Annotated in this window: 98 protein-coding genes and 7 tRNA genes (1 of these 105 cut by a window edge); 52 read left to right on the forward strand and 53 right to left on the reverse strand. The window is 73.2% G+C overall.

Annotation, left to right across the window (positions count from 1 at the left end; translation table 11 throughout):
* The first annotated feature begins 129 nt into the window (after window positions 1-129).
* Entirely contained in the window at window positions 130-900 is a 771-nt protein-coding gene (locus CHF16_RS23145; protein WP_089328216.1) for a helix-turn-helix transcriptional regulator, read from the forward strand.
* Between the two features lie 268 nt (window positions 901-1,168).
* Here CHF16_RS23145 and CHF16_RS23155 read toward each other — a convergent pair whose 3' ends face one another.
* Complete coding sequence (locus CHF16_RS23155) at window positions 1,169-3,070, reverse strand: MFS transporter (RefSeq protein WP_089328218.1); 1,902 nt, start codon at window positions 3,068-3,070, stop codon at window positions 1,169-1,171.
* A gap of 187 nt (window positions 3,071-3,257) precedes the next feature.
* On the opposite strand from CHF16_RS23155, the gene CHF16_RS23160 reads away from it, so the two are divergent.
* Entirely contained in the window at window positions 3,258-3,689 is a 432-nt protein-coding gene (locus tag CHF16_RS23160; protein ID WP_089328219.1) for a DUF2267 domain-containing protein, read from the forward strand.
* Here CHF16_RS23160 and CHF16_RS23165 read toward each other — a convergent pair.
* Window positions 3,676-6,558 (reverse strand): helix-turn-helix transcriptional regulator, encoded by a 2,883-nt coding sequence (locus tag CHF16_RS23165; protein ID WP_089328220.1) that lies wholly within the window; start codon window positions 6,556-6,558, stop codon window positions 3,676-3,678. The genes CHF16_RS23160 and CHF16_RS23165 overlap by 14 nt on opposite strands.
* 107 nt (window positions 6,559-6,665) lie before the next feature.
* A complete protein-coding gene (locus CHF16_RS23170; protein WP_218826791.1) occupies window positions 6,666-7,106 on the reverse strand; it encodes a DUF1931 family protein in 441 nt (146 codons plus the stop codon).
* 357 nt (window positions 7,107-7,463) lie between these two features.
* Between CHF16_RS23170 and dnaK the strand changes: the two genes are divergently transcribed.
* From dnaK to clpB, 5 genes are read left to right on the forward strand one after another with little or no spacing between them, the layout of a single operon-like run.
* Complete coding sequence (gene dnaK, locus CHF16_RS23175) at window positions 7,464-9,341, forward strand: molecular chaperone DnaK (protein WP_089328222.1); 1,878 nt, start codon at window positions 7,464-7,466, stop codon at window positions 9,339-9,341.
* On the forward strand, window positions 9,310-9,879 hold the full coding sequence (locus CHF16_RS23180; RefSeq protein ID WP_089328223.1) for a nucleotide exchange factor GrpE: 570 nt from the start codon (window positions 9,310-9,312) through the stop codon (window positions 9,877-9,879). Before dnaK ends, CHF16_RS23180 begins: the two co-directional genes overlap by 32 nt.
* The gene (locus CHF16_RS23185) at window positions 9,879-10,826 is read left to right on the forward strand and encodes a DnaJ C-terminal domain-containing protein (RefSeq protein WP_089328224.1); all 948 of its coding nucleotides are present in this window, start codon (window positions 9,879-9,881) and stop codon (window positions 10,824-10,826) included. Before CHF16_RS23180 ends, CHF16_RS23185 begins: the two co-directional genes overlap by 1 nt.
* Window positions 10,826-11,170, forward strand: a complete 345-nt coding sequence (locus CHF16_RS23190) for a chaperone modulator CbpM (protein WP_089328225.1) — start codon at window positions 10,826-10,828, stop codon at window positions 11,168-11,170. Before CHF16_RS23185 ends, CHF16_RS23190 begins: the two co-directional genes overlap by 1 nt.
* Window positions 11,152-13,767 carry an ATP-dependent chaperone ClpB gene (gene clpB, locus CHF16_RS23195; RefSeq protein WP_089328226.1) on the forward strand — a complete coding sequence of 872 codons (2,616 nt, stop codon included), beginning with the start codon at window positions 11,152-11,154 and terminating at the stop codon, window positions 13,765-13,767. Before CHF16_RS23190 ends, clpB begins: the two co-directional genes overlap by 19 nt.
* An 18-nt stretch (window positions 13,768-13,785) precedes the next feature.
* On the opposite strand, the gene ligD is transcribed toward clpB, so the two are convergent.
* Together ligD and CHF16_RS23205 are read right to left on the reverse strand one after the other, a co-directional pair.
* Window positions 13,786-14,742 carry a non-homologous end-joining DNA ligase gene (ligD, locus tag CHF16_RS23200; protein WP_245869073.1) on the reverse strand — a complete coding sequence of 319 codons (957 nt, stop codon included), beginning with the start codon at window positions 14,740-14,742 and terminating at the stop codon, window positions 13,786-13,788.
* A 79-nt stretch (window positions 14,743-14,821) separates the two neighbouring features.
* The gene (locus tag CHF16_RS23205) at window positions 14,822-15,097 is read right to left on the reverse strand and encodes a hypothetical protein (protein ID WP_089328227.1); all 276 of its coding nucleotides are present in this window, start codon (window positions 15,095-15,097) and stop codon (window positions 14,822-14,824) included.
* Window positions 15,098-15,180: 83 nt separating this feature from the next.
* Here CHF16_RS23205 and CHF16_RS23210 point away from each other — a divergent pair, with 83 nt between their 5' ends.
* The gene (locus CHF16_RS23210) at window positions 15,181-15,615 is read left to right on the forward strand and encodes a hypothetical protein (RefSeq protein WP_089328228.1); all 435 of its coding nucleotides are present in this window, start codon (window positions 15,181-15,183) and stop codon (window positions 15,613-15,615) included.
* Window positions 15,616-16,041: 426 nt separating this feature from the next.
* Here the strand turns inward: CHF16_RS23210 and CHF16_RS23215 are convergent, their stop codons facing one another.
* The 4 genes from CHF16_RS23215 to CHF16_RS23230 all read right to left on the reverse strand — a co-directional run bounded on the left by CHF16_RS23215 (window position 16,042) and on the right by CHF16_RS23230 (window position 18,849).
* Complete coding sequence (locus CHF16_RS23215; protein WP_089328229.1) at window positions 16,042-16,722, reverse strand: DUF1345 domain-containing protein; 681 nt, start codon at window positions 16,720-16,722, stop codon at window positions 16,042-16,044.
* Window positions 16,723-17,318: 596 nt separating this feature from the next.
* Window positions 17,319-17,390, reverse strand: a tRNA-Val gene (locus tag CHF16_RS23220).
* Between the two features lie 32 nt (window positions 17,391-17,422).
* Window positions 17,423-18,415: an ABC-2 transporter permease gene (locus tag CHF16_RS23225; protein WP_089328230.1), complete on the reverse strand. Its 993-nt coding sequence runs from the start codon at window positions 18,413-18,415 to the stop codon at window positions 17,423-17,425.
* Window positions 18,416-18,441: 26 nt separating this feature from the next.
* The gene (locus CHF16_RS23230; protein WP_089328231.1) at window positions 18,442-18,849 is read right to left on the reverse strand and encodes a TIGR02611 family protein; all 408 of its coding nucleotides are present in this window, start codon (window positions 18,847-18,849) and stop codon (window positions 18,442-18,444) included.
* A gap of 267 nt (window positions 18,850-19,116) precedes the next feature.
* Between CHF16_RS23230 and CHF16_RS23235 the strand changes: the two genes are divergently transcribed.
* Window positions 19,117-19,530: an SsgA family sporulation/cell division regulator gene (locus CHF16_RS23235; protein ID WP_089328319.1), complete on the forward strand. Its 414-nt coding sequence runs from the start codon at window positions 19,117-19,119 to the stop codon at window positions 19,528-19,530.
* Here CHF16_RS23235 and sthA read toward each other — a convergent pair.
* Together sthA and CHF16_RS23245 are read right to left on the reverse strand one after the other, a co-directional pair.
* Entirely contained in the window at window positions 19,527-20,930 is a 1,404-nt protein-coding gene (gene sthA, locus CHF16_RS23240) for a Si-specific NAD(P)(+) transhydrogenase (protein ID WP_089328232.1), read from the reverse strand. The genes CHF16_RS23235 and sthA overlap by 4 nt on opposite strands.
* A 57-nt stretch (window positions 20,931-20,987) precedes the next feature.
* Complete coding sequence (locus CHF16_RS23245) at window positions 20,988-21,599, reverse strand: TetR/AcrR family transcriptional regulator (RefSeq protein WP_089328233.1); 612 nt, start codon at window positions 21,597-21,599, stop codon at window positions 20,988-20,990.
* Window positions 21,600-21,716: 117 nt separating this feature from the next.
* Between CHF16_RS23245 and CHF16_RS23250 the strand changes: the two genes are divergently transcribed.
* Window positions 21,717-22,037, forward strand: coding sequence for a DMT family transporter (locus CHF16_RS23250; protein ID WP_089328234.1), 321 nt, complete (start codon window positions 21,717-21,719; stop codon window positions 22,035-22,037).
* Window positions 22,038-22,065: 28 nt separating this feature from the next.
* On the forward strand, window positions 22,066-22,908 hold the full coding sequence (ppgK, locus tag CHF16_RS23255) for a polyphosphate--glucose phosphotransferase (RefSeq protein WP_179271662.1): 843 nt from the start codon (window positions 22,066-22,068) through the stop codon (window positions 22,906-22,908).
* A gap of 12 nt (window positions 22,909-22,920) precedes the next feature.
* Here ppgK and CHF16_RS23260 read toward each other — a convergent pair whose 3' ends face one another.
* The 4 genes from CHF16_RS23260 to CHF16_RS23275 all read right to left on the reverse strand — a co-directional run bounded on the left by CHF16_RS23260 (window position 22,921) and on the right by CHF16_RS23275 (window position 27,672).
* A complete protein-coding gene (locus CHF16_RS23260) occupies window positions 22,921-25,650 on the reverse strand; it encodes a glycoside hydrolase family 38 N-terminal domain-containing protein (protein WP_089328235.1) in 2,730 nt (909 codons plus the stop codon).
* Window positions 25,651-25,657: 7 nt separating this feature from the next.
* Entirely contained in the window at window positions 25,658-25,936 is a 279-nt protein-coding gene (locus CHF16_RS40425; protein ID WP_089328236.1) for a hypothetical protein, read from the reverse strand.
* A gap of 28 nt (window positions 25,937-25,964) precedes the next feature.
* Window positions 25,965-26,801, reverse strand: coding sequence for an aminotransferase class IV (locus CHF16_RS23270; RefSeq protein ID WP_245869077.1), 837 nt, complete (start codon window positions 26,799-26,801; stop codon window positions 25,965-25,967).
* A gap of 166 nt (window positions 26,802-26,967) precedes the next feature.
* Window positions 26,968-27,672: a helix-turn-helix domain-containing protein gene (locus CHF16_RS23275; RefSeq protein WP_089328237.1), complete on the reverse strand. Its 705-nt coding sequence runs from the start codon at window positions 27,670-27,672 to the stop codon at window positions 26,968-26,970.
* Window positions 27,673-27,796: 124 nt separating this feature from the next.
* Here CHF16_RS23275 and CHF16_RS23280 point away from each other — a divergent pair.
* The 3 genes from CHF16_RS23280 (at window position 27,797) to CHF16_RS23290 (ending at window position 28,084) form a co-directional block, all read left to right on the forward strand.
* Window positions 27,797-27,868, forward strand: a tRNA-Gly gene (locus CHF16_RS23280).
* 41 nt (window positions 27,869-27,909) lie between these two features.
* Window positions 27,910-27,980: transfer RNA gene (locus CHF16_RS23285), tRNA-Cys, on the forward strand.
* A 32-nt stretch (window positions 27,981-28,012) separates the two neighbouring features.
* A tRNA-Val gene (locus CHF16_RS23290) sits at window positions 28,013-28,084 on the forward strand.
* A gap of 248 nt (window positions 28,085-28,332) precedes the next feature.
* Here the strand turns inward: CHF16_RS23290 and CHF16_RS23295 are convergent.
* Both CHF16_RS23295 and CHF16_RS23300 read right to left on the reverse strand, forming a co-directional pair.
* The gene (locus CHF16_RS23295; RefSeq protein WP_218826792.1) at window positions 28,333-28,899 is read right to left on the reverse strand and encodes a G5 domain-containing protein; all 567 of its coding nucleotides are present in this window, start codon (window positions 28,897-28,899) and stop codon (window positions 28,333-28,335) included.
* 112 nt (window positions 28,900-29,011) lie between these two features.
* Window positions 29,012-30,127 (reverse strand): S1 family peptidase, encoded by a 1,116-nt coding sequence (locus CHF16_RS23300; RefSeq protein ID WP_179271663.1) that lies wholly within the window; start codon window positions 30,125-30,127, stop codon window positions 29,012-29,014.
* Window positions 30,128-30,423: 296 nt separating this feature from the next.
* Between CHF16_RS23300 and CHF16_RS23305 the strand changes: the two genes are divergently transcribed.
* Genes CHF16_RS23305 through CHF16_RS23315 form a run of 3 tightly spaced genes read left to right on the forward strand, consistent with a single transcriptional unit; the run spans window position 30,424 to window position 33,072 of the window.
* Window positions 30,424-31,317 carry an SIS domain-containing protein gene (locus CHF16_RS23305; RefSeq protein WP_089328238.1) on the forward strand — a complete coding sequence of 298 codons (894 nt, stop codon included), beginning with the start codon at window positions 30,424-30,426 and terminating at the stop codon, window positions 31,315-31,317.
* On the forward strand, window positions 31,314-32,237 hold the full coding sequence (locus CHF16_RS23310) for a 1-phosphofructokinase family hexose kinase (protein ID WP_089328239.1): 924 nt from the start codon (window positions 31,314-31,316) through the stop codon (window positions 32,235-32,237). Before CHF16_RS23305 ends, CHF16_RS23310 begins: the two co-directional genes overlap by 4 nt.
* The gene (locus tag CHF16_RS23315; RefSeq protein WP_089328323.1) at window positions 32,215-33,072 is read left to right on the forward strand and encodes a class II fructose-bisphosphate aldolase; all 858 of its coding nucleotides are present in this window, start codon (window positions 32,215-32,217) and stop codon (window positions 33,070-33,072) included. Before CHF16_RS23310 ends, CHF16_RS23315 begins: the two co-directional genes overlap by 23 nt.
* On the opposite strand, the gene CHF16_RS23320 is transcribed toward CHF16_RS23315, so the two are convergent.
* Window positions 33,062-33,658: a dihydrofolate reductase family protein gene (locus tag CHF16_RS23320; protein ID WP_089328240.1), complete on the reverse strand. Its 597-nt coding sequence runs from the start codon at window positions 33,656-33,658 to the stop codon at window positions 33,062-33,064. The genes CHF16_RS23315 and CHF16_RS23320 overlap by 11 nt on opposite strands.
* Window positions 33,659-33,903: 245 nt before the next feature.
* Between CHF16_RS23320 and CHF16_RS23325 the strand changes: the two genes are divergently transcribed.
* The gene (locus CHF16_RS23325) at window positions 33,904-35,562 is read left to right on the forward strand and encodes an alkaline phosphatase family protein (protein WP_218826793.1); all 1,659 of its coding nucleotides are present in this window, start codon (window positions 33,904-33,906) and stop codon (window positions 35,560-35,562) included.
* Window positions 35,511-37,139, forward strand: coding sequence for a phospholipid carrier-dependent glycosyltransferase (locus tag CHF16_RS23330; protein WP_218826794.1), 1,629 nt, complete (start codon window positions 35,511-35,513; stop codon window positions 37,137-37,139). Before CHF16_RS23325 ends, CHF16_RS23330 begins: the two co-directional genes overlap by 52 nt.
* A gap of 15 nt (window positions 37,140-37,154) precedes the next feature.
* Here the strand turns inward: CHF16_RS23330 and CHF16_RS23335 are convergent, their stop codons facing one another.
* From CHF16_RS23335 to CHF16_RS23350, 4 genes are all read right to left on the reverse strand, one after another.
* The gene (locus tag CHF16_RS23335) at window positions 37,155-37,703 is read right to left on the reverse strand and encodes a carboxymuconolactone decarboxylase family protein (RefSeq protein ID WP_089328242.1); all 549 of its coding nucleotides are present in this window, start codon (window positions 37,701-37,703) and stop codon (window positions 37,155-37,157) included.
* Between the two features lie 57 nt (window positions 37,704-37,760).
* Window positions 37,761-38,600: an SAM-dependent methyltransferase gene (locus tag CHF16_RS23340; protein WP_089328243.1), complete on the reverse strand. Its 840-nt coding sequence runs from the start codon at window positions 38,598-38,600 to the stop codon at window positions 37,761-37,763.
* Between the two features lie 90 nt (window positions 38,601-38,690).
* Window positions 38,691-40,244: an FAD-dependent monooxygenase gene (locus tag CHF16_RS23345; protein WP_089328244.1), complete on the reverse strand. Its 1,554-nt coding sequence runs from the start codon at window positions 40,242-40,244 to the stop codon at window positions 38,691-38,693.
* A gap of 49 nt (window positions 40,245-40,293) precedes the next feature.
* Window positions 40,294-40,791: an inorganic diphosphatase gene (locus tag CHF16_RS23350; RefSeq protein WP_089328245.1), complete on the reverse strand. Its 498-nt coding sequence runs from the start codon at window positions 40,789-40,791 to the stop codon at window positions 40,294-40,296.
* A 73-nt stretch (window positions 40,792-40,864) separates the two neighbouring features.
* Here CHF16_RS23350 and CHF16_RS23355 point away from each other — a divergent pair, with 73 nt between their 5' ends.
* Window positions 40,865-41,932, forward strand: a complete 1,068-nt coding sequence (locus tag CHF16_RS23355) for a maleylacetate reductase (RefSeq protein WP_089328246.1) — start codon at window positions 40,865-40,867, stop codon at window positions 41,930-41,932.
* Window positions 41,933-41,958: 26 nt separating this feature from the next.
* Here CHF16_RS23355 and polA read toward each other — a convergent pair whose 3' ends face one another.
* Complete coding sequence (gene polA, locus CHF16_RS23360; protein WP_089328247.1) at window positions 41,959-44,592, reverse strand: DNA polymerase I; 2,634 nt, start codon at window positions 44,590-44,592, stop codon at window positions 41,959-41,961.
* Between the two features lie 61 nt (window positions 44,593-44,653).
* Between polA and CHF16_RS23365 the strand changes: the two genes are divergently transcribed.
* Window positions 44,654-45,481, forward strand: a complete 828-nt coding sequence (locus CHF16_RS23365) for an LLM class F420-dependent oxidoreductase (protein WP_089328248.1) — start codon at window positions 44,654-44,656, stop codon at window positions 45,479-45,481.
* Window positions 45,482-45,559: 78 nt separating this feature from the next.
* Here CHF16_RS23365 and CHF16_RS23370 read toward each other — a convergent pair whose 3' ends face one another.
* Window positions 45,560-47,080 carry a M20/M25/M40 family metallo-hydrolase gene (locus tag CHF16_RS23370; RefSeq protein ID WP_089328249.1) on the reverse strand — a complete coding sequence of 507 codons (1,521 nt, stop codon included), beginning with the start codon at window positions 47,078-47,080 and terminating at the stop codon, window positions 45,560-45,562.
* A 441-nt stretch (window positions 47,081-47,521) separates the two neighbouring features.
* Between CHF16_RS23370 and CHF16_RS23375 the strand changes: the two genes are divergently transcribed.
* Genes CHF16_RS23375 through CHF16_RS23390 form a run of 4 tightly spaced genes read left to right on the forward strand, consistent with a single transcriptional unit; the run spans window position 47,522 to window position 51,481 of the window.
* Window positions 47,522-50,080: a sensor histidine kinase gene (locus CHF16_RS23375; protein ID WP_089328250.1), complete on the forward strand. Its 2,559-nt coding sequence runs from the start codon at window positions 47,522-47,524 to the stop codon at window positions 50,078-50,080.
* Window positions 50,077-50,514, forward strand: a complete 438-nt coding sequence (locus CHF16_RS23380) for a roadblock/LC7 domain-containing protein (protein ID WP_089328251.1) — start codon at window positions 50,077-50,079, stop codon at window positions 50,512-50,514. The genes CHF16_RS23375 and CHF16_RS23380 overlap by 4 nt, the downstream gene beginning before the upstream one ends.
* Window positions 50,515-50,520: 6 nt before the next feature.
* Window positions 50,521-50,898 carry a DUF742 domain-containing protein gene (locus tag CHF16_RS23385; protein WP_089328252.1) on the forward strand — a complete coding sequence of 126 codons (378 nt, stop codon included), beginning with the start codon at window positions 50,521-50,523 and terminating at the stop codon, window positions 50,896-50,898.
* Window positions 50,879-51,481 (forward strand): GTP-binding protein, encoded by a 603-nt coding sequence (locus tag CHF16_RS23390; protein WP_089328253.1) that lies wholly within the window; start codon window positions 50,879-50,881, stop codon window positions 51,479-51,481. The genes CHF16_RS23385 and CHF16_RS23390 overlap by 20 nt, the downstream gene beginning before the upstream one ends.
* Here CHF16_RS23390 and CHF16_RS23395 read toward each other — a convergent pair.
* Window positions 51,478-52,116, reverse strand: a complete 639-nt coding sequence (locus CHF16_RS23395) for a TetR/AcrR family transcriptional regulator (protein ID WP_089328254.1) — start codon at window positions 52,114-52,116, stop codon at window positions 51,478-51,480. The two genes, CHF16_RS23390 and CHF16_RS23395, sit on opposite strands and share 4 nt — an antisense overlap.
* Window positions 52,117-52,188: 72 nt before the next feature.
* Between CHF16_RS23395 and CHF16_RS23400 the strand changes: the two genes are divergently transcribed.
* Window positions 52,189-53,331 carry an acyl-CoA dehydrogenase family protein gene (locus CHF16_RS23400; protein ID WP_089328255.1) on the forward strand — a complete coding sequence of 381 codons (1,143 nt, stop codon included), beginning with the start codon at window positions 52,189-52,191 and terminating at the stop codon, window positions 53,329-53,331.
* 39 nt (window positions 53,332-53,370) lie between these two features.
* Here the strand turns inward: CHF16_RS23400 and boxB are convergent, their stop codons facing one another.
* From boxB to CHF16_RS23415, 3 genes are all read right to left on the reverse strand, one after another.
* Window positions 53,371-54,786: a benzoyl-CoA 2,3-epoxidase subunit BoxB gene (gene boxB, locus CHF16_RS23405; RefSeq protein ID WP_089328256.1), complete on the reverse strand. Its 1,416-nt coding sequence runs from the start codon at window positions 54,784-54,786 to the stop codon at window positions 53,371-53,373.
* Between the two features lie 4 nt (window positions 54,787-54,790).
* On the reverse strand, window positions 54,791-56,434 hold the full coding sequence (gene boxC / locus CHF16_RS23410) for a 2,3-epoxybenzoyl-CoA dihydrolase (RefSeq protein ID WP_089328257.1): 1,644 nt from the start codon (window positions 56,432-56,434) through the stop codon (window positions 54,791-54,793).
* 121 nt (window positions 56,435-56,555) lie between these two features.
* The gene (locus CHF16_RS23415; RefSeq protein WP_089328258.1) at window positions 56,556-58,190 is read right to left on the reverse strand and encodes a benzoate-CoA ligase family protein; all 1,635 of its coding nucleotides are present in this window, start codon (window positions 58,188-58,190) and stop codon (window positions 56,556-56,558) included.
* Window positions 58,191-58,371: 181 nt separating this feature from the next.
* Here CHF16_RS23415 and CHF16_RS23420 point away from each other — a divergent pair, with 181 nt between their 5' ends.
* The gene (locus tag CHF16_RS23420; protein ID WP_089328259.1) at window positions 58,372-59,232 is read left to right on the forward strand and encodes a PaaX family transcriptional regulator; all 861 of its coding nucleotides are present in this window, start codon (window positions 58,372-58,374) and stop codon (window positions 59,230-59,232) included.
* 15 nt (window positions 59,233-59,247) lie between these two features.
* Here the strand turns inward: CHF16_RS23420 and CHF16_RS23425 are convergent, their stop codons facing one another.
* Window positions 59,248-59,670, reverse strand: a complete 423-nt coding sequence (locus tag CHF16_RS23425) for a PaaI family thioesterase (RefSeq protein WP_089328260.1) — start codon at window positions 59,668-59,670, stop codon at window positions 59,248-59,250.
* A gap of 201 nt (window positions 59,671-59,871) precedes the next feature.
* Between CHF16_RS23425 and CHF16_RS23430 the strand changes: the two genes are divergently transcribed.
* Together CHF16_RS23430 and nrfD are read left to right on the forward strand one after the other, a co-directional pair.
* Window positions 59,872-60,702, forward strand: coding sequence for a 4Fe-4S dicluster domain-containing protein (locus tag CHF16_RS23430; RefSeq protein WP_245869087.1), 831 nt, complete (start codon window positions 59,872-59,874; stop codon window positions 60,700-60,702).
* Window positions 60,699-61,742 carry an NrfD/PsrC family molybdoenzyme membrane anchor subunit gene (gene nrfD / locus CHF16_RS23435; protein ID WP_089328262.1) on the forward strand — a complete coding sequence of 348 codons (1,044 nt, stop codon included), beginning with the start codon at window positions 60,699-60,701 and terminating at the stop codon, window positions 61,740-61,742. The genes CHF16_RS23430 and nrfD overlap by 4 nt, the downstream gene beginning before the upstream one ends.
* A gap of 82 nt (window positions 61,743-61,824) precedes the next feature.
* Here the strand turns inward: nrfD and CHF16_RS23440 are convergent, their stop codons facing one another.
* Entirely contained in the window at window positions 61,825-62,358 is a 534-nt protein-coding gene (locus CHF16_RS23440) for a DoxX family protein (protein WP_089328263.1), read from the reverse strand.
* Window positions 62,359-62,719: 361 nt separating this feature from the next.
* On the opposite strand from CHF16_RS23440, the gene CHF16_RS23445 reads away from it, so the two are divergent.
* Complete coding sequence (locus CHF16_RS23445; protein ID WP_089328264.1) at window positions 62,720-63,361, forward strand: hypothetical protein; 642 nt, start codon at window positions 62,720-62,722, stop codon at window positions 63,359-63,361.
* Window positions 63,362-63,503: 142 nt separating this feature from the next.
* The gene (gene qcrB / locus CHF16_RS23450) at window positions 63,504-65,177 is read left to right on the forward strand and encodes a cytochrome bc1 complex cytochrome b subunit (protein ID WP_089328325.1); all 1,674 of its coding nucleotides are present in this window, start codon (window positions 63,504-63,506) and stop codon (window positions 65,175-65,177) included.
* A gap of 21 nt (window positions 65,178-65,198) precedes the next feature.
* Here qcrB and CHF16_RS23455 read toward each other — a convergent pair whose 3' ends face one another.
* From CHF16_RS23455 to CHF16_RS23475, 5 genes are all read right to left on the reverse strand, one after another.
* Window positions 65,199-65,765 (reverse strand): TetR/AcrR family transcriptional regulator, encoded by a 567-nt coding sequence (locus CHF16_RS23455; RefSeq protein WP_245869080.1) that lies wholly within the window; start codon window positions 65,763-65,765, stop codon window positions 65,199-65,201.
* A 56-nt stretch (window positions 65,766-65,821) separates the two neighbouring features.
* On the reverse strand, window positions 65,822-66,526 hold the full coding sequence (locus CHF16_RS23460; protein WP_245869082.1) for a Crp/Fnr family transcriptional regulator: 705 nt from the start codon (window positions 66,524-66,526) through the stop codon (window positions 65,822-65,824).
* 146 nt (window positions 66,527-66,672) lie between these two features.
* Window positions 66,673-67,461 (reverse strand): DUF427 domain-containing protein, encoded by a 789-nt coding sequence (locus CHF16_RS23465; protein WP_089328266.1) that lies wholly within the window; start codon window positions 67,459-67,461, stop codon window positions 66,673-66,675.
* Window positions 67,462-67,515: 54 nt separating this feature from the next.
* Window positions 67,516-68,832, reverse strand: coding sequence for an erythromycin esterase family protein (locus tag CHF16_RS23470; RefSeq protein WP_089328267.1), 1,317 nt, complete (start codon window positions 68,830-68,832; stop codon window positions 67,516-67,518).
* An 8-nt stretch (window positions 68,833-68,840) separates the two neighbouring features.
* Entirely contained in the window at window positions 68,841-69,038 is a 198-nt protein-coding gene (locus CHF16_RS23475; RefSeq protein WP_089328268.1) for a hypothetical protein, read from the reverse strand.
* 577 nt (window positions 69,039-69,615) lie between these two features.
* On the opposite strand from CHF16_RS23475, the gene CHF16_RS23480 reads away from it, so the two are divergent.
* Together CHF16_RS23480 and CHF16_RS23485 are read left to right on the forward strand one after the other, a co-directional pair.
* Entirely contained in the window at window positions 69,616-70,761 is a 1,146-nt protein-coding gene (locus CHF16_RS23480) for a DUF2637 domain-containing protein (protein ID WP_179271665.1), read from the forward strand.
* A 141-nt stretch (window positions 70,762-70,902) separates the two neighbouring features.
* Window positions 70,903-71,901, forward strand: a complete 999-nt coding sequence (locus CHF16_RS23485; RefSeq protein ID WP_089328270.1) for a hypothetical protein — start codon at window positions 70,903-70,905, stop codon at window positions 71,899-71,901.
* 297 nt (window positions 71,902-72,198) lie between these two features.
* Here CHF16_RS23485 and CHF16_RS23490 read toward each other — a convergent pair whose 3' ends face one another.
* A complete protein-coding gene (locus CHF16_RS23490) occupies window positions 72,199-73,908 on the reverse strand; it encodes an MFS transporter (protein ID WP_218826796.1) in 1,710 nt (569 codons plus the stop codon).
* Between the two features lie 252 nt (window positions 73,909-74,160).
* Here CHF16_RS23490 and CHF16_RS23495 point away from each other — a divergent pair, with 252 nt between their 5' ends.
* The gene (locus CHF16_RS23495) at window positions 74,161-75,438 is read left to right on the forward strand and encodes a serine hydrolase domain-containing protein (RefSeq protein ID WP_089328272.1); all 1,278 of its coding nucleotides are present in this window, start codon (window positions 74,161-74,163) and stop codon (window positions 75,436-75,438) included.
* Between the two features lie 127 nt (window positions 75,439-75,565).
* Here the strand turns inward: CHF16_RS23495 and CHF16_RS23500 are convergent, their stop codons facing one another.
* The 7 genes from CHF16_RS23500 to CHF16_RS23530 all read right to left on the reverse strand — a co-directional run bounded on the left by CHF16_RS23500 (window position 75,566) and on the right by CHF16_RS23530 (window position 83,014).
* A complete protein-coding gene (locus CHF16_RS23500) occupies window positions 75,566-76,729 on the reverse strand; it encodes a WD40 repeat domain-containing protein (RefSeq protein WP_089328273.1) in 1,164 nt (387 codons plus the stop codon).
* Between the two features lie 136 nt (window positions 76,730-76,865).
* Entirely contained in the window at window positions 76,866-79,115 is a 2,250-nt protein-coding gene (gene hypF, locus CHF16_RS23505) for a carbamoyltransferase HypF (protein WP_425427508.1), read from the reverse strand.
* A 113-nt stretch (window positions 79,116-79,228) separates the two neighbouring features.
* Complete coding sequence (locus CHF16_RS23510) at window positions 79,229-79,864, reverse strand: SRPBCC family protein (RefSeq protein ID WP_089328275.1); 636 nt, start codon at window positions 79,862-79,864, stop codon at window positions 79,229-79,231.
* Window positions 79,861-80,208, reverse strand: coding sequence for an ArsR/SmtB family transcription factor (locus tag CHF16_RS23515; RefSeq protein ID WP_089328276.1), 348 nt, complete (start codon window positions 80,206-80,208; stop codon window positions 79,861-79,863). The genes CHF16_RS23510 and CHF16_RS23515 overlap by 4 nt, the downstream gene beginning before the upstream one ends.
* Window positions 80,209-80,260: 52 nt before the next feature.
* Window positions 80,261-80,854 (reverse strand): CE1759 family FMN reductase, encoded by a 594-nt coding sequence (locus tag CHF16_RS23520; RefSeq protein WP_089328277.1) that lies wholly within the window; start codon window positions 80,852-80,854, stop codon window positions 80,261-80,263.
* Window positions 80,851-81,930, reverse strand: a complete 1,080-nt coding sequence (locus CHF16_RS23525; RefSeq protein WP_089328278.1) for an LLM class flavin-dependent oxidoreductase — start codon at window positions 81,928-81,930, stop codon at window positions 80,851-80,853. The genes CHF16_RS23520 and CHF16_RS23525 overlap by 4 nt, the downstream gene beginning before the upstream one ends.
* Before the next feature lie 163 nt (window positions 81,931-82,093).
* The gene (locus tag CHF16_RS23530; protein WP_218826798.1) at window positions 82,094-83,014 is read right to left on the reverse strand and encodes a MerR family transcriptional regulator; all 921 of its coding nucleotides are present in this window, start codon (window positions 83,012-83,014) and stop codon (window positions 82,094-82,096) included.
* Window positions 83,015-83,089: 75 nt separating this feature from the next.
* On the opposite strand from CHF16_RS23530, the gene CHF16_RS23535 reads away from it, so the two are divergent.
* Complete coding sequence (locus CHF16_RS23535) at window positions 83,090-83,887, forward strand: maleylpyruvate isomerase family mycothiol-dependent enzyme (protein ID WP_218826799.1); 798 nt, start codon at window positions 83,090-83,092, stop codon at window positions 83,885-83,887.
* 47 nt (window positions 83,888-83,934) lie between these two features.
* Here the strand turns inward: CHF16_RS23535 and CHF16_RS23540 are convergent, their stop codons facing one another.
* Window positions 83,935-84,516, reverse strand: coding sequence for a YceI family protein (locus tag CHF16_RS23540; protein ID WP_089328279.1), 582 nt, complete (start codon window positions 84,514-84,516; stop codon window positions 83,935-83,937).
* An 88-nt stretch (window positions 84,517-84,604) separates the two neighbouring features.
* On the opposite strand from CHF16_RS23540, the gene CHF16_RS23545 reads away from it, so the two are divergent.
* The 5 genes from CHF16_RS23545 (at window position 84,605) to CHF16_RS23565 (ending at window position 86,860) form a co-directional block, all read left to right on the forward strand.
* Window positions 84,605-85,408, forward strand: a complete 804-nt coding sequence (locus tag CHF16_RS23545) for a universal stress protein (protein ID WP_089328329.1) — start codon at window positions 84,605-84,607, stop codon at window positions 85,406-85,408.
* 184 nt (window positions 85,409-85,592) lie between these two features.
* On the forward strand, window positions 85,593-86,561 hold the full coding sequence (locus tag CHF16_RS41910; protein WP_089328280.1) for a CHAP domain-containing protein: 969 nt from the start codon (window positions 85,593-85,595) through the stop codon (window positions 86,559-86,561).
* Between the two features lie 42 nt (window positions 86,562-86,603).
* Window positions 86,604-86,676, forward strand: a tRNA-Gly gene (locus CHF16_RS23555).
* Between the two features lie 27 nt (window positions 86,677-86,703).
* Window positions 86,704-86,774, forward strand: a tRNA-Cys gene (locus tag CHF16_RS23560).
* Between the two features lie 14 nt (window positions 86,775-86,788).
* Window positions 86,789-86,860, forward strand: a tRNA-Val gene (locus CHF16_RS23565).
* Window positions 86,861-87,216: 356 nt separating this feature from the next.
* Here CHF16_RS23565 and CHF16_RS23570 read toward each other — a convergent pair.
* A complete protein-coding gene (locus tag CHF16_RS23570) occupies window positions 87,217-87,825 on the reverse strand; it encodes a TetR/AcrR family transcriptional regulator (protein ID WP_089328281.1) in 609 nt (202 codons plus the stop codon).
* Between the two features lie 143 nt (window positions 87,826-87,968).
* Between CHF16_RS23570 and CHF16_RS23575 the strand changes: the two genes are divergently transcribed.
* Both CHF16_RS23575 and CHF16_RS23580 read left to right on the forward strand, forming a co-directional pair.
* Window positions 87,969-88,538: a DUF6230 family protein gene (locus CHF16_RS23575; protein WP_089328282.1), complete on the forward strand. Its 570-nt coding sequence runs from the start codon at window positions 87,969-87,971 to the stop codon at window positions 88,536-88,538.
* The gene (locus CHF16_RS23580) at window positions 88,529-88,870 is read left to right on the forward strand and encodes a DUF6114 domain-containing protein (protein WP_089328283.1); all 342 of its coding nucleotides are present in this window, start codon (window positions 88,529-88,531) and stop codon (window positions 88,868-88,870) included. The genes CHF16_RS23575 and CHF16_RS23580 overlap by 10 nt, the downstream gene beginning before the upstream one ends.
* Here CHF16_RS23580 and CHF16_RS23585 read toward each other — a convergent pair.
* The 7 genes from CHF16_RS23585 to CHF16_RS23615 form a co-directional block, all read right to left on the reverse strand.
* Entirely contained in the window at window positions 88,857-89,762 is a 906-nt protein-coding gene (locus CHF16_RS23585; RefSeq protein WP_218826800.1) for an alpha/beta fold hydrolase, read from the reverse strand. The two genes, CHF16_RS23580 and CHF16_RS23585, sit on opposite strands and share 14 nt — an antisense overlap.
* Entirely contained in the window at window positions 89,759-90,757 is a 999-nt protein-coding gene (locus tag CHF16_RS23590; RefSeq protein ID WP_089328284.1) for an NAD-dependent epimerase/dehydratase family protein, read from the reverse strand. The genes CHF16_RS23585 and CHF16_RS23590 overlap by 4 nt, the downstream gene beginning before the upstream one ends.
* Window positions 90,754-92,397, reverse strand: coding sequence for a fatty acid CoA ligase family protein (locus tag CHF16_RS23595; protein ID WP_179271666.1), 1,644 nt, complete (start codon window positions 92,395-92,397; stop codon window positions 90,754-90,756). Before CHF16_RS23595 ends, CHF16_RS23590 begins: the two co-directional genes overlap by 4 nt.
* 2 nt (window positions 92,398-92,399) lie before the next feature.
* Window positions 92,400-93,389 (reverse strand): 3-oxoacyl-ACP synthase III family protein, encoded by a 990-nt coding sequence (locus CHF16_RS23600; RefSeq protein ID WP_218826801.1) that lies wholly within the window; start codon window positions 93,387-93,389, stop codon window positions 92,400-92,402.
* A gap of 35 nt (window positions 93,390-93,424) precedes the next feature.
* Complete coding sequence (locus CHF16_RS23605) at window positions 93,425-101,110, reverse strand: type I polyketide synthase (protein ID WP_089328286.1); 7,686 nt, start codon at window positions 101,108-101,110, stop codon at window positions 93,425-93,427.
* A 216-nt stretch (window positions 101,111-101,326) separates the two neighbouring features.
* Window positions 101,327-102,943, reverse strand: a complete 1,617-nt coding sequence (locus CHF16_RS23610; RefSeq protein WP_089328287.1) for a TerD family protein — start codon at window positions 102,941-102,943, stop codon at window positions 101,327-101,329.
* A 5-nt stretch (window positions 102,944-102,948) separates the two neighbouring features.
* A complete protein-coding gene (locus CHF16_RS23615; protein ID WP_089328288.1) occupies window positions 102,949-103,518 on the reverse strand; it encodes a TerD family protein in 570 nt (189 codons plus the stop codon).
* A gap of 311 nt (window positions 103,519-103,829) precedes the next feature.
* Here CHF16_RS23615 and CHF16_RS41915 point away from each other — a divergent pair, with 311 nt between their 5' ends.
* The 6 genes from CHF16_RS41915 (at window position 103,830) to CHF16_RS23640 (ending at window position 108,041) form a co-directional block, all read left to right on the forward strand.
* A complete protein-coding gene (locus tag CHF16_RS41915; protein WP_281259383.1) occupies window positions 103,830-103,958 on the forward strand; it encodes a hypothetical protein in 129 nt (42 codons plus the stop codon).
* 1 nt (window position 103,959) lies between these two features.
* Window positions 103,960-104,562 (forward strand): cob(I)yrinic acid a,c-diamide adenosyltransferase, encoded by a 603-nt coding sequence (cobO, locus tag CHF16_RS23620; RefSeq protein ID WP_089328289.1) that lies wholly within the window; start codon window positions 103,960-103,962, stop codon window positions 104,560-104,562.
* A 189-nt stretch (window positions 104,563-104,751) separates the two neighbouring features.
* Window positions 104,752-105,873: a 5-methyltetrahydropteroyltriglutamate--homocysteine S-methyltransferase gene (locus CHF16_RS23625; protein ID WP_089328290.1), complete on the forward strand. Its 1,122-nt coding sequence runs from the start codon at window positions 104,752-104,754 to the stop codon at window positions 105,871-105,873.
* A gap of 202 nt (window positions 105,874-106,075) precedes the next feature.
* The gene (locus tag CHF16_RS23630; RefSeq protein WP_089328291.1) at window positions 106,076-106,912 is read left to right on the forward strand and encodes an undecaprenyl-diphosphate phosphatase; all 837 of its coding nucleotides are present in this window, start codon (window positions 106,076-106,078) and stop codon (window positions 106,910-106,912) included.
* 67 nt (window positions 106,913-106,979) lie between these two features.
* The gene (locus tag CHF16_RS23635) at window positions 106,980-107,723 is read left to right on the forward strand and encodes a dienelactone hydrolase family protein (protein ID WP_089328292.1); all 744 of its coding nucleotides are present in this window, start codon (window positions 106,980-106,982) and stop codon (window positions 107,721-107,723) included.
* Window positions 107,724-107,756: 33 nt separating this feature from the next.
* Entirely contained in the window at window positions 107,757-108,041 is a 285-nt protein-coding gene (locus CHF16_RS23640) for a DUF6295 family protein (protein WP_089328293.1), read from the forward strand.
* A gap of 98 nt (window positions 108,042-108,139) precedes the next feature.
* Here CHF16_RS23640 and CHF16_RS23645 read toward each other — a convergent pair whose 3' ends face one another.
* Complete coding sequence (locus CHF16_RS23645) at window positions 108,140-109,573, reverse strand: amidohydrolase family protein (protein ID WP_089328332.1); 1,434 nt, start codon at window positions 109,571-109,573, stop codon at window positions 108,140-108,142.
* A 223-nt stretch (window positions 109,574-109,796) separates the two neighbouring features.
* Here CHF16_RS23645 and CHF16_RS23650 point away from each other — a divergent pair, with 223 nt between their 5' ends.
* The 4 genes in view from CHF16_RS23650 to CHF16_RS23665 are tightly spaced (each overlapping or abutting the next) and all read left to right on the forward strand, a layout consistent with a single transcriptional unit that may run on beyond the window.
* On the forward strand, window positions 109,797-111,017 hold the full coding sequence (locus CHF16_RS23650; protein WP_089328294.1) for a CaiB/BaiF CoA transferase family protein: 1,221 nt from the start codon (window positions 109,797-109,799) through the stop codon (window positions 111,015-111,017).
* Complete coding sequence (locus CHF16_RS23655) at window positions 111,010-111,846, forward strand: citryl-CoA lyase (protein ID WP_089328295.1); 837 nt, start codon at window positions 111,010-111,012, stop codon at window positions 111,844-111,846. The genes CHF16_RS23650 and CHF16_RS23655 overlap by 8 nt, the downstream gene beginning before the upstream one ends.
* Window positions 111,839-112,702, forward strand: coding sequence for a DODA-type extradiol aromatic ring-opening family dioxygenase (locus tag CHF16_RS23660; protein WP_089328296.1), 864 nt, complete (start codon window positions 111,839-111,841; stop codon window positions 112,700-112,702). Before CHF16_RS23655 ends, CHF16_RS23660 begins: the two co-directional genes overlap by 8 nt.
* Window positions 112,699-112,858 carry the start of a hypothetical protein gene (locus CHF16_RS23665; RefSeq protein WP_089328297.1) on the forward strand. The gene runs 203 nt beyond the window's last position, so 160 of the gene's 363 nt are visible here — the first part of the coding sequence; its start codon is at window positions 112,699-112,701; its stop codon lies beyond the right edge, outside the window. The genes CHF16_RS23660 and CHF16_RS23665 overlap by 4 nt, the downstream gene beginning before the upstream one ends.

Consider the following 112,858-nt stretch of genomic DNA (forward strand, 5'->3'; position numbering starts at 1 on the left):
GAGGCTTCAATCGCTTTCACGAACTCCACATGGACCTGCGACGCCTGTGGATATGTGGATAACACCCTGACGGTCAGGCTAATTTAACGGCATTGATACCTGGATCTGGCGGATGGCACCGGCGACCAGTTGCTCGCCGCCCTGATCAGCATCGTCCGGCTGTGGTCGCTTCAGGCGGGCGGCTTCCGAGCCGGAGCGGACCAGGTGCTGCGCGAGGCCCGCCACCAGCTCACCGGCTGGGCGGTGCCCGGATACATCGCCGACCGGTTCACCGCCGCCGAAGCCGCGTTGCGGACGAATGCCGGGGACACCCGCACGGCCGCGAGACTGCTGGCCGACCAGGTGGGGCCGCCGGACTCGGCCCCGCTGGCGGTCGCTCTCGCACGCACGCAGCTGAGGAACGGCGACCTGGAGGCGGCGATGCGAACGGCCGCCGGAGCTCCGGACATGGAGCTGGCAACCAGGCTGGAGGCGGGCCTCCTGGAAGCGCTGGCCGCCCACCGTCTCGGCCGGGACCGACACGCGTCCACGACCCTGGAGAAGACCCTGCGACTCGCTGATCGGGAGCGTTTCCGAGGTGTGTTCATCCGCGAGGGCCTGCCCGCGCGGCGGCTGCTGAGCGCCCACCTGGACTCCGGGACCGCGCACTGGCCGTTCGTCATGGACATCATGGAGTGCGCCGGCGAGCGGACGGATCGCCCTGTCGCGCCGCGCCTGACCGAGCGGGAGCTGACGGTGCTGCGATATCTCCAAAGCGTCCTGACGACGGAGGAGATCGCGGCCGAACTGCACGTCTCGGTCAACACCATGAAGACGCACCTTCGCCACATCTACCGGAAGCTCACCGCCTCCCGGCGCCGGGAGGCGGTGAGCAAGGCGCGGGAGGCTCAGCTCCTCTGAGCGCCACCGCTCTCTCGTGGTCCGCCGCCGCGGTGACGGTTCCGGAAGGCGCGGAACAGGCGGAGGGGGAACAGGCCGATCAGCGGAGCGCGCCTGCCGAGATCCTCCCGGTCCTCCCGGTCGAAGGCACGGGCGTAGCGAGCGGCGTCGGCGGCGGTCCCGTACTCCTTGGCACCTCCGGCGCCGCATTTCCGGGCGCAGGCCCACACCAGAGTGCTCCCTTCACTGGTGAACCGCGGACGATGGCCGAGAAGTCGGCAGGCGAGCGTCACTTCCCGTCCTCCCTGGATCCTCCGGGGCCGTACCTGCTGCGCGTCAGCCGCCGCAGCCGGCCCTCCTTGACCGCCTCGCCCAGTGCGTGCCTGAACCGGCCGGGGCCCCAGCCTCGGGCGCCGACCCGCTTCGCCAGGTCTCGCCGCTCCACCGGACCGGCCCCGGTCGCGTGGACGAGATCATCGATCTCACGGTCGAGTTCGCGCTCGGAGACCGCCCTCGCCCGGCTGGGCGTGCCCGCGGTTCCCATCATTCCCGGCGAGTAGGTCTGCGACCCTCCCGGCCCGGGACGGAAGCGCTGCGGCGTCGCCATCTCCCGCTTGCGGCGCCGGGCGGCACGCTCCCCGGCGCGGCGATCGCGTTCGGCGGCGAGTCGCCTGTCCTCGGGCGGCAGTTCCCGCTTCAGCTCGGCCTGCCGGAGGCTCTCCTGCTCCTGCGGAGTCGTGGCCTCGGCCTCCTCTGCGGTCAGCGGACGGGCGATGTTCTCCAGCGATTGCTGTTCGGCGCGGACACCGAAGATCAGCTCCGCGAACCCGCCCAGCAGCATGGCCCCGCACCCGATGAAGAAGCCGAGGGCGACGAGTTCCTGCCGGCCGCTGCCGATGAACTGGCCGAAGAGCGCCGGCCCGGTGATTCCGCCCACCGCGGTGCCGACCGCGAAGAACAGGGCGATGGCCAGGGCGCGGGTCTCCATCGGGAAGATCTCGCTGACCGTCAGATAGGCGGAGCTGGCCCCGGCCGACGCGACGAAGAAGCTCAGCGCGACCAGGATGATGAACGTCGTCGAGGTCAGCAGGTCGGCCAGGAGCAGGGCGGCGGTCACCGCTATGAGCGCGGCGGAACCGAAATAGGTGCCGGCGATCATCGGCTTCCGGCCGACGGTGTCGAAGAGGCGTCCGAGCAGCAGCGGTCCCATCAGGTTCCCGAGCGCGAACGCGGCCAGGAAGTAGGGCACCGTGCCGGACGCGACGTCGAAGAAGTCGCTGAGGATCGTCCCCAGGTCGAAGGTGACGGCGTTGTACATGAACGCCTGCCCGACGAACAGCGACAGCCCGAGGACAGTGCGGTTGGGATAGCGCTTGACCGTCACGCGCGCGATCTCGCGGAAACTGATCGACCTGCGCTGCCGCACCGTGAGGCTCTTGCCCGGAGGCGGCAGCGCCTCCCCCGTGTCGCTCTCCACCTCCCGCTCGATCCGGTCGACGATCCGTTCGGCCTCCTGGTCATGACCGTGGATGAACAGCCATCGGGGGCTCTCCGGGACACTCCGGCGCACCACCATGATCCCCAGCCCGAGGACCCCGCCGATGGCGAAGGCCAGCCGCCAGCCGAGATCCGCCGACAGCAGGGCGTCGTTGAGGAGCACGACGCTGCCGAGGCTGCCGATGGCCGCGCCCAGCCAGTAACTGCCGTTGATGGCGAGGTCCACCCGGCCGCGGTTGCGGGCGGGGATCAGCTCGTCGATGGCCGAGTTGATGGCCGCGTACTCACCGCCGATACCGGCCCCGGTGAGGAAACGGAACAGGAACAGGTACCACTCCTCGGTCGCGAAGGCCGTCGCCACGGTCGCCACCAGGTACAGCCCCAGTGTGATCATGAACAGCTTCTTGCGTCCGAAGCGGTCGGTGAGCTGGCCGAAGAGCAGCGCGCCGAGGCATGCGCCCGCGACGTAGCAGGCCGCGGCCGTGCCGATGTCACCGCTGGAGATGTCGATGCCGCTGCCCGGCTCGGTCATCCGGGCCGCGATGGAACCCACGATGGTGACCTCCAGCCCGTCCAGGACCCAGACGGTGCCGAGGCCGATCACGATCCTCCAGTGGAATCTCGACCATGGCAGGCGGTCCAGCCGAGCGGGAACACGGGTCTGGATCGTGCCCAGTTCGTCGGCGGTCGTCATGTCCTCACCCCCTTGGAAGGCGGATGCAGCTATCGGCCAGCATCCGGTGGGAGGGGTGAGCAGGCATCACCCTTGCCAGGTGAAGCGGGGCCCGGTTCCGATGTCACCCGGACCGAGTGATGTGTTCTCACCCGAGCCCGGGTCAGGCTCTCTAGGAAAGTCATCCTCATTCGGAAGGGATGCGGACATGGGCGCTACGGGATTCTCGACCTTCGACAAGACCATCGACAAGACGAACCACGTGCTGGCGGAGATCGAGCATGCACACGGCTGGTCGAAGGAGGAGCGAAACAAGTCCTACGACGCGCTGCGCGCCGTCCTGCACACGTTGCGCGACCGGCTCACCGTGGACGAATGCGCGCATCTGGCCGCGCAGCTGCCGTTGCTGGTCCGCGGCGTGTACTACGAGGGCTGGGACCCCAGCCGGGTACCGGTGAAAATGGACAGGGAGCAGTTCCTGGAGAGCGTCCGGCGCGGCTTCCCCTATGAGGCCGACGGTGGCATGGAACGGCTGGTGTCCACCGTCCTGCAGTCGCTGCGCCAGTACGTCACGGAAGGGGAATGGGAGGACATCAAGTCCAGCATTTCCCGGGATCTGCGCCCGCTCATTCCGGTCTAGCCCGCCTGCGGGCTGCGCGCGACTCGGTCTCCGTTCCGTCGTCGGGCTCGCCCTCGGGGTTCGCTTCGGGGGGATCGTCGGCATGTTCGAGAACCTGCCGCGCCAGTTCGACGCGTGAACGGACGCCGAGTTTGCGGAAGACCTGGCGCAGGTGGAACGCCACGGTGTGGACGCTGATGAACAACTGATCGGCGATGCGCCGGTTGGTGAGCCCTTGGGCGACGAGCCAGGAGATCCGCTGCTCGGTTCCGGTGAGGCTGCCCCAGCCGGCCGTGGCCCGTTCGCGGTGGTTCCAATGCCGCCGGCGTTCCCCCATCCGCCGCAGGCGCTTGCGGACGCGGGCGGCGTCGCGTTCGGCGCCGACCGCCACGTAGCACGAGAGAGCCTCGTCGAGGCATTCGATCGTCCGTCCGCGCGAGCCATCCGCCCCACCCAGCAGCACACCGAGGTCCTCATGGGCGGAGGCGCGCGCCCAGCGGTCGGCGTGCCGCGCGGCCGCGCTCCGCAGGAGATCCGGATCGCCGTGCAGCAACCCGCGGGCGTGCGCGCCGGCGGCCTCCAGGCTGGGCAGGCCCGGGTTCGCCTCGGCGAGCCGGTCGGCCGCCGCGACGACCTCCTCCGCCGCTCCGGGCTCACCCGCCGCGACCGCCGTCCGGACCAGCCAGGCCGCCGCCGCCGGATCGCAGGTCAGCACCTGGTTGTGCTCCGCCAGGCCGTCGAGGAGGCGGCGCAGTCCGGGCAGCGCGGCCCGCGAGCCGTCGCACGCCTCGGTCACCTGGGACCGGACCAGCTCGCTCCGGGTCAGGTCGAACGGAGGGGGTGCCGGGCCGTCCGCGCCCGCCCCGCCGAGGCCGTGCTCGGCGGCCGTCTCGACATCGCCGGAGCGCAGCGCCGCGCGGGCCAGCTCGGACCGGGCGCAGGCGGCCAGCAGGTGCGCCCCGCCCGCGGCGGCCATCTCCAGAGCCGACCTCGCCTCGCGGATCGCCTCCTCCGGCCGCCCCTCCGCGAGATGGATGCGTGATCGCACGATCCCGGGGCCGGCCGACCAGCCGTCCCGGCCGATCCCGGCGGCCCCTCCGGTCCCGGGCACCATCGCCCGCCGCGCCTCGTCCACCAGTCTGACGTCCACCAGGAACGAGGCCAGGATCAGACTGGGGTGGAGCCGACACTCGTCCACGCCGTCGTTGAACGCATGCCGCACACCCGTCCGCGTGAATTCGAGCGCGCCGACCAGGTCGCCCTCGTCCCAGGCCTGCAGGGCGAGGACGATGAGCGCCCCGGTCACCAGGCCACGGCCGGGCTCATCGTCCGCCTTGACGATCGCTTTCGCCCGCTCCACCACGCTCCCGTTCAGCTGCAGCCCGGTCTCGGCCTGCAGGAGGGCCAGTTCGGCGCGGTCGCGCACCTCGGCCGGCAGATCCGGCATGTCCAGCACGGCCTTGGCCGTGTCCGACGCTCTGGCGGCCTGGCCCATCGGCACCAGGACGAAGGACAGCGCGGTCAGCAGTTCGGCGATGGACGGGCCTGACGCGCACCGGTCGAGCGCGGTCTCGGCGAGCTCGGCGGCTCCCCTGAGGTCACCGGCGGCGACCAGTGTCCGCATCGCCGTCATCGTGCGCGCGAACCGCCGCGGATCGGCGGGTTCGGTGAGGTCCAGCGCCCGGTGGGTCAGCTCGGCGGCGGCCGCCGGGGAGGCGTCGAGCATCTCCGCGCTCGCCCGGTCCAAGCTCCGCAGAACCTCTGGAACGCCCTGGACCGCCCCTGCCATGAGGTGGGTCGCCGCGGCCTCCGCCCGGCCTCCGTGTTCCAGCAGGGCCCTGCCGATCTGCACGTGCAGCGCCTGCCGGACGGGAGCGGGAATACTCGTGATCATTGATTCGCGAGCCAGGTCGTGCCGGAACACCAGGGCCTCTTCGTGCGCCGCCAGCAGCCCGGTCGCCAGTATCGCCTCCAGTGATGGCAGTAGGTCGGAGGGAGTGGTGCCGAGCAGGTCGGCGGCGACCAGGGGGTGGAACGCGGGCCCCAGCATCGCCGCGAGCTCGAGCAGCCGCCGGGCCGGTGGATCCAGGTCGTCCAGGCGGTCCTGGACCAGGAGATGGATCCGCTCCGGCAGCCGGGAGGTGACGAGACGGGCGTTGCCCTGGGAGATCTCCACCCCGCCCTCGTCCAGCAGCCCCTTCATGAGCTCGATAAGCAACAGCGGGTTGCCGCCCGCTCTCTCCGCGAGCGCGCGCAGGGCGGGGTCAGGGGACGCACCCAATGCGGCGGTGGCCAGGTCGGAGACGGCCTCGCCCGCCAGGGGGCGGAGCTGGAGCAGGACGGCGCCGTCCGCCTGCAGGCGGAGGAACAGCCGATCGAGCTCGGCCCCACCGCAGCCGCTGCGGCGCGCGAGAACCCAGCGCACCGGGGAGGAGGTGAGCCGGGTCGACAGCGTTCGCAGCGCGAGAAGCGTCGCGGGATCGGCCCACTGGAGGTCGTCCATGACGACCAGCAGCGAGGTGGAGCGGGCCCGCCGCTCCAGCGCGGCCCACAGCCGCTCGGCCGGCCGGTCCTGTCCACCGGTCGGCCGCGAGGGTGGCGCGGGCTCTCGGAGTGCCGACAGCAACAGCTCCAGGCTCGCGGACCGGCGCAGATCAGGTGCCGTGTCCGCGACCACCACGGCGAAGCCTTCGTCGGCGGCCCTCCGCGCGGCCTCCTCCAGCAGGTGGGTCCGCCCGATGCCCGGTTCCCCCTCGACGAGGATGATCCCCGGGCCGTCGGTACGCGTGAGCAACTGATCGATGCTCGCTCGTTCCCGTTGGCGCCCGAAGATCGCGCCCCGCGTCGGCGGTCTGCCGTCCATGCAGGCACCGTGCCCGGGATCGCGCATGGGATACGCGTCCCCGAGCGCGGCTCGGTCCCGTTCTTGGTCGGGTCAGGTCAACATTGCACAAGGACGGGTCATCTGCCGCGAACCGGTCGGAGTAGCGGTCCGGGTCACAGGAGCAGGTCGAAGATGCGCTGCACTCGCTCCCACTGCAGGGTCTGCGGGTTGCGCCTGTCCGGGAACACGATCCGGAAGGCCTGCGACAGCGCGTAGGAGAGGCCGCCCGCGATCTCGGGGAGCTTCTCGTCCGTGACATCGCGGACTGCGAGGTCCAGTGGCGGCCGCCTCGCCAGCAGCTCCAGGATCGGCTCGACCTCGATCTCCTCGTCCAACTGGCGGAACTTGTGGATGCTCTCCTGCAGGCCCTTCGTGATCGGCAGGTCGGACGGCTCGATGATGTCGCGCCCGTTCGCCTTCGCCGCGGCCTGCCCGATGAGGAGGAGGTCGTACAGCTTGGCGTCGAGGAAGTCGTGGTAGCGCCGCAGATCATTCTTGTCGACGTCCAGCCCGGCGGCAGCCTTGAAGAAGCGCTCGAACCTGCTGATCCCCATCACGGCCATGGAACCGCCCCCTCTGTCTTCTCCTGCCGAAGCGGAAGGACTTTCTTGCAGCCTCCGCGTCCAGGGGGCCCGTCACATCATCAGATCTTGTAGACCCGGCTCAGGCGACGAGACCGCCCGCCCGCACCGGTCGGATGTCAGACCCGCTTGGCGCCCGCGCGGGCCGCCTTACGTTCACGGTGGCTTCACCGACTCCCCCGGGTGGGCGCCGACCAGAGACCTACACGGTCGGTGGATGTGCCGGGCCCACCGATGACGCAGCGTTGATGACGAAGGCGTTGCCGGCCTCCGGCAACGGTGTACGCCATCTCGCCGGGATGCGCGGTGAGAACCATCGGAAGGAACCTGATGGGTAGAGCAGTCGGCATAGACCTCGGCACCACCAACTCGGTCATCGCGGCGACGGAAGGCGGCGAACCCCGGGTCCTCCCCAACGCGGAAGGGGCACGGACGACCCCGTCCGTGGTGGCCTTCACCGAACAGGGCGAGAGGCTGGTCGGCCAGCTGGCCCGGCGGCAGGCGATCCTGAACCCGAAAGGCACCATCACCTCCGCGAAGCGCTTCATCGGACGGCGCTACGAAGAGATCGAGAGCGAGAAGGACGCCGTCTCCTTCGACGTGGTCGCGGGGCCGGACGGGACGGCGCGCTTCGACGTGCGCGGCAAGCAGTACGCGCCAGAGGAGATCTCGGCCCAGGTACTGCGCAAACTGGCGGACGACGCCGCGAAGTCGCTCGGCGAGAAGGTCACCGAGGCGGTCATCACGGTGCCCGCCTACTTCAACGACGCCCAGCGGCAGGCGACGAGCGACGCCGGGAAGATCGCCGGGCTGGAGGTCCTGCGCATCATCAACGAGCCCACGGCGGCGGCACTGGCCTACGGTCTCGACAAGAAGGCCGACGAGACCGTCCTGGTCTTCGACCTCGGCGGCGGCACGTTCGACGTCAGCCTGCTGAACATCGGGGACGACGTGGTGGAGGTCCGCGCCACCTCCGGTGACGGCCACCTCGGCGGCGACGATTTCGACCGCCGGATCGTCGACCACCTCGCCGATGACTTCCAGCGGGAGAACGGGATCGACCTCCGCGCGGACCCGCAGGCCCTGCAGCGGCTGTTCGAGGCCGCCGAGAAGGCCAAGGTCGAGTTGTCCACGGTGTCGCAGACACAGATCAGCCTGCCGTTCATCACGGCCGACGCCAGCGGCCCGAAGCACCTCAACGCCTCGCTGATGCGCTCCACGTTCGAGCAGATCACCGCGGACCTGATCGAGCGCTGCGTCGGCCCGGTGGAACGGGCGATGAGCGATGCCAAGGTCACCGCCGACGACATCGACGAGGTCATCATGGTCGGCGGGTCCACCCGGATCCCGGCAGTGCAGGGCCTCGTCCGCCGGCTGACCGGCGGCAAGGACCCCAACATGTCCGTCAACCCCGACGAGGTCGTGGCGCTGGGCGCCGCGATCCAGGCCGGCGTCCTCAAGGGCGAGGTCAAGGACGTCCTGCTGCTCGACGTCACCCCTCTGTCGCTCGGCGTGGAGACCATGGGCGGGGTGATGACCAAGATCATCGAGCGCAACACCACCATCCCGGCCCGCAGGACCGAGACCTTCAGCACCGCCGAGGACAACCAGAACGCGGTCGACATCGTGGTCCTGCAGGGTGAGCGGGAACGCGCCGCCGACAACCGGGTGCTCGGCCGCTTCCGGCTGGAGAACATCCGCCCCGCACCGCGCGGCGAACCGCAGATCGAGGTGACCTTCGACATCGACGCCAACGGCATCCTCAACGTCTCCGCGCGCGACAAGGACACCGGCGCCGAGCAGCGCATCACGATCAGCCAGAGCTCGAACCTCGACGAGAGCGAGGTCGAGCGCATGATCGCCGATGCGGAGCAGCACCGGCAGGAGGACGCTCGGCTGCGCGAGCAGGTCGATGCGCGCAACGAGCTGGACTCGGCCGTCTACCAGGTCGAACGCCGGCTCGGCGAACTCGGTGACACGGTCCCCGTGCACGAGAAGGCGAGGGCCGAGGGGCTGATGGAGGACGCCCGGCAGGCCGTCAAGGAGGAGGCGCCGCTGGATCGGCTGCGCTCGCTCACCTCCGAACTCCAGCAGATCCTGCACGGCTTGGGAACGACCAGCGGAGCGGGCGCCGGCGAGCGTGCCGCCGGGGCCAGGACGGAAGGCTCGGACGACGATGTCATCGATGCAGAATTCACCACGGAATGAGCAGTCCGGGCAGTCGGCCGACCAGGACCGCCCACCGGAGCAGCCTGAACGGGAAGGCGCCGCCGAGGCGGCCGGCCCGGATCCCGAAGAGGTCGAGCGGCTCAGGGCGCGGGTCGAGGAACTCGAGGACCTCTGGCGGCGCGCGCTCGCCGATCTCGACAACCTGCGCAAGCGCATGACGCGTGAACTGGAGGCGCAGCGCCGTGCCCAGCGGGCGGAGGTCACCGCGGCGTGGCTGCCCGTTGTCGACGATCTGGAACGCGCGCTGGAGCACGCCGAGGCGGACCCGGCGAGCATCCTCGAGGGGGTTCGCAGCGTCCGGGACCGTGCGGTGGCGACGCTGCGCGACCTGGGCTATCCGCGTCGCGATGACGTGGGGGCTCCGTTCGACCCGGCCCGGCACTCGGCGGTCGGCGTGCGCACCGACACCGACGTGCCCCCCGGCACGGTGGTCGAGGTGCACCAGCCGGGCTACGGCGACGACGAGAACCAGTTGCGTCCGGCGCTGGTGTCGGTATCGGCCAGGGCCGGTGACTGATGGCCGTCCAAGATCCGTACGAGGTGCTGGGCGTCCCCCGGGACGCCGGCCAGGACGAGATCCAGCGCGCCTACCGCAAGCTCGCCCGCGCCTATCACCCCGACATCAACAAGGACCCCGAAGCCGAGGATAAGTTCAAGGACGTCTCCGAGGCCTACGCCATCCTGTCCGATCCGGAGCAGCGCCGCCGCTACGACGCCTTCGGGCCCGACTTCCGGCGGGTTCCGGAGGACGTCGACCCGGACATGTGGGCGCGCACCCGCGCGGGCGCCGCCGCCGGCGCCGGCCGTGCCGGGCCCTACGCCACAGCAGGCGGCTACACCGGCGGGTTCGGCGAGGACATCGACCTGGAGGACCTCTTCGGCGGGATCTTCGGCGGCCGCCGGCGGGGCGGCGGCCGCTGGTCCGCCTGGTCGCCCTCACGCGGCGCCGACCAGGAGGCCGAGATCGAGATCAGCGTCGAGGAGGCGTACCAGGGGACCAGCCGCACCCTCACCCTCCAACGGCCGGAGGGCACGCGGAACCTCGACGTCACCATTCCCGCCGGTGTGACCCACGGGCAGCGCATCCGGCTGGCCGGCCAGGGCGGGAGCGGCGACACCGCCGGTGACCTCTACCTGGTGGTGCGGATCGCCCCGCACCCCCGCTACCGCGTCGAGGGGCGTGATGTGTACACCGATCTCCCGCTCGCTCCGTGGGAGGCCGCCCTCGGCACCACCGCGGGACTGCCCACGCCCGGCGGCGAGGCCAAGGTGAAGGTGCCTCCGGGCACGTCCAGCGGGCGGCGGCTCCGGCTGCGCGGCCGCGGGCTGCCCAACCCCCGCGGCGCCCCGGGCGACCTGTTCGCCGAGGTCCGGATCGTGGTGCCGCCCGAGCCGTCCGAAACGGAACGCCGGCTGTTCGAGGAGCTGGCCTCGGCATCGCCGTTCGACCCGAGGAGATCGTGATGGAGCATCTGCTGCCCGGCACGGTTTACGCCATCGTCCCCACCCGTCCGCGGGAGATGGACCTGGACGCCTTCGCCGACGCCGCCGGAGTCCATCCCGAGCTGGTACGCCGGCTGGTGCGTCTCGGCCTGCTGGAACCCCACCGCGACCGATCCGGCCGGCTCTGGTTCCCGCCCGCACAAGTCGCCGCGTACGCGCGCCTCGAGCGCCTGCGGACGGGGCTCTGCCTCAACTACGCCGCGCTGGGACTCGTCGTCGAACTACTGGACCGCATCGCCGAACTCGAGCGGGAACTACGCGCCCGACACCACACCGGAGGCCGAACGTGGATCCCAACCGCCTGACCCAGAAATCCCAGGAAGCCCTGCACGACGCCCAGACCAAGGCCCTGCGCTTCGGACACGTCGAAGTGGACGGCGAACACCTGCTGCTCGCGCTGCTCGACCAGCCCGGCGGGCTGGTCCCGCGGCTGCTCACCGAGGCGAAGGCCGACCCGGCGCGGATGCGCGAGGCACTGGAGGCCGAACTGGGACGCCGCCCGAGCGTGAGCGGCCCGGGCACCGAACCCGGCAAGGTCCTGGTGACCCAGAGGCTCTCCCGCCTGCTCGACAGCGCCCAGCAGGAGGCCGAACGGCTGAAGGACGACTACGTCTCCGTCGAACACCTGGTCATGGCCCTGCTGGAGGAGGGCTCGGCGACGGCGGCGGGACGGCTGCTGGAGCGCCAGGGCGTCACCAGGGACTCCTTCCTGGAGGCCCTCACCCGGATCCGCGGGCACCAGCGGGTGACGTCCGCCATGCCCGAGGTCGCCTACGAGGCCCTGGAGAAGTACGGCCGGGATCTGGTGGCCGACGCCGCGGCGGGCAAGCTCGACCCCGTCATCGGCCGCGACTCCGAGATCCGCCGCGTCGTCCAGATCCTGTCCCGCAAGACCAAGAACAATCCGGTGCTGATCGGCGATCCCGGCGTCGGCAAGACCGCCATCGTCGAGGGCCTCGCCCGGCGCATCACCGACGGCGACGTCCCCGAAGGACTCCGCGACAAGACGATCTTCAACCTGGACATGGGCTCGCTCGTCGCGGGCGCCAAGTACCGGGGCGAGTTCGAGGAGCGCCTCACGGCCGTCCTCAACGAGGTCAAGGCGGCCGAGGGCCGGATCCTGCTGTTCGTCGACGAACTCCACAACGTCGTCGGCGCGGGCGCCACCGAAGGGTCCATGGACGCCGGCAACATGCTCAAGCCGATGCTCGCCCGCGGCGAACTCCACATGATCGGCGCCACCACGGTGGAGGAGTACCGCAAGCACGTCGAGAAGGACGCGGCCCTGGAGCGCCGCTTCCAGCCCGTCCTGGTCGACGAGCCGACCGTGGAGGACACCGTCTCCATCCTGCGCGGCCTGCGCGAACGCCTCGAGGTCTTCCACGGCGTGAAGATCCAGGACGCCGCGCTGGTGGCCGCCGTGACGCTCAGCCACCGCTACATCTCCGACCGGTTCCTGCCGGACAAGGCCATCGACCTGGTCGACGAGGCGTGCGCCATGCTGCGCACCGAGATCGACTCCATGCCGGCGCCGCTGGACGAGCTCACCCGCCGCGTCATGCGGCTGGAGATCGAGGAGGCCGCGCTGGCCAAGGAGGAGGACGCGGCGAGCAGGGACCGCCTGGAGAAACTCCGTAGCGAACTGACCGGGCTGCGCGCCGAGGCCGACTCCATGCGCGCCCAGTGGGAGGCCGAGCGGCAGACGCTCCGCAAGGTGCAGATGCTGCGCCAAGAGATCGAACAGGTCAGGCAGGAAGCCGATCGGGCCGAGCGCGACTACGACCTCAACCGCGCCGCAGAACTGCGGCACGGCCGGCTGCCCGAGCTGGAGCGGCGGCTGCGCGCCGAGGAGGACCGGCTGGCCGACAAGCAGAACGGGCGCCGGCTGCTGCGCGAGGTCGTGACCGAGGAGGAGATCGCGGCGATCGTGTCCCGCTGGACCGGCATCCCGGTGAGCCGCCTGCAGGAGGGCGAGCGGGACAAGCTGCTCCGGCTCGACAAGGTCCTGCACGAGCGCGTGGTCGGGCAGGACGAGGCCGTCCAGTTGGTGTCCGACGCCATCATCCGCGCCCGCTCGGGCATCAAGGACCCGCGGCGCCCGATCGGCTCGTTCGTCTTCCTCGGCCCGACCGGCGTCGGCAAGACCGAACTGGCCCGCACTCTGGCCGCGGCCCTGTTCGACACCGAGGAGAACATGGTCCGCATCGACATGAGCGAGTACCAGGAGCGGCACACCGTCAGCCGGCTGGTCGGGGCGCCCCCCGGCTATGTGGGATACGAGGAGGGCGGCCAGCTCACCGAGGCGGTCCGGCGCAAGCCCTACTCGGTCGTCCTGTTCGACGAGATCGAGAAGGCGCACGGCGACGTCTTCAACACGCTGCTGCAGGTCCTCGACGACGGCCGCCTGACCGACGCGCAGGGCCGCACCGTCGACTTCCGCAACACCGTGATCATCATGACGTCCAACATCGGGTCTGAGCACCTGCTGCAGGGCGTCACCTCGGAGGGCGACGTCGAGCCGGACGCCCGCGCCCGGGTGATGGGCGAGCTGCGCCGGCACTTCCGCCCCGAGTTCCTCAACCGGGTCGACGACATCATCCTGTTCAAGCCGCTCACGCTGCCGCAGATCGAGCAGGTGGTCGACCTCATGTTCAACGACCTCCGCACCCGGCTCGCCGACCGGCAGATGCGCCTGTCGATCGACGAGGACGCCCGGCGGCTGATCGCCGAGCAGGGCTTCGATCCCGTGTACGGCGCCCGCCCGCTCCGCCGCTTCATCGCCCGCGAGGTCGAGACCCGCCTCGGCCGCGCGCTCATCGCGGGCGACGTCCGGAACGGCGCGACCATCCACATCACCGTCGCCGGCGAGGAGCTGAACGTCCGCTACGAGAACCCGGAGTGACCGTCCGGCCTCGCCGGCCTATTCGCGGCGGACGTCGCCGGGGTTCTTGTCCGTGCGGACGCCGCGCCAGCTCGGGTGCCGCAGCCGGTCATCGGCGGTCCACTCCGCGAAGACGACCTCACCGACCAGCTCCGGCCGCACCCATCGGGCGTCCCGCGCATGCTGAGGCGGTACGTCGGAAACCGGCGGGTCGTCCTGCCGCAGCGGCGCGAGGCGCTCGGCGAGGTCGTCCAGGATCGCATCGGTGAAACCGGTGCCGACATGGCCGGCGTATCTCAGCCGTCCGCGCTCGTCGTTGACGGCCAGCAGAAGCGCGCCGATCCGGTCGGAGCGGCGGCCCTCCCCCGGCTTCCAGCCGACGACGACCACTTCCTGGGTCCGGAAGTTCTTCGTCTTGGTCCAGTCCCGGTGCCGTTTCCCCGGCCGGTACGGGGAGTCGACGCGTTTGGAGACCACGCCCTCCATGCCCAAACGGGACGACTCGGCGAAGGCCGTCGCGACGTCGTCGTGGGAATCGGTCGTCTTCCAGCGCGGCCCGTCCAGCCCGAGCCCCTGGAGGACCCGGCGCCTCTCGGCGTACGGCAGGGCGATCTGCGGCTCGTCGCCGCGGTGCAGCACATCGAAGATCATGTAAGAGACGGGGTTGGACCGGGCCAGAGCCTGGATGCGGTCTGGTTGACGCAAGTGCATCCGCGGGCCGAGCGCCTCGAACGACGGCCTGCCGTCCGGTCCGAAGGCCACGATCTCCCCGTCCAGCACCACCGGCCCGTCGACCGCGGCGGCGAGCGGGGCGAGCTCGGGCCACGCAACGGTGATGTCCTTGTCGTTACGCGACATCAACTGCAACCGTTGGTCGCGGACATAGGCGACAGCGCGGACTCCGTCCCACTTCAACTCGGCCGCCCAGCCCTCCCCGGTCGGCAACGCTCCCAGCACGGCCAGCATCGGCGAATACATCGGCAGGCTCTCCACCACCACGACCTACCGTCCAGGAGGCGATGGCATACCGGGCTACCGCAATGAACGGGGAAATTCCGCGGTCGCCACCTGCCCATCAGCGGGTGTCGCGCTTCCTCTGCTGTTCCAGGCGGCTGCGTTGACGGACCCCGTACGCGGATTCGCGCACGGCCGACTCGTCCTCCAGCCCCGATCCGAGCGCACCGCCTGCCGTGGCCATGGACGTGGTGAGCCAGGCCATCGACAGATAGAAGCCCCACTCGGCCCCGTGGCCGAGGCTGGACTGTAGCGCGCTGCCGGTCAGCACCACGGGCACCAGCACGATCGTCAGCACGAAAACGGCCCCGTAAAGGCACAGGACACCGATCAGCAACGTGGCCAGAGTGACAGCGTTGTAGAGCTTGGCACGCGTGGCGATTGATGACGTCGTCCGGGCGTTCCCACAACCGATGGTCGATGATCAGCCAGGCCAGCAGGGCCGCGACCGCCAGCACCGCCAGCACCGCCAGCCGGATCGGACCGAGCGCATCGGTGATCTGCCAGACGCTGGCGTTGACCACCGCGAACGCGGCGGTCGCCAGCACCCCGGCGAGCGCCTTGGACAAGCCGGTGAACAGCCGCCAGGGCCGGTTCGCTCGGATCATGCCGGCCAGCAGCCGGAACCGGCCCAGCAACCCCGGCGTCACGTACCGCCGCCCAGTCCGATGGCCCGGATCAGCCCGGTGGACGGTGTACTCCTCCGCGAACCTCGGCGGCGTCCCGTCGTGGACCAGCGCGACCAGATCCACCACGCCACGGCGCGCCCGTCTCGCCCGAGAGAACCAGCCGAGTGCGGGAAGTGACAACAAGGCAACCTTCTCGGCCATGCTCACTTCCGCCAGAATCGGCTGAGTCCCCTGGCGGCGCGGCAGATCGGTCAAGAACACCGCGATGTCGTACCCATCGGGGAACTGACCGGCCAGGGCATCCGCCAGGCGTTCCGCCTCCACCTGCTCGTCAGCCGACAAGGCCCCGGTCCCGGCGTCGACCTCCCACTCCACCGGCGCCGCCGAGCGTTCCCGCATGTCGTCGGGCAGCGTCTCGGCGATCCGACGGACGATCTCCAACGGCAGTCCGGGATCAGCACGCAACACCACGCGCACCACGTTGTCGCCCGCCAACCCGCCGCTCCCCCCGGACACGAACAGTTGAGAGACTTACCCGGAAAGGGCCACTGAAACGTCGCGCACGACCGCCTCGCCCCATTCCCCGACCGGACCCGTCGCCGCGGTCGTTCGCCCATCGCCCTCCCCTGGCCGAGCATGAGCGCTTACTTCTTCACCCCTGCCCGATACTCGTGACCAGGTTGACGGCGACCGCCAATATCCCTGTGCCGAAGGCGAACGCCAGCAGGGCATGCCCCAGGACGATCCGGCGGATCCGGGTGTCGGAGGGCTCGCCGTTGGAGACCGCGAACGACGTTCCGAGGCTGAAGGCCATATAGGCGAAATCGCTGTACGAGGGCGGCACGTCCTGCCGGAAATCGATGCCCCCTTCAGGTTCCTGGTAGTAGAGGCGGGCATATCGGAACGCGAACACGGTGTTCACCAGCGCCCAGGACAGGACAACGGCGGCGACGGTGAGAATGACCGCGGCGACCGAGAGCGCGTCCTGCCGACCGGCGTAGCGGATCTGGGCATCGGCCACGATGGCCAGGCTCGCCACCGAAGCCAGGAGCACCACTGTGTCGGTCGAACGGGCGTCGCCTTCCGCCTCGGCCAGTAGTTCGGTGCCGTCCGGTCCCTGCGGCCAGCTGATCCACCACACCCATGTCAAGACCGTGCTGGTGGCCAGGACCCACCCGACCAGCAGGCTCACGTCCGCGGCCCCGAGCGCAGCGGCCGCGGCGCCGCCGAGGACGCCCGCCCCGAACGACAGCACAAGCCTGCGCGCCGACAGCAACCGACCAGAGGACCCGGTCCCGTTCTCCTCAAGTGAGGGGTCGCGCGCGTCGCCCACCTCGCCTCCAAACGATCAAAGGTCCCGAGGTTGCGGTGTACCGGCTTGGGTGACCTCGGCCGGCTCACAGGCCGGTACCTGTGCACCATCGCGCCGTCGGCGACCGAACAGCCTCTTCACGATTCCGCTCCGGACATTGCTGAACGTGACCACGCAACTCCAGTGGTGTGCCCCGGCCCGCCGAACCGAACCCGTGCCCGAGCCATCCCGGGGGCCAGCTCGGCCAGTCGCGACTCGGCGGCCACGTCCGCGCGGTCCGCCCGTGACCGGCCTCGGCCCGCGCCCGCTCCAGCTCGTCCGCCCGCCGCGCGTCCGCCAACTCCCGGCGGCGCCGCAGCTCGCGCGCCAGCTCCTCCGGGTTGGTCGGCTCGTCGTGCTGCTGTGTGAGCTGCGCAAGGGGCGCCCCGGCCGACCGTCCAAGTCGCTGACACTGGAGCAGGCCGAGGCCGTTCTCACCGCCGCCGAAAGCGCACGCCCATGGCTGCGCGCGTATGTGGTGGCAGTTAGTCAGGCACTGAGCACTTCGGAGGCTGCAGAACGACGAAGAGGCCGCTTCCATATCCTGGAAGTGGCCTCTGACCTCGGTGTCTTCGGGGTGGGCGATACTGGGTTCGAACCAGTGACCTCTTCGGTGTGAACGAAGCGCTCTCCCACTGAGCTAATCGCCCCGGTGTTCCGATGACGGAAACTCTAGCGCATCTCAGGGGGTGGTCGCGCGCCGATATCGGTGATGCCAGGCGAGGAAGACGGCCGTGCAGATCAGGGCCCAGGCCGCCAGGGTGAGGAAGGGCTGCGCGCGCTGGTGGCCGGCGAAGTAGATGGCGGTGTGCTGGGCGTTGACCGAGGCGCCGGGCGGGAGCCAGCGGCCGATGGCGCCGAGGGGGGACGGCAGGAGGGGCCAGGAGACGGCGCCGCCGGAGGACGGGTTGCCGATCACGACCATGAGGCCCCAGGTGGGGATCAGGGCCCAGCGGCCGATGAGGGCGTTGAACATCGTGAAGACCATGCCGCTGGTGAACATGGTGAGCGAGGAGATGGTCCAGGACTCCCGGAAGGGGAGGTGGAGGACGCCGAGGCCCTGGTCGACGACGACGCAGATCGCGAGGCCGCCGAGGACGGAGTAGGCGGCGGTGAAGGCGATGCGCGGGGCCGGGGTGAGGTCCTTCGCCTGCACGTTGAGCTGGATGGCGCCGACGAAGCCGATGATCACGGCGGCCAGGGAGATGTAGAAGATGGCGAGGCCCTGCGGGTCGGTGGGTTGCAGGGGCTTGACGTCGCGGACGGTGACGGGGACGCCGGCGGCCCGGCTCGCGGCGGGGGCCGCCTGGGTGAGGAGGCGGGCGACGGACGCGCCGGAGGCGCCGGCGGTGTCGAGGGTCGCCCGGGGGCCGTTCAGGACGACGATCGCGAAGGCGCGCTGTTCCTCGACGGCCTCCCGGGCATTGGCGTAGGACGGGTACCGCTGGACGGAGAAGGAGGCGTCCAGGCCCTCGTCGAGGGTCTTCAGGAAGGCGGCGGACTGGCCCTGGCCGGTTACGGCGACGGGGATGCGGCGGGGCGCCGGGTTGGCCATCGCGTAGCAGTAGGAGCCGGCGAACAGGCCCGCGGCGATGGTGAGGATGGCCAGGAGGACCGCGACCGCAAAGTACGGGGACGCGCGGAAGTCCGCCCAGCGACCGCGGATCGAGTGCACATCGTCACGTTATGTGACGGGTCGGGTCAGGTCCAGAACGCGGGGTCCTCGATCTTCCAGGGCAGCGTGAGGCCGTAGATGCCGAGGTAGGCGGCCACGGCGGCGGCGAGCAGGACGGCGGTGACGGTGCCGAGGATGGTGTTGCGGCGGCGCTTGCGGGGGTCGAGGGCCTTCTCCTTGGCGCGGTCCGCGGCGGTCTTGGCGCGGTGGAGGGCGCGCTGCGCCCAGGCGAACTCGGTGGCGAGGATCGCGAGCCCGACGATGATGCCGAGGAGGCCGGGGCCGGGGGTGACCATCATGACCAGTCCGCCGACGAGGACGGTGGCCCCGACGGCGAAGACGCCGGCGCGCCAGGCGGTGTTCAGCAGCGGGTTGCGCCGGACCCGGTCGCGGAAGCGGTGGAGCCGGCCGTCCTTTTCATGATTGCTTGCCACGGATTTACCTTAAACGACCGAAGGGATGCCGGGGAGTGTCCGGATCGTCCTGGATTGCGGGCGGACGACCCACCGCATGATCCGCTTTTGCGCAGGTCAGACGCAGGTTTTGCTACGGTGAGATGGATCACAAAGCGCGGGGACGCCGGAATGTTCAGCCGAGATCAGGCAGTTAGGCGTCATAGATCGCGGGGATGTCCGTCTGAGGGAAGACCACCCACCGGAGCACCCCGCGAGCCAGCGGGACCGACGTAAGAGGGAATGGCCATGAACAGCAGGACCACCGTCTCAGCGCAGCTGGGCCTTCGTCTCGTCGTCCCCGACCGCACGACCGTCCCCCTGCTCGCCGGGCTCGAGTACGCGGCCGACGACCCGTACGCGATCCGGATGGCCTTCTACGTCGGCGACGACGAGCCGGTGGAGTGGATCTTCGCCAGGGAGCTCCTCACGGTCGGCATCGTGCGCAGGGTCGGGGACGGGGACGTCGAGGTCTGGCCCGCCGACGACGACGGCTCGCTCAACATCGCGCTGTCGTCCCCGTTCGGGGACGCGCTGTTCGAGGTGCCGCTGTCACCGCTCGCCGACTTCCTGCACCGGACGTACCAGGCCGTCCCGGCGGGCGAGGAGAGCGAGTTCATCGACATCGACGCCGAGCTGGAGAACCTGCTCTGGCCGTCCTAGCCGGACAGGCGGGCGATGTGGCGCATCTTGTTCATCGCGTCCAGGGCGGCGACCTTGTACGACTCCGCGAGCGTGGGGTAGTTGAACACCGCGTTGACCAGGTAGTCGATGGTGCCGCCGCAGCCCATGACCGTCTGGCCGATGTGGACGAGCTCGGTCGCCCCCGTGCCGAACACGTGGACGCCGAGCAGGCGCCGGTCCTCCGGTGAGACGAGCAGCTTGAGCATCCCGTAGGAGTCCCCGATGATCTGGCCGCGGGCCAGCTCGCGGTAGCGGGACACGCCGACCTCGAAGGGCACCTTGGCCTCCGTGAGGGCGTCCTCGGTGCGGCCGACGAAGCTGATCTCGGGGATGGTGTAGATCCCGATCGGCTGCGTCTCGCTGATGTCGGAGACGGGCTCGCCGCACGCGTGGTGGGCGGCCAGGCGGCCCTGCTCCATCGAGGTGGCGGCGAGGGACGGGAACCCGATCACGTCCCCGACCGCGTAGATGTGCGGGACCGCGGTGCGGTAGTCGTCGTCGACCTCGATCCGGCCGCGCCGGTCCGCGGTGAGGCCCGCGGCCTCCAGGCACAGGTCGTCGGTCATGCCCTGCCGCCCGGCCGAGTACATGACGGTGTCGGCGGGGATGCGCTTGCCGCTCTCCAGGACGGTGATCGCCCCGTTCGGCATCCGCTCGACGGAGGCGACCGACTCGCGGAACCGGAAGGTGACGGCGAGGTCGCGCAGGTGGTACTTGAGCGCCTCGACGATCTCCAGGTCGCAGAACTCGAGCATCCGCTCGCGCCGCTCGACGACGGTGACCTTGGTGCCGAGCGCCGCGAACATCGAGGCGTACTCGATGCCGATGACGCCGGCCCCGACGACGACCATGGTCTCCGGGATGCGGTCCATGTTGATGATGCCGTCGGAGTCGATGATCGTCCGGTCGTCGAAGTCGACGGTGTCGGGGCGGGCCGGTCGGGTCCCGGTGGCGACGACGATGCGCTCGGCGGTGACCTTCTGCTCGCGGTCGCCGGAGCCGGCGATGCCGATCGTGTGCGGCTCCAGGAACCGGCCCGTGCCGGGCAGCACGGTGACGCGGTTGCGGGCGAGCTGGCTGCGGACGACGTCGGTCTCCCGGCCGATGACGTGCTGCGTCCGCATCCCGAGGTCGGCGACGGTGATGTCGTCCTTCACCCGGTAGCTCTGACCGTACAGCTCGCGCTGGTTCAGGCCGGTCAGGTACAGGACGGCCTCGCGCATCGTCTTGGACGGGATCGTCCCGGTGTTGATGCAGACGCCGCCGATCATGTCGCGGCGGTCCACGATGCCGACCTTGCGGCCGAGCTTGGCGGCGGCGATGGCCGCGCGCTGCCCGCCGGGCCCGGATCCGAGGACGAGAAGATCGAAGTCGCTCACGTCCCCCAGTGTGGCGGCCCGGCCGCGCTCCGATAAAGGGTTTGGGAGGACAGATCGTTATACGTCCGGTTCGGGATCGCCGGTCAGGCCCGCGGCGAGCGCGTCCAGGCCCGCCTTGACGCGGTCGAGCGGCATGCCGCGGGTTCGCCGCTGGTGGAGGAACAGGGCCGCGGCGAGGGGCGCGAGGAGCGCGTCGGCGAGGTAGGCGGTGTCGGCACCGGGGCGGATGCGGCCGAGGAGCATGCCGAGGTGCATGTGGTAGAGCGCGTAGGAGCCGTCCCGGAAGCGGGCGTCGGGCGGGTCGGCCTCGGCCATGAGCAGCAGGTCGGCCTGCGCCTCGGTGCGGTCGGCGAGGGCGTGCAGGAACGCGCGGAGGCGCTCGCGCGGGGGCGCGCCGGGGCCGAGGGGCGGCGGGCCGTGCAGGAAGGCGGCCTGGAAGTCGCGCTCGCGGTCGTCGATCACCGCGTAGACGAGCCGGGCGCGGTCGCCGAACCGCCGGTAGACGGTGCCGACGCCGACGCCCGCGGCCTTGGCGACCTCGTCCATGGTGACCGCCTCGGGGCCGCGGGCCGCGAGCACCTCGGCCGCGGCGCGCAGGATGCGGCGGCGGTTGCGGGCGGCGTCGGCGCGCTCGGCGGGCGGGCGGCCCAGCACCGGCAGTTCCCGCATGTCGGCCTCCGTCCCGGGGAGATCCTGCTCCGCCAGGATACCGGACCCGGGCGTTGTATCCGGAAGATTCTCCGGTTAATCTGAAGCGGAAATCTTTCCGGATATGGGGGTGGTGTCGTGGCCTGGGTCTTCCTGGTGACCGCGTCGCTGATGGAGCTGGTGTGGGCGACGGCGCTGAAGGAGTCGGACGGCCTGACCAAGGCGTGGCCGACCGCCATCGGCCTCGCGGTGGCCCTGCTCAGCGTGGTCGTCCTGTCGCTGTCGCTGCGCACCCTGCCGGTGGGCACCGCCTACGCGGTCTTCACCGGCCTCGGCGCCCTCGGCGTGGCGCTGGTCGGCGTCTTCGCGTTCGGCGAGAGCGCCTCGCCGGCGCGCCTCGGGTTCCTGGGGCTGATCATCGTCGGCGTGGTCGGCCTGCAGTTCGTCGAGAACTCTTAGCCCGGTGGGGATCGGGCACAGTGGAGGCATGGCACGGGAGATGCTCGGGATCGACATCGGCGGATCGGGGATCAAGGGGGCGCCGGTCGATCCGGACGGCGGCGCGTTCACCCGGGAGCGGTTCCGGATCGAGACGCCCCGTCCCGCGCGGCCGAAGCCGGTCGCGAAGGTCATCGCCGAGATCGTCCGCCACTTCGGCTGGGACGGCCCGGTGGGCGTCACCTACCCCGGCGTGGTGGTCGACGGCGTGGCGATGTCGGCGGCGAACGTGTCCAAGCGCTGGCTCGGGGTGGACGCGGCCGCCCTGTTCGCGGACGCGACCGGATGCGAGACCACCGTGCTCAACGACGCGGACGCGGCCGGGGTGGCGGAGATGCGGCTCGGCGCGGGGCGCGGGCGGTCCGGCACCGTCGTCCTGCTCACACTGGGGACGGGCATCGGCAGCGCGCTGTTCACCGACGGCGTCCTCGTCCCGAACACCGAGTTCGGGCATCTCCAGATCGACGGGCGGGACGCCGAGCTGCGCGCCTCGGCGCGGGCACGCACCGAGGAGGGGCTGAGCTGGGCGAAGTGGGCCAAGCGGCTCGGCGTGTACCTGCGGCACCTGGAGGGGCTGATCTCGCCGTCGCTGATCATCGTGGGCGGCGGGGTGAGCCGCAAGGCCGAGCGCTTCCTGCCGCTGATCGAGGGCGTGCGGGCGGAGATCGTCCCGGCCCGGCTGGTGAACAACGCGGGCATCGTGGGCGCGGCGATGGCGGCGGCCGCCGCGCATCCGGCGGAGACCGCGGAGCCCGCGCCGCACGCGGCCCGGTCCGCCGGAGCGACCGGCGGGCGGCAGCGCGAGGTCGGCACCGCCGAAGCCGCCCGCTGACCCTGCGCTCCGCTAGGCCGTGCGGAGCCGGACGGTCGCGATCTCCCAGGGGCGCAGCGACAGGGTCGCCGTCCCCTCGTGCACGTCGAGCGGGATGCCGGGGCGCCCGCGCAGGTCGACGCGGACCGCCTCGGTGAAGTCCCCGCGCAGGACGGCCGTGGCGGGCTCGGCGCACTCGGCGACGACCCGGGCCTCGGTCCAGCCGTCGCGGGCCCGCAGGGACGTCGTCACGACCCCGTCGCCGGTGATCGCGATGCCCTCCCGGGACGGCGGGAGGGGCGCGGTGGCGTGCCCGTAGCCGGCGGCGGTGAGCAGGTCGTGCCGGTACTCCTCGGCGGCGCGCAGCACGTCGGGGCCGGGCAGGCCCCCGTCGTAGGGCATGACGGCCATCTCGGCGGTCCGCTCCCCGCGGCACTGCGCGCCGGGGGTGGGGAGCTGCGGCCCGGCGGGCTGGTCCCGGTAGGCGTTGCGGTCCCGCGACAGGTGGCCGACCGCGCGCAGCAGGGTCAGGGCCATCTCCCGCCCGCCGCCGGTGACCTCGTACTCGGTGGCGTGCTTCAGCAGGACGGCGAGGCCGCCCGCGGCGACGAACCCGGACGCGGGGAACGTCGGGACGGGCCGCTCCCCGAACCCGCCCTCCGCCGCCGGGCCCCGCTCGGTGATCGCGAACTGGCCCTCCGCGTAGGAGGCGTCCGCCCGGCGCGGCAGCGACATGTGCAGCCGGACGCGGTGGTCCTCGCAGCGGTTGTCGAAGGCGACGCGCAGCCGCAGGAACGGCTCGCCGGCGCGCAGTTCGGCACGGGTGGTGACGGTGACGTCCTCCTCGGCCGCGGACCGCTCGCCGGCGTCCAGGTCGCCGCGGCAGGGCCAGCGGTAGGTCCGGACGATGTCGACCGCGCCGGCGAGCGGGCCGTCCAGCACGGGCCGCGCGTCCACCGTCGCGGGGTCGCCGACGATGCGGTCGGCGGCGGGCGGCGCGTAGTTGTAGGTGTCGCCGTGGTCGCCGCCGTCTACGATCCGCCCGACGCCCTCGACGACGTGGCCGGACGGGGTGCGCAGCCCGAGCGTCCCGTCGGCGTGCACCTCGGCGCGCAGCAGGCCGTTGTCGAGGACGTCCGGCCCGGCGGACACCGGGCCGTCCAGCATGCGGGCGGCGGCGTCCGGCCCGACGGCCGCCAGCCCCAGCGGCGGCACCTCGACCAGCGCGGCGACGGTGCGGCGCGGGTCGGCCAGGATCCGGACGCGCCACTCCCCCTCCGCGCCGCGCAGCGCCTCCCGCACGTCGCCGATGTCGAACGGGACCCCGGCGCGGGCCGTCACGCGGAAGGTGAGGACGCGGTCGTCCCGCGACACCGACCAGTCGCGGATCTCCTGCCCGAACAGCACCCGCCCGTACACCCGCTCCAGCACGACCGGGAGCTCCGCGGCGGGGTGGACGGAGTCGTCCAGCACGGTCGGCGCGACGGCGAGCGTCTGCACCGGCACCGGCCGGCCGTCGCCCGAGACGAGGCCCGGCTCCCCGTCGGACGGGATGTCCAGGGTGACCAGGCCGGTGCGGCGCGCCGGGGTCGGGTTGAACACCAGGTGCGCCCCGAGCGGGACGGACGCGGCCCGCTCGGCGGTGACGAGGTCGCAGACGGCGCGGCCGAGCTGCTCCCCCTCGGCCATGTGCGCGGCGACCTGCTCGGCGGTCTCGTCGCAGCCGCAGCCGGTGACGGAGTCGTGGCAGCTCGCCTCGATCAGCCGCCGCCACGCCAGGTCCAGGAACCGCTGGGCGTCGCCCGCGTACCAGAGCGCGGTCAGCGGCTCGGCGTACCGCTCGACGAGCCGCTCGGCGCGGCCCATCAGCTCCTTGAGCCGGATCCGGGCCGACAGGACGCCCGGCAGGATGTTCGCGCGGGCGTGCGAGCGCAGCTCCCCGCGGACGTGCGGCAGCCCGTCGGTGGACGGGGTCCGCTCCGCGAAGTAGCCCGCGAGGGTGTCCAGCCGCATGCCGAGGCCCTCGGCGGCGATCCGGTCGGCGAGGTCGGCGGCGGGCGCGGTGTGGTCGGCCCCGTACATCGCGAGCAGCGGGCCGCCGTGCGGGTACCAGCGGCCCATCGCCTCCGCGAACCCGGCGACCCGGCCGGGCAGCAGCGACGCGCCGTCCCCGGCGCCGCCGGGCTCCCCGATCTCCTCGAACATCGACGCGGCGTTGCCGTAGCCGCCCTCGGGCAGGTACTGGGTGCGGATCGCCGTCCCGTCCGGGGCCTCCCAGGCGAACGCGCACGTCCGGACCCGGCCGGGGACGCCGCGCCACACGCACGCGTGCTCGATCCCGGCCAGCCGCAGGATCTGCGGCATCTGCGCGCAGTGCCCGAACTGGTCGGGCAGGTAGCCGACCATCATCGCGGCGCCGAACTCCTCGGCGCGCCGCATCCCGAGCTCCAGGTTCCGGACGATGTTCTCGCCCGAGCAGAGGAACTCGTCGTGGAGGATCTGCCAGGGCCCGACGGCGAGCCGGCCCTCCCGGACGAGCGCGGCGAGCCGGTCCCGCCGCTCGGGGCGGATCTCCAGGTAGTCGTCGACCGCGGCCATCTGCCCGTCCAGGGTGAAGTGCCAGCGGGGATCGGCCTCCATGCGGTCGATGACGGCGTCCAGCAGCGACACCAGCCGCAGCCGGAAGCGCTGGAACGGCAGGTACCACTCGCGGTCCCAGTGGGTGTGCGGTACGACGACGATCTCCGAACCCTCTACCCGCACAGTGCGATCACCTCGTTCTCGTGGCTCTCCAGGCGATGCATGCCCGGGTGCCCGGCCGGTATCCGGACGAATTCGCCGCGGACGGCGGCCCGGCTCCCGTCCGGGCGGACGAGGACGGCCCCGTCCGCGCCGACAGTCCGGGACAGCCCAGGTCGATCACACCGCCCTCATGGGACAGCTCCACGGTGACCGACGCCGTGCCCGGCGGGACGTCGAACGGCAGTTCGCGGAGCCCCTGCTCGAGGCGGTCCTCCAGGCTCCAGCGCCCCCGGTGCACCGTGGTCATCCGCGTCCCCCGGCGGCCACCTCTCCGATCAGGGGTCCATGAGCTCGGCGGACCGCGCCGCGAACGCCTCCATCGCCTTCGCGGTGATCGGGCCGGGCGCCGCCGGGAGGACCGTGCCGTCCACCGCCCGGATCGGCTGGACGTCCCGCGTCGTGGACGTCAGGAACGCCTCGTCGGCCCGGTACAGGTCGTCGAGCGCGAGGTCCTCCTCCTCCCCGCCGCACCACTCCAGCACCAGCGCCCGCGTCACCCCGGCGAGGCAGCCGGACGACAGCGGCGGCGTCACCAGCCGGCCGCCGAGCACGACGAAGATGTTGCTGCCCGTCCCCTCGCACAGGTTCCCCGCCGTGTTGGCGAAGACGGCCTCGCCGCCGCCGCGCTCATGCGCGTACGCCAGCGCCAGCGCGTTCTCGGCGTAGGACGTCGTCTTCAGGCCCGCCAGCGCGCCCCGCTCGTTGCGCGGCCACGGCACGACCGTCACGTCCGCCGTCGGGGGGAACGGGTCCTGCGGCCCCGCGATGATCGACACGGTCGGGCCCGCGTCGCCGCGCGCCGACCCCAGCGGGCCCGGGCCGCTGGTGTAGGTGATGCGGATGCGGGCCAGCGGCCACTTCGGCGCCGCCGCCAGCACCTCCAGGGTGCCCTGGGCGAGGGCGTCGTGGTCGGGCTCGGGCAGCCCCAGGCCGGCCGCCGACCGGGCCAGCCGGCGCAGGTGCCGGGTCAGCGCGAACGGCTCCCCGTTCGCCGCCTTCACCGTCTCGAAGATCCCGTCGCCGACGAGCATGCCGTGGTCGAAGACCGACACCACCGCCCGCTCGGGATCGACCAGTTCCCCGTTCAGCCAGATCCTGGCCTGCGCCGTCACCGGAGCCACCTCCCCAAAGCCGGGCCGCCGCGGCCCGGACACGCGCCCTCCACGGCCGTCCCCGGCCGATGGCCCCACAGTACGGCGCTCGGGGCCGCCGGTTCGAGTTCTTCCGGCCGCCGCGGCGCGCGCGGCCCGCCCAACCCGGGACGAAGCGCCCGGCGGATCAGGGCAGCACGCAGCCGAACGAGTCCGCGAGACCCCGGCGGCCCGCCTCCGTCACCGCCAGCGCCCGCCGGGTCGTCCCCCGCTCGAACCAGCCCAGCTCGATCATCCGCTCCGTCAGCGCGGCGCCCAGCGCCCCGTTCAGATGCGGGCGCCGCTCCGTCCAGTCCAGGCACTGCCAGGCGAACCTCCGCCGCGACCGCCGCAGCGCCGCGACGTCCAGGCCCAGCGCGCCGAGACGCTCCTCGCCCTTCTCCGTCACGTCGAACGCGTCCTCGCCGTCGGCCTCGATCAGCCCGCCGTCCAGCAGCGCCGCGAACAGCGCCACCCCCGCCTCGCCCGCCAGATGGTCGTAGCACGTCCGCGCCTCGTGCAGCCGCCGCGCGTCCCGCGACTGGCGCAGGCTCCGCACCCGCACCGGCGGCCCGATCCGCGACAGCGCCTCGATCACCTCCGCGACCTCGCTCCCCCGCAGCCGGTAGTACCGGTGCCGGCCCTGCCGCACCACCGTCACGAAACCCGCGTCCAGCAGCTTCCCCAGATGCGCGCTCGCCGTCTGCGCGCTCACCCCCGCCGCCCGCGCCAGCTCCCCCGCCGCCAGCGGGCGCCCGTCCAGCAGCACCGTCAGCATCACCGCCCGCGCCCGGTCCGCCAGCAACGCCGCGACCGGCGCGAAGTCCACGCTCACGACCCGTTCTGACCCCATGCCACCGACCCTAGGCGACCCACCCTTCGACGCCCGTCGAAGGATCGTCGGCGCCATCCCGGAAACCCGGTTTGGGGAACGGCCTCCAACGCGCTAAAGTCTTCCTCGTCGCCGCAGGGCGCACGCGGAAGTGGCTCAGGGGTAGAGCATCACCTTGCCAAGGTGAGGGTCGCGGGTTCAAATCCCGTCTTCCGCTCTGAGGGGCCTTTCAGGCTATGACCCAGAAGGTCTCATTCTGGTGGAGTGGCCGAGAGGCGAGGCAACGGCCTGCAAAGCCGTGTACACGGGTTCAAATCCCGTCTCCACCTCAACCCGTACCTCCCCCCGGAGGCCACGGAACGGGCGATTAGCTCAGTGGGAGAGCGCTACCTTGACACGGTAGAGGCCACTGGTTCAATCCCAGTATCGCCCACTTCGGAGTGGGAGTGGTGTGCTCGGAGCCTGGGGGGCTCCTCGCCGCCACTCCTTCGTCGTGTTTGCCCGGGGGGCGACCCCCGGACCCCCGATGTGGGGGGCTCCGCCCCCCACGCCCCCCTCCCGGCTTGGGTTTGTGTGGTGCTTCTGGTGTGGGCGGGGTTCTGTCTTCATCGTTGCTCTTTGCGACCGTGAAGTACGTGCCGGTTGCTTTGACGGGCGCGGACGGGTGCGTGCGTCCGGTGGTCAGGTGTCGCAGGCTATTCCGTCGCCGTCTCGGTCCAGGTCGTAGATGTCGGAGCCGACCACGCGGACCGGGCCCTGGACGTAGGCGGGGCCGTTGCCGCTGCCGCCCGCGCAGTCCACGTCGCTCGCGATCGGGACGCACCCGCCGCTGTAGTTCGGGTCGCACGAGCGGGCGCGCTTGGTGCCCACCGCGATGATCCTCGCCACCGGGGCCCTGGTCACCTTCTCGCCGAGCAGTTTGCGGGACGTCTCCTTGCCGCCCGTGTACGTCACCTCGTAAGTCAGCGTCTTCACCCCGGCCGCGCCCTTTCTGCGCACCCGGGTCTTTCCCGCGGCGAGGGCGGAGTCGTTCACCTTGCGGGTCCTGAAGGGGATCTTGCGGGTGGTGGTGATCTTGCGTTTCTCCACGGCCGGGCTTGCGGCGGGGCTCGTGGGAGGGGTGCTGGTGGGGCTGGACGTCGAGGGCGTGCCCGATGCCGCCGCCTCGACGGGGGCGGCGGAATGCGAATCGCAGGCGCCGAGCAGCAGAAGACCGCCGGCCGCCAGGCCGGCAAAAGCACGCTTCATTAATTCCCCCTTTGTTGGAGGAAATCGTGCTGCGTTGCCACTTGCCGGTCAATGTGCGGATTAGTCCGTTTTCGGTCAGGCCGGCCGGTCCTCTTCTGGTGGGGTGGGCGCGTCAGGTGACGGTGGCGCCGAAGACCTCCAGGGCCTCCGTCACCGGCTGGAAGAACGTCACGCCGCCGTTCCGGCAGTCGCCGGAGCCGCCCGAGGTCAGGCCGAGCGCGGTGTCGCCGGCGAAGAGCGGGCCGCCGCTGTCGCCGGGCTCGGCGCAGACGCTGGTCTGGATCATGCCGGTGACGGTGCCCTCCGCGAAGTTCACCGTGGCACCGGTGGCGAGGACGCGGCCGGTGTGCACGCCGGTCGTGCTGCCGCTGCGGGCCACGCGCTGGCCCACGACGGCCTCGCCCGCCTGCGTGATGTCCACGGCCTGCCCGTTGTAGAGGTTCACCGCGCCCTCGGCGCCCTCCTCCGCGCGGACGAGCGCGAAGTCGTTGCCGGGGAAGCTGTTCTGCACGGTGGTGCCGAGCGGCTGCTCGCCCTGCGGGTCGGACGTCCAGTTCTGGACGGCGTTGCCGCAGTGCCCGGCGGTCAGGAAGAACGGCTGCCCGCCCCGCTCGACGTTGAAGCCCAGCGAGCAGCGGGAGTTCTGGCCGAAGATCGGGTCGCCGCCGAGGGCGAGGGTGTGCAGGCGGCCGGGGAAGCGCACCATCCTGACCGCCGTGCCCATCCGCCGGGCGGTGCGCTGGACGGCGTCCATCCGGGTGCCGGTGACCGAGGCGTCCGTCCAGACGGTGACCTTCGAGGTGGCGGGGTCGACGGCCCAGCCGGTGCCGGGGATGTCGGCGAAGGAGCGGCGCAGGTCGGCGGTCACCTGGCGGAGCCGCGCGGGGCTGCGCGACGTCATCTTCGGGACGGCGCCCGCCGCGCGGACGGCGGCGGCGTCGGTCTCGTTCGTGACCGTCACGACCGGCCGTCCCGCCGAGTCGATGTAGGCGCCGGTGGTGCGGTCGCCGAGCCGCTCGGCGACCCGGGCGGCCGTGGCCGCGGCCCGGTCGGTGCCCTGCGTGGCGAGGCGGCCGGCCCGGGCGTCTCCGGCGAGGCTCGCCGGCCGGTCGTCCGAGTCCGACTCGGCGTGCACCACGTACAGCGCGCCGGCCAGGAGCCCGGCGGATCCGGCGGCCGCGGCGGCCGTCGTCACCGCGGTGCGCAGCCGGCTGTTCCTCACGCTCATGAACCCTCCCGGTTCCGGGGCCTGTCGATCTACGCGTGGGGATACGCGGCCCGGCGGGAGGGAGTTCAAATCGTCCGGTCGGCTCTGGTTCGCGCGTGCCGGGTGCCCGCGGCTGCGCGCGGGGCGCTCGGTCCCGTCGCTTTCGCGCAGCGACCTTCAGGGCGAGCTATGGCCTGCTGGGCATACCCGGGTGCCGTGGTGGTGATTTGTGCTTCTTTCTCTTCACTTATGAGCAGAAGTGAGCATAAGCTCTCAGCGCAGACAGCACGTCCCTGGTCGACACGTCAGGAGAATCCATGGCCGGCACCCGCATCACGTCCGAGATCGCCGCGCAGCCGGAGTGCTGGCGGCGGGCCGCCGGGCTGGCGGCGGAGGCCGGGGAGGCGCTGCCGGGCCCCGGGGAGCGGATCGCGGTCGTCGGATGCGGCACCTCGCTGTACATGGCGCAGGCGTACGCGGCGCTGCGGGAACGCGCCGGGCACGGCGAGACCGACGCGTTCGCCGCCTCGGAGATGCCGTCCGGCCGCCGCTACGACCGGGTGCTGGCGCTGACCAGGTCCGGGACGACGACGGAGGTGCTGGAGGTCCTGGACCGCCTCGCCGGCACGGGCGTGCCCACCACCGCGATCACCGCCGACCCCGGCACCCCGGTGTCGGCGAGCGCCGGACGGGTGATCGCGCTGGAGTTCGCCGACGAGGAGTCGGTCGTGCAGACCCGGTTCGCCACCACGCTGCTCGCGCTGCTGCGCGCGCACCTGGGCGAGGACCTCGGCGCCGCGATCGCCGACGCGGAGGCGGCGGTCGCCGGCGCCGTTCCGGACCTGCTCGCCGCCGGGCAGATCACGTTCCTCGGCCGCGGGTGGACGGTCGGCATCGCTCGGGAGGCCGCGCTGAAGATGCGCGAGGCGGCGGGCCTGTGGACGGAGGCATATCCGGCGATGGAGTACCGGCACGGCCCGATCAGCATCACCGGGCCCGGCCGCGCGGTGTGGATGTTCGGCGAGCTGCCGGACGGCCTCGCCGGAGACATCACCGCGACCGGCGGGACGCTGCGCACGTCCGCCGCCGACCCGATGGCCGACCTGATCCGGGCGCAGCGGCTCGCGGTGGCGATGGCGGAGGCGGCGGGGCTGGATCCCGAGCGCCCCCGGCACCTGACCCGGTCGGTGGTCCTGGGCGCCGACGGATGATCGTCACGGTCACGCTGAACGCGGCGCTGGACGACACCTACGAGGTTCCGGACGCGCGGCCCGGCGAGGTCAACCGGGTGGCGGCGGTGCACCGCAGGCCCGGCGGCAAGGGCGTCAACGTCGCCCGGGTCCTGCACGGCCTCGGCCACGAGGTGGTCGCGACCGGGCTGGTGGGCGGCGCGGCGGGCCGGCGGATCGAGGACGGGCTCGCCGCGTCCGGGGTGCCCGCCGCGTTCAGCCCGGTGGCCGCGGAGTCGCGCCGGACGGTCACGATCGTCGGCCCCGAGGTGACGATGTACTGCGAGCCGGGCCCCCTCGTGACCGATGTGGAGTGGCGGGCGTTCCTCGGCCGCTACGACGCCCTCGCGGCGGACGCGGCCGTGGTCGTCCTGTCGGGGAGCCTGCCGCCGGGCGTCCCGCCGGACGCGTACGCCGAGCTGGCCCGGCGCGCTCCCGGCCCGGTGGTCCTGGACGCCGACGGGGAGGCGCTGCGGCTCGGGGTCGCGGGGCGTCCCGACGTGGTGAAGCCGAACGCGGCGGAGCTGGCCCGGGCGAGCGGCACCGGCGACACCGCCGAAGGCGTGCGGGCGCTGCGCGCGGCGGGCGCCGGCGCGGTCGTCGCCTCCCTCGGCCCGGACGGCGTCCTCGCCGACACCCCGGACGGGGTGCTGCGCACCTCCCTCGACCGGCCGGAGCCGGGCAACCCGACCGGTGCGGGCGACGCGCTCGTGGCCGCGCTGGCGGCGGGCCTGGCGGGCGGCGTGCCGTGGCCGGACCGGCTGCGCCGCGCGGTCGCGCTGGCCGCCTGCGCGGTCCGCTCCCCCGTCGCCGGCGAGCTCGACGCCGCCGCCCTCCCCGCGCTCCTCGCGCGCGTCACCCTCCGATCCGAGGAGAGCCATGCCGCTCGTCCCCATGAGTGAGGCCGTCCCCGCGCGGGGGCGCGGCCTCGGCGCGTTCAACGTGATCCAGCTGGAGCACGCCGAGGCGATCGTCGCCGGCGCGGAGCGGGCGGGCGCGCCCGTGGTGCTCCAGGTCAGCGAGAACTGCGCCGCCTACCACGGCGCGCTCGCGCCGATCGCGCAGGCCGTGCTCGCGGTCGGGCGCGCCGCCGCCGTGCCGGTGGTGGCGCATCTGGACCACGCGACGTCGGCCGAACTGGTCGCCGAGGCCGTCGAGCTGGGGTTCGGGTCGGTGATGTTCGACGCGTCCCGGCTCCACCACGACGCGAACGTGGCCGCCACCGCCGAGGTCGCGGCGCGCTGCCACGCGGCCGGGGTGTGGGTGGAGGCGGAGCTCGGTGAGATCGGCGGCAAGGACGGCGTGCACGCCCCGCACGCCCGCACCGACCCCGGCGAGGCCGCCGGCTACGTGGCCGCGACGGGCGTGGACGCCCTCGCCGTCGCGGTCGGCACGTCGCACGCGATGCTCACCCGCGACACCGTCCTGGACCTGCCGCTCATCGCCCGGCTGGCGGCGGCGGTGCCCGTCCCGCTGGTGCTGCACGGATCGTCGGGCGTGCCCGACGGCGCGCTCGGCGCGGCCGTCGCGCACGGCATGACGAAGATCAACGTCGCGACGCAGCTCAACAAGGTCTACACCGCCGCCGTCCGCGACCGGCTCGGCGCCGACCCGGCCCTGGTGGACCCGCGCCGCTACCTCGCCGCCGGGCGGGAGGCCGTCGCCGCCGAGGTCGCCCGGCTGCTCGCGGTGATCCGGGCGGCCGGCCCGGCGGGAGCGGAGGCCGCTACCGGTTGAGCCGGTAGGTCACGTGGGCGACCAGGTCGGTGTGCGAGACCGCGACCGGTTCCAGGGGCAGGTCGCCGACGTCCGCGAAGAGGCGCTCACCCGCGCCGAGCACGACCGGCGCGATGTGCAGCCGCAGCTCGTCGATCAGCCCGGCCGCGAGGTACTGGTTCACGGTCTGCGCACCACCGGCCACCGCGATGTCCTGGTCCCCGGCGGCCTCCCGCGCCCGCCGCATGGCGGCCTCGATGCCGTCGGTGACGAAGTGGAACGTGGTGCCGCCCTTCATCGTCACGCTCTCGCGCGGGTGGTGGGTCAGGACGAACACGGGCGCGTGGTAGGGCGGCTCCTCGCCCCACCAGCCGGTCCAGTCCGAGTCGCCCCAGGTGCCGCGCACCGGGCCGAACATGTTGCGGCCCATGATGAACGCGCCGGCCGCCGTGATCTTCTCGATGACCTCCGCGTTGGCCTCGGGCTGCTCGAACATCCACCGGTGCAGCCGCTCGGCGCCGTCGCCGAGCGGCTCCTCCAGCCGCTGGTTCGGGCCGGCGACGAAGCCGTCCACGGAGATGCCGATGTCGCAGGTGACCAGTCCCATGGCTCTGCCCTTCCGCCGGGGCGCCCCGCTGGCGCCGCTCACCAGGAGATCGGAGCCGCCTCCGGGTTCTCGACATCCCCCGGGCAAAGAATCCTCCCGTTCGGAGAAGTCGTCCGCCCCGGCACGATCCGGGCCGGGGAGGGTTGAACCGGCGGGCTCCGGGCGGACGTGCTGTTGGTGTCGCGTACACGGCCGGGACCGAGCCCTGGGAGGACGAGCTGACCACCGATAGCCGCGCGAAGCGGGTGACAGACGAGACCGCGCAGGACGCCGTGCCCGAGGGCCCCGAGGAGCCGGAGGGGCGGCGCCGGCGGGTCGCGGCGCGGGCGGTGACCTGCGCGGCCTTCCTGCTGGTGCTGGTCGCGCTGATCATCCCGGCGGAGTACGCCCGGCTGGCGCCCGGCGCGTTCGTGCGCGTGCCGATCGAGGGCGTGCTCGGCGTCGCCCTGATCCTCGTGGTCCCGGCGCGGGCGAGACGGTACACGGCGGGGACGGCGGGGGCCGTCCTCGGGCTGGTGTTCGTGCTGAAGGTGTTCGACATCGGGTTCGACGCGGTGCTCGTCCGGCCGTTCGACCTGGTGCTGGACTGGCCGCTGCTGCGTCCGGCGGTGGAGTTCGTGGGCGAGTCGGCCGGGACCGCGGGTGCCGTCGCGGCGGCCGTCCTCGCGGTCGTGCTGGCGGCCGGGGTGGTGGCGCTGATGTCGCTCTCGGCGCTGCGGCTCGGCCGCGCCGCGGTCGGGCACCGCCGGGCGGCGGCGCGCGCGGCGGCGGTCCTGGGCGTGGTCTGGGTGGTGTGCGCCGTGCTCGGCGCGCAGCTCGTGGACGGGGTGCCGGTCGCGTCCAGGAGCGCGGCGGTGCTCGCCTACGACCACGCGCGGCAGGTGCGGGAGAGCCTGAACGACCGGGAGGAGTTCGCGAAGGCCGCCGCCGTGGACAGGTTCCGCGACGTCCCCGACGCCAAGCTGCTGACCGGGCTGCGCGGCAAGGACGTGGTGCTGGCGTTCGTGGAGAGCTACGGGCGCTCGGCCGTGGAGAGCCCGCAGTACGCGCCGCAGGTCGGCGCCGTCCTGGACCAGGGGTCGGAGCGGCTCCGCAAGGCCGGGTTCGGCGCCCGCAGCGGCTGGCTCACCTCGTCCACGGCGGGCGGCGGGAGCTGGCTCGCGCACGCGACCCTGCTGTCCGGCCTGTGGGTCGACAACCAGCAGCGGTACCGGACGCTCGTGAACAGCGACCGGCTGACGCTGAACCGGGCGTTCCACCGAGCGGACGCCCGGACGGTCGCGCTGATGCCGGCGATCACCCGGGCGTGGCCGGAGGGCGGGTTCTTCGGCTACGACAAGGTGTACGACGACCGGAACCTCGGGTACCGCGGCCCCCGGTTCAGCTTCGCGACCATGCCGGACCAGTACACGCTGTCGACCCTGCAGCGCACCGAGCTGGCGCGTGAGGACCGTCCCCCGGTGATGGCGGAGACGGCGCTGGTGTCGAGCCACGCGCCGTGGGCCTCGATCCCGCGGCTGGTCCCGTGGGAGCAGGTCGGGGACGGTTCGGTCTTCGCCGGGATGGGCAAGGGGTATGACGCGCCGTGGCCCGCGGGCGGCCGGATCCGCACCGAGTACCGCAAGTCGATCGAGTACACGCTGAGCACGCTCGTGTCGTACGTGGAGACCTACGGCACCGACCGGACGGTGCTGGTGTTCCTCGGCGACCACCAGCCCGCGCCGCTGATCACGGGTCCGGGCGCGAGCCGGGACGTGCCGATCACGATCGTCGCGAAGGACAGGGCCGTACTGGACAGGATCTCGGGATGGAACTGGCAGGACGGGCTGCGCCCCGGCAAGGACGCACCGGTGTGGCCGATGAGCGCCTTCCGGGACCGCTTCCTCACCGCGTTCGGCGGCTGATCCTCCTCGCGGCCGCCGTCGCGGCGCTGCTGGCGCAGATGGCGGCGGCGATGGTCACCGCGGCCGTCCAGCAGTCCCCGACCATCGACGAGCCCGTCTACATCGGCACGGGCACCGTCTACCTGCGCGAGCACGTCCTGCGGTACAACCCGGAGCATCCGCCGCTCGGCAAGCTGCTCATCGGCGCGGGCGCGGTGCTCGGCGGCGCCCGTCCCGGCCCGTCCTTCAGCGGCGACCAGCAAGAGGTCGGACGGCACGTCCTGTACGAATCGGGCGGCGACGCGCAGCGGGTGCTGCTGGCGGCGCGGCTGCCGGTCGTCCTGCTGACGCTGCTGTTCGGGCTGGTGGTCTTCGCGTTCGCCCGCGACCTCGCGGGCCCGGCCGGGGGCGTGGCGGCGCTCGCCCTCTACGCGTTCTCCCCCGGCGTCATCGCGCACGGGTCGCTGGCCACCCTCGACGTCCCGGCGGCCGGGCTGCTGCTGACCTCGGTGTGGCTGGCGTGGCGGGCGCGGTGGCGGCCGAGGCTGTGCGCACCGCTCGCCGGGGTGGCGCTCGGCGCGGCCGTCGCGACGAAGATGAGCGCGCTGCCCGCCGTGCCGGTGGTGCTGGTGCTGGTCGCGCTGTCGGTGTGGTGGTCGCGGGGTCGGCGGCCGGTCCGTGCGGGAGTGGTGGCGGCGGGCGGTGCGGCCGCGCTGGTGGTCGCGGTGGTGTGGGCCGGCTACCTGGCCGTCGATCCGCGCCTGCGCTGGACTGCGCCCGCCGATCTGCCCGCCATCGGCGGGCTGCGCGGGCTCGCCGTCGATCTGCTGCCGTTCCCGAGGCCGTTCCGGGACGGGATGCGCGTCCAGTTCGGCTTCGAGGACCTGGCCTGGACGAGCTTCCTGTTCGGCGACACCTACCGTGGCTCGCGCTGGTACTACCTGCCCGCCGCGCTGCTGGTGAAGACGCCGCTCGGGACGCTCGCCCTGTGGGCCGCGGGGGCGGCGGCGGTGGCGGCGCTGCCCCGGCTGCGGCCCGCCGCGCCGTACGTCCTCGTGCTCCCGGCCGTGCTGCTGGCGGTGGCGATGACCGGCGCCCGCGACCTCGGCGTCCGGTACGTGATCTTCCTGCCGATGTTCCTGGCGGTGGCGGCGGCCGGGGTGGTCGCCGTCCGGCGGCGGTGGGCGACGGTGGTCGCGGCGGCGCTCGTGCTGTTCGTCGCGGTCAGCTCGCTGCGCGCCTTCCCGTACTACCTGCCGTACTCCAACGAGGCGTTCGGCGGCCCGGCCGGGACGCACCGGTACCTGCACGACTCCAACGTCGACTGGGGCCAGGACCTCGGGCGGCTCGCCGACCGCCTCCGCGACCGCTACCCCGGCGAGCCGGTGTGGCTCGCCTACAAGGGCAGCGGTGTCCCGTCGTACTACGGCATCCGCGCGTCCGACCCGCTCACCGCGCCCCCGGAGCGGGTGCGCGGCCTGCTGGCCGTCTCGGACAGCTGGATCGCCAAGGCCGACCCGCGGCTGGTCCCGCTGATCGCCTCCAGCGAGCCGGTGGACGAGGTCGGCCACTCCATCACGATCTTCCGCCGGCCCTGACCCGGCGGCCGGGTCTCAGCGCGGGCCCGCGGCGGCCCCGTAGCCCTGGGCGACGAGCCGCTCGGCCATCCGCGCATAGGCGGCCGGGTCCTCGGGGGCGCTCGTCCCGAGGCCGTCGACGTACCGGTTGTACATGCAGAAGGCGGCGGCGATGAGCACGGTGTCGTGGATTTCGACGTCGGTGGCGCCGGCGTCCCGCGCGGCGGCGACGTGCTCCGCGCCGACCTCCTTACCCCCGCGCCGGACGGCTGCGGCGATGGCGAGCAGGGCCCGCAGCTTGGGCGAGACGGGTGCCGTCTCCGGGTCCGCGTGGACCTGCTGGACGAGCGTCATCCCGCCGGGCAGCTGCGCGGCGGCGCACGCGCCGTGCGAGGACGCGCAGAACCGGCAGCCGTTCAGCTCGGACACGTAGGCGGCGATCAGCTCCCGCTCGCCGGGCGGCAGGGGGCTCGGGCCGCGCAGCAGCGCCTCGGCGAGCGCGCTCAGCGGCCCGCCGGTCTCCGGCCGGAACCGCAGCAGGGACGGCAGCCCGGGGATGTCGTCGTCCAGTTCGATATGCGCCAAGGACCGCCTCCGGGGACATGATGTCGGGCAAGTCCCCCGATCTTCGTACGAAGCCGGTCAGGCGGCCAGTTTTCTCGCCACTCCACAAAAGGTCATGGTCTCCTGCGGCTCGCCCCACGGGTTGGGCTCGGGCCGCCACCGGGAGCACGACACGACGCCGGGCTCCAGCAGCTCCAGGCCGTCGAACAGCGCCTCGATCTCGGCGGCGGTCCGGGCCTTGAGCGGGTGGGGTGTGCCGCTCTCGTTCCACGCCTTGACGGCGGTGTGCGTGACGTCCACGTCCAGGCAGGCGTGGGACAGCGCCACGAAGCTGCCGGGGGCGAGCGCGCCGACGAGCCGGTCCAGGATGGCGCGAGCCTCGCCGTCGTCGGTGATGAGGTGCAGCAGCGCGAGCATCATCAGCGCGACCGGGCGGTCGAAGTCGATCGTCGCGGCGGCCCCGGCGAGGATGCGGTCCGGGTCGCGGACGTCGGCGTCGATGTAGTCGGTCGCGCCCTCCGGCGAGCTGGTGAGCAGGGCCCGCGCGTGGGCCAGTACGAGCGGGTCGTTGTCGACGTAGACGATCCGGGAGTCCGGCGCGACCCGCTGCGCGATCTCGTGGGTGTTGTCGGCGGTCGGGAGCCCGGTGCCGATGTCGAGGAACTGCCGCACGCCCTCCTCGCCCGCCAGGTGGCGGACGCAGCGGCCGAGGAACAGCCGGTCGGTGCGGGCGGCGCCGACGATGCCGGGGACCTGCCGGGCGACCGCCTCGCCGGCCATGCGGTCCACCTCGTAGTGGTCCTTGCCGCCGAGCCAGTAGTCCCAGACGCGCGCCGACACCGGGCGGTCCGCGCGGATCCCGTCCTCCGCGCCCTCCCTGCCACTCTCCCTGCCGCTCTGCCTGTCGGCGGTGCCCATGCGTTCTCACCTCCGGTCGGCCGCCGGGACGCGTCCGCCCCGGGACGACCGACGCTACACGGCGGCGAAGGAGGCCACGGGTGACGTCGGTCACGCCCGTCCGCAGGCGCGGCGCACGGCGGCGGCCACGGCCGCGGGAGTGCCGCCGGGCAGGACGGCGGCGAGGTGCCCGTCCGGGCGGATGACGTGGACCGTGTCCGGGCCCGCCCGCAGGGCCTCCCGCAGCGCCCCCTCGGTGTCGATCTCGTCCAGCGCGTAGCTGTCGCACGGGATGCCTTCGGGCGGCTCCACGGCGGTGGGGCCGAGGAGCACGAACCGGGTGCCGAAGAGGCGGCGCAGGCGGGTGCGCCCGCCGCGCGCGGTGCACGGGCCGTCCGGGCACAGCACCCCCGGCACCGGCGGGCGGGGCGCGCCCGGCTCGCGCGGGAAGCCGTCCACCGGGCCGGACGGGGTCGTGAGCGGCGAGTCCAGGTACCAGAACGGCTCGGCGAGCCGGCCGGAGTCGATGATCGCGCGGGGGTCGGGGTGGGTCCGGGCCCGCTCCAGCGACTCCAGGCGGTGCGCCCGCTGCGCCGGAGTCTGCGGGACGAGGAACTCCATCGTCCGGGTGGTGACGCGCAGGTTCTCCAGCGCGGCGGCGCGGCGTTCGAGGTCGTAGCTGCGCAGCAGCTCCGGCGGCGCCCAGCCGTGCCGGACGAACGCGAGCTTCCAGGCCAGGTTCTCCGCGTCCTGGACGCCGGAGTTCAGCCCGCGGGCCCCGAACGGCGCGTACAGGTGGGCGGCGTCGCCGGCCAGGAACGCGCGGCCGGACGCGAACGTCTCGGCGCACCGCTCGTGGAACCGGTACACCGTGGCCCACACGATCTCGTACGGGAGGTCCCCGGTGATCTTGCGGATGCGGGCGTCGAGCGCGCCGGACGTCCGCTCGGCGTCCAGGTCGAGGTCGGCGGGCACCTGCCAGTCGATGCGCCACGTCCCGTCCGGGCACTGGTGGACGAGGACCTGCCTCCCGGGGTTCCACTCGGGGTCGAAGTAGAACCGCCGCTCGCTCGGGAACGGCAGCTCGGCCCGGATGTCGCAGATGAGGAACCTGTCGGCGAACGTGCGGCCGGGGAAGCCGATGCCGAGCAGCTCCCGGACCGCGCCGTGGCCGCCGTCCGCGCCGACCAGGTGCGTCCCGCGCACCGTCGCGGCGCCCGCGTCGGCCTCGACGCCGTCCGCGTCCTGGCGCACGGCGCGGACCCGGTGCCCGTAGCGGACCTCGACCAGCGGCTCGGCGGCGGCGAGGTCGCGCAGGTACGCCTCCACCTCGGCCTGCGAGATGTTGATCCACGGCGGGACCTCGCCGCTCCCGGCATCGGGGAAGGTGACGGCGAACAGCTCGTCGCCGCGGTGGTAGGTGCGGCCGGTCGTCCAGGTCACGCCGCGGGCGATCATCCGCTCGGCGCAGCCGGCGCGGTCGAGGACGTCCAGCACGTCCCGCTGGAAGCAGATCGCCCGCGATCCGGAGGGGTCGCGGCGCGCGGCGGCCTCCAGCACCACGCTCGGTACCCCGTGCCGGGCCAGCAGCAGCGCCGCGACCAGGCCGACCGGCCCGGCGCCGACGACCACGACCGGTTCCGCGGCGGAGCCCACACCGTCCATCGTGCGCCGCGCCTCCCCTCCGGGTGAAGGCTTGCCGGTGAGGGCCCGGTCAGGCCGTCGGGCTGCCCGTGGCCCGCGCGCGGTCGACGGCCTCGGTGATCGTCCGGTCGGCGACCCGCCGGTCCTGCCAGCCGCGCACGTCCGCGTCCTTGCCCGGCTCCAGGCTCTTGTAGATGTCGAAGAAGTGCGCGATCTCGTCGAGGATGTGCTCGTGCACGTCCCGCAGGTCGCGGATGTCCTGGTAGCGGACGTCCCGCGACGGGACGGTCAGGATCTTCGCGTCGGGCCCCTTCTCGTCGTGCATCCAGAAGACCCCGATGCTGCGGACGGTGATCTGGCAGCCGGGGAACGTGGGCTCCTCCAGCAGCACCATCGCGTCCAGCGGGTCGCCGTCCTCCGCGCAGGTGTCCGGGATGTAGCCGTAGTCGTGCGGGTACCGGGTCGCGGTGAACAGCATCCGGTCGAGGCGGATCCGGCCCAGCCGGTGGTCCATCTCGTACTTGTTGCGCGATCCCCCGGGGATCTCGACGACCATTTCGATCTCCATGCGTACCTCCCCCGTCCCATCCCTACCCCATCGGGGCGCCGGCGGGGCGCACCCCGGCCGTAGAGTTCCGGACATGGACGCGCTCCGCTTCACCTACCGGCCGCTGCCCGTGCGGGTCGTCTTCGGCGCGGGCGTGCTCGCCGAGCTGCCCGCCGAGGTGGACGCGCTGGGCCTGTCGCGGGTGCTCGTGCTGGCGACGCCGGGGCGGCGCGCGGACGCCGAAGGGGTCGCGGCGGCGCTCGGCGGCCGGCTGGCCGGTGTGCACGCCGGAGCGGTGATGCACGTGCCGGCGGACGCCGCGGCGGAGGCGGGCCGGGTCGCCGCGGCGGCCGGGGCGGACGGGCTGGTCGCGTTCGGCGGCGGGTCGGCCGTCGGCCTGGCCAAGGCGGTCGCGAAGGAGACGGGCCTGCCGATCGCGGCCGTCCCCACCACCTACTCCGGGTCGGAGATGACGCCGGTGTGGGGCATGACGGAGGACGGCGTGAAGCGCACCGGCCGCGACGAGCGCGTGCTGGCCCGGACGGTGCTCTACGACCCGTCCCTGACGCTGGGCCTGCCGCCCGCGGTGTCGGCTGCGTCGGCGATGAACGCGGCGGCGCACGCCGTCGAGGCGCTCTACGCCCCCGACGCGTCGCCGGTGGTGTCGCTGATGGCGGAGGAGGCCGTCCGGGTGCTGGCGGAGGCGCTGCCGGAGGTCGTGCGGGAGCCCGGCGCGCTGCCCGCCCGCACCCGCGCGCTGTACGGGGCGTGGCTGGGCGGCACCTGCCTCAGCGCGACGACGATGGGCCTGCACCACAGGCTGTGCCACATCCTCGGGGGTTCGCTGAACCTCCCGCACGCCGAGACCCACACCGTCCTGCTGCCGCACGCCCTCGCCTACAACGCCCCGGCCGCGCCGGACGCCGTGCGGGCCTTGAGCCGGGCTCTGGGAGGCGACGACCCGGCACGCGCGCTGTGGGAGCTGTCCGGTTCGCTGGGCCTGCCGCGTTCCCTCAAGGACCTCGGCGCCGACCCCGCACACCTGGACGACGTGGTCGCGCGGGCCGCCGCCGGAGGCTTCGCGAACCCGCGTCCGGTGGAGGAGGCGGGCCTGCGGGTGCTGCTCGGCAACGCCTGGGAGGGCCGCCCGCCGGGCGCCTAGTGCGCGGCGGTCAGTGCGCGCGGCGGTCAGTGTGCCGCGGCGTCCCAGTCGGCGCCGGCGCCGATGGCGACCTCCAGGCCGACCGTGAGCGGGTAGGCGGTGGTCATCCGGTCGCGGACGAGCGCCTCCACCGCGTCCCGCTCCCCCGGCGCCACCTCCAGGACGATCTCGTCGTGCACCTGGAGCAGCAGCCGGCTGCGCAGCCCGGCCCCGGTGAGCGCCTCGTCCACCCGCAGCATCGCGATCTTGACGATGTCGGCGGCGGAGCCCTGGACCGGCGCGTTCAGCGCCATCCGCTCGGCGGTCTCGCGCCGCTGCCGGTTGTCGCTGGTCAGGTGCGGCAGGTAGCGGCGCCGGCCGAGCAGCGTCCGGGTGTAGCCGGTGGCGCGGGCCTCGGCGACGACGTGGTCGAGGTAGTCGCGGACGCCGCCGAGCCGCGCGAAGTAGGCGTCCATCAGCGGGCGCGCCTCCGCCTGCGGGATGCCGAGCTGCTTCGCCAGCCCGAACGCCGACAGCCCGTACGCGAGCCCGTACGACATCGCCTTGATCTTGCGGCGCATGTCGGGCGTGACGGCGGCGGGCGGGACCTGGAAGACCTGCGCCGCCATCGTCGCGTGGAGGTCCTCGCCGGACGCGAACGCCTCCAGCAGCGTGGGGTCCTGCGACAGGTGCGCCATGACGCGCAGTTCGAGCTGCCCGTAGTCGGCGGTCAGCAGCGACTCGAAGCCGGGGCCGGGCGGGAACGCCCGCCGGATGCGCCGCCCCTCCTCGGTGCGGACGGGGATGACCTGGAGGTTCGGCTCGGTCGAGGTGAGCCGGCCGGTGGCGGCGACGGTCTGCTGGAAGGTGGTGTGGATCCGGCCGTCCGCGCCGATCTCCCGGATCAGCCCGGCGACGGTCGCGCGCAGCCGCGCCTGGTCGCGGTGGCGCAGCAGCACCTCCGGGAGCCCGTTGTCGGTCTGGGTGGCGAGCCAGGTCAGCGCGTCGACGTCGGTGGAGTGGCCCGATTTGATCTTCTTGGTGCGGGGCAGGTCGAGCTCGCCGAACAGCACCTCCTGGAGCTGCTTGGTCGAGCCCGGGTTGAAGGGGTGCCCGGCGATCTCCGCGGCCTCGCCGGCGGCGCGCGCCATCCCGTCCGCGAAGTGGCGCTCCAGTTCGTCGAGGAGGGCGGCGTCCACGTGGATTCCGGCGCGTTCGGCGCGCGCGAGCAGGTCCGACAGCGGCAGCTCGACGTCGCGGAGGACCGCGTCCATGCCGGTGGAGGCGAGGTCGGCGGCGAACTTCCCGGCCAGGTCGAGGACGGCGCGCGCGCTCAGCATCAGCCCGGCGGCGCCGTCGGCGGGCGGCCGGCGGCCCAGGTGGCGGCCCGCGAGGTCGGCGATCCCGTAGGCGGCCAGGCCGGGGAGCAGCAGGTAGGCGGCCATCGCCGTGTCGGTGGCGACGCCGCCGAGGCGCCAGCCGCGCTCGCCGAACACGCGCAGCAGCGCCTTCACGTCGTGCAGCGCCTTGGGCCGGGACGGGTCGGCGAGCCACTCCGCGAAGGCCCGCTCGTCGGCCTCGGTGAGGGCGGACGGCTCGAAGGAGGCGGCGTGGTCGTCGCCGGCGGCCAGCGCGATCCGCGTGATGTCGCCGGTGCCGCGCGCCCACGTCCAGTCGGCGGCCAGCGCCGTCAGGCCGGTGGCGTGGGCGCCGAGCCAGCCGGCCAGCTCGTCCGGGCGCAGCTCGCGGCCCTTCACCGGCTCGGGCCGCGCCGCCTCCGGGGACCGGGCGCCGCCCGGGTCGGCGGCGAAGAGGCGCTGCCGGAGGCTGGCGTTGCGGAACTCCAGCTCGTCCAGCAGCGCGGTGAACGCGGACAGGTCGTAGGGGCGGCGCCGCAGGTCGGCGGGCGCCACCGGCAGGTCCACGTCGCGGACGAGCTCGGTGAGCCGCCGGTTCAGCCGCACCGTGTCGAGCGCGCCGCGCAGCCTCTCCCCCGCCTTGCCCTTCACCTCGCCGGGCCGCTCCAGCAGCGCGTCGAGGGTGCCGAACTCCCGGATCCACTTCGCGGCCGTCTTCTCCCCGATGCCGGGGATGCTCGGCAGGTTGTCGGACGGGTCGCCGCGCAGCGCCGCGAAGTCGGGGTACTGCGCGGGGGTCAGGCCGTACTTCTCCCGCACCGCGTCGGGCGTGTACCGGACCATCTCGGCGGCCGTCCGGTAGAAGTACAGGACGGTGACGTCGTCGCCGACGAGCTGGAGCGCGTCGCGGTCGCCGGTGACGATCAGCACGGCCATGCCGTCGTCCACCGCCGCCCCGGTGAGCGTCGCGATCACGTCGTCGGCCTCGTAGCCGGGCGCGCGCAGCACCGGGACGCTCATCGCGGCGAGCAGCCGGTCCAGGACGGGGAGCTGGGCGCCGAACTCCGACGGCGACCGCGTCCGGTTCGCCTTGTACTCGGGGAACTCCTCGGCGCGGAACGTCCGCCGCCCCACGTCGAACGCGACGGCCGCGTGCGTCGGCCGCTCGTCCCGCAGCACGTTCGCCAGCATGTTCGCGAACCCGTACACGACGTTGGTGGGCTGCCCCGCCGTCGTGGTGAAGTTCTCCACCGGCAGCGCGTAGAAGGCCCGGTAGGCCAGCGAGTGGCCGTCCAGGAGCAGCAGGCGCGGCCGGTCGGTCATGTTCACATCCTGGCACCGGGGAAGGGGGCATGAAACGGCCGCGGAGAGTGTTGGGGGCGACATGGACAAGATCGAACTGGGCCGGCTGGGCATCTGGCGGCCGTGGAGCGCGCTGGATCCGGAGCTGGCCAGGGACCTGGAGGACCTCGGTTACGGCGCCATCTGGATCGGCGGGTCGCCGCGCGGCGACCTGAAGATCGCCGAGCGGCTGCTGGCCGGCACCGACCGGATCGTGATCGCCACGGGCATCGTGAACATGTGGGCCACGCCGGCCACGGAGGCCGCCGCGTCCTACCACCGGCTGCACGACGCGTACGGCGGCCGGTTCCTGCTGGGCGTGGGCATCGGCCACCCGGAGGCGACGCAGGAGTACCGCAGCCCCTACGAGACGATCGTCCGCTACCTGGACGACCTCGACGCCGCGGACGTCCCGGCCGCCGGGCGGGTGCTGGCCGCGCTCGGGCCGCGGGTGCTGCGGCTGGCGGCGGAGCGGACCGCGGGCGCGCACCCGTACTTCACCACGCCGGAGCACACCCGGCAGGCGCGGGAGACGCTCGGCGCCGGGCCGCTGCTCGTCCCCGAGCAGAAGGTGGTGCTCGACACCGACGAGGAGCGCGCCCGCGCGACGGCCCGGGAGGCCGCGAAGATGTACCTGGGGCTGCGCAACTACGTCGGCAACTTCAAGCGGCTCGGCTTCACCGACGCCGACGTGGCGGGCGGCGGCAGCGACGCGCTGATCGACGCGCTGGTCGCGCAGGGCGACGCGGCGGCGCTGGCCGCGCGGGTGCGGGAGCACCTGGACGCGGGCGCCGACCAGGTGGCCGTGCAGGTGCTGGGCGACGGCGACCCGCGCCCGGCGCTGCGCGGGATCGCCGAAGCGCTCGGCTGACCCGGCGGCCCGGCCGGCGGAGCGAACGGAGGAGGGGCGCGCCCGCGGGCGCGCCCCTCGGCGGACCGGACTACCGGATCACTTGGTGGCGTGGCCGCCGATCTCGTCCGGCACGGTGCGCTTGGCGACCGGCGCCGGGGCGCGCCTCACCCGCTCGTTGCCGTTGACCGTCAGCGTGCTGTACGCGAACAGCTGGGTCACCGCGGCGGTGGCGTCGATCATCTGGTCGAAGCCCTTGAGGTCCACGTTGTCGTAGCGGTCGCAGGCCGAGTGGTAGCAGGGGTCGTAGGCGATCCCCGCCGTGCCGCCGTAGACCGCCGCCTGCTCGGGCGTCTTGATGCCCTCGGCGCCCGTGAACAGGCCGCCCGCGGGGATGCCCGCGGTGATGAACGCGTTGTAGTCCGACCGCCCGTTGAACGGCGTCGGGTCGGTGGCGAGGCCCCGGCTCGCGAAGTAGTCGGTGAACGCCTTCTCGATCGCGCCGGACCCGGCGGGCGGCTCGACGTTGTTCTCGCCCGCGCTGTCGTCGCCGTCGTACACGAAGTTCACGTAGTTCGGCGAGCCGATCATGTCGAAGTCGAGCATCAGCGCGATCTTGTCGCGCTCGGCCTGCGGGAGGGTGTCGACGTAGTACTGCGAGCCGAGCAGGCCCTCCTCCTCGGCGCCCCAGAACGCGAACCGCACCTTGTTGCGGAGCTTGGCGCCGAGCTTGTGGATCTGCTTGGCCATCTCCAGCAGCGCCGCGGTGCCGGAGCCGTCGTCGTTGATGCCGGGGCCGTCGGTGACGCTGTCGTTGTGGGCGCCGACGACCACGACGTTGCTCGCCCTGCCCCGCTTGGTGTCGGCGACGACGTTGGCGGTCTCGCGCTTCTCGTTGAGCGTCTGCGTCTTCACGCGCAGCGTCAGGCCGCCGTTGTTCGCCTGGTCGACGAGCGCCCTGCCGACCGCGTTGGTCGGGCCGACCACCGGGATGTCGTACGGGGTGGTCAGCGTGCCGGCGACGGGTCCGGGCTGGTCGGGGAGCTGGTAGATGACCACGGCGGACGCGCCCGCCGCGATGGCGTTGTCGGCCTTGACGGAGAAGAAGCAGCCGCCGCGCTGGATCAGCGCGATGGCCCCCGAGGGGAAGCCCGCGAAGTCCTCGGCCTCGCAGCCGCTGCCGACCCCGGTGGCATCGCTGTCGACGGGCGCGGCGGGCGCGGTGACGTCGCCGGTGCCGGAGTACTGGAGGGTCGCGTAGTCGGTGCCCTGCGCGAAGGTCTTCTGCTCGGGGGCGGTCTCGGCGAAGACGGGATCCGCGGTCTGCTGCCAGAAGTCGAACTCGAACTTCTGGACGACGGGGTCGTAGCCGGCCCGTTTGAGCTGGTCGGCGATGTACTTGATGGTGATCGTGCTGCCGGGCAGCCCGGCGGCCCGGTTGCCGCCGTTGGCGTCCGCGATCTTCTGCAGGTTCAGCTGGTGGTGGCGGACGTTCTTCAGCGTGACCAGCCGGGCGAGTTTCGCGTCGGCCGGACCGGCGGCCTGTGCGGACGGCACCGCGGCCAGGGTGGCGGCTGCGAGCGACAGCCCGGTGAGGGTTGCGAGCGCGGCTCTGCGCATACCAGGTCTCCGTTTGTGGGGGGACGAAGCAACCCGAAGCCTGACACGCGTCAATTCACGCAACAAGACACGACTCTGCATCAAAACGGCCAATATTGGCCTCTTTCTCCCCACGGTTTACAAGATCGACTTGCGGTTCCCCATCACCGTCCGTCCCGTCCTCCTGCACGGCTCGTGTCGATCATCATCGGCGGAACCCGGCCGCATTCCGCGAGGCCACCTCGGAATGGCCCCGAACGGAAGGCGCTGACCTGCGAGAACGGCGGACGGCCGGGCCCGGCGGGCACACCGGCGCGCACCGCCCGTCCATTCGCCGAAGCGGCACCCACCGCATTCCGCCTGACGCGAGTTCCAGCAGGTGAGACCACTGGCACCGGACAAATCGGCGTGAGTATGCTTCGTCACCCTTGAAGGTGGCCGCCGACGATCAGGAGTGGGCCGTTGTCGAGTCCCGAACAGGAGCCCAAGCCCCACGGGCGCCCGCGCACCCGGCCGATCGGGCGGCGGATCGTCCTGCTCCTCGCGATCCCGCTGGTGTCGCTCGTGGCCCTGTGGACGTACTCGGCCGTCCCGGCGCTGAACGACGCGCTCCTGCGCAACCAGTACGCCGAGAACCACGACCTGGTGGGCCAGCCCGCGAACCTCGCCATGCAGGCCGTGCAGGAGGAGCGCGCCGCCGCGGTCGCCGCCCTGGCGAAGCCGTCGGCGGTCAACGAGCGCACGTTCAAGGACGCGGTCGGCAAGACCGAGCGCGCGGTCGCCGCGTTCCGCAGGCTCGCGCTCGCGCCGGCGGCGACCGAGCACATGGTCGAGAGCGCGATCCAGCGGACCCGGGACGTCGGCAACCAGTTCGACCAGCTCGCCAGCATCCGGTCGCAGATCACCGCGCGGAACGTCTCGGCGCTGGAGGCCATCAACGCCTACAGCGACGCCTTCGACAAGACCGTCCGGCTGCTGACCACGCTGGTCACCATCGCCGACGTCGACGTCTACCAGCAGACCAACGGCGTCCTCTACATGTACTGGGCGCGCGACTTCATGCTGCGCGAGGACCTGCTGCTCACCGGCCTCGGCGGCGGCCGGCTGAAGGCCGGCGGCCGGGCCGCCTTCGCGCAGTGGGCGGGCGCCCGCGCCGAGCTGATCGAGCTCGGGCAGTCCGGGCTCAGCGGCGGGATCGCGAAGACCATGAGCGGGCTGGTGAACTCGCCCGCCTACGCCGACTACGTCGCGCTGGAGACCGCCGTCGTGCGGCAGGGCCGGGCGCCCGCCCCGCAGCGGTGGCAGGCCAGCGTCAAGGCGGCCGGGCAGCTGTGGCTCGGCACCGCCTTCAAGGCCGGCGAGCAGCTCCAGCACGACGAGGTCGGGCCCGCCGGCGACCGGATCATGCTGCGGGTCTACCTCGCGGGCGGCGTCGGGCTGCTCGCCGTGATCGCGTCCATCGTGCTGTCGCTGCTGTTCGCGCGGCGGCACGCGAGCGAGCTGCGGCGGCTGCAGCGGTCGGCGCAGGAGCTGGCGAACGAGCGGCTCCCCCGCGTCGTGGCGCGGCTGCGGCGCGGTGAGCGGGTGGACCTGGAGGCCGAGACGCCCCGCCCCGCGTCCGGCAGGACCCGCGAGGTCGCGCTGGTCAGCGAGGCGTTCGAGACCGTCCAGCGGCAGGCGATCCGGACCGCGATCGGCGAGGCGGAGCTGCGCGCCAGCATCAACCGGGTCTTCGTGAACCTGTCCTGGCGCAGCCAGTCGCTGCTGCACCGGCAGCTGCGGCTGCTGGACCAGATGGAGCGGCGCGCGTCCAGCCCCGAGGAGCTGGACGACCTGTTCCGCCTCGACCACCTCACCACCCGCATGCGGCGGCACGCCGAGGGCCTGGTCATCCTGTCCGGCTCGCCCACCGTCCGCGCCTGGGACCACCCCGTCGCCGCCGAGGACGTGGTGCGCGCCGCGATCGCCGAGGTCGAGGACTACACCCGCATCGAGGTGACCGGCGCGTCGTCGGCCGCGGTCAGCGGGGACGTCGTCGCCGACGTCATCCACCTGCTCGCCGAGCTGATCGAGAACGCCACCGCCTACTCCCCGCCGACCACCGAGGTCACCGTCAAGATCGAGACGGTCGCCAACGGGCTCGCGGTGGAGGTCGTCGACCGCGGCATCGGCCTCGCGCCGGAGGAGCTGGACGCGCTCAACCGGCGCCTCGCCAGCGCCGTCGAGTTCGACCTCGTCGACACCGAGCGGCTCGGCCTGTTCGTCGTCGCGCGGCTCGCCGCCCGGCACGACATCAAGGTCTCGCTGCAGCCCTCGGCGTACGGGGGCACGACCGCGATCGTCCTCGTCCCGCACTCCCTGGTCGTCCTGGACGACCAGTGGCAGCCGGTCGGCGAGGGCGGCGCGGCGGCGGAGCCGGTCGGCGCGGGCGCGCCGCGGGTCGGCCGCCCGGTCCGCCGCGCGCTGCCCGGCCCGGCGGGCCCGCCGTCCCGCCCGGCGCCCGGGGACGGCCCGCCCGCGCCGGTCGCCTTCAACACGCCGGTGTCGTTCGAGACGCCGCCCGCCGCGGACGCGCGGTCCGGCTTCACCGTGCCCGACTCGTACGACGCCCAGGTCTCCTACGACCCCCCGGAGCAGAACGGGCGGGTCTCCTACGACGGGCAGGGCCCGTACAGCGGGGCCGCCGCCGATGCGGCGGTGTCCTTCGACCCGCCCGGACGGGCCGATGGCCGGACCCGGCCGGGGGACGCGGAGGCGGAACCGGCCGAGGTGGAGGACAGCGAGGTCACCGGGCGGCTCCCGCGCCGCGTCCGGCAGCGCAACCTCGCTCCTCAGCTGCGCAGGCGCCCGGCGAACGGGCGGCCGAAGGCGGCCGCCCCGGCCGAGGAGGACTTCGAGGAGCCGAGCCCGGAGCTCAGCCGCGACCTGATGGCCTCGCTACAGTCGGGATGGCTGCGCGGCAGGGTCGCCGACGACGAACCGGGCGATCTCGAACCACGCGATGAATGGGGGGAATCATGACTCGGCAGGGCCACGCCACCGGCGAGCTCGACTGGCTGCTGGAGGATCTGGTGCAACGGGTCGGCGAGGTCCGCCAGGCCGTGCTGCTGTCCCGCGACGGGCTGGTCATGGGCGCCTCGGGCGACGTCACCCGCAAGGACGCCGAGTTCCTCGCGGCGCTGTCGTCGGGCTTCCACAGCCTCGCCAACGGCGCCCGCGAGCACTTCCAGGCCAAGCAGGTGCGGCAGACGGTCGTGGAGCTGGACGACCGGCTGTTCTTCGTCATGCCGGCCGGGAACGGCAGCTGCCTCGCGGTGCTCAGCGACGCCGGCGGCAACGCCGGGCTCGTCGCCTACGAGACCACCATGCTGATCAAGCGGGTGCGGCGGGCGCTGTCGGCGTCGCCGCGCGCCGCCGCCGAGGACGCCTCGCTGCGGCCGGGTGCGTCGGGCTGAGCCACCGTGGAGACGCCGAAGGAGCGCTGGATCGGCCGGGACGCCGGCCCGGTCGTCCGGCCGTACGCGGTGACCCGCGGGCGCACCCGCCCCCGCGGGCTCGTCGTCGACCTGGTGACGATCCTGGTCGCGACCGGCCGCACCCCGGGCGACCGGGTGTGGCTGTCGCGCGAGCAGCGGCGGCTGCTCGAGCTGTGCCGCCGGCCGTCGACGCCGGCCGACCTGGCCTCGGAGACCGACCTCCCCTTCCGGGTGGTGCAGATCCTGCTGGAGGACCTGCACCAGTACGGCCTGATCGAGGAGGTTCCGCAGGCGGAGGAACCGTCCGAACGCCCCGACCCCCGCATCCTGATGAGAGTGCTCGATGAACTTCGCCGCCTCTGACCCGTCCGCCACGCCGTACGCGCCGGCCGACGACATCCCCACGCACACGCTGAAGGTGCTGGTGGCCGGAGGCTTCGGCGTCGGCAAGACGACGCTCGTCGGCGCGGTGAGCGAGATCCGCCCGCTGCGCACCGAGGAGACCCTCACCGACGCCTCGATCGGGGTGGACGACCTCGGCGGCGTCGAGGGCAAGACCACCACGACCGTCGCGATGGACTTCGGCCGGCTCACCTTCTCCGGCGGCGTCCGGCTGTACCTGTTCGGGACGCCCGGCCAGGAGCGGTTCTGGTTCATGTGGGACCAGATCGCCTACGGCGCCGTCGGCGCGATCGTGCTGGTCGACACCCGCCGGCTGTCGTCGAGCTTCGCCTCCATCGACTTCTTCGAGCAGCGGGAGATCCCGTTCGTGGTCGCCGCGAACCAGTTCGACGGCGCCCGCCGCTACTCCGTCGAGGAGATCCGCGACGCCCTCGACGTCGACCCGGAGGTGCCCGTCCTGATGTGCGACGTGCGCAGCCGCGAGGTCGCGCGGGGCGTGCTCGTGGCCCTGGTGGAGCACGCGCTCCAGACGGCCCAGCGCTAGCCGGGCGGCCGCATGCGGGCGACGATCAGGGACGCCAGCGCGGCGTAGGCGGCGGAGTCGTCCAGCCCGGTCCGCGCCTCGATCTCGCCGCGGTGGATGGACTCCATCACCTGCCCCGCGACGGCGCCGAGGAACGCCGCGTCGGCGCCGGGCATCCGGCCGTCGGCCTCCCGGACGAGCCCCCGCACCCGCCGGACCGCGAACCCGGTGTTCTCCTTGTAGATCTCGCGCGCGGGCGCGAACGCGTCCAGGTCGGCGAAGAACGCGGGCGACGCCGGGGCCAGCTCGCGCGAGATCGCCCGCAGGTAGGCGCCGACGCGCTCGCGCGGGTCGGTCTCCAGGGCGAGCGCGGCCTCCACCCGCTCGGTCGCCCGCCGGAAGAACGCGCGCACCACGGCCGCGATGATCTGCTCCCGGCTGGCCGCGACCGCGTACAGCGTGCTCTTGGAGCAGCGCAGCTCCGCGGCGAGGTCGGCGACGCTCAGCTCGGCGAACCCGCGGTCGAGGAAGACGTCCATGAGCCGCCCGATCAGCGCCTCCCGCCGCCGCTCCGCCCGGCCGGCCCGCTCGTTTCCGGCCCGCTCGGCCGCGGCCCGCTCGGCCCCCGCCCGCTCGTCTCCGGCCCGCTCGCGCATGGCGGAGACAGTACCAAAATGGGTTCGCCGGTACCGGTCTTGGTACTCTGAGGCGGCCGAAAGGAGTCGTCCATGCCCGCCACCCGGCACCTGCCGAACCCCGAGTCCGCGGACCTGATCGCGCTGACCCGCGAGATCGCGGCGAAGGAGCTCGCCCCGCACGCCGCCGACGCGGAGCGCACCGCGACGTTCCCCCGCGAGGCGTTCGCGACGCTGGGCCGGGCCGGGCTACTCACCCTCCCCTACCCGGAGGAGTTCGGCGGCGGCGCCCAGCCGTACGAGGTGTACCTCCAGGTGCTGGAGGAGATCGGCGCGGTCTGGGCGAGCGTCGGCGTCGGGGTCAGCGTCCACGCCCTGTCGTGCTTCCCGCTGTTCGCCTACGGCACCGACGAGCAGCGCGCGAAGTGGCTGCCGGGCATGCTGTCCGGGGAGCAGCTCGGCGCGTACTGCCTGTCGGAGGCGCACGCCGGCTCCGACCCCGGCGCGATGCGCGCCAAGGCCGTCCGGGACGGCGACTCCTACGTCCTCAACGGCGCCAAGGCGTGGACGACCCACGGCGGCAAGGCCGACTTCTACACGGTGATGGCCCGCACCGCCGACACCGGTTCCCGCGGCATCTCCTGCTTCCACGTCCCCGCCGGCACCCCGGGCCTGGAGTTCGACGAGCCCGAGGACAAGATGGGCCTGATGGGCTCGACCACGGCGACCGTCCGCCTGGTGGACGCGCGCGTCCCGGCCGCCAACCTGATCGGGGAGGAGGGCCAGGGCCTGTCCATCGCCCTCGCCGGGCTCGACGCGGGCCGCCTCGGCATCGCCGCCGTCGCCACGGGCCTCTCCCAGGGCGCCCTGGACGCCGCCGTCGCCTACGCCAAGGAGCGCGAGGCGTTCGGCAAGGCCATCATCGACCACCAGGGGCTGGCGTTCGTCCTCGCCGACATGGCCGCCGCGATCGAGTCGGCCCGCGCCACCTACCTGTCCGCCGCCCGCCTCAAGGACGCAGGCCGCCCCTACGGCCGCGAGGCGTCCATCGCGAAGCTGGTCGCCACCGACAACGCGATGAAGGTGACGACCGACGCCGTCCAGGTCCTCGGCGGCGCCGGCTACACCCGCGACTTCCCGGTCGAGCGCTACATGCGCGAGGCCAAGGTCATGCAGATCTTCGAGGGGACGAACCAGATCCAGCGGCTGGTCATCTCCCGCCACCTCGCCCGGTAGCGCGTGCCCACCCGGCCCCGGCCCGGTCGCCGGCGGCCCCTACAGGCGGACGTACTCGTAGTCGAAGGGCTTGCCGTTGATGCCGTTGCGGGGCGGGGCGATCCAGGCGGCGATCTTCCCGCGCTCGTGGACGGGCCGCATCAGCGAGCGGACATGGGTCTTGTCGACCTCCGTCGGCAGCCAGGCGCCCTTGCGCCGCTCCCACTCCTCGGCCGGGACGACCTCCCCGTCCGGGGTGGCCTCGATGCCGGCGAACGCGCCGACCTTCCGGTTGAACGCGACGCTCGGCAGGTAGAGGCGCTGCGGGAGGCCCGCGTCGGCCAGGATGCGGTTCCACCGGTTGACGCCGCTCTGGCAGTCGGCGATGTACTCGCGGCGCAGGTCGGTGTTCAGGCCGGTGAGGGCGGCGACCTCGGTCTGCCCGACGGCGCCGTCCACCAGGGCGTCCACGAGGGCGGCGTCGTCGGTGAGGCGGTGGTCGTCCTTGCGGCGCCCCTCCATCCAGCGGCCCTTGAGCCCGGCCGTGTAGTAATTGGCGACGTTGCTGGAGGTCTCGGAGCCGAACAGGTCGAGCGAGACCGAGTAGTGGAAGTTCAGGTACTTCTGCACGATGTCGAGCGGGATCCCGCCGTGCGGCGCGACGTCGTCGGTGTCGTGCTCCTTCATCAGCTGGACGGTCCGCTCCACGACGCGGTCGATGCCCGTGGTGCCGACCATCATGTGGTGGGCCTCCTCCTTGAGCATGAACTCGCAGGTCCGCGCCAGCGGGTCGAAGCCCGACTCCTTCAGCGTGCCGAGCTGGAACTTGCCGTCCCGGTCGGTGAAGTAGGTGAACATGAAGAACGACAGCCAGTCGGGGGTCTCCTCGTTGAAGGCGCCGAGGATGCGCGGCGACTCCTCGCTGCCGGAGTTGCGGTGCAGCAGCTCCTCGGCCTCCTCGCGTCCCTCGCGGCCGAAGTGGGCGTGCAGGAGGTAGACCATCGCCCACAGGTGCCGGCCCTCCTCGACGTTCACCTGGAACAGGTTGCGCAGGTCGTACAGGCTCGGCGCGGTCGCGCCGAGGTTGCGCTGCTGCTCCACGGACGCCGGCTCGGTGTCGCCCTGGATGACGATGAGGCGCTGCAGGTCCGCGCGGTACTCGCCGGGGACCTTCTGCCAGGCGGGCTCGCCCTTGTGCGCGCCAAAGCCGATGCGGCGGTCGCCGTCCCGCTCGGCGAGGAAGATGCCCCAGCGGTAGTCCTTCATGGCGACGTGCCCGAAGTGCGCCCAGCCCTCGCGGCCGACGTTCACCGCGGTCCGCAGGTAGACGTCCTGGGTGGGCAGGGCCGGGCCCATCGACTCCCACCAGTTCAGGAAGTCGGGCTGCCACGACTCCAGCGCCCGCTGGAGGCGCCGGTCCTCGTGCAGGCCGACGTTGTTGGGGATCTTTTCGCCGTAGTCGGCCGTGGTCGGCATGGGGTCACACTCGCTTTCGGTCGAAGTCGGCGCGCCGCCCGGTGCCGTAGCGGCGCAGCGCGCCGTCGGGCCCGGACGCGTTCGGGCGGGTGAAGATCCAGTTCTGCCAGGCGGTGAGCCGGCCGAAGATCTTGGTCTCCAGGGTCTCCGGGCCGGGGAAGCGGTAGTTGGCCTCCAGTCCGGTCAGCGCGTCCGGGGAGAACCCGGAGCGCTCCTCGATCGCGATGCGGACCTCCTCGTCCCAGTCGATGTCGTCGGGCGCGAAGGTGGCCAGGCCGAGCCGCTCGGCGTCGGCGGCCTCCAGCGGCTTGCCCGCCGCGTCGCGGACGGCGGCGAGGGTCTCCTCGTCGCCGAGGAGCCGGGTCTCCAGCCGGGTGAGGCCGTTGGCCATCGGCAGCGGGCCGAGGTTCATCCCGGCGACGGTGACCGCGGCCGGGTCGGCGCCGGGGTCGACGTCCTCGAAGACGCCGTCGAGGTGGTAGGTGCGGTCGGCGGCGAGCGCGACCTCCAGCAGCGACCCCGCGAAGCACGACCCCGGCTCCACCAGGGCGATGAGGCTGCGGCTGGTGACGTCGAGGCGCTTCAGGGTCCGCTTGAGGTAGAGGACGATCTCGTTGGCGAGCCAGTCGCCGGAGTTGTCGAGCAGCAGCCGGTCGTGCGCGAGGACGTGCTCGGCGTCGCCGCTCGTCCGCAGTACCCAGGTGCCGAGTTCGAGCTCGTTGGTGCGCAGGTCGAGGATCAGGTCGTCCAGCTCGCGGGTCATGGCGAGCGTCCAGAAGTCCTCGCGGTGGAAGCCGCCGTCCGGGGGCCCCTCCGGGCCGGCGATGGTGATCTCGACGGTGCCCGCCTCGCGGTCGAGCGCCGCCGACACGTGCCGGTAGGCGATCGAGGACTCGGTGCGCTCCTTGGCGAGGGGCACCAGCTCGACGCCCTCGGCGTCCAGGGGGCGGGACGAGCGCTCCGCCAGCTCCCGCGCGCGCTCGGCGACCGTCGCGTCCCAGGCGGTGCGCGGCACGGCCTCGTCCACCAGCCGCCAGGCCACCGCCTTCTTGCCGCCGAGCCCCTCGGCCTTGGTGGAGAAGTAGTCGGCGCGGTCGCGGCGGACGTGCCGCTTGTCCGACACCCGGGTCAGGCCGCCGGTGCCGGGCAGGACGCCGAGCAGCGGCAGCTCCGGCAGCGACACCGCCGAGGACCGGTCGTCCACGAGCATGATGTGCTCGCAGGCGAGCGCCAGCTCGTAGCCGCCGCCGGACGCGGTGCCGTTGCACGCCGCGATGTAGGTCTGCCCCGAGTTCGCGGTCGCGTCCTCGATCCCGTTGCGGGTCTCGTTGGTGAACTTGCAGAAGTTCACCTTCCAGGCGTGCGTCGACGCGGCCAGCATCCGGATGTTGGCGCCCGCGCAGAACACCTTCTCCTTGCCGCTGGTGATCACCACGGTGCGGACGCCGGGGTGCTCGAACCGCAGCCGCTGGACGGCGTCGTACAGCTCGATGTCCACGCCGAGGTCGTAGGAGTTGAGCTTCAGCTCGTAGCCGGGGACCAGGCCGCCCTGCTCGTCCACCGCCATCGTGAGCGTGGCGACCGGCCCGTCGACGTCCAGGCGCCAGTGCCGGTAGCGGGCCGGGTCCGTCCGGAACTCGACGTGCATGCGTGCTCCTCCGCTCTGTCCGTCCCCCCATGCTCCACAGAACACGGTAAGTACGTCAAGAGTTTGTAGCACATGGACGGACCTCCCGAAGGCGCGCGCCGTGCCCGCCGAGCCGCGCGCGTCAGCCCGCGGCCAGCAGGCCGGCGGCCAGGTCGCGGACGGCGAAGCGGCGGAGCTTGCCGGTGGGGGTGGTCGGCAGCTTGTCCACGATCAGCACCTCGCGGGGGCGCTTGAACGAGGCGAGCCCGGCCCGGCAGAAGGCGATCAGCTCCGCCGGCTCGGCGGCGGCGCCCTCCTTGAGGACGACCGCGGCGACCGGTTTGTCCAGGCCGTCGGCGTCCGGCAGCCCCACGACCGCGGCCATCGCCACCGCCGGGTGCTCCAGCAGCCGCGCCTCGACCTCCGCGGGCGACACCCAGATCCCGCCGGCCTTGAGCATGTCGCCGGTGCGGCCGAGGCAGGTGTAGTAGCCGTCCTCGTCCACCACGTAGGTGTCGCCGGTGCGCAGCCACTCCCCCTGGAACACCTTGCGGGTGGTCTCCGTGCGGCACCAGTAGCCCGTCGCGATCGACTCGCCCTTCACCAGCAGCGAGCCGGGCGTGCCCGGCCGCACGTCGGCGCCGTCCTCGTCCACGACCCGCAGCTCGTAGCCGGGGACGGCGGTGCCGGTGGTCCCCGGTCGCACCCGTCCCGGGCGGTTCGACAGGAAGATGTGCAGGCACTCCGTCGAGCCGATCCCGTCGATGATCTCCACCCCGTACCGGTCGGTGAAGCGGCGGCACAGCTCGGCGGGCAGCGGCTCGCCCGCCGACACCGCCAGCCGCACCGACGCGAACGCCTCCACCGGCACCTCCGCGTTCAGGATCGCGGCGTAGAAGGTCGGGACGGCGAAGAACAGCGTCGGGCGGTACTCGGCCAGCCGCTCGGCGACGGACGCGGGCGTCGGCCGGTCGGGGTCCAGGATCGCGGTCGCGCCGGCCGCGAGGGGGAAGAACAGCGAGTTGCCGATGCCGTAGGCGAAGAACAGCTTGGCGACCGAGTAGCAGCGGTCGCCGGGCCTGATGCCGAGAACCTGGCGGCCGTAGGTCTCCACGACGTGCCGGATGTTGGCGTGCCGGTGCATCGCGCCCTTCGGCTTGCCGGTCGTCCCGGAGGTGTAGAGCCACAGCGCACTGGAGTCGTCCGAGGTCGCGTAGGGGTCGGGCGGTTCGCCGCCGCTCTCGCGCCCCTCCCGGACCAGGTCGTCGAACGGGGTCACCCGCACGCCGGGCGGCGCCTGGAGCCCGGCACCGCCCTCAACTCCACCGCCGTCCGGCCCGCCGTCCTCGACGGCCACGTGCCGGACGCCCGGCGCCCGCGCGAGCGCGGCCTCCGCCGCCACCGCGAACCGGTCGCTGACCAGCAGCACCCTGGCCCGCGCGTCGTTGAGCAGCGCGGCCAGCTCGCCGCCCGTCAGCATCGTCGACACCGGGACCGGGACGGCGCCGAGCCGCATCGCGCCCAGGATCGCGGCCGCCATGAGCGGCCCGTCGGCCATGAACAGCACCACGCGCTCCTCGCCGCGCAGCCCCCGGGCCGCCAGCCCGGCCGCGATGTGCCCGGCGAGCTCGGCCAGCTCCGCGTAGGAGAGGTCGCCCGCGGGACCGGTGAGCGCCGTCCGGTCCGCGGTGCCGGCCCGGCCCGCCGCCTGGAGGAGGTAGTCGGAAGCGTTGAACGTCTCGGACGCGGCCGGTGCGGTCGCCGTTTCAGCGGTCATCGGGGTCTCCAGTCGCCGGGAACCGTGGCACTTATGCTCTACATGGACGAAACGCCAGTCAATAGACTTGTGGAATGAGGATCGGCGGGGCGGACGGCGCGCGAGGCGCACGGCACTCGCGCGATACTGGACAGCGTTCCATGGACCGCCGCGCCCCTGAAGGGCTCAGAAGGAGAAGCACATGGCCCGATCCGGCGGGGACGCGGCGCCGCCCCGGCCCGAGTTCCGGCGCCGGCGCGAGCTCGGCGCGGCGAGCGCCCGGTCGCTGCTGCTGACCGTGCTCGGCGAGTTCGTCCTGCCCGGCGGCGAGGCGGTGTGGACGGCGGCGTTCCTGCGCGCGCTCGGGCTGCTCGGCGTGGAGGAGAAGGCCGTCCGGCAGGCGCTCGCGCGCAGCGCCGCCGAGGGCTGGCTCGCCGGGGAGCGGCGCGGCCGCCGCACCGCCTGGCGGCTCACCCCGGCCGGCGAGCGGCTGCTGACCGACGGCACCGAGCGGATCTACGGGTTCGGCGGCCCGGTCGGCCCGTGGGACGGGCGGTGGCTGCTCGTCCTCGCGACCGTCCCGGAGACCAGCCGCAAACTCCGGCACCTGCTGCGCACCCGGCTCGCCTGGAGCGGGCTCGGCAACCTCTCCCCCGGCGTGTGGGTGAGCCCGCACCCCGGGCGGGAGGCCGAGGTGCGCGGCGTCCTCGCCGAGATCGGCGTCGCCGACACCTCCACGCTGTTCACCGGCGAGCTCGGCGACCTGGCCGAGGCGCGCCGCGTGGCCCGCCAGGCGTGGGACCTCGACGAGATCGAGCTCGCCTACGAGGACTTCCTCGACGCGGTCGGCGCGCTGCGCCCCGCCGACGAGCCGGGCACGTTCGCCGCGCACACCAGGCTCGTCCAGGAATGGCGCCGCTTCCCGTTCCTCGACCCGGCGCTCCCGGCGGAGCTGCTCCCCGACGACTGGAGCGGCTCGCAGGCGTTCGCGCTCTTCCACGAGCGCCACGACGCCTGGCGGCCCGCCGCCGACCGGCAGTGGAAGGCGATGTCCGCCGAGTGAGCGCCTGCCCGCGGGCTAGACGGGCCGGGCCGGCGGCGGCGGGGCCGGTGGCGAGAGCCGCAGCAGGTTCACGGTGCCCTCGGCGACGACGCGGTCGCGCTCGTCGCTGATCGTCGCCTGCCAGGTGACGTGGTCGCCGACCCGGTCGACCGGCCGGGCGCGGGCCGTCAGCCGCCCGCCGCGCACGGCGCGGATGAACCGGGTGTGGTTGCTGACCCCGACGACCTGCTCGTCGAGCCCGACCGTGAGGGCCGCGCCGATGCTGCAGACCGTTTCGTTGATCGCGCAGTACACGCCGCCGTGCACGATCCCGTACGCCTGCATGAGCTTGTCGGTGACCTCCAGCTCGGCCACGACCCGCTGCTCGGACGCTTCCGTCACCAGCAGCCCGAGCGTCTGGTCCAGGGGGCCGGCGTAACCGGTGAACTCGGCGGTCATCCCATGACGCTATCGATGCGCCGAAATCCGCGTCAACGGGGCGGGACGCGGTGTGTAGGAGCCGTCCCGCCGGGAAGTCGCAGAGGGTCGGCGGCACGGATGGGAGGGCCTGGGATGAGCGGCTTGGTGGGACGGAACCTGCTCGCCGGAGCCGAGCCGGACGTCGCCGCGGACGCCGGCCATCCCGACCCTCCGCCCCGCATGGGCTTCTTCACCGACACGTCCGTGTGCATCGGCTGCAAGGCGTGCGAGGTGGCCTGCAAGGAGTGGAACTCCGTGCCCGAGGACGGCCTGGAGTTCACCGGCATGTCCTACGACAACACGCAGCAGCTCGGCGCCGACACCTGGCGGCACGTCGCGTTCATCGAGCAGCGCAAGCCGATCGGGCGGGCGGAGCCGGGCACCGACCACGGCGAGTCCCCGGGCGCCGCGTCGGACGGGAACGGCACGGACATGCGCTGGCTGATGGCGTCCGACGTGTGCAAGCACTGCACGCACGCCGCGTGCCTGGACGTCTGCCCGACCGGTTCGCTGTTCCGCACCGAGTTCGGCACGGTCGTCGTCCAGGAGGACATCTGCAACGGCTGCGGCTACTGCATCCCGGCGTGCCCGTTCGGGGTCATCGACCAGCGCAAGGAGGACGGGCGGGCCTGGAAGTGCACGCTGTGCTACGACCGGATCGGGGGCGGGCTGGAACCGGCCTGCGCGAAGGCGTGCCCGACCGACTCGATCCAGTACGGGCCGCTGGACGAGCTGCGCGAGCGGGCCGCGCTGCGGGTCGAGCAACTGCACGACATCGGCGTCGAGGACGCACGCCTCTACGGCCACGATCCGGACGACGGCGTCGGCGGCGACGGCGCGTTCTTCCTGCTGCTGGACGAGCCGGAGGTGTACGGGCTCCCGCCGGACCCGGTCGTCACCACGCGCGACATGCCGTCCATGTGGCGGCACGCGGGGATGGCCGCCGCCGCCATGCTCGGCGGCCTCGCCGCCGTCTTCGCCGTGCACGGCCGCGAGGGAGGGGCGCGATGAGCGAGTCGGAGGTGCGCAAGGACGGCGTGCACGGCGCGCGGCCGGACCGCGAGGCGCTGGTCGGCAAGGGCCTGCCGGGCCGGGGCGGCGGCGGGCGCCGGCGGCGCGGCGGGCGCGGCGAGAAGGCGATGGTGCCGGAGGCCGAGTTCACCTCCTACTACGGCAGGCCGGTGCTGAAGGCCCCGACCTGGAAGGCGTCCGACGTGGCCGCGTACCTGTTCCTCGGCGGCCTGGCGGGCGCCGGGTCGGTGCTCGCCGCGGGGGCGCAGCTCACCGGGCGCCCGGTCGCGGCGCGGGCGCTGAAGATCTCCTCGCTGGCCGCGATCGCCGGGTCCACTGCGGCGCTGATCCACGACCTCGGGCGGCCGGGGCGGTTCGCCAACATGCTGCGGGTCATGAAGCCGACCTCGCCGATGAGCATGGGCTCCTGGATCCTGGCCGGCTACGGGCCCGCCGCGGGCGCCGCCGCCGTCCTCGACGCGACCGGCCTGTTCCCCCGCCTCGGCGCGGCCGCCACCGCCGCGGCCGCCGCGCTCGGCCCGGCCGTCACCACCTACACCGCCGTGCTGATCGCCGACACCGCGGTCCCGGCCTGGCACGAGGGACGGCGGGAGATGCCGTTCGTGTTCGCGGGGTCGGCCGTCTCCGCCGCGGCGGGCATGGGGATGGCCGCGGCTCCCGTCCGCGAGACCGGGCCGATGCGCACCGCCGCGGTGTTCGGCGGCGTCCTGGAACTGGCGGCGGCGAAGACCCTGGAACGCCGCGCCGGGCTGGCCGCCGAGCCCTACGGGTTCGGCAGGGCGGGACGGTTCATGCGCGCGGGCGAGATCCTGTCGGCCGCGGGCATGGCGGGAGGCGTCCTGCTCGGCGGGCGCAGCCGCGCGGCGGCCGCCCTCAGCGGGACGGCACTGCTCGCGGGCTCGGCCTGCACGCGCTTCGGCATCTTCCACGCCGGAGTGCAGTCGGCGAAGGACCCCAAGTACACCGTGATCCCCCAGCGGGAACGCGTGAAGGCGCGCGAGGCGGCGGCGCACACCTGACCCCACTACCGCCCCTCCACGCCGCGCGCCGGCCTCCCCGTGTACGGAGGCCGGCCGCGGGCACCTGCCGTTCGCTCCCCGCTCACTCCCCCTCGGCGGGCTTCGCGGCCGGGCGCCAGAAGGCGGCCAGCAGCAGCGCGGCACCGAGGCCGCCGGCGAGCGCGGTGATCGCCAGGCCCGTCCAGCCGGACAGGTCGCCGTCGACGCCGAGCGCCCGGTCCAGCGACACGGCGCCGCCGCCGAGCGCGCCCGCCGCGCACGCCACCATGATGATCATCAGGACGTACTCGTAGCCCTGCCCGGGGCGGAAGATGAAGAACCCGTTCCGCAGGTGCGCGGTGATGAGCGCGACCGCCATCGTGCCGACCGCCCCGGCGGCGGCCAGCGGCGTGAGCAGCCCGAGGATCAGCAGGATCCCCGCGCCCAGCTCGGTGCCGGTCGCCATCAGCGCGTGCAGGCGGCCGGGCCGCAGCCCCATCGACTCGAACCAGCCCGCCGTGCCCTCGATCTTCCCCCCGCCGAACGCGTGGTTCCAGCCGTGCGCGAGCAGCGTTCCTCCCACGGAGACCCGCAGCACCAGCGCCGCGATATCGCCACCGACCGCCTCAACAGCCATTACCTTCCTTCCCTCCGCCGTCCCCGCACCGTGCAGACCCCAGGCAGATCCCACTTCACTCGGTTCACCATGTAGGCACCCATCACTACAGCCCCTGAACTCCCGAAGGGAAGAGCCCTGAAGACCGGAAACGCCGGAAAACGCACGGCGCCCGCGAGCGGCCGCCCGCCTCCGGCCCCGTCTCATGTGTCCGGCTTCGCCGGTTAGACCGGCCGACGTGGGGCACGTCACAAGGGTCAGGCTCCAGATCACGTCACGTTCGGAGGCGTCCCGCGCGTCTACTGTGCGATGGCTGCTCGCGCAAGGGCGCTTGCGTGAGGGCCGTCCTGCGACGGCACGGTGCGGAGGTCGAGGAGGCGGCATGGAAGGCGTGGCCAGGAAGTACGACCTCACGATGCTGTACGCCGTGGACGACGCGTTCCGCCGTGACGCGGCCCGCCTGGAGGCCGCGCCGGAGCCGGCCGGAGCGGCCGTCGCGAACACCTGGTCGCTGTTCGCGCGGCACTGGCGGCTCCAGGACAACGCGGAGAAGCGCGCCCTGTGGACGGTGATGTACGCCAAGGACGCGGGTGTCCGCTCTCCCGGACGGCTCGGGCGCGTCAGCACCGTCCTCGACGACCTCTCCACGCGGACGCTGCGCGTCGTCCCGCTGATCGACGGCGTGGACGCCGCGCTGGAGCACCGCGACCGCCGCACGTTCGCTCGGTGCGCGCGCGACCTCCGCACGCGGCTCGGCGCCCTGCTGGACTTCAAGGAGTCCGACGTCCTGCCGTTGATCCAAGAGACCCTGACGCCCTACGACTGGGGCACCTACGACGTGGAGCTCCGCCGCGAACTCGGCGTCCGGGGGCTCGGCGTGTTCCTGCCGTGGCTGCTGGACGACGCTCCCGACGCGACCCGCCGCGCGGTGCTGCGGCTGCTGCCGCCGCCGATCCGGCTCGCCTACCGGACCACCTGGCGGCCGCGCTACCAGCGGCGCACCCACCTCGCCGTACCCGCCTGACAAGCCCGCCGCCTGACAGGAGAGGTGCCCTCGTCCGCCATGTGACGCGGCGCATAGCCCGGGATGTCACATCCGCCATCAAATCCCCGTCTTATTCGCAGATGCAGAACATCCGCGGATGTGCGACGGAGGGATGCTCACGATGGCGGGGACGACGACGCCCCAGTCCCGGGGCGGGGCGGTGGACCGCTCGGCGCGGGCGCTGGACGACCGGCTCGGCACCACCGGCTTCGCGCGCAGGGCGCTGCGCAAGGCGTTTCCGGACCACTGGAGCTTCCTGCTCGGCGAGATCGCGATGTACTCGTTCGTGATCATCCTGCTCACGGGCGTGTACCTGACGCTGTTCTACAAGCCGAGCATGGCGGAGGTCGTCTACGACGGCTCCTACACGAAGCTGCAGGGCGTGGAGATGAGCGAGGCGTACGCGTCCACGCTCAAGATCAGCTTCGACGTGCGGGGCGGGCTGCTCGTCCGGCAGCTGCACCACTGGTCGACCCTGCTGTTCATGGCCGCGATCCTGGTGCACATGCTGCGGAACTTCTTCACCGGGGCGTTCCGCAAGCCGCGCGAGCTGAACTGGCTGATCGGCGTCGCCATGCTGGTGCTCGTCATGTTCAACGGGCTGTTCGGCTACTCGCTGCCGGACGACCTGCTGTCGGGCACCGGCCTGCGCATCGTGGAGGGCGTCACCGCCTCCATCCCGCTCGTCGGGTCGTACGCGGTGATGTTCCTGTTCGGCGGGGAGTTCCCGGGGACCGACATCATCCCCCGCCTGTACGTCATCCACGTGCTGCTGGTCCCGGGCGTGCTCGCGGCGCTCATCCCGCTGCACGCCATCGTGCTGACCTGGCGGCAGACGCACACCCAGTTCCCCGGCAAGGGCAGCGCCAACAACACCGTCCGCGGCTACCCGTTCTTCCCGGTGTTCATCGCCAAGACCAGCGCGTTCTTCCTGTGGCTGCTCGGCGTGACGACGCTGCTGGCGGCGTTCGTCCAGATCAACCCGATCTGGCTGTTCGGCCCGTACGACCCCGGTGCGATCAGTTCCGGCTCGCAGCCCGACTGGTACATGGGCTGGCTGGAGGGCGCGCTGCGCATCATGCCGTCGTGGGAGATCACCGCCTGGGGGCACACGGTGACGCTCAGCGTGATCGTCCCCGCGCTCGTGGTGCCGGGGGTGCTGTTCACGGGCCTCGCCGTCTATCCGTTCCTGGAGCGCTGGGTGACCGGCGACGACCGGATCCACCACCTGCTGGACCGGCCCCGCGACGTCCCGCCGCGGACCGGCATCGGCGTCGCCGGCATCGTCTTCTACGGGACGCTGTGGCTCGCGGGCGGCAACGACGTCCTCGCCGACCGGTTCCACGTCTCGCTGTTCTGGACGACCTGGTTCTTCCGCGGCCTGATCGTCCTCGGCCCGGTGCTCGCCTACATCGTCACCTACCGGATCTGCGTCGGCCTCCAGCGCCGCGATCTCGGCCTGGCCCGGCACGGGCTGGAGACCGGGATCATCCGGCGGTCGCCGGAGGGCGGGTACAGCGAGGTGGAGCGGCCGCTTCCGGACGAGGCGATCGGCGCGATCACCGACCCGCGCCCCGCGGTGGCCGTCGACCTGGACGTCCCGCCGCCGGTCGACGGGATCGACAGCCCGCGCGGCCGCACCGCGCGGGGACGGCTGCGCGCCGCGCTCAACCGCCGGTTCAGGGCCGATCTGGCGGTCGTCCCCGAACGCCGTCCCGAACTGGCGTCGGCGAACGGCGGCGGCGGTGACAGCGGCGACCGGGAGGGCGCCGACGAGACCGCCGCGCAGCACTGACCGCCTGCGGTAGGGCACCGCTCACGCGGGGAAGAGATGCGCGATCACGGGCGCGGCGGCGGCCACCGGGTCGTCGCCGATCTCGGGCGGGAGCGCGCCGCTCAGCCACAGGTGCGCGAAGCCGTGCACGATGGACCAGGCCGCGATGCCCCGCGTCCGGTCGTCCGCGTCCCCTCGCCCGCCCTCCCCGGCGGCGCCCCGGACGCTCGCGGCGAGCACCCGGCCCGCCCGGTCGCGGGCGGCGCTCACCGCCGGGTCGTCGGCGCGGTAGAGGCCGGGGCTGAACATCACCTCGAAGTGCGCCCGGTGCTCGACGGCGAAGCGGACATAGGCCAGCCCGGCGGAGTGCAGGTCGCCGCCGGCCGCTTCCAGGGCGTCCGCGAACAGCGTGTAGCCCTCGGCGGCGACGGCGGTCAGCAGGCCCGCCTTGTCGCCGAAGTGGTGGGCGGGCGCGGCGTGCGACACTCCCGCCCGGCGGGCCAGCTCGCGCAGGCTCCACCCGGACGGGCCCGACTCGGCGATCGCCGCGACGGCGGCGGCCATGACCGTACGCCGCAGATCCCCGTGGTGGTACCCGTCGCCGCTCACCCCGGAGATCCTAGAGCGCCCGCCCCGCGTCGGCCGTCCGTGTCGGCTGTCCTGTGTCAGTCGTCCTCCTTGGCGAGCTCGCGGAGGCCGGGGAGGTCGACCACGGTGATCTTGCGCCAGCCGGTGCGGATCAGCCCGCGGGCGCGCAGGCCGTTGAGGGCGCGCGCGACGGTCTCCCGGGACGCGTCCATCCAGCTGCCGAGCTCCTCCTGCGACAGCGGCGGGCCGATCTCGATCGACCCGTCCGGCGCGGGCGGGGCGTGGTGGGCGGACAGCTCCGCGAGCTCCGCCAGCAGCGCGGCGAGCCGCTGCGGGCCGCGGCTCGCGACGTGCGCGGTGAGCCGCCGGTCGGAGTCGTCCATCCGCTGGACGAAGGTGCCGGTGACCAGCATCCACACGTCCGGGTGCTCGTCGAGGAAGCCGGTGAAGCGGGCGGCGGGCACCACCAGCGCGCGGATCGGCGACAGCGCCGTGACGGTCGCGGCGCGGGGCCGCCCGCCGAGCACCGCGCTCTCGGCGATGAGGTCGCCGGGGCCGCGGACGGCCAGCACCACGTCGTGGCCGTCGGCGGTGGACGAGGTGACCTTCGCCCAGCCGCGCTCGATGACGATCACATGGTCGGACTCGTCGCCCTGGTAGACCAGCGGCGCCTTCACCGGATACTGGCGGGGGCGTGCGGCGTCGCGCAGGGCCGCCTGCTGAGCGGGGTTGAGCGCGGCCCAGAAACCCGGCCGCGGGGAGGACGCCGCGTACCCTGCCAACAACCCGTCTCCTTGCCTGCCGCCGTGCTCACCCGCCGCCGTGACGGTCCGAAGCGGCGCTTGCCCCGGTCACTGCCCACGGTCATTGGCACTGTAAACCGGGCTGCGGCGGCTTGGGCACCGCGAGAACCCGGAAGCGAGGGCCGTCACGCTCCCGGCGGCGGCTGGGACTCGATCGTCAGGGCCTCGTGGTCGAAGCTCAGATACCCCGCGATCTTGGCGGCGTCCTCCAGCGGCTCCTCGTACGACCAGGCGGCGTCCTCGGCGCCCTCCAGGGACCAGTACGTCGTCTCCCCCTTGTACGGGCACACCGTCCGCTTCCGGCTCCGGATCAGCAGCTCGCGGCGAACGTCCTCGGCCGGGATGTAGTACCGGTTCGGCAGCCCGGTCTCCGACAGCACGATCGGGTGCTCGGTCTCCGCGACGACGTCCCCGTCCCGCAGCACCCGCACGTGGCGGCGCGCGCGCCGCGCGTCGACCCGGTGGAAGGGGTCGCGCAGGTGCCCGTGGACCTCCTCGTCCTCGTCGTACCAGGCGTCCATCGGCTTCCAGTAGAAGGCCATCAGCCCCCGCAGCCACTGCGCCTCGGCCTTCGGCTCCGGATACGCCCACACCGCGTTCTCGGCCTCGCGATCGCCGACCCGGATCGTCCAGTACGCGGCGTCGCCCTTGAACGGGCAGTGCGTGGTGTGGTCGGTCCGCACCAGCAGGTCGGTCCGCACGTCCTCCTCGGGCACGTACAGCACGGGCAGCAGGCCGGTCTCGTGCAGGAACTCGCCCCGCTCGGTGTCGAGGACGATCTCCCCCGCGAACCAGGCGTGCACGCGGCGCGGGAACCGGTGCATGAACAGCCGGTGCTTCGGCCCGTCGATGGTGTAGTTGACCGCGTCGCCGGGCGAACCCGCGAGCGGTCCCGGCCGCATCGTCAAGGACATGGACGACTCCTCGTACTCGGTCGGCTCCCTGGGCCGGCCCGCGCTGGGACCGGCTCACACCCCGGTGGGCATCGTCTCCAGTTCACCACGATGCTCCGACTCCGCGTGCAGCGGCTGGAGGGCGGAGGTGATGCGGAACCAGCAGAGAGCGTCGTAGCGGTCGGCGAGCCTCGTCGGGACGTACTGGCGCGGGTCGCGGTCCGGGTCGTAGACGACGCCGATCGCGCGGTGCCCGAGCGTCCGGGTGAGGAACGGCGGCTTGTCCGGTTCGGGCGGGACGATGAACATCCCCCGGTGCAGCTCCGACCCGGCCAGAGCCTCCTCCAGCGACCCGTGTGCCGGCGGCGGGACCTGCATGACCTCCATGGGGCCGCCCCAGCGCGGCGCCGCGACGACCTCACCGGGACCGCCCGCGAAGCCGACCACGACGACGTCGTCCCGGCCGTACCGCTCCCGGGCCAGCTGGCCGAGGTTGACCATCCCCGCGCCCGCCATGTCCGTCGCCCGCGCGTCGCCCACATGGGTGTTGTGCGCCCACACGACGGCCTTCGCCTCACCTCGCCGCGCCCTGTGGAACTCCAGGAGGCGGTCGAGGGTGTCGGCCATGTGGACGTCCCGCACGTTCCACGACTCGGGCCCACCGCCGATCATGGCGCGGTAGTACCGTTCGGCGCCGGCCGCCACCTCGGCGTTCTGCCGGGCGTCGAACTCCTCCGCCGGGTCGCCGCCCCCCGCCGTCTCGGGGGCCTGGCGCAGCCGGGTCAGCAGCTCCAGGACTTCGTCGGCGCACCCCCGCGGGACGAGCGCGGTGTTCCACCCGTACGCCTGAGGGTCCTCTCCGTGCGGCTCGAAGCAGCGGTACGCCTCCAGCGCCGTGCCGAGGTACTCCGGCCGGTGCTCGGCCAGGTGGTCGACGACGGCCCGCAGCGACTCCCACAGGCTGTAGACGTCCAGGCCGTAGAAGCCGACGCGGTCGCCGGACGGCAGGCCGATGTTGTGGTCGCGCAGCCACCGGCAGAACTTGGCGGTCTCCTCGTTCGCCCACATCCACGTCGGCCAGCGCTCGTAGCCGTCCAGGACGTCGCGCGGGTCGGCGGGCGCGCCCGGTGCCAGCGTCACGCTGCGGCCGACCCGGCGGCAGTCCGGATAGTCGCCCTCGACCGCGACGAACGAGAACCCGCGCTCGGAGATCAGCCGCCTGGTCAGCGCGGCCCGCCACGCGTAGTACTCGTGCGTGCCGTGGCTGGCCTCGCCGATCAGCACGCAGCGCGCGTCCCCGATCCGGTCCATGAGCGGGTCGAGGTCGTCCTCGTACTCCAGCGGCAGCACCGCGCCGAGGACGTCCCCGGCGTCGGCCGCGTCGTGGTTCATCGCGGGGCTCAACGCGATCCCCTCCGCTCCCCCTTCGGCCCCGCGCCGCGCTCGGTGGCGCGGCGGGGCCGGTGGTGCTCGTCCAGCTGCAGCTCCCGGTTGGCGCGCTCGCCCGCCTCCCGGTCGCTGGCGATCCCCTGGTCCTCCATCTCCTTGCGGAGCCTGCGGCGCTCGGCGTCGTACTTGTGGCTTCCCGGTCGTGGCATGCCGCCCCCCTGTCTGCGACGTCCCCTGTTCTCGCTGTCCCTTGTCGCCGTCCCCGTCTCCTGCGTCTCCCGCGGTCCCTGTTCTGAGCCTCCTTGGGTCCGCCGTTCCCGCGATCCGGGAATCAATGCGGACAAACGGGGCATTTCACGCATGGCGGAACCGGGCTCGGCGGCGCGGCCGTCGCCACTGGAGGCCGGCGGCGCGCGCTCGCTAGGCGCTGGGCGACTCACCGTAGGCGGCGCGGAACGCGCGACCGAACGCGCGCCGACGCTTGGCACGCACCGGCAGAACCGGCCGGATCGGCCGCCCCGCTCGGCGGACTATCGCGGCAATTACGACAATTACGGCTACACGCTACGCGGCATCAATATACGGACACAATGGGATGATTCACCCCCTTTGTCCCGCTCTTTCGCCGCCCGGCCCGCTCGCACCGATCGTTTGCCACACTGTGCCCGGTACCTCCCGGAATGCGACCGAGCCGTAACGCGAATCGGCCACGGAACGCCAAAAGAATGGATAGTCTCCCAGGCGATCACTCTTGGTCGGGTAAATAACTCTGGGAGCACACGCCGCATGAGCGCTGCCAACCGGGCACAGGTCATCACACGGTGGGGGGCCATCGCCTTCATGGCGGCCGCGGTCCTGACCGCCACCGCCGGTGGCTTCGCCCAGTCCTATGCCGGGCTCTACCACTGGGCCCTGGAACACGGCCTGCGGGGCTGGAAGGCCGAATCGTTCCCCCTGCTGGTCGACCTGTTCATCATCGTCGGGGAGCTCGGGCTCTTCCTGCTGGCCATCGACGCCTTCGTGATAAAGCGCCGCGCCATCATGAGCTGGCTCGACTTCTGCCTGCCGCTCACCATCGCCCTCGCCGGCTGGACGGCCAGCCTCATCTTCAACGTGGGCCACGTCGGCAACAAGACATTCTCCTACCAGGCGACGGCCGCCGTCCCGCCCATCGTGTCGATGCTCGGCCTGTTCGTCCTCCTGCGGACGCTGCACCGGTACGTGTCGCAGAAGCTGGAGGAAGAGGAGACCACGAAGCCGGAGCCGCAGCCGCGCGCCATCGCCGGCCCCGTCACGCTGAACCAGATCACGCTGATGCCGCTGCGGACCACCGGCCCGTTCGCGCAGATCCAGGTGCCGGGCCACTCCGGAAAGGCACTGGAGTCCGGCTCGTCCGCCGAACCGGCGGCCGAGGCCCGGCCCGCGCGGGCCGCGGCCGAGCAGGCCGGATCCGCGCCGGCCCCCAAGGCGGCGCAGAGCCCGCCCGCCGCCGCTGCCCCCGCACCGGCGCCCGCGCCGGTCGCCGAGACTCCGGCCCCCTCCGCCGAGCCGGAGCCGGAACTGGCCGTCGTCAGCGCCGCGGCCGCGTCCGGAAGCCCCAACGGGCGCAGCTCCTACGGCGCGGCGACCGAGGCGCCCGCGACGCACGCGGCGCCCTCCCCCGAGAACCTGCGCTCGCTCGTCATCGACATCCTCGAACGGCGGCACGGCGACGTCGCCGCGACGCTCGCCGAGGTCAGGGCCGAGGGCTACGTCTGCGACGAGGCCGAGATCCAGCGGATCAGCGACAACCACTGGTTCCCGTACGCGGTGTACCGGCTGCTCGCCAAGCACCACGGCGACGGCGAGCTCGTCGCCCAGGAGCTGACCGCGCAGGGGATCGTCTACGACCAGGCCACGCTGGACGCACTCGTCCAGTCCTGGCGCGTCTGACCCGCCCCGCCCCGGGCCCCCTCGGGCACCGCCGTTCCGGACCGGCCGCCCCGCTGATTGCGGGCGGCCGGTCGCGGCGTATCCGGGCGATCACGCTCCGTCCGTGCGACGCTGGGGAGACCTGCGACGCCGGGAGAGCCGATGAAGCCGATCTGGACGCAGCTCGCCGCCGTGGCGCTCGCCGCCGCGCTCGGCGGCGCCGTCACCGGATACCTGATCGCCCCCTCGCCGGGCGATGCCGCCGCCCGTCCGGCCGCCGGCACGGCCACGCCCCCGCCGGGCGCCACGCTGCACCTCGCGCTCAACATGCCGGCCGGCGACCGCGCCAAGGCGGCGGCCCTCGGCTACACCCTGTTCGACGTCGACCCCGACGAGGACGACATCGCCTCGCTGCCCCCGGGCGGCCGGGCCCTGCTGTGGGTCGGGAACACCACCTGCGGCGGCTTCCAGCAAGAGAGCGCGTCCGCGTTCACCAGGACGGTGAAGCGGTTCGCGGGCAACGAGCGGGTTTACGGGTGGTACCTGTCCGACGAGCCGAACCCGGACGAGTGCCCCGACATCGCCGGCAAGATCCGGCAGCGCGCCGACATCGTCCACCGGTACGCGCCCGGCCAGCGGGCGTTCGCGTCGCTGACCGACTGGCCGATGCGCCCGCTCAAACCGTCCGAGACCCACCTCGACCTCATCGGCCTCGACCCGTACCCCTGCCGCACGGACCGCGCGCGCTGCGACCTCCGCGCGATCGACGCCATGGTCGCGCAGGCCGCCCGCGCCGGGTTCCCCCGCCGCATGATCGTCCCGGTGTTCCAGACGTTCGGGCAGTCCTGCAATGACGGGGAGCGGAACTGGCGGATGCCGAGCGAGCGGCAGCTCCGGTCCATCCTCGGCCGGTGGGAGCGGCTCGTCCCCCGGCCCGCGTTCGACATCAGCTACTCGTGGGGCCGCCAGGACGCCTGGGCGTGCCCGGCGCTGTCGGACGCCAACGGCCGCCGCGGGCTCCCCGACCTGCAGGCCGTCATGAAGGCCCACAACGGACGCCGGACCGGCCCGGGCCTGCCCTCCCGCCGCCCGGAGAGGTCACCGGCGCCGACGGTATCCGAGACACCGCCGGCGCCGTGCCGTACCACCCCGGCTCGCTAGAGACTACGCCGCATTGAGGTCCCGCACTGCCAGATTCCGCATCTTGTTGGACATCGTGTCTACATCATGTCGTGCCGGATACCGTGCCGGGCCGGACACCGCGCCGCGCTCGCCGTCGTGCCGCGCTCGCCGTCGTGCCGCGCTCGCCGTCGTGCCGCGTTGGACGTCGTGCCGGGTGTCGCGTTGCCGGGCCTGGGCGGGGCCGGTGCGCAGGCGGGCGTGCAGACCGCCGTCCACCCGCGATCCGCCGCATCCGCTTCCACGGCCCGGCGCCGAGCGTGGGCCGCTCGATCCGGACTAGGCGGCGTCCCGCCCCGCCCTTTGCAGAGCGGGCTCGCCCGGGACGTCCTCGTGCACGTACCGGCGCCCGCGCAGCAGCGACACCAGCGCCGCGACCAGCGACATCGCGATCGCCAGGCTGAACACGATGACGAGCCCGCGGTGGAAGGGCTCGGAGATCAGGTGCGGGAAGTACGACCGTCCGGTCAGGGTGGCAACGTCGTCCGGCGCCAAGCCGCCGAGAACGTGGAACGGCGCGAGCAGGTTCTCGATCGGGTTGTAGCCGAGGAACGCGGCGAACAGCGTGCCGACCGGCGGCAGCTCGCCGACCTGCGCCGCGGGCCCGGCCGGGACGCCGTGCTCCGTCAGCCCGTACGTCAGCGTCCTCGGCAGCGTGTCCGACAGCCCCGCGATCATCAGCGAGAAGAACACGCCGATCGACAGGACCATGCCGGCGTTCATGAACGTGGCGCGCATGCCGGAGGCGACCCCGCGCTGGTCCGCCGGGACCGAGTTCATGATCGCCGTGGTGTTGGGCGCCGCGAACAGCCCGGAGCCGACCCCGTTCAGGAAGATCAGCAGCGCGAACGTGGGGTACCCGAAGTCGGTCGGGATCAGCAGCAGCCCGGCGAACGCCGCCGCCGACAGCACCAGCCCGCCGGAGGCGAAGGCGCGCGCCCCATGCCGGTCGGACAGGTGCCCGGAGATCGGCCCGGCCACCAGGAATCCGGCGGTGAGCGGCAGCAGGTAGATGCCCGCCCACAGCGGCGTGTCCTCGTAGTCGAAGCCGTGCAGCGGCAGCCAGATGCCCTGCAGCCAGATGATCAGCATGAACTGCATGCCGCCGCGGGAGATCGCGGCGAGCAGCCCGGCCGCGTTCCCGGCCGTGAACGCGCGGATGCGGAACAGCCCGAGCTGGAACATCGGCTGCTCGACCCTGGTCTCGATCCAGCAGAACAGCGCGAGCACGGCGATGCCGCCGGCGATCCCGCCGATCACCCACGGGTTCGTCCAGCCCATGTCGTGCCCGCCGTAGGGCTGGATGCCGTAGGTGATCGCGGCGAGCAGCCCGGTCAGCCCGACCGCGAACGTGGCGTTGCCGAGCCAGTCGATCTTCGCGGAGACCGCCTTCGTCGCGGTCTCGACCAGGCTGCGGTAGGCCCAGACCGTCCCGATGATCCCGATCGGCGCGGACGCGAAGAACACCAGCCGCCAGTTGATCTCGCTGAGCAGCCCGCCCGCCACGAGCCCGATGAACGTCCCGGCGATCCCGGCGACCTGGTTGACGCCCATCGCCATCCCGCGCCGGTGCGCGGGGAACGCGTCGGTGAGGATCGCCGCCGAGTTCGCCATCAGCATGGCGCCGCCGATCCCCTGGAACACCCGCCAGCCGATGAGCCAGAGCGCCCCGGCGCCCCCGTGCAGCGGATCGAGCGCCAGCACCAGCGTCCCGACCGTGAACACCGCGAACCCGGCGTTGTACATCCGCACGCGCCCGAACATGTCGCCGAGCCGGCCGAGCGTGACCACCAGCACCGCCGAGACGAGCATGTAGCCCATCAGGATCCACAGCAGGTAGCTGACGTTCCCCGGCTCCAGCGGGTTCAGCCGGATGCCCCGGAAGATCGCCGGCAGCGAAATGATCACGATGGACGAGTTGACCGTGGCCAGCAGCATGCCGAGCGTCGTGTTGCTCAGCGCGATCCACGGATAGTGCTTGGACGGCACGCCGACCCCCGTCAGGTGGCTTCCCAGGTAGTTTCCGTGGCTAACTAACCATACGTCCGCATTCCTCGCCAGTCCGAAAAGGAGTCGCATCCATCACCATCGCGCCCGTACGTTCTCCCCCATGACGGGACGAATCGATGGCCGAGGCGGTCCCCGAGAGCCATGGGCAACCTCTGACGAACCGGAACAGCCCGGCCGCACGCGCAGCACGATGATCCGGACATCCGCACCAAGCCGTCTACGGTAGGGCGAATGAGCCTGGAGATCGACGAGGTCGAGGCATGGTTAAGGGAACGGCTGCCGAGCCTGGCCGAGGAGCACGGGGTACCGGGTGTCGCGGTCGCCGTCGACGCCGGAGGACGGCTGGTCGAGGCGGCGGCGGGGGTACTGAGCACGGCGACGGGAGTGGAGGCGACGGTCGACTCGGTGTTCCAGATCGGGTCGATCACGAAGACGCTGACGGCGACGCTGGTGATGGGCCTCGTCGCCGAGGGACTGGTGGAGCTCGACGCGCCGGTGGACAGGTACCTTCCCGGTTTCCGGAGGGCGACCGTCCGGCAGCTGCTGTGCCACACGGCCGGTTTCGAGGGTGACGTGTTCACCGACACGGGCAAGGGAGACGACTGCCTGGAAAGGTACATCGAGCTCCTGGCGGACGTACCTCGGCTCTTCGAGCCCGGGGAGATGTTCTCCTACTGCAACGCGGGCTACAACGTGCTCGGGCGGATCGTCGAGGTCGTGCGGGGCATGCCGTTCGACCGCTGCATGCGGGACCACCTGTTCACACCCCTGGGCATGACGCACGCGGCGACCGATCCGTACGAGGCGATCCTCCATCGCGCGGCGGTGGGTCATGAGAAGGGACGGCCCTCCCCGGTCTGGGCATTGGCGCGCTCGAACGCACCCGCCGGGGCGATGCTCGCCATGACCCCGCGGGACCAGCTGGCCTTCGCCCGCATGCATCTCGCCGACGAGGGACTCGCGGCCATGCGGGAGCCGCAGGTCGCACTGCCGGACATCGGCTGGGGGACGGCCTGGGGCCTGGGCTGGACGCTGCACGACCTGCCCGGCGGCCCGGTGTTCGGCCACGACGGCAACACCATCGGGCAGTCCGCCGCCCTGCGGATCGACCCAGGCCGCGATGTGTGCGTAGCGGTCTTCACGAACGGCGGCGACCGCAAGCCGCTGATCAAGGAGATCCTGGGGAAGGCCATCGAGTCGCCCGCCGAGCCTGTCCCGGATCCCACGGCCCGCCTGGACGCCGGCCGCTGCGCGGGCGTCTACGTGTCGAGCACGAGCGAGACCACGGTGAGCGCTGACGGGCAGGGGCGGCTGTGGCTCGAGAAGGTCCCCGCCGGCCTGGCGGTTGAGCTCGGCGACGAACCGTTCCGGACGGAGTTGCTCGGCTGGCGCGGCGACTCCCTGCTGCCCGCGGAGCCAGGCCACGGCCCCGTAGCGTTTCTCGGGGACGACGGCGAGGGCCGTGCGCGTTACCTGCACACGGGCCGCGCCGACGTCCGCGCGTCCTGACCAGCGGTCAGTCCGCCACGGCCACACACCGCCCCACCGCCTCGGCGTCAGGGCCCGGGAGTTTGCCTGCGGCTCTTGCGGGGTGCGCGGCGGGTGTGGTCGCGGACGACCACTGCCGCAACTCGTCCTAGTGGACGTAGCCGCTTCCGCACCCCTCGGTTCTGGGCGGGTGTGCGGAGAAACCGCCTTCGACCACCCTGCCGAACGAGTCGAGACCGTTCAGGCAGGCATATCGAGGCTCAGTGAAGCCGAAGACGATGCCCGTTGCGACATTCGGCTTTCGCGGCCTGCTGCTGGTGACGCGTATGGGCTTCCCCTCGGAGAAGGAGAAGATGACCGTGCTCGGCGGCTGTTCCCTTTCCATCGCACCGAAGCCGGACCGGCCGTCCGGCTTCATCACCACGGACATGACCGTCCCTGAATCGGCGGACTGGCGGAACAGGAGGCGGCCCTTGCGAAGGTCCGTGCCCGGCGCTTCGGTGTCGAGCGCGTGGACGGCGACGGCCTGAACCTTGCTCCCGACGGGTCCGACCGGCTGGGCCGGGCGCGCCGGATACGGCGGCTCCCCTGGCGGGACGTCCTCCCCGGGCAGGGAGCCGATGAGGATGTCGCTCACGGCGTAGCCGAGCGTGCGGCCGTCACGAGCCCAGACGATCTCACCGATGACCGATGGGGTGGTCGTCGTCCAGGTACGGCGATGGCCGGAGTCGATGTCCAGCACGGTCACGTTGGCGCGCGGCTCTGGAGGGCGCTCGCCTTCGGGCGTGCATGGAGCGGTCGTGTAGGCGAGACGATCACCGTCCGGGCTCAGCGCCAGACCGGCGACGAGGGCAGGGACCGTGACCTGGCGGAACGGCTCGATTCCTTGCACCCTGCCGTCCGTGCTCACCTTCCCCCGGTAGAACCGCGATTCACACGTTTCCTTCCGGGTGGCGGCGACGACGAACGTGCTCCTGGGACCGGGGAGGATCATCTGCGCCTCACCGGCGGACGGAGGCCGCTCGACCGAGTCCACCTGCCATGATCGTCCGTCGAGCCGGACCTCGCGCACGACGAACCACGGCTTGGGGCCCTCGTCCGGCAGGCCATCCGCCATCGGTTGCACGGTGAGCAGGAAGCGCGGGTACCGGTCGGCCCCGTACGGTGCGGACGAGTCAGGGTCGTCGGCCAGGACCTGCACGGCGGCGATGGACGTCACGACCGCCAACGCCATGGCGGTCGGTGCGGCCCAGCGCCGCACCCGCCATGAGAGCGGCTCGCGTTCCGGCGAATGATTCCCATCGTCCTCCATGAGATGATCATGGCGTTCGTCCGTGCCGCCCCGCAGCCCTTCGCGGAAACGGCTCCTCACGCGGACTTACGCCATGCTTGCAACGAATTCTCGGTGAAAGACGCCGCACGCCACGTCAACGGAGTCAGAGAGCAGATCACGCAGAGGAATGCCGGGCGGTGGCCACGACCGCCTGACCGAAACTGATACCACCGTCGTTGGGCGGGACGCGGTGATGGGTCAGCACGCCGAAACCGGCGTCCGCAAGGCCCGATACAGTCCGTTCCAGAAGGAGCATGTTCTGGAACACGCCTCCCGAGAGGGCGACGGCCCCGAGACCGGTCGTCTCGCGTATTCGGGATGCCGCGTCCACCACCAGCGCGGCGACGCCATTGTGGAAGCGGGCGGCGATCGCCGGAACGGGCACTTCCGCACGCAGGTCGGTCACGACCGCGTTCACCAGGTCGGCTCCGGCGACGGTGAAGGGCGCCGATCCGGTGATGGCGGCCGAGTACGCGGTGCGCTCGGAGGGGTCGGCGCGCTGCTCCAGTTCTATGGCGGCCTGGCCTTCGTAGTTGACGCGGTCGCGGACGCCCAGGACTGCGGCGACCGCGTCGAAGAGCCTTCCCATGCTGGACGTGAGCGGTGCGCTGACCCGGCGCCGGGCCATGTCCACCGCGATGGGCCACTCGGGCCGTCCGGCCACCGGAAGGTCTTCGGGGACGCCGTGAGCGGCCGCCATCCGCCATGGCTCGCGGATCGCCGCGGCCCCTCCCGGCATCGGGACCGGATCCAGGTGGCCGGCCCTTTCGAAGCCGTGGAGGTCGGCGACGAGGAACTCGCCACCCCACAGCGTGCCGTCCGTGCCGTATCCGGTGCCGTCGAAGGCGACGCCGATCACCGGGCCGTCCACGCCGTTGTCCGCCAGGCAGGAGGCGATGTGCGCGTGGTGGTGCTGGACGGCGACGGACGGCAGATCCTGGTCGAGGGCGTATTTCGTCGACAGGTACTCGGGATGCGGGTCATAGGCGATGACTTCGGGGTCGATGTCGAAGAGCCGCCGGAAATGCGCGATGCCCTCCTCGAATGCGCGGAAGGTCTCGTAGTTCTGCAGATCGCCGATGTGGTGGGAGAGGAACGCCCGGCCGTCACGGGTCAGGCAGAACGTGTTCTTCAACTCGGCGCCGCACGCCAGAACGGATCGCCCCTTCGCGATCGGGAGAGGCTCGGGCGCGTAACCGCGGGACCGGCGCAGCGGCAGCGTCCGCCCCAAGAAGACGCGCACCACGGAGTCGTCGGTGCGGGTGTGGATGGGACGGTCGTGGAGGAGGAATCCGTCGGCGATCCCGCCGAGGCGTTCGAGGGCGTCGGCGTCCCGGTGGGCGATCGGCTCGTCCGAGACGTTTCCGCTCGTCAGCACGATCGGCTCGGTGACGAGGAGATGGTGCAGCGGGGTGTAGGGCAGCATGAGGCCGAGGTCCCGGCCACCGGGTGCGACGGCGTCGGCGACCGCCGCGTCCGGGCGGCGGCGCGCCGGCACGATGGGGCGGCGCGGGCCGGTGAGCAGCGCCTCCTCCGCGCCGGACAACGCGCACAGGGACCGGGCGGTCGCGAGGTCGGGGACCATGACGGCGAACGGCTTGTCCTCGCGGTGCTTGCGGGCGCGGAGTTCGGCGACCGCGCTTCCGGACGCCGCCCGCACCGCGAGGTGGTAGCCGCCGAGTCCCTTCACCGCCAGGATCGCGCCCTCGGCAAGCAGCGAACGGGCAGCGACCAGCGGGTCACGAGCGGCGTCGGCGTCCGGGCCACCGATGGGAGCCGGCTGCGCGCCGGGCGCGTGCAGGACAAGGGTCGGCCCGCAGGCGGGGCAGCACACCGGCTGGGCGTGGAACCGGCGGTCGGCCGGGTCCGCGTACTCGGCGGCGCACGCCTCGCACATCGCGAAGCCGGCCATGGTCGTGTTCGGACGGTCGTAGGGGACATCCTGCACGATCGTGAAGCGCGGTCCGCAGTTCGTGCAGTTGATGAACGGGTATCCGTACCGCCGGTTGTCCGGGTCGCGCATCTCGCGCAGGCAGTCGTCGCAGGTCGCGGAGTCCCAGGAGACGAGCGCGCGGCGCTCCCCCGACGCGTCGCTGCCCACGATGGTGAAGCCGGAGCGGCCGCGCACGTCCAGCTCGCGGGTGGTGAGGCGCTCGACGACCGCGAGCCGCGGCGGGCGCGCGCGCAGCCCGTCCAGGAAGCGTCCGATCTCGTCGGGCGCGCCTTCGACCTCGATGAACACGCCGGCCGCGTCGTTGCCGACGAGCCCGGACAGCCCGAGGCCGGTGGCGAGCCCGTGCACGAACGGCCGGAACCCGACGCCCTGCACGACCCCCTCGACGCGGACGCCCATCCTCACGTCCACCCGCGCCATTCTGCCGAGCCGCCCGCCAAGGTCCGGGAAAGCCGGGGCAGAGCCCGTTCCAGGGCGGGCGGGCGCCGGGCCGGGGACGCCGGAGCGGCGTCATGTCCGGAAGGTCACTCCTCCTCGCCGGTGTACATGGCGATGGTGCGGTCCGCGGCGGCGCGGGCGGCGGCCTCGTCGGCGCCGGAGGCGACGTGGGCCTTGAACCAGAGCTCGCCGCTCTGCCGGGTGAACTCCTTGCCCTCGTCCGACAGGGACCACTCGGGGCCGACCTCGTCCGGGGCGCTCGCGCCGGTCGCGAGGTGCATGGCGAGGCCGAGGAGGCCCTGGTCCCAGCCGATGCCGACGGCGCTGGGGCCGTACTGCTCCCAGATGTCGTCGCCGACGTGGGCGATGTGCTCCAGCTCGAACCGCGCCCGGCCGTCCGCCTCCGGCGCGAGGCGGACCTCGATCCAGGACGTCTGGCCGCCGTACTCCCAGGTGGCGGCGAAGCTCTTGGGCGGGTCGCAGCGCTCGATCGTCCCGCTCGCGTTGCCCTCGAGCTGGTAGCGGCCGCCGAGCCGGAGGTCGCCGGAGACGGGCAGGAACCAGCGCGGGATGCGCTCGGCGCTGGTGACGGCGTCCCAGAGGTCCTCGACGTCGGTGTCGTAGACCTGGCTGACGATCGCGGTGCGCGCGGTCCCGGCCTCCAGGACCCGTTCGCCGACCGTGCGCCGGACCGCGTTGATCTGCCCCGTGACTTCGATCATGGCTCGCTCCCTGAGTCGTTTCGGCGTGCGCGCCTGCCGCGGGCGATCTCGGTCGCCAGGGCGTCCAGGTGCGGGGTCCAGAACCGGCGGAACCGGTCGAGCCAGGCGTCGATCTCCCGCAGCGGAGCGGAGTCGACGGCGTAGAGCCGGCGCGTCCCCTCCGCCCGCACCACCGCGAACCCGCCGTCGCGGAGCACCTTCAGATGCTGCGACACCGCGGGCTGGGAGATCCCGAACTCCTCCCGGACGACGGCCGTGATCTCACCGGAGGACCGCTCGCCGTCGGCGAGCAGCTCCAGGATCCGGCGCCGTACGGGGTCACCCAGGACGTCGAAGGCGTGCACGGATCCCAAGCTACAGCCTTCGCTTATATAAGCCAACCCTTAAATAGGGTGATCAGCGACCGGAGAGGAGTTGCTCGAAGGGCACGGGGTTCTCGTACAGGTCCTCCCGGGCCGGGGCGGGGCGGGCCCGGACCAGCGCGGCCAGCTCGGCGCCGGCGCGGGCGATGCGGTCGGGCAGGCCGGTCTCGCCGCTCCCCCAGTCCTCCGACGCCGCGTAGACGGCGGTCGGGGCCGCGGTCGCGCGCAGGTAGGCGAACAGCGGCCGCATCGCGTAGTCGATGGCCAGCGAATGCCGGCCCGTGCCGCCGGTCGCGCCGAGCAGCACGGGCTTGCCCTCCATCGAGTCCCGCTCGATGACGTCGAAGAACGTCTTGAACAGCCCGCTGTAGGACGCGTTGAACACGGGCGTCACGGCGATGAGGCCGTCGGCGCCCTCCACCGTCTTCACGGCGTCGCGGAACGCCCCGGACGGGAAGCCCGTCAGGGTCGCGTCGACCATGGCGTGCGCGTGGTCGCGCAGCTCGATCGTCTCGACGGCGGTGTCCGCGCCGAGCGCCCCGGCCGCCGCGGCGGCGAGGCGGTCGGCGAGGAGCCGGGTCGAGGACGGCTGCCCGAGCCCGGCGGAGACGACGGCGAGGGTGGTCATCGAACCTCCTCGGTGAGGCGGGACGCGTGGGTCGGGGCGGCCGCCGGGACGTGCGCCGGGCGCAGCGCCTCGAACTCCTTGCGCAGCACCGGGACGACCTCCTCGCCCAGCATGTCGATCTGCTCCAGGACGGTCTTCAGCGGCAGCCCGGCGTGGTCCATGAGGAACAGCTGGCGCTGGTAGTCGCCGAAGTGGTCGCGGAACGTCAGGGTCTTGTCGATGACCTGCTGGGGGCTGCCGACCGTCAGGGGCGTCTCGGAGGTGAACTCCTCCAGCGACGGGCCGTGCCCGTAGACGGGCGCGTTGTCGAAGTACGGGCGGAACTCGCGGACGGCGTCCTGGGAGTTCCTGCGCATGAACACCTGCCCGCCGAGGCCGACGATCGCCTGGTCGGCGGAGCCGTGCCCGTAATGCTCGAAGCGCTGCCGGTAGAGGCCGATGAGCCGCTGGAAGTGCTCGGTCGGCCAGAAGATGTGGTTGGCGAAGAAGCCGTCGCCGTAGTAGGCGGCCTGCTCGGCGATCTCCGGGCTGCGGATCGAGCCGTGCCAGACGAACGGCGGGACGCCGTCCAGCGGGCGCGGCGTCGAGGTGAACGACTGGAGCGGCGTGCGGAACCTGCCCTCCCAGTCGACGACGTCCTCGCGCCAGAGCCGGTGCAGCAGGTGGTAGTTCTCGATCGCGAGCGCGATGCCGTCCCGGATGTCCTTGCCGAACCAGGGGTAGACGGGGCCGGTGTTGCCGCGTCCCATCATCAGGTCCACCCGGCCGTCGGCGAGGTGCTGGAGCATCGCGAAGTCCTCGGCGATCTTCACCGGGTCGTTGGTGGTGATCAGCGTGGTCGCGGTGGACAGGATGAGCCGGTCGGTGCGGGCCGCGATGTAGCCGAGCATCGTCGTCGGGGAGGACGGCACGAACGGCGGGTTGTGGTGCTCGCCGGTCGCGAACACGTCCAGGCCGGCCTCCTCGGCCTTGAGCGCGATCGCCACCATGGCCTTGATCCGCTCCGCCTCCGTCGGCACCCGGCCGCTGGTCGGGTCGGGCGTGACGTCGCCGACCGTGAAGATCCCGAACTGCATGCCGGCCTCCGAAGTAGTAGAACGTTCAACCATTCTAGCGGAACCCCGCCGGGCGGTCTCCTATTCCGTCCGCGACCAGTGCGTCCGGGGGCCAGTGCGTCCGGGGGCCAGTGCGTCCGGGGGCCAGTGCGTCCGGGGGCCAGTGCGTCCGGGAGCCGGAGCGTCAGGCGGCGGCGCGCGCGACGTCGCGTTCGAGCGCGTCGACCAGCCAGGTGTTGATCGTTCCGGCGGTGGCGGGCTCGCCGGTCACCTCGCCGAACAGCGTCCAGTACCGGCGGAGCCGCGCGTCCTGCTCCATGGCGACGGCGGGCAGCAGGTCGCGGCGGAAGCGGGGAGTGTCGCGCTCGTCCCGGCCGGCCGCGTGCGCCGCGACGAACAGGTCGAGGGCGTGGCCGGGGCGGGGCTCGGCGCCCTCGGCGACCAGCGGGGCGGCCAGCGCCACGGCCTCGCCGAGGCCGGTGATCAGGGTCGGCTCGTCGCGCACCCGGTCGGCGTTCACCCGGCCGAGGGCGCGCAGCTCGCGCAGCAGGGGCCGGTCGCTCGCGACCGCGACCATCCCGGCGTAGGCGACGACCTGCTCCGCCGTCGGGTCGGCGGGCGGCTCCGGCACGCTGCGCTCCAGGAACTCGCGCACCGCCGCGTCCGGCAGCGGGACCAGGATGCGGCGGCGCCAGAAGTCCAGCAGGACGTCCCTCGCGGCGGGGCCGTCGTGGACGGCGGCGAGCAGGTCCAGGCGCGCCGCGCGGTCGGCCGGCGCGGTCCGCTCGACGGCGCGGAGGGAGGCGCGGCGCCAGGCGAGCGCGGCCAGCTCGGTGTCGACCGAGCGGCGCTCGGCGGCGACGGCCTCCTCCAGCGAGCGCTCCCCGGCGAGGACGGACGTGACGGCGGGCAGGCCGAGCCCGAGGGCGCGCAGCCGCCGGACGAACCGGAGCCGGTCCACCGCGGCGGCGTCGAAGCGCCGGTGCCCGCCCGCGCTGCGTCCCGGCTCCAGGAGCCCCTCGTCGCAGTAGAAGCGGATCGTGCGCACGGACACCCCGGTCAGCGCCGCCAGGTCGCCGATCCCCAGCGTTGTGTCTTCGCTCACAACCAGTTGAACCTCCAGCAGGCTGGAGGTCCTACCTTACGAGCGCCCAAGGGAGACCCGCGGAGAGGAGACGACGTGCTGGAGGCCGGACGCATCAAGGAGGGCCTGCGCGAGCATGCCCGGGGGCTCGCGGAGGCCGCGTCGGGACCGGTCCCGTCCACGCGGGTGCCGACCTGTCCGGAATGGACGTTGCAGGACCTGGTCGGGCATGTCGGCCAGGCGTACCTGTGGGCGGCCGATCTGGTGCGGACCGGGCGCACCGACGTCGTCGACGGCCTGCCCCGCACGGTCCCGGACTCCCCGGCCGCCTGGTCCGGCTGGCTGCGCGGCGGCGCGGAGGAGCTGATCGCCGCCGTCGAGGCGAAGCCGGACGAGACCGTCGCCCATCCCATGCTCGGACCGTGGCCGACCGTCAGGTGGCTGCGGCGGATGGCGAACGAGTCCGTCGTCCACCATGCCGACGCGGCGCTGGCCGCGGGCGCGCCGTTCACGGTGGCGCCCGACCTCGCCGCGGACGTGATCACCGAGTTCCTCGGGCTGCTGACGGCGCCGACGGCGGCCGAGTACAAGCCGGAGCTGGCGGAGCTGCGCGGGACGGGCGAGACGCTGCACCTGCGCCCCGCGGAGGCGTCCCTGCCGGGCTGGCTGGTCACCCGCACTCCGGACGGGCCGGTTTTCACGGAAGGCCCGGAAGGCCCGGAAGGCGAGAGCGTCAGGGGCGGCGAGAAGGGCGCGGACGTGACCGTCGCTGGGCCCGTCCGGGACCTCCTGCTGGTGTTCGCCCGGCGGCTCGCTCCGGCCGAAGCGGACGAGCTGAAGGTGACCGGCGACGCGTCCCTGCTGGATCACTGGCTCGCCCGGACGGCCGTCTAGGCCGGGTACTCCCGCGTCCCGGCCTCGCGGGGGCGGCCGGGGCGCGGTCAGGCGGGGGTGTCGGCCGTGGCGAGGACGGCCTGGATCTCCAGCCCGATGGTGATCTCGTCGCCGAGCATGACCCGGTCGCCCTGCAGCGGCACGTTGAACTCGATGCCGAAGTCGCGGCGGCTGATGGCGGCCGTCGCGGTGAAGCCCGCGCGGGTGCCGCCCCACGGGTCGGAGCCGACGCCGTGGAACTCGGTCAGCAGCCGGACCGGGCGGGTCACGTCCTTGATCGTCAGCTCGCCGTCCAGGTGGTAGCGGGGCGAGCGGGCGCGGCGGCCGACGGTGGCGGGCTCGACCCCGGTGGCGGTGAACATCATCACGGGGTGGCGCTTGACGTCCAGGATGTCGGCGGAGCGGACGTGCTCGTCGCGCTCGGCGCTGCGGGTGTCGATCGAGGCCATCCGGATCTCCGCGCGCGCGGTGGAGTCCAGCGGGTCCTCGCCGATCACGACCTCGCCCCCGAAGTCGAGGAACGAGCCCCGCACCGTGGTCATCAGGTGCCGGATCGTGAAGGTGATCTCGGAATGGACCGGATCGATGCTCCAGCGGCCGGCTTCGAGGTCCGAAACCTCGACACCCATGAAAATCCCCCCAAAGAGTGACAACCAGGAAAAACTACCTCAAATCCCATCTGGTCTGAGGGGCCGCCCCGGGGGAATGCTCGGGTACATGATCGGTGAACACGTCCTGGCCGGCTACGTGCCCGACGCGGGCGGCCGGGAGGCCCTGGACCTCGCGCGCGGCATCGTCGCGCTGACCGGCGGCCGGCTCAGCGTGGCGACCGTCCACCCGCCGGACCTGCCCGCCGCCGCCGGCGAGGCCAGGGCCGCGCTGGACCAGCTCGCCGACCAGCTGGACGACCAGCCCGCCGACCTGATCGTCCAGGAGGGGCGCAGCGTCGGCCGCGGGCTCACCGTGCTGGCCAGCCGGATCGGCGCCGACCTGATCGTCGTCGGCTCCCCCGAGGGCGGCGCCCGCGGCCGCATCGGCGTCGGCGCCGCCGCGGACCACCTGCTGCACTCGGCGACCGAGGCCGTGATGCTCGCCCCGTCCGGCTACACCCCGCCGGACGAGCCGAGCCGGATCACGGTCATGTACGTCCGGCGGCCCCAGTGCGAGGAGGCGGTGATCCGCGCCGCGCAGGCCGCCGAGCGCCTGGAGGTGCCGCTCCGCCTCGTCACCCTCGCCGTCGGGGACGTGGCCGGCGAGCCGCTCCGCGACGACCTGGCGCTCGCCATCCGGCTCGCCCTCGACTCCGCCGACCTCCTCCCGGAGGAGGTGTCCGCCGAGCTCGCCGAGGGCGACGACGTGGCCGACGCGCTGGACGACGTCGACTGGTCCGAGGGCGAGCTGCTCGTGTGCGCGTCCAGCGAGGACGCCGCCGCCCACCGCGTCTTCCTGGGCGAGGTGGCGCTCAAGGTGCTGCGCGCGGCGCCGTGTCCGGTCACCGTCCTCCCGCGTGGCTACTACTGAGTAGTCCGTTTTGACCGTTTGCCGGGAACCGCTTGCCGCCCCTCGTTTACCTCGGCTACATTCCGTCGAGATCGGAACGTGACCATTGGAGCGGGGCGCGTGCAGCAGGGCACGTGGAGCAGGGCGCGTTCCGTCCCCCGGTCGGGCGCACCCCTGCCCGAACGAGCGAGGCGCAGGGAGCGAGATGGACCCGATCGGCAAGAAGCTGCTCGACATCGCCAAGACCGAACTCGGCTACACCGAGAAAGGCGACGGGTACACCAAGTTCGGCGAGTGGTACCGCAAGAACGTCGACGGCGACCACGACGAGTACTTCTCCACCGCCCCCTGGTGCGACATGTTCCTCGCCTGGGCCGCCGACAAGGCCCACGTCACCGACCAGGCCGGCCAGTTCGCCTCCACCGTCGACCACGCCCAGTGGTTCAAGAAGAACGGCGCCTGGGGCCACGACCCCGAACCCGGCGCCATCGTCTTCTACGACTGGAACGGCTCCGGCGACATCGACCAGATCGACCACGTCGGCATCGTCGAGAAGGTCGACGGCCGCACCCTCCACACCATCGAGGGCAACGCCGACGGCTACAAGCTCATGCGCAAGACCCGCGACATGGACACCGTCGTCGGCTTCGGCTACCCGTCCAAGATCAAGGTCGCGGCGAAGTACACCCCCAAGCACGCCGCGCCCGCCCCCACCGTCGACAAGGTCGGCGCCCCCGCCACCGGCGCCCAGGCGCACGAGACCGAGCACAACGCGCCCGCCGAGCAGCTCCCCACCCAGGACGTCGTCCTCGGCGGCATCCTCGCCTTCATCCTCTGCGGCACCGTCGCCCTCGCCGCTGGACGCGCCGCCGCGGCCAAGGCCCCCACCGCCCCGCCGATCCGCGTCCGCAAGCGCGGCAAGCACCACCGCCCCTCCACCCCCGTCGCCCTCCCCGCCGGCGTCACCCCCGCCGACCTCGACGCCGCCGACGCCGGCACCACCCTCATGCCCGCCCTCTCCCTCGCCGCCGCCCACGAAGCCGAGGACCGCGAGTTCTGGGGCCGCATCGCCCACCTCGAAGAGGACAAGGAACTCGACTTCTGGAACACCCTCCACGCCGAGCTCACCGAGTCCGACGCCGCTCCGTACGCAAACGCTCCGGGATTCCGCTAGAGTTGTCCATGCGAGCCCGGGAGGCGACTCCCGGACCGGCACGCGGACGTGGCTCAGTTGGTAGAGCATCACCTTGCCAAGGTGAGGGTCGCGGGTTCGAATCCCGTCGTCCGCTCTGAGAGGCCCCATCAGGTCTCGCTCTGGTGGAGTGGCCGAGAGGCGAGGCAACGGCCTGCAAAGCCGTGTACACGGGTTCAAATCCCGTCTCCACCTCGCAGCACGCACAAGGGCGATTAGCTCAGTGGGAGAGCGCTACCTTGACACGGTAGAGGCCACTGGTTCAATCCCAGTATCGCCCACTTCGGAGTGGGAGTGGTGTGCTCGGAGCCTGGGGGCTCCTCGCCGCCACTCCTTCGTCGTGTTTGCCCGGGGGGCGACCCCCGGACCCCCGATGTGGGGGGCTCCGCCCCCCACACCCCCTTGTCGGCTCAGCTCGTCGTCAATCGCTGGGGTGGGTTGGGGCTTCTTCTTTTCTGCCGGCTCAGGTTCTTGGTGAGGCTGAGCTCGGGTGCGTTTTGGGGCTTCGCCCCTTGCCCCCTGCCAGCTCAGGTTTCTGGGAACGGTGGGCTCGGGTGCGTGGTTTGGGGCTTCGCCCCTTGCCCCCTGCCGGCTCAGCTTCCTGGGAACGGTGGGCTCGGGTGCGTGGTTTGGGGCGCTATTGAGCTTGGGTGTCCTTGTTGCCGGGGGCTAGTAGGCGGTCCATCAGGACGTGTAGGTGGTGGCGGAACTCGGCCACGGTTTCCGGGTCGTCGGAGCGGCGCATGCCCATCTTGGGCCCTAGGACGCCTGAGCCCAGGAAGCCGTGGACGCACCAGACCATCGTGCCCAGCAGGTAGTACGGGTTGACGTCCGGGGGAACCGCGTCGCGGATCTTGCGGGCTGCCAAGTGCAGGAGGGGGCGGGCGTAGCGGTCCTCCAGTTCCGTGATGTCGGCGGCGTCGTCGATCCAGCGGTGCGCCCACAGGGAACGGTTCGGGTGCGAGACGTGGAAGTCCAGGTACGCGTCGACGATCTGATGGACGGCGGTCCGGCCCGGTTCCGCCCGCGCCACGACCGCCTCGAGCATCGCCCGCTCCGACTCGAACGCCTGGTCCATCACCTCCAGGTAGAGCGCGCGCTTGTCGCCGACCGCCTCCACGATCGCCGCGGGCTCGGTGCCCATGGCGTCCGCGATGAGGCGCATCGACGTGCCGTCATAGCCGAGTTCGCTGAACAGGCGGGTCGCCACATCGAGGACCCGCTGCCGGTGGATGGCGTTCGCCATCCCGTCACCGTATGCAAGTTCGGGGGCGCGTTCTGCAAAGGGCGCCACAAGTCGTGATAAAGCGCACGTCTTTCCACTTTGATTACTCTGAGTTGTTCTCTGATTGCTCGTTGTTGTACCTTCGGCGCGGGAGGCGGTGCCGGATGGGCAATGTCAGGTGGCGCCGGTTCGTGCTGATGCTGGTTCCCTCGCTGGGTGCGCTGGGCGTGCTGGGGGTGGGGATGGCGCAGGGGACGGTGCCGGTGTCGTTCGCGCTGTCGGGGCGAAGCATGCAGGTCTCCGCGGAACGGCTGTCCGGGCAGGGGTTCGGGCTGTATCCCGCCGTGGTGCGGACGGCGGACGGTGAGCGGCACCAGGTGCTGTCGCTGACCATGCGGTCGGCCGCCGTCTACGGGCTGTGCCAGTCGTCGGTCGTGGACACTCCGCTCGGGCGCTACGTCGTGCGGCTCAGTGCTGGAGATTCCGCGCGGCCGGCGCAAGTGAAGGGCCTGACGATCTCGGCGCGGAGCATCGACGCCGATGTCGACTTCGGGTCTCTGGTGCTCAACAAGGACGCGGGGACGCTGGGCGGGCGGGCCGGTGACTACGGTGTCGGGGCGCAGGGGTTCACGGTGGAGCACGTGAAGGTCGACTCGTGGATGGTGGCCGGCGGGACGTTCCAGGTGACGGGGCTGAAGGTCGCCATCGGGCGGGACGTCCCGGCATGCTTCTGACGCGGTGGCGGAGGGCGCGGCCGTTCGGGGCGAGTTGCCTGGTCGCGGCGGCCGGGCTGGAGATCCTGCTGGTGCCGGTGGCGGGCGTGGGACTGGTGGTGAACGGCGGCGCGGGCGGGTACGGGGGCTTCCTCGTGGGGGTGTTCCTGATCGCGATGGGCGCGGGGCTGTGCTGGGGCGGTCCGCGCGACGTGATCGCCGTGCTGGTGGTGATGGCCGCGCTCGTCGCGTTCGTGCTGTCGAACCTGGGCGGGCTGCTGCTCGGGTCGCTGATGGCGATCGTCGGCGCTGCCTGGGGGTTCGCCTGGACGCCGCCGGTCATTCGAGCATGAAGCGGCGCAGCGCGATCAGCAGGTCGTCGCCGGCGTCCTCCACGACGAGATGGCCCGCGTGCGGATACAGGCGGACGCGGGCGCCCGGCAGGCGGGTCCGCCACTCGCGCAGGAACGCGGGGTCGAAGACGGGGTCGTGGCGCCCCCAGGCGATCAGTGCCGGCAGGTCGGCGAACCGGTCCAGGGAGTCGCCGATCCCGCATAGCAGCGACCAGGACGGGTCACCGGGCTTCAGCGGTATGTCGTGCACGAACCGCTGGATCGCGAGGCGTCCGCCCTGCTGGTCGGACGGTGCGAGGTAGGCCGCGCGGACGGCGCGCGGGAGCGGTCTCCGGACGCCGAAGGGCGGGACGGTCGCCAGCCTGACGAACGCGTTGTGCCGGAGGAAGAGGGCACCTCCGAGGCCGCCGCGCAGTACTCCTAACGGGATGCGGAGCGCTGGGCGGACCCTGGTGCCGTGCGGGTTGGGGAAGGCGGCCGTGTTCAGGACGACGAGGCGGGACACCCGCCCCGGATGGCGGGCCGCCCAGCCCATGCCGATCGGCCCGCCCCAGTCGTGCATCACCAGCGTCCAGCCGGTGGCGGGGGCGCCCTGGTCGGCGATGAGGTGGGTGGTGAGGGCGTCGAGGTCGTCGATGCGCGCGGCGAGGGTGTGGGCGTAGCGGTCGCCGTCGGGCTTGTCGGACAGGCCCATGCCGATGTGGTCGGGCGCGATGCACCGGAACCGGTCGCGTAAGGCCAGGACCGGGCGGCGCCACATGTAGCTCCAGGTGGGGTTGCCGTGGACGAACAGCACCGGTGCCCCCTCCCCCACGTCCACGTAGTGCTGGTCGAGGCCTCCGGGGTGGGTGAACCAGTGCGAGTCGAACCGGTAGCCGGGGAAGAAGCTCACCTGACTGCTCCCAGGGGATGCTCGGCCAGGTGATCGGCGAGGCGCGCCAATCCCTGCGCGGTGCTGACGGACGGGGTGTAGCCGAGGTCGCGGCGGGCCGCGGAGATGTCGAACCAGTGCGCCGTGGACGCCTGCCCGACCAGGAAGCGGGTCAGCGGCGGTTCGGCGCGGACGGCGGGCAGCGCGCAGAGCAGTTCCAGCGCCGTGGCGGCCAGCATCGCGGCGGCCACCGGCACGCGGCGGGTCACGGGCGGGAGTCCGGCGGCCTCCAGCAGCCCGTTGATCCATCGCTCGAAGGGGGCCGGTTCGCCCTGGGTGATGAAGTAGGCGCGGCCGTTGACCGGTGAGTCGGGGGCGAGCCGGTCGAGAGCGAGCACGTGCGCGTCGGCGGCGTTGTCGATGTGGACGGTGTCGATTCTCTTGTCGCCTGCTCCTATCAGGCGCAGGCGGGAGCGTGCGGCGGCGAGGCCGGGGAGGAAGTGCGGGTCGCCCGGGCCCCAGATGAGGTGCGGGCGCAGCGCGGCGGCGGGGATCCCCCGGCCCGCGGCGCCCAGGACGAGTCCCTCGGCGGCGGCCTTGGTGCGGGGATAATGCGCCGGGAAGCGGCGGGCGTAGGGCAGCGACTCGGCCGCGCCTTCGAGGTCGCGCCCGTCGTGCACCACGCTGGGCGAGGACGTGTAGACCAGGCGGGCGCCCACGCGCGCGCACGCCGCCAGGACGTGCCGGGTCCCGTCCACGTTGATCTGCTCGTACTCGCGGCGCCGCCCGCCCACCCCGGCCTTGGCGGCGCAGTGGACGATCGCGTCGCACCAGTCGGCGGCGGCCACGACCGCCTCCCGGTCGCGGATGTCGGCCAGGTGCTGGACGACGCCGAGTTCGTCCAGCTCCCGCGAGCGGCGGCGCTGCAGCGCGTGGACGGTGTCGCCGCGTGCCGCGAGCCGCCGGCAGACCGCCGCGCCGAGGAACCCTCCGCCGCCGGTGACCAGGACCTTCATCGGCCGCTCCCCTCCAGCCTGCGGGCGGCCCAGCGGGCCAGCTCATGCCGGCGGATCTTGCTGTGGTGGCGGGCGTCCATGGGGAGGTCGCGGCGCAGCAGGACGTCGCGGATCCCGGCGTCCGGCGCCCGCTCCCCCGCCGCGTCCAGTACCGCCTCGATCAGGCCGGGGCGTTCCCGGCGGCCGAGTCCGGGCACGGGTTCGACGACCAGCACCGGGCGCTGCGCCCCGGCGGCCCCGACCCCGACCAGCGCGGCCCGCCGCAGCCCCGGGACGTCGGCGAAGAGCGGTTCGACCTGCTCGGTGCACAGGTCGCCGCGGGCGGTCCGGACCCGTTCGGACTTGCGGCCCGCGAACCACAGCCGGCCCTGCTCGTCGATATGGCCCAGGTCGCCCGTGCGGTGCCAGTCGCCCCCGCTGGGGATGCGCGCAAGGGCGGTCGCGGCGGGATCGTCCAGGTAGGGGTCGGCGACCGTGGGGGCCGACACGGCGATCTCGCCGAGGGCGCCCGGCGGCACGGGCAGGCACTCGCTCCAGCGGCGGATCACACCGTCGCTGACCGGGATGACGCGCACCCGGACGCCGGGCAGCGGCATCCCCAGGCAGGTCCCGGCCCCGGCGGCGGTGGCCGCGTCGGTGCCGGCGTGCTCGCGGCTCTCGATCGCCGCGACCGGCAGGCACTCGGTCGCCCCGTACACCGACAGCAGCCGCGCCCGGTCGCGGATCACCGCGCGCATCCGCTCGCGGGTGCCGGCGGGCAGCGGCGCGCCCGCGGCCAGCACGTGCCGGAGCGGCTCCAGGACGATGCCGCGGTCCAGGCAGTGGCGGGCCAGCCGGTCCAGCACCGCGGGCGGCGCGAACATCGCGGTCACCCCGTGGCGCAGGACGGCGGTGCTGAGCGCCGCCGGGTCGGCGCGGCCCGGATGCCGCGGATCGGTGTCCGGGACGAGCGCGGCCGCGCCGAACGCGGTCGCGGCCAGGGCGAACGGCGCGAACGCCGACAGCATCACCGAGCCGGGCGACAGGACGTCCAGCGCCGCGAGCGCGTCGAGCTGCGCGGCGAGCTGCCGGTGCCGCAGCGGCACCCCCTTGGGCGGCCCGGTCGAGCCGGAGGTGAAGCCGATCAGCGCGACGTCGTCCAGCCGCGGCTCCGGCCACTCCCGCGGGTCACCGGACGCGGCCTCGCGCAGGGCGTCCATGCGGGCTCCCCACGACAGCCACCGGGGGCCGACGGTCACGACGATGCGTGCGCTCCTGGCCCAGCCCAGCAGCAGCCGCGCGGCCTGGGCGCGCGGTATCGCGATGTACGCCTCCGGCCGGGCCCGCCGCAGGCACCGGCGGATCTCGCCGAACGGCAGGCCCGGGTCCACCAGGACCGGGACGGCCCGCAGGCGGGCCAGGGCCAGCACGGCCGCCCAGAGCTGCGGCCCCGGCGGCACCATCACCGCCGTGCGGGTGCCCTCGCGCACCCCGGCGCGGGCCAGCGCCGCCGCGGTCTCGGTGACCAGGTCCGACAGCTGCGCGAACGTCGTCGTCTCGCCGCCGGGGCAGCGGCAGGCGACCGCGTCCGGCCGCCGGTGGCGCCACCAGCCCGCGCGCAGGTACAGCGGGCTGACGGCCGGGGACCGCTCCTGGATCACGGTCACCACCTCGCCAGGACGATTCCGGCGCTGACCCCGCTGGCCAGGCCCACGAGGGCGACGAGGTCCCCGCGCCGCACGCGGCCGGACTCCACCGCCATGGCCAGCTGGACGGGCAGGGTGGCGGAGACCATGTTGCCGTGCTGGACGATGGAGACCACGACCTTGCCCGGCGGGATCCCGGCGTGGTCGCAGAACTTCCACAGCATGGGCAGCGACGCCTGGTGGACGCAGACGGCCGCGCAGTCGTCCCAGGTGAGGCCGAGGTCGGTGAGCGGCTTGCGGAACAGGGCCGGGTCGATGCTCTCGATGCCCCGCAGGAGGGTGCGGGCGTCGACCATGAGCGGGCCGTAGTGCGGCGGCGGCGTCGCCGGGTCGCTGGAGGCGTCCAGCACGCGGACCACGGCGCCCTCCCACGCGGCGGAGTGGGCGGCGGAGCGGTGCGCCAGCACGCCGGGTTCGGACCCCGCCTCCAGCAGCAGGGCGGCGCCGACGTCGCTGACGGTGTAGCCGGCCGCGACGGCGTAAAACTCCTCGGCGCTCCCGACGCGCCACGGGGTGATGGCGCTGGGCAGTTCGCCGCAGCAGACCAGCACGCGCCGGTACCGGCCGCCGGTGATGAGCGCGTCGGCCAGCTCGATGGCCGTCAGCACGCCGTTGCAGGCGTTGCGCACGTCGAAGACGGGGCAGCGGGCGCCGAGCGCCGCCGCGACGAGGTGCGCGGCGGCGGGCTCCACGACGTCGGCCGACACCCCCGCGTAGATCAGCAGGTCCACGTCGGCGGGGGCGACTCCGGCGCCGTCCAGCAGCTTGCGGCAGGCCCGGACGGCCAGGTCGCACGGCCCGTCCTCCGGGGCGGCGACATGCCTGCGCCTCACCCCGCTGGCCTTGAGGATCAGGCCGCGCGGGACGTCAAGACCCGGGTTGCGCTCGGCGAGCCGGTCCTCCAGCTCGGCCGTGGCCAGTGTGGTCTCCGGCAGGTACGCGGCCACGGCCGCCAGGCGAGTCCATGGCGCGCCCACGCCGGTCACTTCGTCCCGCCCGTCGGGACCGCCGCGAGCGAGGCCGTTTCCGGGGTCTCGTCCAGGTCGGGCTCGGGCTGCCTTGGGCGGGGTGGCGGTGGTGCCGCCGTTTCGGTGGCGGAGAGGCCCAGGCGGACCAGGACGATCTGGGCGATGTCGGCGATGGTTCCGCCGCTGCGGAGGAGCTCCAGGGGCGGGATGTCGATCCCGTACCGGGTCCGTACGGAGGCCATCAGCTCCCCGCCCATCAGGGAGTCCATGCCGTACTCGTCGAGCCGGCGGTCGACCGCGATCTGCTCGGCCGGCAGGAGCAGAACGTCCGAGAGCACCTGCCTGATCTCCGCGACGAGGAAGGTGAGGGCCTCCTCGCGGTCCATGGCGGCGAGCTCCTCCAGGACCCGCGTCCGGTCGGTGCCCTCCTCGTCCAGGCCGGCGGGCAGGAGCGAGGCCGTCATCGGGCGCCGCAGGCCGGGCATGACCTGGCTGAGCCGTCCCCAGTCGCAGCGGGCGACCATGGCCACGGCGGCCTGCTCGGCCAGCATGTCCTCGATGGCGGCGAGCGCCTCCGCCGGGCGGGTCGCCTCGCCGCCGAACACCGCCGCCAGCGTCCCGCCCTGGGCATCGCGCGCCAGCACGCCGGTCTCACCGAGCGCGCCCAGCGCCACCGTGAGCGCGGTCCTGCCGCGCCGGCGGCGGTGGCGGGCAAGCGCCTCCAGGTACAGGTTGGCCGCCGCGTACGCCGACTGGCCGATGTTGCCGAGCGCGGAGATGGAGGAGTACATGACGAACATGTCGAGGTCGCGGTCGCCGGCGAGGTCGTCCAGCACCAGCGCCCCGGCGATCTTGGGGTGCAGGACGGCGCGGATCCGGTCGTCGGGCAGTTCGGCGAGCGGCGCGTCGTCCAGGTGCATCGCCGCGTGGACGACCCCGCGCAGCGGGTGGCCTCGGGCGTCCATGCCGTGCACGATCCGCTCCATCGCGGCGCGGTCGGCGGCGTCCGCGGCGTGGGCGCGCGCGTCGGCGCCGAGGGCGCGCAGGTCGGCGAGCAGGCCGGGCGCCTCGGGCGACTCGGCGCCGCGGCGGCCGACCAGGGCCAGGTGGCGGGCGCCGCGGCGGGCCAGCCAGCGGGCGGTGGCGGCGCCGAACCCGCTCAGCCCGCCGGTGACCAGGTAGGTGCCCTCCGGGTCCAGGGCCGGCACCGTCCGCCGGGGCCGCACCCCGAACGGCTCGTCGTGCTCGGCGAACGAGATGACGATCTTCCCGAGGTGGCGGGACGAGGCCATCAGCGCGAACGCCTCGTCCACCCGGGCGGCGGGGAACACCGTGTGCGGCAGCGCGGTGACGCCGCCGCTCCGCAGCAGCGGCCGGCAGGCGGCCATCTCCCGGGCCGCGCGTTCGGGGTCCTTCCACTGCAGGGTGCCCACGTCCACCCCGAACATCGAGATGTTGTCGCCGAACGGGCGCAGCAGCAGCGGCCTGTTCTCGAAGATGTCGCGCTTGCCGAGCTCGATGAACCGGCCGCCGTGCCGCAGCACCTCCAGGCCGCGGGTGATCGCCTCCCCGGCGAGGGAGTTGAGCACGACGTCGACGCCGCGCCCGTCCGTCAGCTCCATGACCCGGTCGGCGAAGCGCAGGCTCCGCGAGTCCAGCACGTGCTCGGCGCCCAGGGCGCGCAGCAGGTCGCGCTTGGCGGTCGAACCGGCCGTGGCGATCACGCGGGCCCCGCAGGCGCGGGCGACCTGGAGCGCGGCCAGGCCGACGCCGCCGGCGCCGCCGTGCACCAGGACGGTCTCGCCGGTCCGCACGCGCGCGCAGTGGATGAGCGAGTGGGTCGCCGTCACGAACGCCATCGGCAGGGTGGCCCCCTGGGTGAAGGTCAGCCCGTCGGGGATCGGCATGGCCATCCAGGCGGGGACGACGGTGTGGCCGCCGATGCCGACGGGGCCGGCGGTCAGCACCCGGTCGCCGGGCTCGACGCCGGTGACGCCGTCGCCGACCGCGGCGACGACCCCGGCGCACTCCAGCCCGAGCTCGTGCCATCCGTGCACCGCCTCGACGGCCTCCACGGGCAGCAGGCCGCTCGCGCGCATCACGTCGCGGTAGTTGAGCCCGGCCGCGCGGACCTCGATCGCGATCTCGCCGGCGGCGGGCTCCGGCCTGCGGACCTGCCGCCAGTCGAGGGTGAACGTCCGTCCCGGGTCGTGGACCGCGAGCTCGAAGCCGTCCCCGGGAGCGGTGGGCGGGGGTGGGGACGGGATGGTCGCCGCCGGCGCTTCTCGCAGGCGCGGGACGAATCGGCCGCCGGGGGTCAGGACGATCTCGTCCTCGTCATCCGGCGCGAGCAGTTCCGCCGCCAGGCGATCGGCGTCCCGGACGGGGTCGCCGGTGGGGGTCAGGCAGACGCGCCGGACCCGCAGGTTCGGGTGCTCGTTGCCGAGGGAGCGTGCGGCGCCCCAGAGGGCGGCGTCCTGCGGATGCGTCTCGGCTCGCGGCTCGCCCGTGTCCGGGAGGGCGCCGCTGGGGCGGGTGGCGAGCCACACCGAGACGTCCAGGTCGTGGGGCAGTTGCTCGCAGGCCAGCACGATGGCGCGGAGCGCCGCTATCCGCCGGGTGATCCGCTCCACCTCCGCGGCCGGGTCGGGAGGGGATCCGGTGGTCTCTTGTGCGCCGTCCAGGACGACGCAGAAGGCAGCCCTTCGTGCGCCTGCCGGCACTCTCAGCGCCCAGTCTCCGGGGTCGGTGCCGAGGCCGGACCGGGCGACCAGGGCGCCGCGGTCCCGCAGAACGTCCGCGAGCGCGCCGGGCACGCCGGTGCCGTCCTCGGCGGCGATGATCCAGGCGTCCCCCTCCTCGGCCCGCGGCGGCCGGTCCTGCGCCACCGGCCGCGGGGCCGCCGATTGCGGGGCCGCCGCCAGCAGGACGGAGAAGTCTCCGGCATCGGACTCTCCTCCGTCGTCTGCTGCGGCGATGGCGGTGAAGCCCGCGTCGACCAGCAGCCCCGACCACTGCTCACGCGGCAGCAGCGGCGAGTCGGGGCGCACGTCGCGGTCGGTGAAGCGCCAGAAGTCGGTCAGGAGGCCGAAGACCGGCAGCAGCGCGCCCAGCCGGTGCGGTTCGGCGGCCAGCAGGAGCCCGCCCGGTGCCAGGAGGGAGCGCGCGTGGTCGAGTGCGGCGGTGACGTCCGCCGCCAGGTGCAGCACGTTCACCGCGACCACGAGGTCGAACGCGCCCTCGGCCACGCCCTGCTCGGCGGGCGGGCGGTCGATGTCCAGGACGGCGCATTCGACCAGCTCGGACGCGGCATGATCGGGCGCGCTGAACCTTTGGCGCAGCCGGGTGACGACCGACTCGTCCGCGTCGGTGGCCGTGTAGCGGGTGCGGTCTGCGGGCAGCACCGGCAGCAGCGCGCCGGTGGTCCCGCCGGTTCCGGCGCCCACCTCCAGGACGCGCAGCGGCCGGTCGGCGGGCCACCGCCGGACGATCCGCTCCGCCACCGCCCGCACGGCGCGGTTGGCGGCGGCGCACAGCGGCCCCGCGCGGTGGAACTGCTCCAGCAGGTCGGCGCCGCCCCCGGAGAGGAGGTCGGACGCGGTCTCGCGACCGGCGAGCAGCTCGGGCAGGTGCGTGCCGGCGAGGACCGTCAGCGCGGCGTGCGCGGCGAAGGCGTTCCCGCGCCACACCAGCTTCGCGTGCAGGGCGTCCAGGTCGGCCGGCGGGGCCGCCCAGCGGAGCTGCCGGGGGCCCAGCCCGCCGAGCAGGCCGTGCCGTTCCAGCAGCGGCAGCGCGGCTTCGAGGACCCGCCGGTGCTCCGGCGCGGGAAAGGACCGGAGGAGTTCGCGCGGGTCGAACGGCCGGGCGCGGCCCCCGGCGTCCACCGCCCGCAGCGCGTGGGCGACCGCGTGCGCGAACGCCTCCTCCGCCTGCGCGGCGAACCCGGGGTAGTCGAGTTCGCGCCACGCCTCCAGGGCCCGGCCGGCGGTTCCGGCCGCCTCGTCGAGGAGCAGGCGCGGCTCCGCCACGGGGGCCTCGCCGGTCGCCGCGCTCCGGTCGCCGGGACGGGGCGCGGCGCGCAGCACCGTCTCGTACCGGGTCACCCGGGTCGCGATGCCCCGGACGGCGCGCAGCCGGCAGCCGAGGATCTCGGCGCTGACATTGCCGTCGCGGTCGGTGATGGTGATGTCCCAGCAGACCTCGTCCTCGTACCGCGAACGTTCCCGGACGTGCAGGAGGCCCTGCGGGGAAGGGCGCCTCCACAGCCGCAGCGACGCGATCGCCGCGGGCATGTAGTGCCTGCCCCCGAGCATCTCGTCCACCAGCCACACCACTCCGGCCTGGAGCGCGCTGTCCAGGACGACGGGATGCGCCCCGTAGGAGCCGTCCTCCTGCGCGTCGCACGAATAGGAGCCGAGGATCTCCTTGCCTGCTCGCCACAGGCCGGTCAGAACGCGGAACTGCGGCCCCCACTCCATGTGGCCTCTGGCGGCGCGCGCGTAGAAGTCGGCGACGTCGACCGGTTCGCTGATACGGGCGCGCAGGTCCGCGACGTCCACCGGCGGCGGGGCCGGGCGCAGCAGGCGGCGGACGCGTCCCCGGCAGTTCTCCCGCGGCTGCCTGACGCGGTCCTCGGCGCCCGCCACGACGACCACGCCGGTCTCCGGGTGCAGCGTGGTGCTCGCACGCGTCGGCTCGGTGCCGGTCGCCGCCGACAGCACCAGTGCCCGGCCGATGTCGACCCGGTCGACCTCGACCGCGCCGGACGCCTCCGGCAGCCCCAGCCGTCCCGCCGCGGCCATCATCTCCAGGTAGCCCGTCGCGGGCATGACGGGGGCGCCGCCCGCCTTGTGGTCCAGCAGCCAGCCGATCCGCCCCGGGTCGAGTTCCGCCGCCCACGCGGGGTGCGGCATCGGCAGCCGCTCGCCCAGCAGCGGATGCTGGACCGCCGGGTCGCCGAGCCGGGCGATCCAGGTGGACGGGCCGCCGATCCAGTACCGCTCGCGCTGCCACGGGTAGGCGGGCAGCGGCCGGACGCGGCCGGGGCGCGGGAAGTGGCGGTCCCAGTCCAGGCGGGCACCCGACGCGACCAGGTGCGCGACCGCCGCCCGCATGCCGGACGGGCCGGGCTCCCCGCGCCGCAGCGTCGCGGTGACGGCCGTCCGGTGGCCCGTCCTGCCGGCGACGCGGCGCAGGTAGGACCGCAGCACCGGATGCGGCCCGACCTCCACCAGCACGTCGCAGCCCTCGTCCGCCACACGCTCGACGGCGGCGGCGAACCGGACGGGTTCGCGGACGTTCCGCCACCAGTACGCGGCGGTCAGGCCGGACCCGTCCATCAGGCCGCCGGTCACCGTCGACACCAGCGGGATCCGGGTGCGGCCGGGCCGCAGCCCGGAGAGGGCCTCCAGCAGGTCGTCTCGGACGGGGTCCATGGCCGAGCTGTGGAAGGGGTACTCCAGGTCGAGCATCCGGAAGAAGACACCGCCGGCGGCGAGTTCCTCGCCGAGCGCGGCCAGCGCGTCCTCCGGACCGGCGAGGGTGACGTCGCGGTCGGTGTTGACCGCCGCGACCTCCACCCCGGGACGGCCGTCCAGCAGGCGCCGGGCGGCGTCCTCGGACAGGCCGGCGGCCGCCATCCGCCCCCGGCCGCGCGCCCGCGCCTGCGCCGCGCTCCGCTCGGCGATCACCTGGGCCGCCTGCGCGGGCGACAGCGCCCCCGACGCGTAGGCGGCGGCGACCTCGCCGACGCTGTGCCCCAGCACGCAGCCCGGCCGCACGCCCGCCGCCTTCAGCATCTCCGTGAGCCCGGCCTGCACGGCGAACAGCAGGGGCTGCGCGACCTCCGTCGCCGCCAGGCACCACCGCTCGGCGGGGACGGCCAGCTCCTCCAGGACCGACCAGCCCAGCCGCGGCGCCAGCTCGGCGTCCAGCGCCTCGACCGCCTCGCGGAAGACCGGCTCGTCGAGAAGGTCGGCGGCCATTCCCGCCCACTGCGCGCCGTTCCCCGAGAACACCAGCGCGACGCGGCCGTGCTCCACCGCTTCGGCGAACGCCGCCTCCCCGCCGGCCGCCTCCCCGTCCGAGGCCGCGCCGTCCTCGGCTTCCGACGCTTCGGTTCCGCCGGTTTCGTCGCCGTCCAGCAGGCGGGTCAGCGCGTGCGCGGCGGAGGCGGGAGAGTCCGCGACGACCGCCGCGCGGTGCGGGTGCATGCCGCGGCGCCGGCACGAGGTGTAGGCGAGGTCGTAGAAGTCGTGATCGGGGGCCGACGCGAGCGCCCCGGCGGACCGGCGGACCGCCTCGCGCAGCGCGGTCGGCGTCCGCGCCGACACCACCAGCGGCAGCGCCCGCACCGGAGCCCCGCCGTGCTCGTCGCCCTCCTCGGGCGGCGGCGGGACGGTCAGCGCGACATGGACGTTGGCGCCCCCGAACCCGAAGGAGTTCACCCCGGCGACCGGGCGGGCGGCGGCGCCGTCCAGGGGCACCGGCCGCGTCGCCACGCGCAGCCCCAGCCCGTCGAAGTCGATGGCCGGGTTCAGCGTGCCGGCGTGCAGGGTCGGCGGCACCACCCGCTTCCGCAGCACCAGCATGGCCTTGAACAGGCCCGGCATGCCGGACGCCGGCTCCAGATGCCCCATGTTCGACTTCACCGACCCGATCGGCAGCGGGCCGCCGGAGCGGGCCGCGCCGAGGGCCCGGCCGAGGGACAGGCACTCGGCCGGGTCCCCCGCCGGCGTCCCGGTGCCGTGCGCCTCGACGTACACGACGTCGTCGGGCGAGACGCCGGCGTCGGCGTACACCTGCCGCAGCAGCTGCTCCTGCGCGTCCGGGCTGGGCAGCGACAGCCCGAACGTGCGGCCGTCGTTGTTGGTGCCCGCCCCCACGATCACCCCGTGGACGCGGTCGCCGTCGGCGAGCGCGTCGTCCAGCCGCTTCAGCACGACCAGGCCCCCGCCCTCGGCCCGGACGAACCCGTCGGCGTCCGCGGAGAACGCCCGGCACCGGCCGGTCGGCGACAGCATCGACGCCTGGCTGAACCCCACGAACGAGCCGGGGCTCAGCAGGAGGTGCATCCCGCCGGCCAGCACCACCCGGCTCCGGCCCTCGACGAGCGTCCGCCAGCCGCGCTCCACCGCCAGCAGCGACGACGAGCACGCGGTGTCGATGCTCATGCTGGGGCCGCGCAGGTCGAACACCTGCGACAGCCGGTTCGACGCGATCGACAGCGTCGACCCCGACATCGTGTACGGGCCGATCCCGCACGGCTCCAGCATCTGCATCACCCCGTAGGCGGGGTCGGAGATGCCGATGAACACCCCCGTGTCGGACCCGGCCAGGGACGCCGGGTCGATGCCGGCGTCGTCCAGCGCCTCCACCGCCGTCTCCAGCAGCAGCCGCTGCTGCGGGTCCATCGCCGCGGCCTCCTTGGGCGAGATGCCGAAGAAGGCCGCGTCGAAGCCGCCCGGGTCCTCGGCCAGGAAGCCCCCGGCGCGGGTGTAGCTGCGGCTCGCCCGCGGCATCCGCTCGTCGACGAACCGGTCGGCGTCGAACCGCTCCGGCGGCACCTGCCCGACCAGGTCGTCGCCGCGCTCCAGCGCGGCCCACAGGCCGTCCAGGCCGGTGATGCCGCCCGGCAGCCGGCACCCCACCCCGACGATCGCGACCGCGCGGCCGCCGATCCCGCCAGGCCGTTCGCCCATGCGCGTCCCCTCGCCCGGCGGCGCGCCGGACCGGCGCACCGGCCGCGCACCCGCCGTCACATTCGGTAGTCAGATGGCCACTCAAGGCTGCGACGGGTGTGCCGAGTCGGCAACAGACGCGGCGGCGCATAAGCCCTACCCGCGGGGTAGCGGGGGCGTCACCGCCGGGCGCGCGTGTCAGGTGCCGGGCTCGGGCGCGGAACTCGGGTGCGGGGGCTAGTCGTAGGACGCCAGGGCGCGGGCGTGCAGGCCGAGGACGTGCGCGAACAGGGCGGGGGCCTGCGCGCCGGCGGCGTCGGGGAGGACGTCGGGGCTGAGCGTCCAGTCGGTGCCGACCCAGGAGTCGGCGATGGCGTCCGGGCTGGACGGGAGGTTGTTGCACGCCTGCCGGAGCCGGACGGCGCGCACGGACTCGGCGGCCGGGGTGTCGGTCTCCACCAGCAGCACCGGGACGCCGGCCGCCGGGCCGTCCTCCACCAGGCGCAGCAGCCCGTGCGCGCCGTCGCCGTCGAGCGCGGCGCCGGCGTCGAGGATGACCGCCAGCCGGACGGGCGGGCCGCCGCCGGGCAGGTCCTCGCCGCCGATGCGGCGCAGGTCGACCAGGTCGAGCAGGCGCCGGACGCGTTCGGCCGCGCCGGTGCCGACGGCCACGCCGCCGCCGAGCAGCCGGGAGGTCACCGCCGGGTCGAAGCCCTGCAGCCAGCCCGCGCCCGACAGGCCCGGCCCGTCGATGACGTCGAGCCCGACGAGGCCGGGCGGTGCCGCGGCGAGGAACCGGGTCGCCAGCGACCAGGCGTAGGCGGCCGAGTCGCCCGGCATGGTGCCCTGGGAGACCCACACGGCGCGGCGCCACGGCAGCCGCAGCACCAGCGGGATGCGCAGGTCCGGCAGCTCGGCCGTGGACAGCCGGCCGAGCAGCACCCCGCCGGCCAGGTCGGTGCGGGGCCGCCAGGTCAGCCAGGACGGCGCGTCGAACGGCGCGACCTCCGCCTCGACGTGCGGCTCCACCCGGGCCAGCTCGTCGCGGAGCTGGGCGGCGTCGGCGCGCAGCCGCTGGTCGGCGGTGGCCATCAGCTCGTCGAAGCGGCCGCGGGGCCGCCGCCCGGAGATCTCCTCGTTGCGGACGGTCAGCGCGTGCTCGGTGGCGGCGCGGAACGCGGCCAGCGAGCGGCTCGCGTCCTCCCAGACGAGCCAGCACCGTTCGAGGTAGTCGACCTCCGAATCGGGCGGCGGAGGCGGCGGCGGTGCGGGTGGCGGCACGGGTGGCGGCATCGGTGGCGGTACGGCCGCGGGCGGCGGCTGCGGCGCCCGCGGGGGTGGTGGCTGTGCGGGCGGTGGCTGGGTGCCCGGGTCGTCCACCTCGACGCCGTGCGCGGCGACCAGCTCGGCCAGGCCGCCGGCGTAGCCCTGGCCCACGGCGCGCACCTTCCACCCGCCGGCGCGGCGGTAGACCTCCAGGCCGATGATCGCCTGCTCGGGGCCGAGGCCGGCGGCGGTGAACGCGGCGGCCACCGCGCCGCCGGCGGTCAGGACCACCCGCGGCGGCTCCGGGCCGAACGAGGTGCCCCCGGCGAGGCTGACCGCGATGAGCACCGCGGCGACCTCGGCGGGGACCGCGTCGAGGTCGAGGTCGACGTGCTGGCCGCCGGTGTCCGACCAGCGGACGCCCGCGGCCTGCGGGGCGTTGAAGAACACCAGGTCGGCGTCGGAGCGGACGCGCAGGTCGGGACCGACGAGCAGAGCGCTGACGTCGACGGGCACGGCGCTGGAGACCGTCGCGGTCACCCGCCGGGCGGTCAGTGCCGCGTTGGCGCCGCGGGCGAGTTCGGTCATCGGCGTCAGGCGTGGGCCGCGATCGCCGGGAGCATGTCCTGGAACGTGCGGCCGTGGCAGGGCTCGCCGATCGCGTTCATCTTCCAGGCGCCGCCGTGCCGGTAGATGCGGGCCATCACCATCGCGGTGTGGGCGCCGCCGCCGGTCAGCGTGTACCGGGCGAGCTCACCGCCGTCCATCTCGTTGACCAGCCGGCAGAACGCGTTCTCGACCTCGTTGAACGTCTGGCCGTTGAACGAGCTGACCGTGAACACCAGCGAGGTGACGTGCACCGGGAGGCGGTTCAGGTCGACGATGACCGACTCGTCGTCGCCGTCGCCCGCGCCGGTCAGGTTGTCGCCGGTATGCCGGACGGAGCCGTCGTCGCTGACGAGCTTGCCGAAGTACACGACGTCCGCGAGGCTCTGGTCGGCGAACAGGACGCAGGACGCGTCGAGGTCGATGTCCCGCTCGCGGGAACCGAAGAACCCCTTCTTCTTCACCGCGTCCCAGCCCAGGCCCATCCGGACCATGCTGAGCGCGCCGCCGGGCTTCTCCAGCGAGATCCGCTGGCCCTTCACCATCGACACCGTCACAGCCGTCGCCTCCTCGCCGTCCCTGTGCCGCGCTGACCCGAGTGCGCCGGCCCGGACGCAAAGCCTTCCAGCCCGTCCGCCGTGTTGTCACCTCGTTCCCCGCTTCCCCTGTGAAACCCGCCCGCTCCACTGCGTTGACAGGGGTGGGCGCAGACCCTACGGTTCGCTTGATTCACGGTTGCCCGAGGGAAATCCGGTTAGATGCCGGTGCGGACGCGCCACTGTATCCGGGACGACGATCCCGGGAGCCAGGTCGCTCGGGTGACCGCGACCTCACTGTCCGGGACGCGCTAGATCCCCATGGAGGCTCCGTGAGCACGCTCAGTGCCCGCACCATCCCCCTTCCCCGATTCGTTCCCCGGCTGCTCGCGCTGCCCGCGCTGCTGCTGCTCGGCTACCTCGTCCGGACAACGGCGCCGTCTCCTGGGAAGGTGGCCTGAGATGCCTCAGGGGAAGCCGGTGTCCGTCCCCGACGACGGGCTGACCACCCGGCAGCGCCGCAACCGGCCGCTGCTGATCGTCCACACCGGGCCGGGGAAGGGCAAGTCGACGGCCGCGTTCGGGATGGCGCTGCGGGCGTGGAACCAGGACTGGCCGGTCGGGGTCTTCCAGTTCGTGAAGTCGGCGAAGTGGCGCACCGGGGAGGAGCGCGCGCTGCGGGTGCTCGGCGACAGCGGCGAGGGCGGGCCGGTCGCCTGGCACAAGATGGGCGAGGGCTGGTCGTGGATCCAGCGGCCCGGCACCGAGGAGGACCACGCGGCCGCCGCGCGGGAGGGCTGGGCGCAGATCAAGCGGGACCTCGCCGCGGAGACGTACCGTTTCTACGTGCTCGACGAGTTCACCTACCCGCTCAAGTGGGGCTGGCTGGACCCGGACGACGTGGTGGAGACGCTCACCTCCCGGCCGGGCGTCCAGCATGTCGTCGTCACCGGGCGGGACGCGCCGGACGCGCTGGTCGGGGCCGCCGACCTGGTGACGGAGATGGGCAAGGTCCGGCATCCGATGGACGCCGGGCAGAAGGGCCAGCGGGGCATCGAGTGGTGATCCCGCGCCTGGTGGTCGCGGCCGGTGGTCGCGGCGCCGTCGCCGGCCGACGGGAAGACGACGGTCGCGACGGGCCTGATGGCGGCGCCGCGCGGCAGGTAGCACGCATTTTCGGCAATTCATTGATCGTCGTTACGTACGTGCCTAGATTGGGCAGGGCAGGTTCTTCGCCGCGGAAGGAGCACCGTCTTGTCTCTGCGCACCCAGCCCCCGTTCCGCGCCGACCACGTCGGCAGCCTGCTGCGGCCGCCGGAGCTGCTGGCCGCCCGCGCCGACCACGCCGCGGGCCGCATCGACGCCGCGGCGCTGGCCGCGGCGGAGGACGCCGCCATCCGCGACGCGGTCGCCATGCAGCGCGAGGCGGGGCTGCGGTCGGCGACCGACGGGGAGTTCCGCCGCACCTCGTGGCACATGGACTTCATCTACCGGCTCGGCGGGATCAGCCCGGCGGACGAGAAGATCAAGGTGCGGTTCCACGGCGACGCCGGGGACATCGAGTTCACCACGGCCGCGCTGCGCGTGCACGACCGGGTCCGGCTGGAGGAGACGATCTTCGCCGACCACTTCGCGTTCCTGCGGGACGCCGCCGGGGACGGGGTGACGCCGAAGCTGACGATCCCGTCGCCGAACATGGTGCACTACCGGGGCGGGCCCGCCGCGATCGACCCGGCGGTCTACCCCGACGTCGAGGAGTTCTGGTCCGACCTCGCCGCCGCGTACGCCGAGCAGGTGCGGCGGCTCGGCGAGCTCGGCTGCCGGTACCTGCAGCTCGACGACACGAGCCTCGCCTACCTCAACGACCCGGCGCAGCGCGCCATGGTCAGCGAGCGCGGCGACGACGCCGAGCACCTGCACCTGCGCTACATCCGGCAGATCAACGCCGCGCTGGCGGGGCGCCCCGAGGGGATGAACGTCACCACCCACATGTGCCGGGGCAACTTCCGCTCGTCCTGGACGGCCGAGGGCGGCTACGACTTCGTCGCCGAGGCGCTGTTCTCGGAGCTGGACGTGGACGGCTTCTTCCTGGAGTACGACGACGAGCGGTCGGGCGGGTTCGAGCCGCTCCGGTTCGTCCCGCCGGGCAAGATGGTCGTGCTCGGGCTGGTCACGACCAAGCGCGGGGAGCTGGAGTCGAACGACGACCTCAAGCGCCGCGTCGACGAGGCGTCGCGGTACGTGCCGCTGGAGCAGATCTGCCTGTCGCCGCAGTGCGGGTTCTCCTCCACGGTCGAGGGGAACGTGCTGACCGCCGAGCAGCAGGCGGCGAAGCTGCGCCTCATCGCGGAGACCGCCGAGGAGATCTGGGGCTGAGCGCCCCGCCCGCCGGGAGCGCCCCGCCCGCCGGGGCGGCGGCTCGCCAGGGTGACGGCGCGCCGGGGTTTGAGCCTGACCATTCGGTGAATGCTGGGTGAAGTCATCACCTTGATCGCGGGCGGCGCCCGGCGCCCCGCGTAGCCTCGGTTCGGATCCCGCGGGGCCGGAGCGGGGACGACGGTGCGGGAGGGGAACGCCGGTGAGCGTCATCAATGTCGGGCAGGCGGTCGTCCTCGGCATCGTGGAGGGCCTGACCGAGTTCCTCCCGGTGTCCTCGACCGGGCACCTGAAGATCACCGAGGGGCTGATGGGCGTCCCGGTGGACGACAAGGCCGTCGTGGGCTTCACCGCGGTGATCCAGGTCGGCGCGATCGCGGCCGTGCTGGTGTACTTCTTCTCCGACATCGTCCGGATCGTGAAGGCGTGGGGCCGCGGGATCGCCGACCGGGAGCAGCGGTACCACCACGACTACAGGTTCGGCTGGTGGGTGATCTTCGCGACCGTCCCGGTGGTGGTCGTGGGCGTCGCCGCCAAGGACCTCATCGAGGGGCCGCTGGCCTCGCTGTGGGTGGTCGCCGGGTCGCTGCTCGGCGGCAGCGTCGTGATGTGGCTCGCCGACCGGCTCGGCCGGCACAAGCGCGGCGAGGACGACACCTCGTTCGCCGACGCGATGCTGATCGGGTCGGCGCAGATCCTCGCCATGCTGTTCCCCGGCTTCTCCCGGTCCGGGGCGACGATGTCGGTCGGGCTGATGCTCGGGCTCGACCGGGTCGCCGCCACCCGGCTGTCGTTCTTCCTCGGCATCCCCGCGCTCACCGGCGCCGGGATCTACGAGCTGCCGTCCGCGCTCGGGACCTCGGTGGACGTGCTGCCGCTCGCCGTCGGCACGGCGGTGTCGTTCGCCGTCGCCTACGCGTCCATCGCCTGGCTGCTGCGCTTCGTCGCGCGGCACAGCTTCACGTCCTTCGTGGTCTACCGGATCGCGGTCGGGCTGCTGCTGTTCGGGCTCCTCGGCGCCGGCACGCTGAACGCCTGAGACCCGGCGCGGATGGGGAAGACTGTCACGGTCCACGGACCGATATGAGAGTGGAGCACCGACAGTCATGAACGATGCGATGTGGGCCGGGACCGTCGCGTTCCCCGGGCACGAGGGCGCCGAGCTGGAGGGCTACCTGGCGCGCCCGCTGAGCGACGCTCCGCGGGGCGGCGTGGTGCTGATCCACCACCTGCCCGGCTACGACGCCGGGACGAAGGAGTTCGCCCGCACGTTCGCCGCGCACGGGTACGCGGCGGTCGTCCCGAACCTGTACTCGCGGGAGGGCGCGGGCGTCAGTCCCGACGACCAGGCCGCCGCGGCCCGCGCGAAGGGCGGCGTGCCGGACGAGCAGCTCGTCGGCGACGTCGCCGGGGCCGCCGCCTACCTGAACTCGCTGGAGCACGCGAACGGGAAGATCGGCGTCATCGGGTACTGCTCCGGCGGGCGGCAGGCGTTCCTCGCCGCGTGCTCGCTGGACATCGACGCCGCCGTCGACTGCTACGGCGCGTTCGTCGTCAGCGAGCCGCCGAAGGACGCCGGGCTGAAGATGACGCCGCTGCTGCACAGGGCGCCGGACCTGTCGTGCCCGCTGCTCGGCCTGTTCGGCGAGGACGACAAGGCCCCGCCGCCGGACGAGGTCGCCGCCCTGGACGCGGAGCTGACCCGGCTCGGCAAGGAGCACGAGTTCCACACCTACCCGGGCGCCGGGCACGCGTTCTTCGCCGTCGAGCGGCCCGCGTTCCGGCCCGCCGCCGCCAAGGACGGCTGGGAGAAGATCTTCGCGTTCTTCGGCCGCCACCTGGCCGCCTGAGCACCGCCCGAGAACCGCCTGAGAGGGGACGCCATGTGCACCTACCAGACCGTCAAGGTCGAGCTGGACGGCGCGGCGAAGGGCGCGACCGGATGGTTCACGCTGACCGACGGCGCCGTCTACGTCGACCACCCGTACCACGCGTGCCACGAGCACACGGTGAACATCGACTTCACCAACCCGGGCGCCGGGCCGTCCGCGCGCGTCGCGGTCGAGCTGACCGAGGAGGCGGCGCTGGCGCTGGTCGCGGCGATCCAGGAGGCCCTCGCGGCCGCCCCGCCCGGTCTCGCCTCCGGGCGCGGCTCCACCGCGGCCTGACGCCTCCGCGGGGCGGCGCGGCCACCGTGCCGCGCCGCCCCCGCGCCGCTTCACCGGCGGCAGGCGGGGACGGGTGGAACCGGGCGGCGGCGGGGCGCTCAGGCGGTGCGGGTGGCGTCGCTGCGGTAGTCGGTGTAGGTGTACGGGTTGTCGAGGATCTTGGTCTCGGGGATGTCGGGGTTCATGCCCGCCGCCCACGCCTCCTCCCCCATCGACCCGCGCAGGTACTCCACCGTGGCCTCCGCCTCGCGGCGCGCGGCGGCCAGGTCGACGCCCACCAGCCGGTGGTCGTGCTTGACCACGCGCCCGTTCACCACGACCGTGTGGACGTCCCCGCGCTGCGCCTGGAACGCGACGTGCCCGTAGGGGTTGAGGACGGGGAACGACACCGGCGAGTGGTCGTTCTTGATCAGGACGACGTCGGCCTTCTTCCCGGGTTCGAGGGTGCCCAGGTCGTCGCGGCCGAGCGCGCGGGCGCCGCCGCGGGTCGCCCAGTCCACGACCTGGTCGGCGCGCAGGCTGCAATGGGTGACGGTGTCGCCGTTGCCGTGCGCTTCCAGGTGCATGCGGGAGCGGTCGGCGCCGAGCGTGGCGCGCATCGCGGAGAACAGGTCGCCGCTCCACCACACGCTCGTGTCCATCGACAGCGACACGGGGATGCCGTGCGTGCGCAGCGTCCAGGTGGGCGGGTAGCCCTGCCCGGCGCTCTGCTCGCTCTCGGTCGACACCGAGATGGAGCCGCCGGTGGCGGCGATGCGGTGGTAGGAGTCCGCGGACAGGGACGCGGCGTGCACGTACACCGTCTCGGGCGTCATGAAGCCGTTGTCGTGCATCTGCCGGATGCCCTCGTCGCTGGTCGCGCCCCAGACCCCGGCGTGGGTGGTGACGGGGACGCCGAGGTCGCGGGCGGCCTCGAAGGCGGGCCGCTCCGGGAAGGACGGGTCGCCGAGCACGTCGAACGCGACCTGGAAGCCGAGCATGTCGCCGCCGGCGAGCCTGCCCGCCAGGTCGCGGAACTCCGGCGTGGCCGTCCATTCGGCGGGCGGCGCCTGGATGTTGCCGTAAGCGAGGACGTACCGCCCGGGTACGGAGCGCAGCGCGTCCACGGCGGCGTCGGCGTGGCCGGGGGTCTGCAGGCCGTGCGACCAGTCGACGACCGTGGTGACCCCGGCGTCGACCGCCTCGATCGCCGCGAGCAGGTTCCCGGCGTGCACGTCCTCGGGCCGGAACCGCTTGCCGTGCTCCAGGTAGTACCAGACGAAGTACTGGGTCAGCGTCCAGTCGGCGCCGTAGCCGCGCATCGCGGTCTGCCACATGTGCCGGTGGGTGTCGATCATCCCGGGCATGACGATGCCGCCGGACGCGTCGATCTCGGCGGTGCCGTCCGGTACCGGGAGGCCGGGCCCGACCGCGGTGATCCGGTCGCCCTCGATGAGGACGTCGGCGCCGTCCAGGACCGCGCGGCCGTCGGTCATCGGCAGCACCGTGCCGCCGCGCAGCACCAGGGGGCGCCCCGGCTCGAACTCGCTCATCATCGCTCTCCTCGTCTGTGACCCGACCGCCGGGAGCTGTACGGACCGATGTCCGCTCTACGGTCAAACTCGCATGCCGTCACTCTCGCCACATGTAGTCAAAGTGTCAACCACTTGACCACCGCGGATGCGGGCATGCCAGAATCGCGATGACGGACGAGTGTCCGTGCAACGGACGACCAGGCGCGCCCGCACGGCGGGAACGCCGGAGCAAGGGAGCCGGATGACTGACGACACCGCGCGCGGCGGGCCGCTCTCGGGGGTGCTGGTGGCGGACTTCTCCCGGATCCTGGCCGGGCCCTACGCCACCATGCTGCTGGCCGACCTCGGCGCGGACGTGATCAAGGTCGAGGGACCGCGCGGCGACGACACCCGCACCTGGACGCCGCCCGCGCGCGGCGACACGGCGACCTACTACCTCGGCGTCAACCGCGGCAAGCGCTCGATCGCGCTGGACCTCGGCGACCCGCGGGACGCCGCCGCCGCCCGCGAGCTGGCCCGCCGCGCCGACGTCCTGATCGAGAACTTCAAGCCCGGCGGCCTCGCCCGCTTCGGCCTGGACTACGAGGCCGTCCGCGCCGCCAACCCCGGCATCGTCTACGGCTCCATCACCGGGTTCGGGTCGGGCGCCGGGCGCGCGGTCCCCGGCTACGACCTGATGGTGCAGGCGATCTCCGGGCTGATGAGCCTGACCGGCGACCCCGCCGGCCCGCCGTACCGGGCGGGCATCTCGGTGTTCGACGTGATGGCCGGCAACCACGCGGCGATCGGCATCCTGGCGGCGCTGCGGCACCGGGACGCGACCGGCGAGGGCCAGCTCGTCGAGGTGAACCTGCTGTCGTCGGCGCTGACCGGGCTCGTCAACCACAGCTCCGCCTACGTCGCCGGCGGCACCGTCCCGTACCGGATGGGCAACGCGCACCCCAGCGTGTTCCCCTACGAGCCGCTGCCGACCGCCGACAACGACCTGATCGTCACGGCGGCGAACGACGGGCAGTTCCGCCGGCTGTGCGGCGTGCTCGGGATCCCGGACGTCGCCGACGACCCGCGCTTCGCGACCAACGCCGCCCGGACCGCCAACCGCGACGCGCTGCGGCCCCTCCTGGTGGAGCGGCTGAAGCGGCGCGGGGCGGTCGAGTGGTTCGAGCTGCTGGTGGACGCGGGCGTGCCGAGCGGGCCGATCAACACCATCGACGGCGGCTTCGCGATGGCCGAGCGGTTCGAGCTGGACCCGGTCGTGGTCGTCGGCGAGGGCGGCCGCGCGGTGCCGACGACCCGGCACCCGATCCGCTTCTCCAGGACGCCCGCGACGTACCGGCTCCCGCCGCCGGACCTGGACGAACACGGCGCCGAGCTGCGTCGATGGCTGTCCGAGCCGCGGGACGCGCAGCGGAACGAGGGGCGATTCGAGGGGGACATCGAGGGGGACGACGACCGTGGCTGAGACACCCGAGTACCCGACGGCGCTGGGCGCGTCCACCCGGGAGACGATCACGCTGCTCGGCCGCGACCTGGCCGCGGACGTGATGGGCGAGGTCGGGTTCGGCGAGCTGGCGTTCTGGCTGGCGGCGCAGCGGCGCCCGGCCTCCGGCGAGACGCGCGTCTTCGAGGCGGTCCTCGCCGCGCTCGCCGACCACGGCTTCACCCCCACCGCGATCGTCACCCGGCTGACGTACCTGTCGGCGCCCGACTCGGTGCAGGGCGCGCTCGCCGCCGGGCTGCTGGGCGGCGGGTCCCGGTTCCTCGGCGTCACCGAGGACACCGGCCGCTTCCTCCACGGCGTCCTGGCCTCGGTCGAGGGCGGGCTCCCGTCCGACGACGCCGGATGGGACGCGCTGGCGCTGCGAACCCTGCGGGTGGAGCGGGAGGCGAGGCGGTTCGTCCCGGGCCTCGGCCACCACGTGCACAAGGACGGCGACCCGCGCACCCCCCGGCTGGTGGAGATCGCCACCGAGGAGGGGCTGTTCGGCCCGCACCTGTCGCTGTTCGCCGCGATCGGCCGCGTCCACCCCGAGGTGCTCGGCAGGACGCTGCCGCTGAACGGCGCGGGCGTGTGCGGCGCCGCGCTCGCCGACCTCGGCCTGCCGCTGGAGCTGCTGCGCGGGTTCGCGCTGCTCGCCCGCACCGCCGGGCTGATCGGGCAGCTCGCCGAGGAGCTGCGCCGCCCCGTCGGCAACGAGATCTTCCTGTCGGTGGACCTCAACAACCGGTCCATCGCACCCGACCCCTACACCCCCACCTCCACCCCCACCCCCGGAGACCGTCATGGCTGAACTGGTCGCTGTGATCGCTTCGACCCACCACCCCTTCTACTACCGCGCGAGCACCGCGACCGGCGAGGACCGCCCCGACTTCGCCGACGAGTGGGGCCGCAAGGTCGAGGCGTTCCGCGCGACGCTGACCAGGGCCCGCCCGGACGTCCTGGTGATGGTCGGCTCCGACCACTTCCACCAGCTGTGGCTGGACAACATGCCGCAGTTCCTCATCGGCAAGGCGCCGTTCTACGACGCGAACTGGTACAACGAGGAACGCGAGTTCGGGCTGCCGCGCATGCTGCTGAAGGGCCAGGAGGACCTGTCGGCCCACCTGCTGCGCGAGGGCATCGACGCGGGGTTCGACCTGGCGTTCTCCAACGAGCTGCGGATCGACCACTCGATCACCTGCCCGATCATCACGCTGCGCCCGCAGAACGACCTGCCGATCGTCCCCGTCTACACCAACATCTTCGCGCCGCCGCTGCCGCGGCCGGAGCGCTTCGTCCGGCTCGGGCGGACGATCCGCGAGCTGGTCGAGTCGTGGCCCGGCGAGCAGCGCGTCGCGGTCATCGGCACCGGGCACCTGTCGCTGGAGCTCGGCGGCCCGCGCCAGTTCGGCCCGCACGGCCCCGACCCGGAGTTCGACGCGAAGGCCGTCGAATGGATCTCCTCCGGGGACATCGAGGGCTGCCTGTCGGAGGTCACCCTCGACAGCCTGCACGCCCCCGGGAACGCCACCCACGGGTTCATGGACTTCATGCTTATGATGGGCGTCGCCGGGGACGACCAGAAGGCCGACTACGTCGACACGTACGACCTGTTCCACACGATGGAGGCCTACTTCACCTGGTACCCGAACGGAGCGGACGCGTGAGCAAGTACTTGCTGAACAAGTTCCTCTACACTGTCGACCGCGACCCCGGCCTCGTCGAGCGCTACCGGACCGACCCGGAGGCGACCGTGGCGTGGTGGGAGGACGAGCAGGCCAACCGCATCATCAACTGCCACGGCGGCGAGTCGTCCACCTGGC

It is taken from the genome of Actinomadura meyerae, assembly GCF_900188445.1.
GTDB lineage: Bacteria > Actinomycetota > Actinomycetes > Streptosporangiales > Streptosporangiaceae > Spirillospora > Spirillospora meyerae.

Excerpts from the sequence above, each read along its gene's own strand:
- CHF16_RS23155 (WP_089328218.1), bottom strand. The coding sequence starts at position 3,070 with ATGACGACCGCCGACGAACTGGGCACGATCCAGACCCGTGTTCCCGCT.
- CHF16_RS23160 (WP_089328219.1), top strand. The coding sequence starts at position 3,258 with ATGGGCGCTACGGGATTCTCGACCTTCGACAAGACCATCGACAAGACG.
- CHF16_RS23165 (WP_089328220.1), bottom strand. The coding sequence starts at position 6,558 with ATGCGCGATCCCGGGCACGGTGCCTGCATGGACGGCAGACCGCCGACG.
- CHF16_RS23170 (WP_218826791.1), bottom strand. The coding sequence starts at position 7,106 with ATGGGGATCAGCAGGTTCGAGCGCTTCTTCAAGGCTGCCGCCGGGCTG.
- dnaK (WP_089328222.1), top strand. The coding sequence starts at position 7,464 with ATGGGTAGAGCAGTCGGCATAGACCTCGGCACCACCAACTCGGTCATC.
- CHF16_RS23180 (WP_089328223.1), top strand. The coding sequence starts at position 9,310 with ATGTCATCGATGCAGAATTCACCACGGAATGAGCAGTCCGGGCAGTCG.
- CHF16_RS23185 (WP_089328224.1), top strand. The coding sequence starts at position 9,879 with ATGGCCGTCCAAGATCCGTACGAGGTGCTGGGCGTCCCCCGGGACGCC.
- CHF16_RS23190 (WP_089328225.1), top strand. The coding sequence starts at position 10,826 with ATGGAGCATCTGCTGCCCGGCACGGTTTACGCCATCGTCCCCACCCGT.
- CHF16_RS23210 (WP_089328228.1), top strand. The coding sequence starts at position 15,181 with ATGATCAGCCAGGCCAGCAGGGCCGCGACCGCCAGCACCGCCAGCACC.
- CHF16_RS23235 (WP_089328319.1), top strand. The coding sequence starts at position 19,117 with ATGAACAGCAGGACCACCGTCTCAGCGCAGCTGGGCCTTCGTCTCGTC.
- CHF16_RS23245 (WP_089328233.1), bottom strand. The coding sequence starts at position 21,599 with ATGCGGGAACTGCCGGTGCTGGGCCGCCCGCCCGCCGAGCGCGCCGAC.
- ppgK (WP_179271662.1), top strand. The coding sequence starts at position 22,066 with ATGGCACGGGAGATGCTCGGGATCGACATCGGCGGATCGGGGATCAAG.
- CHF16_RS40425 (WP_089328236.1), bottom strand. The coding sequence starts at position 25,936 with ATGACCACGGTGCACCGGGGGCGCTGGAGCCTGGAGGACCGCCTCGAG.
- CHF16_RS23275 (WP_089328237.1), bottom strand. The coding sequence starts at position 27,672 with ATGGGGTCAGAACGGGTCGTGAGCGTGGACTTCGCGCCGGTCGCGGCG.
- CHF16_RS23295 (WP_218826792.1), bottom strand. The coding sequence starts at position 28,899 with ATGAAGCGTGCTTTTGCCGGCCTGGCGGCCGGCGGTCTTCTGCTGCTC.
- CHF16_RS23300 (WP_179271663.1), bottom strand. The coding sequence starts at position 30,127 with ATGAGCGTGAGGAACAGCCGGCTGCGCACCGCGGTGACGACGGCCGCC.
- CHF16_RS23305 (WP_089328238.1), top strand. The coding sequence starts at position 30,424 with ATGGCCGGCACCCGCATCACGTCCGAGATCGCCGCGCAGCCGGAGTGC.
- CHF16_RS23310 (WP_089328239.1), top strand. The coding sequence starts at position 31,314 with ATGATCGTCACGGTCACGCTGAACGCGGCGCTGGACGACACCTACGAG.
- CHF16_RS23315 (WP_089328323.1), top strand. The coding sequence starts at position 32,215 with ATGCCGCTCGTCCCCATGAGTGAGGCCGTCCCCGCGCGGGGGCGCGGC.
- CHF16_RS23320 (WP_089328240.1), bottom strand. The coding sequence starts at position 33,658 with ATGGGACTGGTCACCTGCGACATCGGCATCTCCGTGGACGGCTTCGTC.
- CHF16_RS23340 (WP_089328243.1), bottom strand. The coding sequence starts at position 38,600 with ATGGGCACCGCCGACAGGCAGAGCGGCAGGGAGAGTGGCAGGGAGGGC.
- CHF16_RS23345 (WP_089328244.1), bottom strand. The coding sequence starts at position 40,244 with ATGGACGGTGTGGGCTCCGCCGCGGAACCGGTCGTGGTCGTCGGCGCC.
- CHF16_RS23350 (WP_089328245.1), bottom strand. The coding sequence starts at position 40,791 with ATGGAGATCGAAATGGTCGTCGAGATCCCCGGGGGATCGCGCAACAAG.
- CHF16_RS23355 (WP_089328246.1), top strand. The coding sequence starts at position 40,865 with ATGGACGCGCTCCGCTTCACCTACCGGCCGCTGCCCGTGCGGGTCGTC.
- polA (WP_089328247.1), bottom strand. The coding sequence starts at position 44,592 with ATGACCGACCGGCCGCGCCTGCTGCTCCTGGACGGCCACTCGCTGGCC.
- CHF16_RS23365 (WP_089328248.1), top strand. The coding sequence starts at position 44,654 with ATGGACAAGATCGAACTGGGCCGGCTGGGCATCTGGCGGCCGTGGAGC.
- CHF16_RS23370 (WP_089328249.1), bottom strand. The coding sequence starts at position 47,080 with ATGCGCAGAGCCGCGCTCGCAACCCTCACCGGGCTGTCGCTCGCAGCC.
- CHF16_RS23380 (WP_089328251.1), top strand. The coding sequence starts at position 50,077 with ATGACTCGGCAGGGCCACGCCACCGGCGAGCTCGACTGGCTGCTGGAG.
- CHF16_RS23390 (WP_089328253.1), top strand. The coding sequence starts at position 50,879 with ATGAACTTCGCCGCCTCTGACCCGTCCGCCACGCCGTACGCGCCGGCC.
- CHF16_RS23395 (WP_089328254.1), bottom strand. The coding sequence starts at position 52,116 with ATGCGCGAGCGGGCCGGAGACGAGCGGGCGGGGGCCGAGCGGGCCGCG.
- CHF16_RS23400 (WP_089328255.1), top strand. The coding sequence starts at position 52,189 with ATGCCCGCCACCCGGCACCTGCCGAACCCCGAGTCCGCGGACCTGATC.
- boxB (WP_089328256.1), bottom strand. The coding sequence starts at position 54,786 with ATGCCGACCACGGCCGACTACGGCGAAAAGATCCCCAACAACGTCGGC.
- boxC (WP_089328257.1), bottom strand. The coding sequence starts at position 56,434 with ATGCACGTCGAGTTCCGGACGGACCCGGCCCGCTACCGGCACTGGCGC.
- CHF16_RS23415 (WP_089328258.1), bottom strand. The coding sequence starts at position 58,190 with ATGACCGCTGAAACGGCGACCGCACCGGCCGCGTCCGAGACGTTCAAC.
- CHF16_RS23420 (WP_089328259.1), top strand. The coding sequence starts at position 58,372 with ATGGCCCGATCCGGCGGGGACGCGGCGCCGCCCCGGCCCGAGTTCCGG.
- CHF16_RS23425 (WP_089328260.1), bottom strand. The coding sequence starts at position 59,670 with ATGACCGCCGAGTTCACCGGTTACGCCGGCCCCCTGGACCAGACGCTC.
- CHF16_RS23430 (WP_245869087.1), top strand. The coding sequence starts at position 59,872 with ATGGGCTTCTTCACCGACACGTCCGTGTGCATCGGCTGCAAGGCGTGC.
- nrfD (WP_089328262.1), top strand. The coding sequence starts at position 60,699 with ATGAGCGAGTCGGAGGTGCGCAAGGACGGCGTGCACGGCGCGCGGCCG.
- CHF16_RS23440 (WP_089328263.1), bottom strand. The coding sequence starts at position 62,358 with ATGGCTGTTGAGGCGGTCGGTGGCGATATCGCGGCGCTGGTGCTGCGG.
- CHF16_RS23445 (WP_089328264.1), top strand. The coding sequence starts at position 62,720 with ATGGAAGGCGTGGCCAGGAAGTACGACCTCACGATGCTGTACGCCGTG.
- qcrB (WP_089328325.1), top strand. The coding sequence starts at position 63,504 with ATGGCGGGGACGACGACGCCCCAGTCCCGGGGCGGGGCGGTGGACCGC.
- CHF16_RS23465 (WP_089328266.1), bottom strand. The coding sequence starts at position 67,461 with ATGTCCTTGACGATGCGGCCGGGACCGCTCGCGGGTTCGCCCGGCGAC.
- CHF16_RS23470 (WP_089328267.1), bottom strand. The coding sequence starts at position 68,832 with ATGAACCACGACGCGGCCGACGCCGGGGACGTCCTCGGCGCGGTGCTG.
- CHF16_RS23475 (WP_089328268.1), bottom strand. The coding sequence starts at position 69,038 with ATGCCACGACCGGGAAGCCACAAGTACGACGCCGAGCGCCGCAGGCTC.
- CHF16_RS23480 (WP_179271665.1), top strand. The coding sequence starts at position 69,616 with ATGAGCGCTGCCAACCGGGCACAGGTCATCACACGGTGGGGGGCCATC.
- CHF16_RS23485 (WP_089328270.1), top strand. The coding sequence starts at position 70,903 with ATGAAGCCGATCTGGACGCAGCTCGCCGCCGTGGCGCTCGCCGCCGCG.
- CHF16_RS23495 (WP_089328272.1), top strand. The coding sequence starts at position 74,161 with ATGAGCCTGGAGATCGACGAGGTCGAGGCATGGTTAAGGGAACGGCTG.
- CHF16_RS23500 (WP_089328273.1), bottom strand. The coding sequence starts at position 76,729 with ATGGAGGACGATGGGAATCATTCGCCGGAACGCGAGCCGCTCTCATGG.
- CHF16_RS23510 (WP_089328275.1), bottom strand. The coding sequence starts at position 79,864 with ATGATCGAAGTCACGGGGCAGATCAACGCGGTCCGGCGCACGGTCGGC.
- CHF16_RS23520 (WP_089328277.1), bottom strand. The coding sequence starts at position 80,854 with ATGACCACCCTCGCCGTCGTCTCCGCCGGGCTCGGGCAGCCGTCCTCG.
- CHF16_RS23525 (WP_089328278.1), bottom strand. The coding sequence starts at position 81,930 with ATGCAGTTCGGGATCTTCACGGTCGGCGACGTCACGCCCGACCCGACC.
- CHF16_RS23540 (WP_089328279.1), bottom strand. The coding sequence starts at position 84,516 with ATGGGTGTCGAGGTTTCGGACCTCGAAGCCGGCCGCTGGAGCATCGAT.
- CHF16_RS23545 (WP_089328329.1), top strand. The coding sequence starts at position 84,605 with ATGATCGGTGAACACGTCCTGGCCGGCTACGTGCCCGACGCGGGCGGC.
- CHF16_RS41910 (WP_089328280.1), top strand. The coding sequence starts at position 85,593 with ATGGACCCGATCGGCAAGAAGCTGCTCGACATCGCCAAGACCGAACTC.
- CHF16_RS23570 (WP_089328281.1), bottom strand. The coding sequence starts at position 87,825 with ATGGCGAACGCCATCCACCGGCAGCGGGTCCTCGATGTGGCGACCCGC.
- CHF16_RS23575 (WP_089328282.1), top strand. The coding sequence starts at position 87,969 with ATGGGCAATGTCAGGTGGCGCCGGTTCGTGCTGATGCTGGTTCCCTCG.
- CHF16_RS23580 (WP_089328283.1), top strand. The coding sequence starts at position 88,529 with ATGCTTCTGACGCGGTGGCGGAGGGCGCGGCCGTTCGGGGCGAGTTGC.
- CHF16_RS23590 (WP_089328284.1), bottom strand. The coding sequence starts at position 90,757 with ATGAAGGTCCTGGTCACCGGCGGCGGAGGGTTCCTCGGCGCGGCGGTC.
- CHF16_RS23605 (WP_089328286.1), bottom strand. The coding sequence starts at position 101,110 with ATGGGCGAACGGCCTGGCGGGATCGGCGGCCGCGCGGTCGCGATCGTC.
- CHF16_RS23610 (WP_089328287.1), bottom strand. The coding sequence starts at position 102,943 with ATGACCGAACTCGCCCGCGGCGCCAACGCGGCACTGACCGCCCGGCGG.
- cobO (WP_089328289.1), top strand. The coding sequence starts at position 103,960 with ATGCCTCAGGGGAAGCCGGTGTCCGTCCCCGACGACGGGCTGACCACC.
- CHF16_RS23635 (WP_089328292.1), top strand. The coding sequence starts at position 106,980 with ATGAACGATGCGATGTGGGCCGGGACCGTCGCGTTCCCCGGGCACGAG.
- CHF16_RS23640 (WP_089328293.1), top strand. The coding sequence starts at position 107,757 with ATGTGCACCTACCAGACCGTCAAGGTCGAGCTGGACGGCGCGGCGAAG.
- CHF16_RS23645 (WP_089328332.1), bottom strand. The coding sequence starts at position 109,573 with ATGAGCGAGTTCGAGCCGGGGCGCCCCCTGGTGCTGCGCGGCGGCACG.
- CHF16_RS23650 (WP_089328294.1), top strand. The coding sequence starts at position 109,797 with ATGACTGACGACACCGCGCGCGGCGGGCCGCTCTCGGGGGTGCTGGTG.
- CHF16_RS23660 (WP_089328296.1), top strand. The coding sequence starts at position 111,839 with ATGGCTGAACTGGTCGCTGTGATCGCTTCGACCCACCACCCCTTCTAC.